This window comes from Streptomyces sp. NPDC051217 (genome assembly GCF_044455465.1).
Classification (GTDB): Bacteria; Actinomycetota; Actinomycetes; order Streptomycetales; family Streptomycetaceae; genus Streptomyces.
Genome location: NZ_JBITEV010000017.1, coordinates 57,082 through 164,130, shown reverse-complemented (window position 1 = coordinate 164,130; position 107,049 = coordinate 57,082). Strand labels below are relative to the sequence as shown.

Sequence of the window (107,049 nt, the reverse complement as noted above, 5' to 3'; positions counted from 1 at the left end):
ACCCAACCCCCCCCCCCGCCCCCCCCGCGGGCCGGCCGGGGGCCCGGGCCGGGGGGGGGGGGCGGCCCGCCCGGGGGGCGCCCCCCCCCCCCCGGGGGGGGGGGGCCCCCCCCCCCCCGGGGGGCCCCACCCCTCGTCCGCGTCCCGAGGGCCGCGTCAGCAGCTGAGGTTGCCACCCGTTTCCACACCGAGAACTCCGGTGAATTGGGTGTACTTGTCAATACGGCTCTGCACCTGGGCGGGGTTTCCGCCGTTGCATTCGATACTGCCGTTGATGCTGCGGATGGTCTCACCGAATCCGGCGCCGTTCACCATCGCGTTGTGCGGGGTCATCGTGCCGGGACCGCTCTGGGTGTTCCAGTACCAGAGGCCGGTCTTCCAGGCCACGGCGGAATCGTTCTGCACGAGGTCGGGGTTGTTGAGCAGATCGATGCCCAACGCGTCGCCCGCCGCCTTGTAGTTGAAGTTCCAGCTGAGCTGGATCGGTCCGCGGCCGTAATACTTGTCGGTGCCGGCCGGGCAGCCGTAAGGCTGTGAAGCGTCGCAGTAGTGCGGGTAGTTGGCGGTGTTCTGCTCGACCACATGGACAAGTCCACCGGTCTCGTGACTGACGTTCGCCAGGAATGCCGCGGCCTCCTGCTTACGTACGGTGTCACTGCCCGTTCCCGTGAATCCCGGGTACGCGCTCAGCGCGGCGTTCAGCCCGCCGTAGGTGTAGAAGGGATTCTTGTTCGGGAACATCTGGTTGAACTGCGACTCGCTGACGATGAAGTCGGCGGCGTCCTTCTCCGCGGCGGACGAGAGAGGGGCGAGCGACGTCAGGGAGAGAGCGGCGGCCGACGCGGTCGCGGCGAACAGGCCGATAAGGCGCTTGCGCAAGGGATTCACTCCTTGGAAGGGCCTCGGGAACATGCCGCGGCCCTGGTGTGTGGGGGGTTGGTCGAGCGGCACCGGTGAGCCCCTTCTCGCAGATCAGGGGCTCACCGGCGCGGGGATCGGGCACCGTCCGGCACAGGGAGGGGCACCGGGCGAACGCTCGGCGGTCAGCGCTTCTTCGGCGGAGGGATCGTGGTTACCGGCTCCGCGGGAGAGTTCGTCAGCCGCCGATGTTCACGTCGATGCACGCGTAGAACGCGTTCGTGGTGTCCGCGATGTTCCAGACCGCGAGAATCTCCTGCTTGCCCGACAGACCGCCGAAGTTGACGTTGTGGGTGACCGTCGCTCCGGGCTGCGCGCCGCCGTCGTTGAATTCCGCGACCTTCTGACCGGCGACGAAGTACTGCCAGGTGCTGGTGGCGTGCCGCGCGGTGATCTTCCAGTTGAAGTTCTGGCTGGAGCCGATCGGGGTCACCGCCCAGCCCTTGCCGTCGTCGTCCAGTTCGCTGAAGCGGGAATTCCCGCCGCTGCAACTGGTCAGGCCCTTGGGGCCTTCCACGCTCTGGGGCTCGTACTTGATGTCACCGCAGCTGACGGTTCCGGCGGCACACTGGGCCTGCCTGCTCGGCGGGTCGGAGATATAACCGTGGGCGCTCGCGGAACCCGCGGGAAGGCTTATCGCGACGATCGGCGCAATCACCGCACCGAGGGCGACGGCCATCTTCCTCTTCGAATGCATGCGTACTCCTTCACATCAGGTCTTCCCGTGCCGTACCGGTCCGTGGGGGGACATGAGTACGGTGCGGGCGGGCCTCTCAGGTGTGGGGCCAAGAGGCGCGAAGGGCGGTGGTGGGCGGCCTTTCCCGAAGGCACTCAATGGCGCGTGCATTCGGCAAAGGTCTTTACCACTTGGCCTAGACCATACAGGCCGCCGCGTTGACGTCAAGAGGCCTGTATGAACGATCAGTTGGACCTTGGTACGGCACGGTCACCGGCCGGTCGGGCGGGTGAAGGAGCGTCGCGACGCGACCGTCCCCCGCTCGTGGTCGGTGACAGACCGCGAACGGGGGACGGGGTGTGAGGTGGGGATTCTCAGGCGTCGTAGGGGCTGCCCGACGCCGGCGCCGACCGCCGCGGTGAGCGCCGCGCGGTCCTCTCCGTCGTCTTCTGTCGGAGCGTCAGGGCAAGGCCCGCGAGCGTCAGGGGGACCCCGGCGCAGCCCACCGCCACGAGACTCGACCGGCCGAAGTCCGCGCCCGGACCGCTCTGGAGCAGATCCATGGCGCCGAGGCTCGACAGGGTGTGAGCCGCGATGATCCCGACCGCCGTTGTTGCGCTCGCCGCCCAGATCCGGGCGGTGTCGGCCACCGCGAGCCACACGCCGAACATCAGGCAGAGCACGGTGACGACGAGGGAGACGGCGTCCGCGTACCCGCCGGACCGAACACCGGCGAAGTCCGTCGGCAGATGGATCGCACCGCACGCGAGCAGCGCGACGGCGGCGAACCAGCGCAGCGGGGAACGGAGGGGGGATCGCGGGGCGGAGGGAGCCGTACGGTTCCGGGGCCGGCGACCGGCCGGCGGGGCGAGGCGCGGCACCTCGGCCGGCGGACCGGCGGGAGCGCTCGTCCACGGCGCGACGTGCTCGGGCTCGGCGCGGCGAGGGGTGCGGGCCATGGGGTCGACGAGGCCGGCCGGGGTGTCTCGTTCGCGGAGGCCGGGACGCTCGCGGCGGCCATTGCCGCCGTCGCGGTCGTCGGGCCCGGCGGGACGGGCGTACGCGTCGTGCCGGTTCTGGTCGGGCCGGGCTTTTTCGTCGGACCGGGTCCCGTCGTCGGACCGTGCGCCCCCGCCGGGCCGCCCGAACAGTGTGGGCGCCGGCTTCCGGCGGCCCGTGGTCCGGTGGGCTCTCGCGAAGGGCGGCTCGTTCTCCTGGGTGCCGAGATACGCGACCAGTTGCGCCACTTCCTCGACCGGCCGGCCGACGGCCGCGGCGCGCAGCGTCGTGTCGGCCTCGTCGAACTCGTGCGGCGGCTCGTTCAGCATGGCGACGAGCTGCATGACCTCGTCTATCGGACGCGCCACGGCGGCGACCCGAAGGGCCTCGTCACCGGGGTTGGGCACCTCACTCGTCCGCTTGAGCAGCATCACCAGCGCTGCGACCTCCTCCAGCGGCCGGTAGGTGGCGGCCGTCCAGAGCAGCGTGCGTATGGGCTCCTCGCCGGACTCCGTGACCGGGTCCCGCGATCCGGCGGGCCTGTCGGCGTCCGGGTGGGGCAGTTCCTCGTAGTGGGGGTCGTTGTTGGTGGGGGTGGTGGGGTCGAGCGGCATGGCGCGGCTCCCTTGTGTCGACTTTCACGGGTGGGCACACACCGTGTTGGTCACGTTGCGTGATCGGCACGCACGCGTTGCTACAACAAACCCACATCTGCCCTTCTTGCGCCATCCGGGGCGTAGTTATGTGCGGCATAAGAGGGTCCCCCGCCCCGCACACGCCCCCGGGCGGTCCCGGACGGTGACTGTTCCCGTACGCCGGCGGTGCCCGCACGTGTGTTTCCGCGCATGCTGGACAGCGTGGAACAGTGTGTGGGGAGAGCGGCCGGCCGACGGTCCAGGTCCGGCCCAGGGCTCTCCTCAGGAGGCCCGACCGGGGAAGGACGGCCATGAGCGACGCAACCGGCGCCACGGAAGCCAGGGGCACGGACGCCAAAGGCAGGGAAGGGAACGCGGCGTACGGCAGGAAGCCCTTCAGGCGTTCCAGGAGTCACTTCGCCGACCGCATCACCGCCGACGGCCGGGACGGCTGGCCGGTGGAGGCGGGCCGCTACCGGCTGGTGGTGAGCCGCGCGTGCCCCTGGGCGAGCCGCGCGCTCGTCTCACGGCGGCTGCTCGGCCTGGAGGACGCGCTCCCGGTCGCCATCGCCGACCCGATCCAGGACGAGCGCAGTTGGCGCTTCACCCTCGATCCCGACGACCGGGACCCCGTGCTGGGCATCCGCTTCCTCAGCGAGGCGTACGACGCGCGCGAGACGGACTACCCCGGTGGTGTCAGCGTGCCGGCGATCGTGGACGTACCGAGCGGGAAGCTCGTCACCAACGACTACCAGCGGATCACGCTCGACCTCGCGACCGAGTGGACGGCGCTGCACCGCCCCGGCGCGCCCGACCTGTATCCCGAGCCGCTGCGGGACGAGATCGACGAGGTGATGGAGGGCATCTACCTGGACGTCAACAACGGTGTGTACCGGGCCGGTTTCGCGGCGAAGCAGGGTGACTACGAGCGCGCGTACCGCGATGTCTTCCGCCGGCTCGACCTGGTGTCGGAGCGGCTGGCCGGTCAGCGGTATCTGGTGGGGGACACCATCACCGAAGCCGACATCAGGCTCTTCACCACGCTGGTCCGCTTCGACGCCGTCTACCACGGGCACTTCAAGTGCAATCGCAACAAACTGACCGAGGACCCGGTGCTCCAGGCATACGTCAAGGACCTCTATCAGACGCCGGGCTTCGGTGACACGGTCGACTTCGACCACATCAAGCGGCACTACTACATGGTGCACACCGGCGTGAATCCCACCGGCATCGTCCCGTTGGGACCTGATCTCTCCGGCTGGCTGACACCGCACCACCGCGAGGAGCTCGGTGGCCGCCCCTTCGGGGACGGTACCCCGCCCGGTCCGGTGCCGGCGGACGAGGAAGTCCCGGCGGCCGGACGGCCCTGAGGGTTACGCCGCCGGCCCCGGCGCGCTCGCGAGGAGGCGCGCCGGGGCCGGGACGTACCGCCCGGGAATGCCGGGCGGGAACAGCCGGTACGGAATTCGGATCAAGCGTCTTCCTGTGCCGCGACGATCGCGGTGAGCGCCTCGGCGACATAGGACTCGGTGGCCGGCTTGTCGATGCCGAGCCCACTGAGCACCCCCTTGCCGTCCTCCTGTTCGAGCAGGGCGAGCAGGATGTGCTCGGTCCCGATGTAGTTGTGCCCCAGGCGCAGGGCCTCGCGGAAGGTGAGTTCCAGCGCCTTCTTCCCGCCCGCGTCGTACGGAATGAGGTCGGGCACCTCCGCGACGGCCGGGGGCAGGACGGCCTCGACCGCCTCGCGCAGGGCTTCCGCGGTCACGCCCTGCGCGAAGACGGCCAGGGCACCGATTCCCTTGGGTTCGCTCAGCAGACCGAGTGCGAGGTGCTCCGGCCGGATCTGGTCGTTGCCGGCGGCGCGGGACTCCTCCTGGGAGGCCATCACCACCTTCCGGGCCCGGTCGGTGAAGCGGCTGAACCCCTGGCTGGCGTCGAGTTCGGTCCCCTCGTCCTGGGCCTTCGCGACGAACCGCTTCTGGGCGGCCTGCCGGGTGACCCCCATGCTGCGGCCGATGTCCGTCCAGGAGGCACCGGAACGTCGTGCCTGGTCCACGAAGTGACCGATCAGGTGATCTGCCACGTCGCCGAGATGATCCGCGGCGATGACCGCGTCGGAAAGCTGGTCGAGAGCGTCGGTGTGAACCTTCTTGATGGCGTCGATCAGATCGTCGAGCCGGATGGGATGCGTCATGTGTCAACGGTAGGTTGACAGTGCTTGAGTGTCAACTCGATGTTGACATGTGGTCGGCCGGGCGTCTCGCCCGTAGGTGCTCCATGGTTGCTCCGCGGGTGCTACGAGCCGTCCGGCTCGCCGGTGAGCCGGCGTGCGGCCGCCACCTCGTCCGCGTCCCAGCCCCAGTGCCCGGCGCTCGGTCCCTGTGCCTGCTCGTCGATCCACCGGTTGTGCGCCTCCCAGGCCGCCTGCTTGCTGGTGCCCAGGGCCGCGCCGATCTGGGACCAGGAGGCGCCCGCCCGGCGGGCGGACCGTACGGAGAGCTGTCGCCCGTATCCGGCCTTGCGGGCGATCGCCTCGCCGAGGGCGAGCATCTCCAGGGACTCGGCGCGCGTGAGCGCGTCGGTGTCCGGGTGGTCGGAGGGATTTGAGGGATTGGGGGAGTCGGGGGAGTCGTCCTCGTCGGCCGGGGACGCGAGGGTGTCGCGGGTCCGCAGTGCGTCGTGGCGCGCGACGGCGCCGGGGAGTGTGAACTCGCGTTCGAGTTCGTCAGGTGTGGGCATGGGAACCACCCTTCCGTCAGGCAGGCTTGACGTCAAGCCTGCCTGACGGAAGCGCCGAACAGGAGCTCATGCGGCGGAGATGACCGCCACCCCGACCCGACCCCCGTCGACGTCGATCACCGTGCCGTGCACGAACGAGGCCTCGTCCCCGGCGAGATATACGGCGGCGTGGGCCACGGCGTCCGGCATGCCTATGGCTCCGGCGGGCGTGCCGTTCATCATGGTGGCGGCCGGATGCGGCCCGGTGCCGCCCGGCTCGGGGGCGCGCACCACTCCGGGTGAGATGCCGTTGACGCGCACCCCGCGCGAGCCGAACTCGGCCGACCAGGCGCGCGTCAGGGTCTCCAGCGCCCCCTTGGTGGCCGCGTACCCGCTGCCCACCGGGATGCCGAGGCGCGCCACCCACGACCCGAGGTTGATGACGGCGCCGCCGCCCGCCTCCGCCATGGCGGGAGCGATCGCGGCGGTGAGGAAGAACGGCGCCTTCACGTTCACCGCGTACACCAGGTCGAGGTCCGCCTCGGTGGTGTCCGGCGTGCTCGCACCGCCCGTGGTGACGCCGACGTTGTTGACCAGGATGTCGATCCGCCCGCCGAGCGCGCGCGTCGCCTCCTCCGCGAGCGTACGGCTCGCCCGGGACGTTCCGTCGAGATCGGCGGCGACGAAGTCGGCGCGTCCGCCGGCCGACCTGATCTCCTCGACAACCTCGGCTCCGCGCTCCGCGCTGCGGCCGGAGACGACGACATGCGCGCCCTCGGCGGCGACGGCGACGGCGATCGCCCGGCCGATGTTGCTGGTGGATCCCGTGACGAGAGCCGTCTTGTTCTGCAGACGTGTGCCCATGATGGTGCGCTTCTCTCCTGCGAAAGTCGGACCGGGCCAGACTGGGACTGGACCGCTTGGTCCACAACGTAACACGAGAAATGGACCGCACGGTCCAGACTTGGTAGGCTCCGCGTGTGCTGACAGCCAGGGGAGCCCGTACCAGACAGCGGATCGTGGAAGGCGCGGCCAGCCTGCTGCGGGAGCGGGGCGTCGCCAACGTCAATCTGGACGACATCAGGGCGGCGACCGCGACCAGCAAGAGCCAGCTCTTCCACTACTTTCCGGCCGGCAAGTCCGACCTGCTGCTCGCCGTGGCCGAGTACGAGGCCGAGCAGGTGCTGGAGGACCAGCAGCCGATGCTCGGCGAGCTGTCGTCCTGGGACGCGTGGGACGCCTGGCACCGGCGGATCATCGAGAAGTACGACGCGCAGCGGCAGCGCTGCCCGCTCTCGGCGCTGACCTCCCAGCTCGGCATGGCGGACCCGGCGACGCGGACCATCGTCACCGGCCTGTACGACCGATGGCACGCCCATCTCGCCACCGGGGTACGGGCGCTCAAGGACGCGGGAGAGATCGACGCGTCCGTCGACGCCGACGAGTCGGCGACCGCGATCCTGACCGCCGTGTCGGGCGGTGCGGGGATGCTGATGGCGACCGACCGGATCGACTACCTGGAAGTGGCGCTCGCCCAGGCCCTCGAAGGACTCCGACGACGCCCGGCCCCGGCCCCGGCCCCGCGCCCGCCGTCCCGCTGACCGTCATTTGTTCAGCGATATAGCGGGCACGCTCCCCTTCGCCCAGCCGTCCAGGACCGTCAGATCGAGCCGGTCCAGACGCTCGGGGTCGTTGAGGATGTCGATCGAAACGATCCTTCCCCTGGAGACCGTGAACGCCATGACCGAGATCGGCTGCCCGTCCGTCGCCCTGCGGGCGGACGACGCACCTTTCACCGCACGCCCTGGCTCTTCATCGCGACCGCAGCTCTCGTGAGGTGTGGCGAGCAGACGAGACGCGTGACACCGGCCGTGATCAGAGCGAGAGCCATCAGCGCCGCGCTCACCCACACCGGTGACCGGAAACCGAGGCCCGCGTCGATGGTGAGCCCGCCGAGCCAGGGACCGGCCGCCGCACCTATGTTGAAGGCCGCCGTCGCGAAGGAACCGGCCAGGGTCGGTGCGCCGGGGGCCAGTTGGAACACCTGGGAGATCATCGCCGAGCCGGTGCCGAACGCGAGCATCCCCTGGACGAGGACAAGCGCGACCACCGCCACCGGACTCACCGCGCCCAGCGCGAGCGCGACCCAGCCGAACGCGAGAGACACCATGCCGGCCAGGACGAACGTGCTTCGCCGCGCGTCGGCGACGCGGCCGGAAACGGTGACACCGACGAGCGAACCCACACCGAACAGCGCCAGCAGCGCGGGCACCCATCCGTCGCCGAGCCCGGTGACGCGGGTGGCCAGCGGTTCGAGATAGGAGAAGGCGCCGAACGTCGCACCCTGGACGAGCGCCATCGTCAGCAGCGTGAGCAGCACGCGCCGGCCGGTGAGAGAGCGCAACTCGGCCCGTACGCTGGGAGTTTCGGTGCCCGTGACCGAGGAACTCGTGGTCGTCGCGGGCCGGTCGTCCGGCACCGAGACCACGATCGCGACGAGCGCCGGCAGCGATACGAGAGCCACCGCCCAGAACGCGGCCCGCCACCCCAGGTGCTCACCCAGCACCGCCCCCGCGGGCACGCCCACCACACACGCGACGGTGACACCGCCGACCACGACCGACGTGGCGCGCGCCCGCGCCGCCGGCTCGGCCATCGCGATCGCGGCGACCAGGGCGACCGCCCAGAATCCCGCGTTGGCCAGCGCCCCGACGATCCGGGTCGCGAGCAGCACCTCGTAACTGGGCGTGACGGCACCGACGACATGCGCGGCCACGAAGACGGCCAGGAAGATCAGCAGCGCGCGGCGGCGTGGCCACGTACGGCTGAAGAGCGCCATCAACGGCGCGCCGATCACCATCCCCACGGCGAACGCCGAGGTCAGGAGGCCGGCGGCGGGGATGGACACATGCAGATCCTCGGCGATGCCCGAGACGAGCCCGGACAGCATGAACTCGGAGGTGCCCTGGGCGAAGACGGCGAGCCCGAGCACGTAGACAGCGAATGGCATGGAGAAACCTCATGGAAGGCAGGTGAGTTGACGGTCTGTCGGATAGCGCGGGGGAGGTGGGCCGCGCCCGTACGGCGGCATGACGGTGTGTCACGGCGCCGGGCAACGCGGGGGAGATCCGCCGACCGCCGGGCAGACCCGTTTGGTTCACCGACGGGCGGCCAGGACGGACCGGACGGGATCGGAAGACGCTGGAACGCGGAACTCGGCGAGTGCCGACGTTCGGAGGCGGCCCACACGTCGGTGGACCGGGGGGCGACAGCCGTACCGAGCGCGCACCCACGACTCACACGGTCGTACGGCGTCAACTCGACAGCGGATCAGCCACCGGGCGACCGGTGGCTAGAGTCTGTCTGCCTCGGGGCTGGTCATGATCGGCAAACTACCAGCCGCGCCTCGCGCTCTCCACCCCATCAACGATGTGCGGGGTACGGCGGCGGGCCACTACCTCCACCGGCATGGAAGAACGACCCGCCGGCATCGAGGACTCCGACGTACGACCGAGCGACGGTGGTCCGTGACCGTGGCCGATCTGACGGGGAAGAGCTGGTACGGGGAGGGGGCAGAGGCCTCCCGCCGCGTCCTGCGGGACGCGATGGACACCGCCGTAGCCCCGCGGGACACGGAATCCGCACGGACTGGACTTCGTCGTGGCGCCGGCGCGAACCGCCGACGGCGAGACGGTACGGGGGCTGGGGGCCGGGCGCGCGGTCAGCGCGTTCCCCCTCGTGTCCGGCACGCCCGGCCACTTCGACGACACCGAACATGCCTGGCAGGCACTGACCGGCACGGTGGAGAGCTTCGCGGCCGGGGCGTAGCCACGCCCGGACCGGCTCCACGCCTCTCCGCCACCCGCCCGGCACCGGTCGCGGGCCGTACAGTCGTGGCCTGCCCTGCGCGGATGGTCCGTTCCGGTGAGTGCGGCGGTGCGGACGTGCCGGCCTTGTCCGGGCGGCTATAACCACCTCATGCTCTATCACTTCGCGGTGCTGGAAAACTGGCTGGCCGATCCGGACCGGCCCTACGCGCCGCCGTCATTGGCCCGCGACGGTTCTGTCCACTGCTCCCCGACCGAGGAGGCGGTGCTCATGGCCGTCGCGCGCTTCAACCAGGACACGGCGGGAGTCGTCCTGGCCATCGACGAGACCAGGGTCGACGTCCCTGTCGACCGGGTGGCACCGCCTGCCCAGTCACCACTCGCCCAGCGCTCCGGATTCCGCATGGCCCGGCTGAGAGGACCCCTCAACCGAGACGCCGTGGTCCAGGTCATGGACATCGTCCGCGGTCAGGACGGCGAGGGCTGGGCGCTGGTCGCGCGGGACGGCTCCGCCACGCGCTGAGGGCGGCGGCCGGCGTCGGGGCTCGTTCCCGGCGCCGGCCGAATCTCCCTGGTGGGGCGATCGACGCGGCACCTAGGATCGATCGCGATGACCCCAGTGGACGCAGCCTTCGACGACGCGCTCCGGCGGGCAGACGCGCGTCGGCTGTCCGTGCTGGTGGACGCGGCGCTCTGCCCGCCCGACGTCTTCGAGCGGCTCCTCGGGCACGAGGACGCGTCCGTACGGTCGCTGGGGCTGGCGCTCCTCGCAGAGCGCGCCGCCCGAGGTGAACCTGCCGAACTCGGTGCTCTGCTGCCCACGGCACTGTCGGCCGCCGGAGCCTGGGCGGCGGAGGACGCGCTCGTCCTGGCGGAGCTGTACGCGCGGCTCGGGCCGCACGTGCCGAAGCCGTACGCCGTCGCGGGGCGCGCTCCGGAGTGGCGTACGGCCGGCCTCCCCGTACGCGTACAGATCGCCTGGCTGCGCGCCGAGATCGCCAACGATCCGGCCACTGTTCGCAGAGAGCCCGCGGGCGAGCTGCTCTACCAGGCCGTACGCGAGACGGGCACAGCCGGAGTCCACCGGCCACGGCAACTGGTCGCCGAGCTGCTGGACAGCGGCGATCCGGTGCTGATCGGCGAGTCGCTGAGACTGGCCAGGGAAGGTCTGCACGCCGGAGTCCTGTCTGCCGCGCTGGTACGGGCCCATCTGTATCGCCTGCTCGACATGGACGCGGCGGCCGGGACCGTCGCCGGCGCGCTGGCCGAACTCGCCCAGCCCTGGGCGGTGTTGGAGCCCCTGCCACCCGGTCCTGTATCCGCCGTGTCGGCCCTGCTGACCGCCGCCGAAGCGACCGTACGACCCGAGGTGGCCGAAGCCGCGCTCACCACACTCGCCCGGTACGGCCACGGCGGCGTACTGCGGCAGGCTGTCGACGACCCCGACCTGCCGCCCCGGCTGCGACGCCGCGCCCTGGAACTGCTCGGCCCACTCGCGACACGCGACGACATCGGCGGGCTGACGGCAGTCGCGACGCGCGACCCGCTGCTCTTCGGCGAGCCCGCCGTCGCCTGCCTGCGCGAGCTGCACCGGCGGGGACACTTCGTCACCGGCGCCGACGTCCCCGCCGTGATCGCACTCGCGCTGGCCGACCACGCCGTCGCACCGCGCGATGTCGCCACCATCCTGTTCACCCGCCGACACGACATGCTCCGGCTGTTGACCGACGCCCCGGCCGACGATCCGCACTGGCCGCGCCGCCTCGCGCTGCTGGTCGTCCTGGCCGGACAGGGCATGGGCGAGCCCGGTGAAGACCCGGTCGGCGACGCCATCACCCGTGCGCTGGGACTCACTTCGACCCAGCGGCCCTTCCTCGACGCGCTGCGCGCGCTGCGGCACACAGCGGCCGAAGAGGCCGTGCTGACACAGCTTGAGACCGAGCCCGCAGCCGCTCTCGACACTCTGGAGGCGATCGGGGGACGGTGGACCGTCGCCGCGTTGCGCGACGGACTCGGCCTCACGGCGGCGGACGGCGAGAGCGTCGTCGCACCCCACCTGCGCGCCGTACGCCACCGGGCACTTGAGCTGCTCTGGCAGCTCACCGAGGACGCGGTGGAGCGCCGGGACCTCCTCGTACGTCTCGACCCCGCCGACCTGCCCGCGCGGATCGCCGCCGATCTCGGCGGTCCCGACGAGGGCGAACTGGCGCTGCTGGCGGCCCGCGTGGACCGGGCCGACCCGGTGACGGCCCTGCGCGGACTCGCCGCCCACGGCGGCGCGAGTACGATCCCGGTCATCGCCGTCCTGCTCCTGGACGTGGTGGCCGAACTGGCACTGGGTGAGCGCATGCTGGCCGGGCGCCGCAACGCGCCGGCCGCCGGCGAGACACTCGTGCCTGGCGAAGTCCTCGACGCCATAAGAGACTTGGGTCGACGGCTCCATGCCCGGCGCAGGATCCGGCCGATCTGTCTGCTCGACGCCACCGACGCCGACGCGGCCGGCAACGCGCTCGCCGCGACCATCGTTCTCGACCTGCTCGACCGCCCCGGGCCGAGCCCCGGGCCGACCGACGACGAGCGGGTGATCCTCCTCGAACTGCTGACGAGGATCCCGTATCCGCACACCCGGCCCCGCGTGCACCGGCTGCTCCGCCATCGGAGCCCCCACGTGCGCAAACACGTCATCGCGCTGCTCGCCCAGGACACCGACGGCGACGACGCGCAGGCGCTCTCGGCGAGCCTCATCACCCTGACGACCGCAGACGACATCCAGACCGTACGGCAGGCGCTGCTCGCCCTCGGCCACGCACGCGCTCGCTGGGCGTCGGGCGCGATCGCCGCCTGTCTCGACCACCCGAACATGAACGTCAAGAAGACCGCGGCGGCAGTGCTGGCACAGACGGGCACGGCGGTCGCGGTGCCTCAGCTCCTCAAGTGGCTTGCCCAGCACGACAATCCGGGACTCAGGACCGCACTCGTCGAGGCGCTGCGCTCCATCCTCGGTGCCGCCTACGAGGCGACACTGCGCGCCGCTCTGGACCGTGCGGAGGAGCCGCGCGCCCGCCGGTCGCTGGGTGAGCGCCTCGCCGAGTGCCGCGAGGGCGGGGCGGCGCTCTCCGACATCGACGCGCTGACGACCGGCGGCTGGCAGCCCGCCGTCGCGCTGCGGATCGCCGGACGTCGGGAACTGCCCGCGCGTCACACGCTGCACGGGCTGCGGCCGACGCACGCCAACTGGCTCGCCCTTGCCGACTCGCTGCCGGACTCGATGTCCGACACGCGGGTGCGACTGGTCCGGGTGGCGGTCGGAATCCGACCGGGCCGGCTGTCCGACGACGAACGGACGACCTACGCGAGGTTCGTCGGGCTCCTGCTCATGTGCCTTACGGACAAGGGGGCTTCGGGTGACGACCGGCGGGACGTCGTGTCCGTGCTCGAAGAGCTGGCCCCCACACTGCCGACGGTGGAGAAGCGAGCGGTCCTCGCGACCGTACGCGCGCTGCCCGGCACGGCGCCCGCGCCGACGCCGCGCCTCCTGCGCGGCTGCGGCGCCGTGCTGGTGCGCGCCGACCTGGACCGGGCGCTCGCCGCGACGGCCACCGCGCGGGCCGAGGGAGCCGTACTTCGCGAGGCGTTCGGGATCCCGGACGCCTCGCCCTCCCTGCCCGGCTCCCGTGCGCGGCTTGCCGCGTTGGCCGACTCGTATCCGACGGCCGACCCCGCGACCCGGTCCGCTCTGCTCGACCGGATGACGGCACTCCAGCCACTGGACGCGCCGCCCTGGACCCTCGCGGAGACCGGCGTCGACGCTTCGACCACGCGGAGACCGGACCGGACGGTGCGCGCGGACGATCTGGACCAGCCGCGTTCGGCGGCCCTGCGCGCGCGTCTGCTGGACATGCTCGGCGCGCCCGACCCCGACCGGCGTCGCACGGCCGCTCTCGCGCTGCTCAAGTGGCCCGATCCCGAGGTCCGTTCGGCGGTTCTGCGCACGTACCTCCACGGTCGCGTCGACGTCGAGATCCCGGCCGGCGGCGTATCGGTGGAAGCGCTCGCCGCGCTGCTGCGGGAGACGGAGCCGGGCAGCGGGGAGATCCGGAACGAGCGGCTGGCCCGCGTGGTCGTACGCCTCGACCCGTCCGCGCTGGAACCGCTCGTGCCCCTGCTCCTGGAGCGCTGGCAGCGGGCCCCGGAGGCGGTTCGTCCCGTCCTGGCCGCCGTGCCGGCGGATACGCTCGCCGTGATCCTCGGCGACCGCGTGATGGCGGGCGCGTGGGGGTTCCTGGACCTGCTCGCCGGTCGTACGCTGCTCCGCACCCCTGAGCTCACAGAGATCTGCCGCCGCCTGCGCGCCGAGGGCCGGGGCCGGGTCGCCGACACCCTTGTCCTGGTCGAAGGACCGCTGCTCGACCCGGCCGCCGAACGTCAACACACGGACGCACGAGCGCGGTTGACGGAGCGGACAGCGACCGGCGCCCCTTCCCGCCAGGAGCTGCTGCACCTGGCCCGTACCGGGGGCCCCGACCAGATACGCCGGGCGCTCACCCGCCTGGCCGAGGAACACTCCGGCCCTGCAACCCCCGGCGACTCCGAACTGCGCACCCTGATAGGCGAGTTGCTGCATCACCCCCGGCCTCGTGTCCGCCTGCACGCCCACCGGACCTCCCGAGCGCTGTTCGACCGGGCGACGTACCTGGACCACACGTCGGAGCTGCTGAACGATCCGCGGCCTGACGTGGTGCGCTCGGCCGTCCGCACCCTCACCCACGCGGGCTGGGAGCCCGCCGTCCCGGCGATCGTCGCCCTGCTCGGCCATTCCCACCCGGCCGTACGCGGCGCGGCGGCCGACGGTCTCCAGCGCCTGGGCCGGCGGGTGATCCCCGCGCTCCGGCACACGGCCGACCACGCGCGGCCCGACAGGCGGTCCCTCTACACGTCCTTGCTCGACCGGATCACGGCAATCGAAGAGGAGAGAACAACATGATCGTCTGGGTGAACGGTTCCTTCGGCGCGGGCAAGACGACACTGGTCGCCGAGCTGCACAGCCGTTGGCCCGACGCGCTGGTGTACGACCCGGAGCAGGTCGGTCTCCTCCTGCGCGACATCGTGGACGTCCCGACCGGGGACTTCCAGGATCTTCCCCTGTGGCGAAGCCAGTTGGTCTCGGTGGCGCTGGGTCTGCTCAAGGAGTACGAGCGGCCGATTCTGGTGCCGATGACGCTCGTGCACCCGCTCTATGTGAGCGAGGTCTTCGGCGGGCTGGCCGCCGCCGGGGTCACCATGCACCACTTCTTCCTCAAGGTTCCGGCAGACGTGCTGGAGCGTCGCCTGAGGGCCCGGGTGGTCGCACCGGATGACCCGGAGAGCCAGGCCGCCGGTCTCGCGTGGGTCATGGAGAGGATGGTGCGCTGCGTGGCGGCGGCGGACACCATGCCCGCCGGGACCGTCTTCCTGGACGGCGAGCGGCCGACGGCGGAGCTGGCGGACGACCTGCTGAAGCAGGTCGGCGTCGCGATCTGACACGCCTCGATCCGATACCGGTATGCGGCCCGGTGGCTGACATCCCCATCCGACGCGGTGCGTCCGCGATCCGCTGTCGCGCGCCGCCGATGCCATGAGTCTGAGTGGGTCCGGCACGGTGCGGGAAAGGCCGTACCGGTGCGGGAAAGGCCGTACCGGTCCCGGACGCCGCACCGGACGCGCACGGCGCGCGGCACGCGCCCGCCGGGACCTCAGGTCAGGAACGCCGCCGTCGCCGCCACGAACCGCTCGGGATCGTCGCGCCACGGGAAGTGGCCCGCGCCCGGCTGGACGACGAGTTCGGCCTTCGGGAACAGGTCGGCGAACTCGGTCACGACGACCGGAGGGGCTCCCGGATCGACCCCGCCCGCGAGCAGCAGCACCGGCCGCTCGAACCGGCCGAGCGCCTCGCGCGTGGACTCCGGGTCGAAAGCGCCCTCTCCGGCGAAGACGCCCGCGGCCTCGTCGTTGCGCTGCGCCTCCCCGGCGCTCTCGTAGGCCCGCGCCTCCTCGTCCCAACGGCCGTACGAGAAGGGCGTGATGGCCCCCCAGGTGTCGGCGGTCGCACGCCCCTCGGTGATCGCCTCCAACGCCGCGTACGCCTCGGGGAACCACGGCTCGTCGTGACGGGGCCGCACCGTCTCGCGGCGCACCTCGCCCGGGATCGGGATACCGACCGCCCAGACACTCGGTGTGATCAGCGCGAGCCTGCCGACGCGTTCCGGGTGGCGGCCCACGTAGAGCGCCGCCAGATTCGCGCCGCTGGAGTGACCCAGCAGATCCATCCGGTCGAGGCCGAGATGCTCGCGCAGCGCCTCCACGTCGTCCACGAGCCGGTCGCACCGGTACGACGCGGAGTCCGCCGGAACGGCGGATCCGCCCGTGCCACGAGGATCCGGCATGATCAGCCGCCGGTGCGCCGAGAGGCCGCCCAGCTCGCCGAGGTAGTGGCAGGACTGCATCGGCCCGCCGGGCAGGCAGACCAGGGGAGGGCCCTCGCCGAACACGTGGTAGGCGAGCTGTGTGGTGTCAGGCGCGGAGTAGGTAGGCATCGCGGAGACCCTGTCAGCGGCGCCGGCCGGCGGCAACCGGGTTTCGCGGCCGGGGGGCGCCGGGCACCGCGCTCACCAGTCGTGCACCGTGCCGTCCAGCAGCCGGTTCACCGGCAGATACGCGGGGGAGTACGGGAATCGGGCGGCAGCCTCCAGGTCCAGCTCGACACCGAGGCCCGGCGCCTCCGAAGGATTCAGCAGTCCGCCGTCGAAGGTGTACGAGGGGCGGAAGACCTCCAGTGTGTCGGTCGAGTGCCGGGTGTACTCCTGGATACCGAAATTGTGGATCGCCACGTCGAGATGGATCGCGGCCGCCGTACCCACCGGAGAGATGTCGGCCGGCCCGTGGAGCCCCGACTTGGCACCGTGGACCGCCGCCAGATCGAGGAGTTTGCGCATCGCCGTGATGCCTCCGGCATGGGTGACCGCCGAGCGTACGTAATCGATCAGCCGCTCACCGAGCAGCGTCGTGTAGTCGTTGACGTGATTGAAGACCTCGCCGACGGCGAGCGGGGTCGTGGTGTGCTGCCGTACGAGCCGCAGCGCGGCCTGGTCCTCCGCCGGCGTGCAGTCCTCCAGCCAGAACAGGTCATAGGGCTCAAGGGACTTGCCGAGCCGCGCGGCCTCGATCGGGGTCATCCGGTGGTGGCCGTCGTGGAGCAGGGGGAGCTCGGGGCCGAACTCGTGGCGCACGGCCTCGAAGACCGTCGGGATGTGCCGGAGGTATGCGGCCGTGTCCCACACCTCCTCGAACGGCAGCGGGTGGTCGCCCGCCGCCCCGTTCCCGCCGCCGGTGCGGAGCCCGGCCCCCGTCGCGGCGTCGCCGCCGTCCACCCCGTACACGGCGTCCAGGCCCGGCACGCCGCTCTGGATCCGGACCGCGCGGTAGCCCTGCGCCAGAACGGCGCGCACGGAGTCCAGCAGCTCGGGGACGTCGCGGCCGGCCGCATGCCCGTACGCCAGCGCCCCGTGCCGGCTGCGCCCGCCGAGCAGCTGGTAGAGCGGCATGCCCGCGGTCTTCGCCTTGATGTCCCACAGGGCCATGTCGACGGCGGCGACCGCGGTCATGGTGACCGGGCCGCGCCGCCAGTAGGCGCCCCGGTAGAGGTACTGCCAGGTGTCCTCGATCGCGCCCGCGTCACGGCCGAGCAGGAGGGGGGTGATGTGCTCACGCAGGTAGGCGTCGACGGCAAGCTCGCGGCCGTTGAGGGTGGCGTCGCCGAGCCCGACGACGCCCTCGGACGTGGTCACGCGCAAGGTCACGAAGTTGCGACCGGGGCTGGTGACGACGGTTTCGACGGACTGGATCTTCATGGGCGGGGCTCTCCTCGGACGACGAACGGACGGCAGACACATGCGGTTTCGGCTCGTGGAGGGTACGGAGGGCACGGGGCGGGAACCTGTGATCTTTTACGGCTCCGAGTCCCGCCGGCCCCGGCCCGCCGGGGGCCGGTCGCGGTGATCGCTCCGCCACGGTGGCCGACCACGGGCCCGCTCGGCCTCGTCCCGTCACGCCGAGTCACGCACGACCAACGTCGTCGGAAGTACGAGCTGTTGGTGGGCGGTCGTGGGCTCCGCGATCTCCTCCAGGAGCAGCCTCGTGATCGAGCGGCCGATCGCCTCGATGGGCTGCCGCACGCTCGTCAGCGCCGGTGTCGTATGCCGGGCGATGACCGAGTCGTCGAAGCCGATCACCGCCACGTCGTCGGGCACCCGCCGCCCCCGCTCGCGCAGTTCCGTCAGCGCGCCCACCGCCATCACGTCCGACGCCGCGAAGACGGCGTCGATGCCCGGGGCGCGGTCGAGCAGGTCCCTCATCGCCGTACGCCCGCCCTCCTCGGTGAAGTCCGAGACCGCGACGTGGCGCTCGTCCACCGGCATGCCCCGCTCCGCCAGGGCCTCACGCCAGCCCCGGAGCCTGCTGTTGCCGACGTCCATGTCGAGCGGCCCGGTGATCGTCGCGATCGTCGTGCGCCCGCCGTCGATCAGATGCCGTACGGCCGTCGCGGCGCCGCCGACGTTGTCGGAGTGGACATGGCTCAGGGACTCCTCGGGCGAGCGCCGGCCCGCGAGGACCGTCGGCATCCGCATCTCTTCGAGCAGGCCCGGCAGCGGGTCGTCGTCGTGGATCGACACCAGCAGGACGCCGTCCACCCGGCGGGCCGCCGCGAAGCGTGTCAGCCGTTTGAGTTCGCGCCGGTCGCGTACCAGGATGAGGAGCAACTGCATCTCCGTGTCGGCCAGTTCCGTACTCACGCCGCGGATCACCGCGGAGAAGTACGGCTCCGCGGCCAGTCGGCTCTCCGACTCGGGGATCACCAGCGCGACGCAGTCCGTCCGGCTGGTGACCAGGCTGCGCGCGGCCGGGTTGGGTATGTAGTTCAGCTGCGAGATGGCCGTCTCGACCGCGGCGCGGGCCTTCGCGCTGACGCCGGGCGAACCGTTGACGACTCGTGAAACGGTCCCACGGCCCACCCCCGCCAGCTCGGCGACCGCTTCAAGAGTTGGCCGCTGACCTTGGTGTTTACGGCTGCTCATCGCTTCTCCTGACTTCTGCCCCCGAGGGCGGTCCGGTTCCTGCCTGCCCAGGGCACTTGGCCCGCGGCACACCGTTCCGCCCTGCTCGGTGCCGGACATCTCCGGGCAACGGAAATGTCTTCAACTCTTGACACGGTGCGACGCACTCCGCAGAGTCTTCCACAACCGACTGGGAGCGCTCCCACTCGCTCGTTCGCCGGACGACGGGCCCGCGTCCGGTGTGTTCACCGAGTCACTTTTCGGCGCGTCGCGCGCCCCGCAAGGAGGAAGCACATGGGCACCGCCCGTCATCGCTTCGGATCCGTTCTCTCCGCTCTCCCGTCCCGTGTCCCGCCCCGTTCGCCGAACCGCTTCCCCTCGCTCGCCACCGTCGCGGCGGCCGGTCTCTCCCTTGTGCTCGTGGCCGGTTGCGGAGGCGGCGGCGACACGGGCGAGGCGAAGACGAAGGACGGCAAGACCGTCATCAGCGTGGGCCTCTTCGGTGTCATGGGGTTCAAGGAGGCCGGTCTCCTCGACCGGTACATGGAAGAGAATCCCGACATCCTCATCGAGGCCGACGTGGCCGGCGACGAGCAGACGTACTACACGGCGCTCCAGACGCACCTGGCCGCGGGCAGCGGCCTCAAGGACATCCAGGGCATAGAGATAGGCCGGGCGAAGGAGTTGGTCGACACCCGGGCGGACAAGTTCGCCGACCTGTCCAAGACGCCCGGTCTCGACCACTACCTGCCGTGGAAGTCGAGCCAGGTCACCACGGAGGACGGCAAGTTGCTCGGGCTCGGCACGGACATCGGGCCGATGGCGGTCTGCTACCGCAAGGACATGTTCGAGCAGGCGGGTCTGCCGACCGAGCGTGCCGACGTCGAGAAGCTGTGGGCGGGCGACTGGTCCAAGTACGTCGACGTCGGCAGGGACTTCAAGACGGGCACCAAGAACAAGAAGCTCGCCTTCATGGACAGTTCCAGCGGACTGTTCAACGCGATGATCTACGGCGACGAGCAGCAGTTCTACGACAAGAGCGGCAAGCTCATCTATAAGGACAACCCCGTCGTCAAGGACGCCTGGGCGCTCGCGGCCGACGCGGCGGAGTCCGGACTGACCGCCAAGCTCCGGCAGTTCCAGCCGGGCTGGGACCCGGGACTGGCCAACAGCACGTTCGCCACGACCGTCTGTCCCGCCTGGATGCTCGCCCACATCAGCGAGAAGGCGGGACCGGCGAACAAGGGCAAGTGGGACGTCGCCAAGGCGCCCAAGGGCGCCAACTGGGGCGGCGCGTTCCTCGGGGTGATGGAGAACAGCCCCGTGAAGAAGGAGGCCACCGACCTCATCGCCTGGCTGACCGCGCCGGAACAGCAGGCGTACATCTTCGAGAAGCTCGGCAACTTCCCCTCCTCGAAGACCGCGCTCGACATACCGGCCGTGGCAGACGGCAAGTCCGAGTACTTCAGCGACGCGCCGATCGGCCAGATCTTCGGCGCCGCGGCGAAGGAGATCCCGGACGAGCAGGTCCTCGGGCGCAAGGACGGCACCATCAAGGACGCGTTCTCGGCGGGCCTTCAGCTGATCGAGGCCCAGGGCAAGAGCCCCGACGCGGCGTGGAAGACGACCGACGAGCGCATCGAGAAGGCCACGCGCTGACCGGAGGGGCAGTCCCGGCGGCCGGTGCCACTTGACCGGCCCGGCCGCCGGGACGCGCCCCCCCCGCATCCCCGTTCCACCGAACCGCCCCACACAGACCTCAAGGAAGGACGCCCGCGTGGCCACCTCCACCCCGGCAGCCCGCACCGACGGGCAGCCGCCCCCGCCCCCGGACGGCCCCGGGAAGGGCGGCGCCGGCCGCGACGGAGCCGCCGGCCAGTCGCGACGCAACATCCTGCACCGGCTGGACGTGCGAGCGGTGCCGTACGCCTTCATCGCCCCGTTCTTCCTGATCTTCGGGGCCTTCGGCCTCTACCCGCTGATCTACACCTTCTGGATCTCGCTGCACCGCGTCGAGCTGTCCACCATGGACATGATGGAGTGGCGAGGACTCGCCAACTTCACGGAGCTCATCGACGACGACCGGTTCTGGAACGCGCTGACCAACACCTTCACCATCGGCGTCATCTCCACCGTCCCGCAGCTCCTGATGGCGCTCGGCCTCGCGCATCTCCTCAACTACCGGCTCCGTGGATCGACGTTCTTCCGGGTCGCGGTCCTCACCCCGTACGCCACCTCGATCGCCGCCGCCGCGCTCGTCTTCACCATGCTCTTCGAGCGTGACTTCGGCATGATCAACTGGGGTCTGAGCTTCTTCGGGATCGAGAACGTCGACTGGGAGAACCAGAAGTGGCCCGCCCAGTTCGCCATCTCCGCCATCGTCATCTGGCGCTGGACCGGCTACAACGCCCTGCTCTATCTCGCGGCGATGCAGGCGATACCGAGGGATCTGTACGAGGCGGCGGCCATCGACGGCGCGTCCCGCTGGCAGCAGTTCCGCCAGGTGACCGTCCCCGGCATCAGCGCCACGATCGTCTTCACCATCGTGCTGTCCACGATCGGCGCGACCCAGCTCTTCGGCGAGCCGCTGATCTTCGGCCAGGGGCCGAACGGCATCAGCGGGGGAGCAGACAACCAGTACCAGACGCTCGGGCTGCTCCTCTACGAAGAGGGCTGGAAGAACTACCAGATGGGCCGGGCCGCGACGATCGCCTGGGCGATGTTCCTGATCCTCGTCCTGGTCTTCGTCCTCCAGCGAGTCGTCACCGGATTCAAGGCGCGCCGACCGGCACGGGCTGCCACGGCCCCGCAGAAGAAGGCCGAGTCCACGCCGTCCGCCACGTCCTGACCAGGGAGCAGCAGCCGCAATGACCATCGACACCGCACCCGTCCTGGCGGACGCACGCGAGCGGGCCTCCGAGTCCCCGCCGCCCTCCGGCCGCTTCCGGTTCCGCCGCGCGCTGCGCCCCGGCGCCGGCCGCACGCACCACGCCGGACCACTCGCCTACCTTCTGCTCGGCATCGCCGCGCTCATCTCCCTCTTCCCGCTGTACTGGACGGTGGTGGCCGCCTCCAGCGACAACACCCGTGTCGCGCAGACCCCACCGCCCTTCCTGCCGGGACCGAACCTGCTGAAGAACCTCGGGATCGCCTGGCAGGACGCGGCGATGGGCAAGGCGATGCTGAACAGCCTCATCGTCGCGGGCGCCATCGCGCTGTCCACGGTCTTCTTCGCCACCCTGGCGGGCTTCGCCTTCGCCAAGCTGCGCTTCAGGGGGCGCAACCTCCTGCTGCTGCTGGTCATCGGGACGATGCTGGTGCCGCCGCAGCTCGGAGTCGTACCGCTGTTCATGATGATGGCCGAGCTGGGCTGGGGGCAGACGCTCCCGTCGGTCATCTTCCCGACGCTGGTCAGCGCCGTCGGGGTGTTCTTCATGCGGCAGTACCTCAAGGAGGCGCTGCCCGACGAGCTCATCGAGGCGGGGCGCCTGGACGGCGCGCACTCGCTCCGTATCTTCTGGAGCATCGTGCTGCCGATCGCCCGGCCGCCCATGGCCGTCCTCTTCATGATCACGTTCGTGCACGCGTGGAACGACTTCTTCTGGCCGTTCATCGCGCTCGACATGACCAACCCCACGGTCCCCGTCGCCCTCACCCAGCTCAGCGCGGGCTATGTGCGGGACCAGTCCGTGATCATGGCGGGGGCCCTGCTGGGCACCCTGCCGCTGCTGGCGATGTTCGTCGTCTTCGGCCGCCAGATAGTCGGCGGGATCATGCAGGGAGCGGTCAAGGGCTGACCCCCGCCCGCCGCTTCCCGCTGTCCCGGCTCCCGGCTGTCCCCCCCCGGGGCCCGAGGGCGTACCCCGGGCCTCTGCCCCTGCGCCCGCGCAGCACTTCCGCGCCACAGCGCGAAGGCCCAACAACCCGCACACGGCACACAGTTCAACTCCTGAAAGGGACCCCCGTGGCCACATCCCCCTCCGTACGAGTCTTTCCGCCCGAGTTCCTCTGGGGCACCGCGACGGCCGCCTACCAGATCGAAGGCGCCGCACGGGAAGCCGGCCGCACCCCCTCCATCTGGGACGTCTACTCCCGCACCCCCGGCAAGGTCCGCAACGGCGACACCGGTGACATCGCCGCCGACCACTACAACCGCTGGCGCGAGGACACCGCCCTCATGGCCGACCTCGGCGTCGGCGCCTACCGCTTCTCCGTCTCCTGGCCGCGCGTACAGCCCACCGGCACCGGGCCCGCCTCCCAAGAGGGCCTCGACTTCTACCGTCGCCTCACCGACGACCTGCTCGCCAAGGGCATCGAACCGGTCGTCACCCTCTACCACTGGGACCTTCCGCAGCATCTGGAGGACGCGGGCGGCTGGCCCGAGCGCCGTACGGCGGAGCACTTCGCCGAGTACGCGGCCCTCGTCGCCGACGCGCTCGGCGACCGCGTCAAGACGTGGACCACCCTCAACGAACCCTGGTGCAGCGCCTTCCTGGGCTACGGCTCCGGCGTCCACGCCCCCGGCCGTACCGACCCCGTCGACGCTCTGCGCGCCGCGCACCACCTCAACCTCGGCCACGGACTCGCGGTCCAGGTCCTGCGGGACCGGCTCCCGGCGGACGCGCGGCTCTCCGTCACGCTCAACCTCCACCACGTACGGCCCCTGACCGACAGCGCGGCCGATGTGGACGCGGCCCGCCGGATCGACGGACTCGCCAACCGTGTCTTCACCGGACCGATGCTCGACGGCGCGTACCCCGAGGACGTCGTGGCCGACACCTCGCCCCTCACCGACTGGTCGTTCGTCCAGGACGGTGACACCGCGCTCATCAACCGGCCGCTGGACTTTCTCGGCGTCAACTACTACTCGCCCACGCTCGTCTCCCACCATGACGGACCGCCCGCCCACCGGTCGGACGGACACGGCGCGAGCGACCACAGCCCGTGGCCGGCCGCCGACAACGTCGCTTTCCACCAGACGCCCGGCCCCCGGACCGCCATGGGCTGGACGATCGACCCGGACGGCCTGTACGAACTGCTGATGCGGGTACGGCGGGACCATCCGGAACTGCCGGTGATGATCACCGAGAACGGCGCGGCGTTCGACGACTACGCCAACCCCGACGGCGAGGTCCACGACCCGGAGCGGATCGACTATCTGCGCGACCACCTCGCCGCCGTACACAGCGCGATCGAGTCGGGAGCCGACGTCCGGGGCTACTTCCTGTGGTCGCTGCTCGACAACTACGAGTGGGGGTACGGCTACAGCAGGCGTTTCGGCACGGTGTACGTGGACTACGCGACCCAGCGGCGGATCCCCAAGACGAGCGCCCTCTGGTACGCCAAACTCACCCGCAGCGGCAGTCTGGCCCCGGTCACCCCGCCGGACGCGGTGACCGACGGACGGTAGTACCTCCGTACGCGCTGCGATCCGGTTCATGTACCGGATCGTCATGGCCCCGGGCCACCGCCACCTGCGTCGATCAGGACTGACGCGCGAAGGAGCGAGTGCCGATGCCCAGGAAGCCCGGCCCCGTCGACGCCCTTCTCAAGGCGGGGCCGCGCCGTACGCATCTGCCGGAACCGGCGGAACGGGCGGAACGGGCGAGGCCGCGCGGCGACCACGGCTCACCCAGGCCGAGGTCGCCGCGGCGCTCGACGTGCCCCGTACGACGGTCGCGGGATGGGAGCCGGGCCGCAGCGAACCGCAGGGCGCCACGCGCGCCTGCCACCCCGGGTCGCGGTCCGGCTCCTGGCCGCGCAGGAGACCGGGGCGAACGAGGGTGACCTGCGCGCGCCCTCTTCCCGTTCACGAGCCACTGGGCACTGCGCTTCTCGACCTCCACCGGTCCGTACATGACCATGGACCCAGCCTGACCGCGCGCGGCGACGGCGCATTCGGGGTGGGCAGAGGCCTCATCACCCCGGACCTCGGCCTGTTCGCGACAGCGCACGAGGCCGTGGCGGTGGCGGTGCGCCAATTGCCGTCCGGCCTCGGCCCGATCACGCTCGGCCGGACCCGGCGGACGGCCCCCACGCACGGACCGGCAGCCTGAACCGGCCTGTCACAGCCGGGCGCGCGCGGGTGCCCACCGGGCCCCCGGTCAGGTCCCGGACCTGGGCCGGTACCGCCACCACGGCTGTCCGGCGACCGGGACCGGCAAGGCGTACGGCTCACGAGCGCGGGCGCGGTGCTGCTGCCGCACGCCCGGCGCGTACTGGCCGAATGGGACGCGGGCCTCGCCGACTTCGAGGCGGCGAAGGCCGCGCGGCGGGCCACGCCGGCCGTCGGGATGAGCACGAGTCCGGGCCGTGGCGGCATGCTGCCCGCGATCAGGTCACGCTTCACCGCCGCGCACCCGGCAGTCGCCCTGACGCTCCATCAGGTCAACTGGTCCGACACGACCGCGGGGTTGGCCGACGCAACGAGCGACGTGGCCTTCGTCTGGCTGCCCCTGCCCGACGCCGGCCGCTACCGGTGGACGGTGATGGCCGAGGAGCCCCAACTCGTGGCACTGGCCGAGACGCACCGCCTGGCGGAGCGGGAGACTGTCGACTTCGGCGACCTGATGGACGAGCCGTTCCTCGCCCTGCCGGAGAGCGCCGGGCCTCTGCGTGACCACTGGCTCGCCATCGACGCGCGCGGCGGCCGGCCGCCGGTGATCGGGGCCGAGATCGCGAGCCCCGACGAGACGTACGAGGCGCTGGTCGACGGACTCGGCGTCTGCCTCCTCGCCAGTGGGAACGCGCCTCTGGTGGCACGTCCGGGCGTCGTCACCCGCCCGGTCGCCGGCCTCCCGCCCTCCCAACTCGCCCTGGCCTGGCGGGCGGACGACAACCGCCCGCTCGTCCGCGCGTATGTGGAGGCGGCACGCTCGACGAAGCGGGCCCCTTACGGGCGGGGGACCGGCGGGGAGGGCGAGGAGTCCGGGTGAGGAAACGCATGAGGCACACCCGGGCCGGCCGGGCGGTCGTGGACCGGCCCTTCGACGCCGTGCTGTGCGACCTCGACGGCGTCATCCGCCACTACGACTACGTCGAGGTCACCCGTCTTGAGCGGGCGGCGGGCCTGCCGGAGGGCACCACGGCGTCCGTCGGATTCACCCCGGAGAACGATCTGCCGCTGCTGCTCGGGCGTATCACCCGCGAAGAGTGGGCCGATTCGATCGTCCGGGGCCTCCTGCCACGCGTGCCGCCGTACGAGGCCGAGGCCCTGGCACTCGCGTTCAGCAGGGCGGACTCCCGGACGGACGACACGGTCGTGGACCTGCTCCGGCGCGTCCGGGAGCACTGCCCGCTGGTGCTCGTCACGAACGCGACGTCCTGGCTCGACGAGGACCTGACCCGGCTCGGGCTGACCGATCTCGCCCACAGTGTCGTGAACAGCTCCCGCGTGGGCGTGGCCAAGCCGGACCGCCGTATCTACGAGATCGGCGCCGAGCGCGCCGGCGTGTCCCCGGACCGCTGCCTCTTCGTGGACGACAGGCAGGAGAACGTGGACACCGCCGTCGCGCTCGGCATGACCGGGGTGCTCCACCGCGCCGCCGCCGACCTGCGGACGGCGCTGAGCGGGCTGGGCGGACTGAACGGCACGCCCGGGGCCTGACCGCGCGCGGCGCCCCTCACACCGCGCGGCGGCGGACCTTCACGGCGTTGTCCGTACGCGTACCCGGCTGCCCGTCGGGGCGGGTCTGGATCCGCTCGTGCTCCTCGCTGAGCAGCACTTCCCATTCCCCGTCGGCCAGTTCGAGGGATGCGACGACCTCGTCCGGCGTCGGGAGACGCACGTCGATGTCCGGCTCGGGCTCCCAGGACGGCAGTCCGGCATGACCGACGACCAGGAGCACCCCGCCCGGGGTCACCGCAGAAGCCGCGGCCCGCAGGATCTTCTCGCGCGGCATGTCGTCCGGTGAGTGCAGGAACTGCGCCGAGACCAGGTCGTACGTCCCGGTGGGGAAGGACGTCCCGAAGTCGTGCCGCTGCCAGTCGATGCGCTCGGCGACGCCCGCGTCCGCCGTGGCGGCATGCCTCCGCGCCTTGGCGAGGGCGACCCCGGAGATGTCACAGGCGGTCACCTGCCACCCCCGGCCCGCCAGCCAGATCGCGTCGGCTCCCTCGCCGCAGCCCAGATCCAGTGCCCGGCCGGGCTTCAGATCGGCGGCCTCCCGGACAAGGACCGTGTTCGGGTTCCCGCTCCAGACGCGTTCGCTCTCTCCGTAACGCGAGTCCCAGAACTCCTCACTCGTACCGCCGTCGGTGCCGTTGTCCGCAGAGGTCCGACCGTGGTCCATCGATGTGTCTCCTTCGCCGAGTTGGTCCCGCACGCCCTGCCTCGCCCCTACCGCGCGCCGCGTCTCCTCGGCGATCAGGTCCGCGTTGATCGCGGCCGCCGCCCGCAGCCCCGCCGCCGCCGAGCCGATCACGTTCTCCGTCGGATCGGCGACATTGCCCGCCGCCCACACGCCGGGCACGGATGTCGCACCGGCCGGGTCGGTGGGGACCGCGCTGCCGACGACCTGACCGGCCATCTCCCGGTCGACCGCCACCACCCCCAGGTCCGCGAGGACACCCCCACGCGCGGTGAACAGCGGCGGAACCACCACCGCCCGGACCGGAATCACCCGCCCACCCGCCAGCGTGACCCCGCTGAGCCGGTCGTCCGTCACCTCCAGGGCGCTGACCTCCCCGTCCACGACGGCGATGCCACGCGCGGCGAGCCGCTCGTACTGCTCGTCGTCGAATTCGGGCGCGGTGTGCCGGAACAGCGTCACGTCATCGCTCCACTGCCGCCACATCTGGGCCTGGTGCGCGGCCAGCGGCCCGGTCGCCAGGATCCCGATGGGCGCGTCGCGTACCTCCCACCCGTGGCAGTACGGGCAGTGCAGCACATCCCGCCCCCAGCGCTCGGCGACGCCCGGGACAGGGGGCAGCTCGTCGACCAGGCCCGTCGTCACCAGCAGCCTGCTCGCCGTCACCTCGGCGACGTCCGCGCCCTCTTCGAGTACGAGACGGAACCCGTCCGCCACCGAACCCTTGACCGCCGTCACCTCGCCGGACATGAACTCGCCGCCGTAGCCCGCCACTTCCTCACGCCCCACGGCCAACAGCTCGGCCGGCGCGATGCCTTCACGCCCCAGATAGCCGTGGACATGGGACGCCGGGGCGTTGCGCGGCTCGCCGGAGTCGATCACCAGCACCGACCGGCGCGCCCGCGCGAGAGTCAGCCCCGCGCTCAGCCCGGCGGCTCCGCCACCGATCACCACGACATCGAAATCTACTTTTTGTACCTTCATGCGAAGCACCTCCATCTGCCGGAGATGGTCCGTCCATGCTTCATCGTTTGACAAACTTCCTTGCCGAGGTGGCAAATGGAGGCATGGCTGACGACGACCTCTCGACCGTTCTGAAGGGTGTGGGACCGCGTCTTCGCGCCCTGCGCCGCGATCGCGGTACGACACTGACCTCGCTGAGCGAGTCGACCGGGATCTCGGTCAGCACGCTGTCCCGGCTGGAGTCCGGCGGCCGTAAACCGACCCTGGAACTGCTCCTGCCGCTCGCCAAGGCGTACGGCGTGCAACTGGACGAGCTGGTCGACGCGCCCCCGACCGGCGACCCCCGGGTCCATCTGCGGTCCTTCTCGCGCTACGGCATGACCTTCGTGCCCCTGACCCGCCATCTCGGCGGGCTCCAGGCGTACAAACAGATCATCCCGGCGGGCCGGCCGCACACCGGCGAACTGGAGCAGCGAACGCACGAGGGCTACGAATGGCTCTACATCCTGGCCGGCCGGCTCCGGCTGCGCCTGGGCGAGCACGATCTGGTGCTGGGCGTCGGGGAGGCCGCCGAGTTCGACACCCGCACCCCGCACGGCTGGGCCAGTGCGAGTCCGGAAGGGGTCGAATTCCTCACGATTTTCGGTCGCCAGGGGGAGAAGATGCACGTACGCGCCCGGCCCGCGGAGAAGTGAACACCGCCCCGGCCGATCGACGCCCCGTCAGGCCGGCCGTCAGTCCTTCGCGGGCGCGATGGACGCCAGCAGCGACGACACCACGCGCTCCGTCGACGCGGCCATGTCCACCGACTCCGGCGACAGCAGCCACTGCACCTGGAGCCCGTCCATCACCGCGATGATCGCGTTCGCCACGTTCTCGACGTCCAGGTCCTCGCGGGCCTCGCCCACTTCGGCCGCCTCGCGCAGCGCGTCCACCACGAAGGCCCGCAGTCCGGTGTACCGGTCGCGGAAGTACTCCTGCGCGGGGTGGTTCTCGGTGACACTCTCCGCCGAGAGCACGGTGTAGAGCCGTACGATGCCCTCCCGCCCGGCATTGCGGCGCGAGGTGTCGATCAGATGGCGCAGGAAGGCGAGACCGCGCGGGCGGTCGGGGCCGAGCTGTTCTATGTCGGTCTGGTCCCGCAGTTCGAGGACGCTCGTGAGCAGCAGCTCCTTGGACCGGAAGTAGTGCAGTACCCCCGCCTGTGTGAGGCCCGCGCGATCCGCGATCTCGGCCAGTGACGCGTTGTTGTAGCCGCGCGCCGCGAACGTCTCCATGGCGATACGCAGGATCTCCTCGCGCCGCTGCCGCGCCCCGGGACTGCGGGGTGTCCGAGGCTGGGCAGGCCCGGCCGCCGCGCTGCCCCGTTCCCCCGCTCGTCTGTTGCTCACCGGGCGCAGTCTACGGCTCTCCGGATCACGCCCACGGCCGCGGCGGCCCGCATGAAACAAGTTCCGCCCGACGACTTACTAAGTACTTAGTAAGCATGCTTTCATGTCGCCGATGCGCCACCCGGCCACGGCACGGGACGCCCCGGGCCGCAGGCGATTCGTTCGACACACGAACCGGCAGGAGCCCCCACGCATGCGAAGAACCCTGCACAGAAACGTCGTTCGCAGAGCCGTCGTCGCCCTCAGTGTGCTCACTCTGGGCGGGAGCCTCGGACTGACCGCGTCCGGTACGGCGCGGGCCGCCGACCCCACCGCCCAGGTGTGGATCACCACCGCCGACGGAAGCCGCAAGCTGGCCTCGGCCGGCCAGATCACCTTCACCTCCACGCCGCAGGCCATCGACATCAACGTCAACCAGGCCCAGCGTGAACAGCAGTTCACCGGTGCCGGCGCCTCCGTCACCGGAGCGGCCGGACATCTGATCAACCAGCTTCCGGCGACGCAGAAGAACGCCCTGATGAACTCGCTCTTCTCCGCCCAGGGCGACGGCATCGGGATCAGCTATCTGCGCCAGCCGCTGGGCGCCACCGACTTCAACCAGGGCGCCGCCTACACCTACGAGGACAACCAGGGGGACTTCAACCTCGGCCGTGACCACGAGGCGATCATCCCCGTCCTCAAGCAGGCCGTCTCGATCAACCCCGGCATCCGCTTCATGGGCAGCCCCTGGTCACCGCCCGCGTGGATGAAGACCAACAACAGCCTCAACGGCGGCAGTCTGCGCACCGACCGCTACCAGCAGTACGCCGACTACCTGGTCAAGGCGGTCCAGGGATACCAGCAGCAGGGCCTGAAGCTCACCGACCTCACGGTCCAGAACGAGCCCGAGTTCGCGACGAGTTACCCCTCGATGAGCATGACCGCGTCCGAGCAGGCGGCGTTCTTCAAGGTGCTCGACCGCACGCTCACGGCGGCGAACCTGCCGACCAACCTCCTCGCGTACGACCACAACTGGGACCACCCCAACTACCCGCTCCAGGTCTTCTCCGAGACCCCGGGCATGAACCGTGTGATCGGCGCGGCGTTCCACTGCTACGGCGGCCAGCCCACCAGCCAGTCGCAGATCAGGCAGGCCGGCAAGCGGGTCTTCTTCACCGAGTGCTCGGGGACCGACAGCACCAACCCGGCCACCACCTTCGCCGACACGCTGAAGTGGCACGCCGAGAACCTCGTCGTGGCCAACATGCGCAACGGCGGTGAGACCACGATCATGTGGAACCTCGCCCTGAACCAGAACGGCGGCCCCCACCAGGGCCACTGCACCACCCGCTGCAACGGCGTGGTCGAGATCAACGGCAGCACGGTCACGCGCAACGCCGAGTACTACGTCCTCGGCCATCTCACCAAATTCGTCAAGCCCGGCGCCACGCGCATCGGCTCCACCAGCCAGGGCGCGGGCGGCGTGCAGAACGTCGTCTGGCAGAACCCGGACGGCGGCAAGGCGGCGTACGTCGTGAACGGCGCGGGCGCGGCCCGGACGTTCTCCCTCACGGACGCCGGACGCTCGGCCACGTACACGCTGCCGGCGGGCGCCGTCGCCACCCTCGTCTGGACCGGCGCCGACACCGGCAACCCGGGCGATGGTTCCATCGACCCGGCGAACTGGTACCAGGTGGTCAACAGCGGCAGCAACGCCTGTCTCGACGCGACCGGTTGGGGCACGGCGGACGGTACCGGCCTCCAGCAGTGGTCGTGCTCGGCGCCGGCCGCGAACAACCAGACCTGGCAGTTCCGGCCCACCAGCGACGGTTACTACCAGGTGGTCAACCGGCACAACGGCAAGGTGTGGGACATCGACGGGGGCGTCGGTGCCACCGCCGACGGGGCCCGCGCACATCTGTGGAGCTACACCGGCGCCACCAACCAGCAGTGGCAGCCGCAGCGGATCGGGACCACCGACCGCTACCGGTTCGCCGCGAGACACAGCAACAAGTGCCTGACCGTCAGCGGCGGTACGGCGAACGGGGCCACGCTCACCCAGCAGCCCTGCACGGAGGCGGCCAACCAGACCTTCCGGCTGGCGGCGCAGCCGTAGCCACACTCCACATCGCTGACAAGAGCCGGTGAGCCCTGGTGAAGGGCTCACCGGCTCTCGTTGTCAGTGGTGCCCCGTACTCTCTTTCGAGCAGGGAGCGGGCCGGTCGGATCAGAGATCGAGCACCGCGCGCAGAGCCTGGCTGATGCGCTCCATCACCGTCGTGTCGACGGGGCCGAGCAGCTTCGCGCCGTCGAAGCGCGTGACCCTCAACTGCTGGAGGTTGACCGCCACGGCCGTGGACGGCAGCGGGTCGTCGATCACCACGGACATCGCGGTGTCGGGGTAGCGCCCGGCGTCGTGCAGGACGACCGTGAGCACCGCTCCGTACGCTCCCTCCAGTCCGTCCAGGGAGACGATCAGGACATTGCGCCCGTCGCCGAGCGTCCAGATCTCACCACGTTTCACAGGGTGTCGCCCTCGCCGCCCAGGTCCTCGCCCAGGCCGAGGGAGGCGAGCCTGCGGGCGGAGTCGAGCACGGCCTGCCGCTGAGCGGCGCGCACGATGTAGGCGTTGAGGGACAGACCGGCCGCTGCCGCCCCCGCCTTGATCGATGCGTTGATCTCGTCCGGGATACGGAGCGTCATGGCGGTCATGCGACCGACCATAGCAACCGGCGGATGGTTGCACCATGTGGTGTCACTTTCGGTGGTGATCCGGTGGGGCGCGGTCCGTACGCCACGGGCGCGGGCGAGATATTCGGTGAGCGCGGTGCGCAGTTCGATCCGGCCCTGGGGGTCGCCCACCCCGAAGGTGTCGTTGGGCGCGTTTTTCAGCGCGCGGCGCGCCGAGGTCAGCCACGCGGACCGGGGGAACGCGGAGGCGTCCGGAGACATCGGAATGAAATGGCGTCGCGCGGGGCGACAGCGGTTCGGACCCGAAAGACACCCGGCACCGCCCGACGCGGGTCCGGCGAGTCCATTTGCCGGTCCGGCAAGTTCTCTTGGCGGTGCGGCGGCGGTCGCCGAATGATGGTGGCGGAAACGATCACTCCGAGGAGGAGCCATGCCGGACCCCGTCACGCCGCCCGCGGCAGCCACCACACCCACCCCGCCGGACGCGGAACACCGCCTGGTGGACGTCCCCGGCGGCCGTATCCATCTGGTGGAACAGGGCACCGGCCCGCTCGTCCTGATGGTCCACGGCTTCCCCGAGTCCTGGTACTCCTGGCGCCACCAGCTTCCCGCGATCGCGGCAGCGGGGTATCGCGCGGTGGCCATCGACGTACGCGGCTACGGACGCTCCTCGAAGCCGTCGGCCGTCGAGGACTACCGGATGCTCGCCCTTGTCGCCGACAACGTCGGGGTCGTCCACGCCCTCGGGGAGGAGACGGCGACGATCGTCGGCCATGACTGGGGGTCGAACATCGCCGCCGACTCGGCTCTGCTGCGCCCCGACGTCTTCACCGCCGCCGCGCTGCTCAGCGTGCCGTTCGCGCCCCGTGGCGGGCCCCGCCCGACGGAGGTGTTCGCGGGGATCGGCGGCGACGAGGAGTTCTACGTCAGCTACTTCCAGACGCCCGGCCGTGCGGAGGCGGAGATGGAGCCCGACATCCGCGGCTGGCTGGCCGGGTTCTGCACGGGGCTCTCCGGCGACACCATGCCGCCGGAGGGGGAGGGGAGCATCTACTTCGTACCGCCGGGCGGCAGACTCCGCGACCGGTTCCCCGCCGGTCCGCTCCCCGCGTGGCTCTCGGAGGCCGACCTGGACCACTACGCGGGCGAGTTCGAGCGGACCGGACCGACCGGAGCGCTCAACCGCTACCGCAATATCGACCGGGACTGGGCGGACCTGGCCGCCTGGCACGGAGCCCCCCTCACCCAGCCCTCCCTCTTCATCGGCGGCGAGCGCGACGCCTCGCTCGCGTGGATGTCGGACGCGGTCAAGGCCTACCCCGCCACCCTTCCCGGCCTGGTCTCGTCGCACATCCTCGAAGGCTGCGGGCACTGGGTGCAGCAGGAGCGCGCCGACGAGGTCAACCGTCTCCTGACCGGGTGGCTGGCAGCGCTGCCGGCGCGCTGACCCCTGCGGCGGGCGGCGAGGCCCCAGGGTGGTCCGGGCCGACGACACCGAAGATCACCCGAACGGCCGCACGCCCGCACCGCGCCGGGACCGCGGGGCGCGGGCCGCCCGGCGGAGGGAAACGGGCGGCGCCGACGGGCGGACGCGAGGCGCGGCCGGGCGTTACCCACGGTCCGGGAGCAATCACCCGGGGGCGATCCACGAAAGGGGACAGGCGGGGCAAAGCGGCGAGAATGATCGAACCGAGCACGCTGATCAGTTCGATCAGGTCAAGGAGTGAAGTCAGTGGAGAACGCCGACGTCCGGCCCACCGGGCCGGCTCTGCCGACGGGCCGTGGTGACCTCAGTTACGGAGTCGTACGCGCCCTGCGTGGCCGTCCCGGATCCGGGACCCCCCTGCCGCCGAGAGGATCGGCCGACGACGCCGCCCCGTACGGCGAGGACCTGCACCTCGCGCTCTACCTCTGCTACGAACTGCACTACCGCGGATTCTGCGGCGTCGATCCCGCCTGGGAGTGGGATCCGGCGCTGCTCGCGTTCCGCGCCGATCTCGAACGCCGCTTCCTCGACGCGCTGCGTACGGACACCAAACGCCGCACCGACATCGACGAGGCGCTCGCCGATCTCCTGGTCGAACCGCCGGACGGCGCGAGCGCGTCCCACTACCTCAGGGACGAGGGCGAGCTGTGGCATCTGCGCGAATACGCCGCCCAGCGCTCCGTCTACCACCTGAAGGAGGCCGACCCGCACGCCTGGGTGATCCCCCGGCTCCGGGGCCGGGCCAAGGCGGCGATGGCCGCGATCGAGTACGACGAATTCGGCGGGGGACGGGCGGACCGAATACATTCACGGCTCTTCGCTGGCCTCATGACGGACCTCGGTCTGGACACGACGTACGGGCGGTACGTCGACGTGGCGACGGGGGAGATGCTGGCGAGCGTCAACCTGATGTCGATGTTCGGTCTGCACCGCGCGCTCCGCGGCGCGCTGGTGGGGCACTTCGCCGCCGTCGAGGTGGCCTCGTCGCCCGCGTCGCGCCGGCTGGCGGAGGCGATGCGGCGGGCAGGGGCGGGAGAGGCCGCCGCGCACTTCTACGACGAGCATGTGGCGGGCGACGGGGCGCACGAACAGCTCGTCCGCCGCGAGGTCGTCGGCGGGCTCCTGGAGGAGGAGCCCTGGCTGGAGACGGACGTGGCCTTCGGCGCCGACGCCACGGGCGTGCTCGACGCCCGTCTCGCCGAGAAGCTTCTCTCCGCCTGGCGCGACGGCCTCTCCGCCCTGCGTACGAGCCGGTGAACAGGTCCGCGCAAGCCCCCGGCCCCGTCCCCTCACGGATCACCGAGGGGACGGGGCCGGGGATTCGTTCACGAGCCGAGCGACCGCGCCTTCACCGGTGTGCTGGGCGCCTGCTGGCCTCCGCTGGCCAGCATCCGCACCTCGCCCCGGTCGCTGATCTCCGCGCGCACGATGCCTGTCTCGTCCTCGTAGACGGGAAATCCGCCCGCCCCTGCCCTGGCGGTACGCCTGACCGTCACCACGTCCCGCTCCGTGTCGTCCGGCACTGGGGCCGTGAGATCGGTCGGGTCGGTCGGGCTCTCGTCGAACACCAGCTCATAGCGTTCCGGGTAAGCCATGGGGGCCTCCTCCCGCGATAGGCACCACCACCCATCGTCACCCCGTCGGCCGATCCTCGCCTCCGGCGTGGCCGGGACACCGGGAACGGGCGGCGGAAGGCGGGAGGCGGGAGGCGGGAGGAGGGGCGGCCGGAGCTCAGGGGAGGCGGGCGACCCCGGCGTAGAGGGCGTTCTCCTCGTGCTCGGGCGCGGCCGTGTCCCGGTACCACTCGGGGCCGGTGACGAGTCCGGGCTCGACGAGGTCCAGACCGTCGAAGAACCGCGCCACCTCGTCCCGCGTGCGGAACCGCAGCTCGATACCGCCCTCGCCGTAGGTCCCGGTGATCCGGGCCTCCAGCTCCTTGTGGAAGTCGAAGGTGCCGTGCGAGAGCACGAGGTAGCTGCCGGGCGCGAGCGCGTCGAGGAGGGTACGGGTGATCTCGTACGGGCCGTCGCTGTCCGGCACGAAGTGCATCAGCGCGACGAGCGACACGGCCACGGGCCGGTCGAAGTCCAGCTGCCCGCGCGCGTGGTCGAGGATCGCCCCGGGGTCGCGCACGTCCGCCTGGAGGTAGTCGGTCCCGCCCTCCGCCGTGCTGAACAGCAGCGCCTCGGCGTGCCGGAGCACGATGGGATCGTTGTCCGTGTAGACGACCCGGGCCTTCGGGTTGATCTCCTGGACGACCTGGTGGAGGTTGGGCGCGGTCGGGATGCCGGTGCCTATGTCGAGGAACTGGTCGACGCCCTGGCGGGCCAGCCACGCGGACGCGCGGTGCATGAAGGCGCGGTTCTGCCTGGCGCTGCGCTTCCCCAGCTCGGGCAGCCGCTCCCCGACGGCCCGGTCGACGGGGTAGTTGTCCTTGCCGCCCAGGAGCCAGTCGTACACCCTCGCCGGATGGGGCTTGCCCGTGTCGACCTGCAGTTTGGGCTTGCCTTGGCGCATGGGGTGCTCCGTCGCGTGGGGTCGGGGGTCACAGTGCGGCGCGGAAGTCGGACAGCAGTTGCCGCGTACGGCTCGCGGACTCCGCGTGTGCCACCATCCGGTCCATGGCCTCCATGTGCTCGGAGACCTCACCGTCCTCGTCGAGATAGAGCGCGCCGGTCAGATACTCGATGTAGACCATGTCCCGCACCTCGGGGACACCGAACCGGAACAGCACGAAGGGGCTGTACGTCCCCGGGTGATGGCCCGCGCTGAACTCGGCGATCTGCAGCGTCACGTTCGGCAGCTCGGTCGCTTCGAGCAGCCGGTCGATCTGAGCGCGCATCACGTCCGCCGAGCCGACGAAGCGGCGCAGCACCGTCTCGTCCAGTACGGCCCAGAAGACGGGCGCGTCGGCGCGGGTCAGCAGCGCCTGGCGCTCCAGCCGGAGCGCGACCTGCCGTTCGACCCGGGAGGGGTCGGAGAGCTGCTGCCCCAGGGCGCCGGTGGTGAGGATGTGACGCGCGTACTCCTCGGTCTGGAGCAGCCCGGGCACGAAGTGCGGCTCGTAGCAGCGCATGGTCTTCGCGGCCTCTTCGAGGCTGACATAACCACTGAACCAGTCGGGGAGCACATCGTGGAACCGCTGCCACCAGCCGGGTTTGTTGGCGTCGTCGGCCAGCCTGAGGAAGACGTCTATCTCTTCGTCCGGGACGTTGTACGCAGGCAACAGGATCTGGAGATAGGGGACTTTGAGCCCGACCTCCGCCATCTCCATCCGGCGGACGGTGGCCGCGGTCACCCGCAGCAGCTGACCGGACTGCTCCCGGCTGAGCCCCGCCTTCTCACGCAGGGCCAACAGCTGTCTGCTCAGCACGATCTGACCGATCGTCGGAGCCGACCGTGGCTCGCTCATCGCGTACCCCCGAGCACTGCCGCAGCCATGACCCACAGTCTGCCACAGCAACTGGGGCCTGTGGCAGGTCTGTTGATCTTCCGCGGTCTTCCGGCGCCCGGGGTGACCGCCGTGCTCCGTAATCTCAAGATTCTCAGCTCGATCCGGGATCTTGGCCGTGTGGGCAGCCGGGTGGGGCTCGCAAACGCTCGCGTACGTCCGTGCGTGATGCCCTGGCCGACGAGGTGGTGCGGGCATGCCCGACAGCATGTCGCTCCGGAGTCCCCGCGACCAGAGGGCGGGGCTCCGTTCAGGGTCCCTCTCCTGGGCCGGGCGGAAAACCCGCCGGATACTCTCACACCGCCATGACGGCCGCGGTGCCGCCGGGTTACACGGGCGTCAATCCCGGATTGCCGGCCTCCGTGACGAACGACGCCGCCCTCGTGAGCGCCGAGCCGGGCTTCGTCACGGATGTCAGCGTGTTGAACGTGACCGTCGCCCGGTCCGGCGTGAGCGTGAACGTGGTGTACCCCCGGCGCCCGTTGTAGTACTTCATATGCGGGTTGGCGGAGGTGAGGCTGGACCAGTTGGACGGCTTCTCCGCGCCGTCCCTGTCGCTGCTGACCGATGTCGTGGCGATCTCCGTCCCCACGACGCGGGACTTCGGATCGTCGAAGTCCTCCTTCAGGTCGAAGCCGTAGCCGACGTGCACGTCGCCGGTGAGCACCATCAGATTGTCGAGGCCGGCCGCCTTCGCACCGTCCAGGACGCGCCTGCGGGAGGCCGTGTACCCGTCCCACGCGTCCATCGACAGCTTGAAGTTCGACCCCGGCACGTCGCGGCGCTGGGCGAACGTGACCTGCTGGGCGAGCAGATTCCAGGTGGCGTCCGAGCTCTTCCAGCCGTCGAGCAGCCAGCGTTCCTGCGTCTCGCCCGTCATGGTGCGCTTGGGGTCCTTCGACTCCGGGCCCGGGACCTGCCAGTTGGCGCCCTGCACCTGGTTGGAGCGGTACTGGCGGGTGTCGAGGATGTCGAACTGGGCGAGGCGCCCGAAGTGCAGCCGGCGGTAGAGCCGCATGTCCGGGCCCTCCGGCCGCTGCGGGGCACGCAGCGGCTGGTTCTCCCAATAGGCGCGGTAGGCGGCGGCCCTGCGGAGCAGGAACTCCTCCGGCGGGACGTCGTTCTCGGGCGTCTCGTCCGCGTAGTTGTTCTCCGTCTCGTGGTCGTCCCAGGTCACGACGAACGGGTGCGCCGCGTGCGCGGCCATCAGGTCCGGGTCGGATTTGTAGAGCCCGTAACGCAGCCGGTAGTCCTCCAGGGTCACCGTCTCGGAGTTGTAGTGCGCGGGGAGTTCGCGGTCGGTGTACTTCCGCTCGCCGCCCGCCGCGGTCACCGCGTACTCGTACAGATAGTCGCCGAGGTGCACGACCACGTCGAGGTCCTCCGCGGCGAGATGCTTGTACGCGGTGAAATAGCCGTGGTAGTAGGCCTGGCAGGACAGCGTCGCCAGCTTGAGCTGGGTGGCCGGGGTCCCGGCGGCGGGGGCGGTACGCGTGCGGCCGGCCGGGCTGATCCACGTACCGGACCGGAAGCGGTAGTGGTAGAAGCGGCCGGGCGACAGCCCCGGTACCTCGACGCGCACGCTGTGGTCGAACTCGGGATGGGCCGTCGCCGTACCGCTCGCGACGATCAGCGCGAAGCGCTCGTCGTACGCGACCTCCCACTCCACCTCGACGCGCTCGGCGGGCAGACCGCTGTCCGCCGTGTACGGCTCGGGCGCCAGCCGGGTCCAGAGCAGGACCGTGTCGGGCAGCGGATCGCCCGAGGCGACGCCCAGCGTGAAGGGATCCTTCGTGATCTCCCGGGGATTGAGTCTGCGGGCGGTGGCCGCGCCGGCGGCCGGCATGTTCGCCGCGAAGGCGAGCACGGCCGCGGCGCCGGCGCGGGTGACGAACTGACGGCGGTTGACGCGGCGGGCGGCAGAGCGGAATTCGGGCAGATGATTTCCCATGGTGACGAGTCATATGCCCTGTTATGTACTCTTGCTGACCCTGCATCAGGGTGATCTATTGCTCCTCCCGGCGTATGCGCGCGTGCAGCGCCCGGGTGTGGTCCACCTCCCGTACGGCTCCGGTCAGCGTGACCCGGGCAGTGAGCCGGGTGTCCGCGCTTGAGGCGCCGAGCCGCAGCTCCAGTTCGCCCGGCTCCACGATCCGGCGCCCGTCCCGCCCGGTGAAGGAGGCCAGGTCGGCGGGGACGGAGGCGCTGATCCTCGCCGCCTCGCCCGGCTCCAGAGGCACCCGCAGATAGCCCACGAGCCGCTGGACCGGCTGCACGACCGAAGCCACGGGGTCGTGCAGATATAGCTGCACCACCTCCGTACCCGGCCGGCCGCCGGTGTTGCGCACGGTGAAGGACAGCCGCAGTTCGCCGTCGGTCGGGGCCGCGCTGTCGGCCGTCAGCGTGGACCAGACGAACGAGGTGTACGTCAGCCCGTGCCCGAACGCGAACGCGGGCGTCGGATCGATATTCGACGAGTCGCCGGCCCGCGCCAGCCGCGCCGCCAGATACGTGGACGGCTGTCCGCCCGGCCGGCGCGGAACGCTCACCGGCAGCCGGCCCGACGGCTCGACCCGGCCGCTCAGCACCCCCGCGACCGCCCGCGCGCCCTCCTGTCCGGGGAAGAACGCCTGCACGATCGCGGCCGAGGCGTCCACGGCCTCCTCGCCCAGTGCGTACGGCCGTCCCGCGAGCAGCGTGACCACCACCGGCGTACCGGTGTCCAGCAGGGTGTCGAGCAACTGCTGCTGTACGCCCGGCAGGGCCAGCGACTCCGCGTCGCAGCCCTCGCCGCTCGTACCCCGGCCGAAGAGTCCCGCCCGGTCGCCGAGAGCCGCGACGATCACGTCCACCCCTCGCACCGCCCGCAGCGCGGCGGCGAATCCGCCGGTGACCGCCGAGTCGACGGCGCAGCCGGCCGCGGTGACGATCTCGCACCCGGGGAACTCCGACATCAACGTCTGGAGCAGCGTGGGCAGTCGCACCCCGGCAGGGGTGCCGGGGTGCTGAGCTCCGACATGGACGGGGAAGGAGTAGCAGCCGAGGACGGCGGTGGGGGTGTCGGCCTGGGGGCCGACGACCGCGATCCGGGCGGGCCGGTCCATCGGCAGGACCCCGTCGTTCCGCAGCAGGATCACCGAGCGCTCCGCGAGGCGGCGGGAGATGTCCCGGTGCGCGGCGGTGTCCAGGCTCACGGTCCCGCGCAGCAGGCCGGGCGGTGCGTCGGGATCGGAGTCCGCCAGGGCGGGCGGCAGCGGGCTCCAGTCCGGGTCCAGCAGGCCGAGCTGTGCCTTCTGCGTCAGCACCCGGCGCAGGGCCCGGTCGACCACCTTCGTCGTCAGCTCTCCTCCGGCGACGGCCTCGCGCAGGGGCTGCCCGAATGTCTTCACGGTGGGCAGCTCGACGTCGACCCCGGCGGTCAGCGCCACGGCGGCCGCCTGCCCCCAGTCGGCGGCCACCCCGTGCAGGGACTTGAGGAAGGCGATGGCGAAGTAGTCGGCCACGACGGTGCCTTCGAAACCCCAGGTGTCCCGGAGCAGTCCGGTCAGCAACTGCTCGTCGGCGGCGGCGGGTATGCCGTCGGTGTCGGTGTACGCGTGCATCACCGACCGTGCGCCGCTCTCCCTGACCGCCATCTCGAAGGGCAGGAGCATGACGTCGGCGCGCTCCCTGGTCCCCATGCTCACGGGGGCCAGATTGCGGCCGGCACGGGAGGCCGAATAGCCGACGAAGTGCTTCAGGGTGGCCACCAGCCCGGTGGACTCCAGCCCCTGGACGTACGCGGTGGCGATGGTCCCGACGAGGTACGGGTCCTCGCCGATGGTCTCCTCGACCCGGCCCCACCGCGCGTCGCGCACCACGTCCAGCACCGGGGCGAGACCCTGGTGGACACCCACCGACCGCATGTCGCTCCCGATCGCCGCGGCCATGGCCCGGACCAGGCCGGGATCGAAGGCGGCGCCCCAGGAGAGCGGGACCGGATAGGTGGTGGCGCCCCAGGCGGCGAAGCCCGCCAGACACTCGTCGTGCGCCATCGCCGGGATGCCGAACCGGTTGCCCGCGACGATACGTTCCTGACTGCGCATCAGGGACAGCGCGCCCAGGGCGGGATCGACGGGGACGGTACCGAACGGCCGGGTCAGCTGGCCGAGTCCGTACGGGATCAGTTCGTCCAGGGTGGGCGGCTCGTCCATGTCGTGCTGGTGCGGGGCGACTTCGGCGCCGTCCGCGGAGGCGCCCGCCCACAGGCCGTACAGCTGGGCCAGCTTCTCCGGCAAGGTCATGGCGGCGATCAGCTCCTCGACGCGGGCGGCGCGGGCCGCCGTCCGGGAACGGTCGTCGCGGAGTCCGCCGGGGCTGCCGTCCGCACGGGTCGCTCCGGTGTGCGGGCCCGAGGGGGCGTCGGTGGTCACGTTGTCGGTCACTTTCCTCCGACGCCCATCAGCCCCTGGACCAGGGCCCGGCGGGCGAACAGGTAGACGAGCAGGACGGGCACGGTGGACAGCACCACGGCGGCCAGCAGGCCCGGGATCTCGACGCCGTGCTGGGTCTGGAAGTTGTACAGACCGAGGGTGATCACCTTGGACTCCTCGGACTGGGTGAGCACGAGCGGGAAGAGGAACCCGTTCCACGCCTGGAGCGCGGCGAACACCACGACGGTGGACAGCCCGCTCTTCGACAGCGGCACGACGAGCTGGAAGAACACCCGCCGCGCGTCGGCGCCGTCGATGGCCATCGCCTCGAAGAGGTCGTCGGTGATGTCGCGCATGGTGCCGGTCAGGATGAGTACGCAGACCGGCATGCAGAACGCGGCCGTCGGCAGGATGACGCCGATGAGGTTGTCGTAGAGACCCGCCTCGCTGATGACGTAGAACATCGGCACGATCACCGCCTGCGCGGGGATCGCCAGCCCCAGCAGGAAGAGCCGGAAGACGCCCGATGTGGCGCGGCCACGGTTGCGGACGATCGTGAACGCCAGGGGCGGGACGAGGAGCACGACGATCGCGACCACACTGGCCGTCACGATCAGGGTGTTGACGAAGTACCGGCCGAAACCGTTCGAGAAGCTGTCGAGGTAGTTGTCCAGCGTGAAGTGGTCGGGGAAGCCCAGCGGGCCGCCCGCGTTGTAGTCCGGGCGCGACTGCACCCCGGCGCCGAGCATGACGTACAGCGGCAGGCCGACGACGAACAGCCACAGGGTGACGCCCACGCCCGCCAGGTAGTTGGGACGGCGCCTCATCACATGCCTTCCTTGGTGCCGGCCATCCTGTCGTAGCCGGAGACCCGCACCACGACCAGCGAGACGGCCGTGGCCACCAGGACGAGCAGCAGCGCGATGGCCGCGCCGGCGCCGAACTCGAAGCCCTTGAAGGCCTTCTGGTACATGTAGTAGGCGCTGATGGTGGTGTCGGTGCCCGGTCCGCCCTGGGTGAGGATCAGCACCGTGTCGAAGGTGGTGAGACCCCCGACGACCATCAGGATCACCGACGTGATGATGGAGTTGCGCAGCTGCGGCAGGGTGACGTGGAAGAACTGACGCACCCGCCCGGCGCCGTCGATCTCCGCCGCCTGGTAGAGCACCGCTGGGACGGCGCGCGCCGCGCCCTGGTAGATCAGCGCGTGCAGCGGGGTGAACTGCCAGGCGCTCACCAGGACCAGTACGGAGATGGCTCCCGTACGGCTGCCGAGGAGGTTGCCGTCCCCGAAGAGCCAGGCCGCCTGAGAGGGCACCCCGAAGTTCGGGTCGAGCAGGGCCCGCCACAGCACCGAGACGGCGGTCGCGGACAGCAGCAGCGGGACGAAGAAGACCGCCGACAGCACGGCCCGGTTGCGCTGCGGGCCCGCCGCCCAGACTCCGAGCAGGATGCTCAGCGGGGTCTGGACCACCACCCCCAGGACGGTGAGCAGCACGCTCAGCCACAGACTCTTGATCATCACCGGGTCGTGGAACAGCGTGACCCAGTTGTCGAAACCGGCGAACTCCGGTGAGCCCAGACCCGACCAGGTGGTGAAGGACAGGACGGCCACCAGCACCAGCGGCACGACGGCGAACAGCGCGAAGAACACGACGGCGGGCAGCGCCCAGCCGATACCGGGCCGGCCGGTCCGGCGGCGGGCCGAGGGACCGGCCGGCCCCGCGGCCCGGGCGGGCCGGCGCCCGTCCTTCGCTACGGGGGCGGTGAGAGAAACCATGGAGGACGTCCCTCTCAGGCGGTCGTGAGGGCTTGCATGGCCTTGATGAAGCCGTCCGCGTCGAGCTGCCCGTTGAAGAACTGCTGGACCGCCACATAGATGGGCGTCATGTTCTTCGGGGGGTACGCCTGGTCCCACGAGAGCTGGAACGCGGGGGCCTTGTCCACCAGGTCGTACTGGTACTTCAGGTACTCCGGGTTGTCCGCGCCGTCCAGGAACTTCGCGGTGTTCGTGGTGGTCGGCAGATTGCCGATCGCGAGCTGCGACTCGACGAACTCGTCCGAGTACATGAGCTTCAGGAACTCGGCTATCGCGTCGGCGTGTTCGGTCGACTCGCGGACCGAGTAGAAGTTGTTGGTGTTGCCGACGAGGTTGGCCGTGTCGCCCTTGCCGCCCTCGACGCCCGGGAAGGCACCGTAACCGAGCTCGTTCTTGGCGAAGTCGGGGTCCGCGTCCTGCTGGGTGGAGTACGCCCACGACCCCATCAGCTCGAAGGCGGCCTTGCCGCTCGACAGCAGGGCGGGGGAGCCGCCGTCGGTGAATTTGACCGAGTCGTAGTTGGTCCCGAAGGCGCCCGCGTCGATGAGCTCCCTCAGCATGTCCAGCGCCTTCCTGCTGTCGGCGCTCTCCCAGACGTCCTTGTCGCCGGCCAGGGCGTTCTTGAAGAGCTCGGGGCCCGCGACGCGGTCGTAGAGGTACTCGAACCACATCATCGTGGTCCACCTGTCGCCGCCGCCGAGAGCGATGGGCGTGACGCCCTCGCCCTTCAGGGTCTTCACGGCGGCCAGCAGGTCGTCCCAGGTGCGGGGAGCCTCGACGCCGGCGTCGGCCAGGACCTTCTTGTTGTGGAAGAGCAGCACCGGCTGGGTGCCGCGCATCGGCACGCCGTACGACTTGCCGTCGACCTGCGCGGTTTCGAAGACCGACGGGAGGAAGTTCGACTTCAGCCCCGGCTCGTTCTTGATCATGTCGTCGAGCGGCAGCAGCAGCTCCGCGTCGACGAAGGGCTTGATGCTGCCGCCGCCCCAGTTGAAGAACACGTCCGGCGCCTGGGGGGTGTTGATGACCGTCTGGAGCTTCTGCTGGTAGTCGGCGCCGGGGACGGTGTCCAGGACGGCCTTGACCTCGGAGGTCTTGTTGAACGTCGCGACGATCCGCTCCTCCACCCGGTTCGTGGCATCGCCGTAGACCAGTACGTGGAACTCGTCCGAACCGGAGGAGGAGTCGCCGCTGCCGCAGGCCGCCAGGCCCAGACTCAGAACCAGCGCCGCGCCGCCTGCGACGGTTCGACGGAACCGTGCGCGTGTCTTCATCGGTCGACCCTTCGAAAGTATCGGTAATCTGCTCGAAAGTCTCTGTGGGGTGCGACCGTAAGGTCCCCTCAAGTGCCGGTCAACATCCCTGTCATCACTCGGCGAAACCGTTACACAACGCCGTGCTTTATCCTTCAGTCCATGCGAGACGACAGGAGTACGGGGCGAGTCACCCTCGCTCAGGTGGCCAACCAGGCGGGTGTTTCCCTTTCGACAGTTTCGAAGGTGCTCAACGGGCGCCCCGATGTCTCCGCCCCGACGCGCGTCAAGGTCGAGGAGCTGCTGGAGGCGCACGGCTACCGGCGCTCCTCGGCGTCCCTCCCCGAGGCGCCGCTCATCGAGATCGTCTTCCACGAGCTGGACAGCGCCTGGTCGATGGAGCTCATCCGGGGCATGCAGAACGTCGCCAAGAGCGCCGGAGTCAGCGTCGTACTCACCGAGACCGGGACCCGTCACTCCCCGGGAGCCGAGTGGGTGGAAGGCGTCCTGCGCCGCCGCCCGCTCGGTGTGGTGCTGGTCTTCTCCACCCTCCCCGACGAGCTCAAGAAGAAGCTGTGGTCACGGGCCATCCCGTTCGTGATCATCGACCCGGCCGGTGACCCGGAACCAGACGTGCCCTCCGTGGGGTCGGCCAACTGGGCCGGCGGGCTCGCCGCCACCCGCCATCTGCTCGACCTCGGGCACCGCGGCATCGCGGTCGTCACCGGCCCCGAGGACATGCTCTGCTCCCTCGCGCGCCTCGACGGCTTCCGCTCCGCCATGGCGATGGCCGGTGTGGAGGTCGACCCCCGCCTCGTGCGATTCGGCGACTTCCATGTCCAGGCCGGCTACGACCACGCGATGGAACTGCTCCGGCTCCGGGAACCGCCGACCGCCATCTTCGCCGGGAGCGACCTCCAGGCGCTCGGCGTACTGGAGGCGGCGCGGGTGCTCGGCGTCCAGGTGCCGGAAGATCTCTCCGTGGTCGGGTACGACGACATCCCGCTCGCCCAGTGGTCGAGCCCCGCGCTGACCACCGTGCACCAGCCACTGGTGGAGATGGCGGAGGAGGCCGCCCAGATGCTGCTGCGGCTGCGGCGCGCGTATCAGGGCGGCGGCGCCCGGCCGGACGCCCGTCCCGACGGCCGCTCCGACGCCCGTCCCGACCAGGCAGATACCCGGATCGAGTTCGGCACGCGCCTGGTCGTCAGGAACAGCACGGCGGTGGTGAAGTCCGCGACGGAGTGAATCCGTCCGTGAGAGAAACCGGACCCGGGGAAGGTGAAAGGCGACCCAGCAGGACCGGGAAGGGATGGACACCGTGGCACGACCGAGGATTCTCGTAGTGGGAGCAGGCTTCGCCGGGGTGGCGTGCGTACGCCGCCTGGAGCGGAAACTGGTGCCGGGAGAAGCGGAGATCTGCCTGGTCACGCCGTTCTCGTACCAGCTCTATCTGCCGTTGCTGCCTCAGGTGGCCTCGGGAGTCCTGACCCCTCAGTCGGTCGCGGTCTCACTGCGCCGCAGCAAGAAACACCGCACTCGGATCGTCCCCGGCGGGGCCATCGGAGTGGATCCGAAGGCGAAAATCTGCGTCATCCGGAAGATCACCGGCGAGATCGTCGACCTGCCCTACGACTACATCGTGCTCGCCCCCGGCAGCATCACCCGCACGTTCGACATCCCCGGACTCGTCGAGAACGCGCGCGGCATGAAGACGCTCGCCGAGGCCGCCTACATCCGCGACCACGTCATCGCACAGCTCGACCTCGCGGACGCCAGCGTGGACGAGAAGGAGCGCGAGGCGAGGCTCCGGTTCGTCGTGGTCGGCGGCGGCTACGCGGGTACGGAGACGGCGGCCTCGCTCCAGCGCGTCACCGACAACGCGCTGCGGCGCTATCCGAGGCTGGACCCGAAGCAGATCAAGTGGCACCTCATCGACATCGCGCCGAAACTTATGCCGGAACTCGGCGACAGGCTCGGAGCCACCGCCCTCGGCATCCTCCGCAGGCGCGGGATCGAGGTGTCGCTCGGGGTGTCGGTCGCCAAGGCCGGGCCCGACGAGGTGACCTTCACAGACGGCCGGGTGCTGCCCTGCCGCACGCTGATCTGGACGGCCGGTGTCGTCGCGAGCCCGCTGGTCAGCACGTTCGAGGCCGAGAAGGTGCACGGCCGGCTCGTGGTCTCGCCCGAGCTGCGGGTCACGGCCCTCGACGGCGTCTTCGCCCTCGGCGACGCCGCGGCCGTCCCGGACCTCACGAAGGGCGGCGACGCGATCTGCCCGCCGACCGCCCAGCACGCGCTGCGCCAGGGCCGTAAGGCCGCGGACAACGTCATCGCCGCGGTGCGCCATCAGCCGCTGCGGCGGTACGAGCACAAGGACCTGGGGCTCGTCGTCGATCTCGGCGGCAGGGACGCCGTCTCCAAGCCGATGGGTATCGAACTGCGTGGGATGCCGGCCCAGGCCGTCGCCCGCGGCTACCACTGGTCGGCGTTGCGGACCAATGTCGCCAAGGCGCGGGTGCTGACCAACTGGGTGCTCAACGCCGTCGCCGGGGACGACTTCGTACGGACCGGGTTCCAGGCACAGAAGCCGGCCACGCTGCACGACTTCGAGTACACGAACGCCTATCTGACACCGGATCAGGTACGTGAGCACGCACGCACACTGACCGCGCGCGGCTGACGGGAAGCGGGCGGAGACGGCCGGGTACGGGAAGCCTCCCGTACCCGGCCGGATCACCGAAGCCCCGGTGCGGGATCAGGTGGTGAACCGGTGCTGCCCCGACGCCACCGCGTACACGGCGCAACCGTCCTCCATCCGCAGGAACCTCGCGCCCTTGTTCCTGACGTCGCCCGCCTTCCGCGCCGGCACCCACACCTCCGCCGTGGTGTTGGGCGGCACCGAGCACTCAAGCTCGAAGCCTTCACGCTTCGACTCCCAGCGGGTGGTGATCGGCCCGTACACCGACGCGTACCGGCCCCCGGCCCGCCGCACCTCACCCCCGGGGCGCGGCCTGATCACGATCTCCTTGAAGCCGGGCCGGGCCGGCGCGATGCCCGCGACATTCGCGTACATCCACTCGCCGACCGACCCGTAGGCGTAGTGGTTGAAGGAGTTCATCCCGGCGTCCTGGAAGCTGCCGTCCGGCCTGATCGAGTCCCAGCGCTCCCACATCGTGGTCGCGCCGTTCTCGATCTGGTACCCCCAGCCGGGGAAGGTGCGCCGGTGCAGCAGCCGGTGGGCGACATCGTTGTGGCCGGTGGCGGTGAGCACCGGCAGCAGCCGGGGCGTACCGAGGAAGCCGGTCGACAGATGCCAGTCCTTCGCCTCGATCAGCGCCACCAGCCGGTCGGCGGCGGGCTTCCGGGCCGGCTCAGGCAGCAGATCCATGGACAGGGCGAGCACATAGGCCGTCTGCGTGTCGCCCTTCACCCTGCCGTCCGCCGTCACATACGCCGCCCGGAAGGCGTCGCGGACCTGGCCGAACAGCGTTTCGTACGGCGCCGGATCCTTGCCCAGCACCCGCGCGACACGCGCGGTGAGATCCGCGACGTGCGCGAAGTAGGCGGTACCGATGACGTCCTTCGGCGTCTCGTCCTCGATGTTCAGCCAGTCGCCGAAACCGTCCGCCGGACGCAGGAGGCCGTCGCTGTGCTCGCGCAGGTAGTCCAGCCACTGGAGCAGCGAGTCCCACGACACGTCGAGAATCCGCTCGTCGCCGTACGCCTGGTACAGCGCCCAGGGCACCGTGACTCCGGCGTCGCCCCAGCCGGCCGACCCGTCGCCGACGTTGCCGATGTCCGGGGCGACATGCGTGAACGAGCCGGCGTCGGTCTGCGCGTCCCGCAGGTCCTGGAGCCACTTGGTGAGGAAGCGGGCTGACTCCATGACGTACGTGGCGGTGGGGGCGAAGACGTTGATGTCGCCGGTCCAGCCGAGCCGTTCGTCCCGCGCGGGGGTGTCGGTGGGAATGGAGAGGAAGTTGCCGCGCTGACCCCAGGTGATGTTGCTGTGCAACTGATTGAGCATGGGGACGTCCGACTCGAACTCGAAGGTGAACGGCGCGGAGGTGTGCATGACCCGGCCGGTGATCGCGCTCGCGAGCGGCGTGCCCGGGAAGCCGGTGACCTCGACGTAGCGGAAACCGTGGAAGGTGAAGCGCGGCTCATACGTCTCCTCGCCCCCGCCCCTGAGGGTGTAGGTGTCGGTGGCGCGCGCCGAACGGAGGTTGGCCGTGTAGACCGAGCCGTCCGGGTTGAGCACCTCGGCGTGCCGCAGCCTCACGGTCGTGCCCGCCTCGCCCGACACCCGGAGCCGTACCGAACCGACCATGTTCTGGCCGAGGTCGAAGACGAAGACCCCCGGAGCGACGCGGGTGACCTTCTTGGCGGGCAGCTCCTTCATGACGCGCACCGGGGCGTCCAGCTCCGCGACGATCTCCGTCTCCACACCGTCGACCGGCTCGGCCGCGAGCCAGCCCGCGTCGTCGAAGCCGGGTGACGTCCAGCCCTCGGTCTCCAGCCGGGCGTCGTACTCCTCGCCCGCCTGCATGTCGGACGACACGATGGGTCCGGCAGCGGCCCGCCAGCCGTCCCCCGAGACGACCCGCTCGCTCGTCCCGTCCTCGTACGTGACCTCCAACTGGGCCAGCAGTGCGGGCCGGTCGCCGTAGTGGTGCGGTCCGAACATGCCGAGATTGCCGCCGTACCAGCCGAGCCCGAGATGCGCGCCGAGCGCGTTGGCGCCCCGCCGGACCAGAGCGGTGACGTCGTACGTCTGGTACTGCACCCGTTGGCGGTAGTCGGTCCAGCCGGGCGCGAACTGGTCCTTGCCGACCCGCTGTCCGTTGAGGTGCGCCTCGTAGTGGCCGAGCGCGGTCGTGTGAAGACGGGCGCTCGCGACGCGCTTGTCGGCCAGGCGGAAGGCGTGCCGCAGCTGGGTGGCGGGAAAGAGCGCGGGCGCCACCGCGCCCCACGGCCCGGAGCCCCACGCGGGGCCCTCCTTGGCGGCGGGCCACGCGCTGTCGTCGTAACCGGTCTGCCGCCACGCGCCGTCGGCGCCGGACGGCTCCTGGTCCGTCGTCCGCCACGCGTCGTCCGTGGGGACGGTGGTGGTGCCGTCGGGCGAGGTGAGTTCCAGTACGGCGATGAAACCGGCGGGGCTCGCGGTGGCGTTGACCGCGGAGGCCGCCACGACGTTGGCCCCCGGGCGCAGTCGGGCCGTGACGTCGACGACGGCCGGACGGCGCCAGTTCTCGGCGGGCCCGTCGGGTTCGGTCCGGCTCACTTCGGTGCCGTTCACATACACGGTGTACGCGTCGTCGGCGCCCACCACGAGCCGGGCACCCGTGACGCCGGCCGGCACGTCGACGGCGCGGCGGAACCAACGCGTCCCGGCGGGCAGGTTGTCGGTCGGTTCGCCCTCGGGGAACCAGATCCAGGACGAACCGCGCAGGCCCGGGGCCGCCGTCAGCGTGGCCGGCGCGGCGATCCACCGTGCGGACCAGGCCGCCGTGCTCATCAGCCCGGTTTCCCACCAGGCGCTCTCGCTCCAGCCGGAGACCTCACCGGCCGCGTTCCAGACCCGGACCGACCAGTGATACCGGGTCAGGGGCTTGAGCTCGGGCCCCGCGTACGGCACGAGCACCGACCGGTCCGACACGACCTTGCCGCTGTCCCACACATCGGGCTCGCCCAGCCTGTCGGGCCGGGTGGCGACCCGGATCTGGTACGCGCTCTGCGCCTGGCCGGGCGCGTCGGACAGCAGGGGCCAGCTCAGTCGGGGCTCCGGGGTGTCGAGGCCCAGCGGATTGCGTGCGTACTCGACGGTCGGTGAGCTGACCCGGAGCGCGCCGGCCCGGCCCGGACCGGCGGCGGTGCCGGCCGAGGTCGCCTCGACGGCCTGTGCCGACGGCGTGGCGGCCGTGGCGAGGGTGGTGCCCAGTGCGGCTGCGGTCGTGGTGGTGAGCATGCGGCGTCTACTGATCACGTCAACCCCAGAACAATTCGACAATGAATCGATTCACTGGTGTGAAAGTAGGGGCACCCCTTGGGTCGGTCAAGGAGTCGCGCGCACATTGCCTTGCTGGACAAGGGAATTGGGTGGGTTCGCTGAACCCTTTCAGTCCCAACTTCCCCTGGAGCCGTCCGCGCGAACGCGCATCGGTGAGGCCCGGCCGCGGAGCGTGCGCTCAGGACCGGGCGGTGCTCAGGTGCCCGGCGAGGTGTCCGGTGTGAGCCGCCGCAGCGGACCGTCGAGTTCGCGCGCGTAGAAGTCGAGGAAGCCGTCCGGGTCCGGCCCCGCGTTCATCAGGACCAGCCGGTCGAAGCCCGCGTCGGCATACGTCCGTACGGCCTCGGCGTACCTCGCGGGATCGGGCCCGCAGGCGAACCTCTCCAGGATGTCCTCCTCCCGGACAGTGGCGGTCGCCGCGTCGAAGTTGACCGGGTTGGGCAGCTCGCTCATCACCTTCCAGCCGGTCACCGCCCACCGTGAGGTCTCCAGCACGGCCCGCGCCGCGGTGTGTTCGTCGGCCGCCCACGCCACGGACACCTCGGCGTAGCGGGGCCCGGCACCGCCCGCGTCGCGGTAGTGCCGGACGATCTCCGGCTTCGCCTCGGTGGCGAACAGACCGTCTCCCAGCTCGGCGGCGATCCGCGCCGACGGCGCCCCGCTCGCGGCGACGGCGATCAGCGGCAGTTGGTCGGGCAGGTCGAAGATCCGCGCGTCCTCGACACGCAGGTGCTTGCCCTCGTACGAACGGTAGCCACCACTCCACAGCAGCCGGATGATGTCCAGGGCCTCCCGGAGCAGCTCGTGGCGGGTGCGGACGTCCTGGGGGAAGCCGGGGCCGACGACATGCTCGTTGAGGCGTTCGCCGGATCCGACGCCGAGGACGAAGCGGCCTTCGCAGAGCAGCGCGAGCGTCGCCGCCGCCTGGGCGATGATCGCCGGGTGGTAGCGGACGGTCGGACAGGTCACGCCGGTGGCCAGCCCGATGCGTTCGGTTCTGGCCGCGATCGAGCCGAGCACGGTCCAGGCGAAGGGTGAGTGCCCCTGGTTGTCGAGCCACGGATGGAAGTGGTCGCTGATCTCGACGAAGTCGAACCCCGCGCGCTCGGCGAGCACCGCCTGCCTCACCAGCTCGGCCGGGCCGAACGCCTCGGAGGCCAGTTTGTAACCGATCTGCATGTGTGGTCCTTGTCTCTGCCAGGATCTCTTTCGGGTACTCCGGGGCAGCGTCGCCGTCCGTGCCCGCGTACAGGTACCCGATGTCCCCGGTCGTCTAACGGGCCGTCGTCCGCCGGACCGGGGGCCCGGCGGACGCCCGAGGTGATCCGAGAAAATGTTGTCATGGGGTAACTGATCGCTTTAGTCTCAACCCGGACGCACCCGGAGGTCCCACGGGCTGCGGCGCCAGTGGCGAGAGGAGAACAACTGCCATGGGCACCCGCCCGAACACAGCTGTGAAATCCACCTCGGGCAGATCCGGCACCCCTTCGTCCCCCGGAACCCGGGGCCAGATCCCCGCGAGCCGGGACACGACGCGGGGGGACGACGCCGCGCAAGCCCTGTGGAACGGCCGCCCGCCCACGGTGCTGTTGATCGAGGACGACCCCGGCGACGCGCTCCTCGTCGAGGAACTCGTGGCGGACAGCGAGGTCCCGCTGCGGCTGAGCCTCGCCAGGACGCTGGCCGAGGCGATCACCGCGCTGGAGGCGGAGGTGCCGCAGTGCATCCTGCTCGACCTCCATCTCCCGGACGCCCAGGGCCTGGAGGCCCTGGAACGGGTCCTCGTCCACGCCGGCGGTTCGGCCGTGGTCGTACTGACCGGACTGGCCGAGGAGCGGTCCGGTCTCGCCGCCGTGGCCGCCGGGGCCCAGGACTATCTGATCAAGGGGCGGGTGGAGCCGGACCTGTTCGTCCGCGCCATCCGCTACGCGATCCAGCGCAAGCACACCGAACAGGCTGCGTCCGCCCTCCAGACGAGCCGGCTCCGCGCCCAGGAGAACGCCCGTCTTGAGCGCGGCCTGCTGCCCACCCCGCTGCTCCTCGACACGACCGTCGCGGTGTGCGCCCGCTACCAGCCCGGCCGCTCCCAGGCACTGCTCGGCGGCGACTTCTACGACGTCGTCCAGACGCCCGACGGCATGACCCACGCGGTTGTCGGAGACGTCTCCGGGCACGGCCCCGACGAGGCGGCACTCGGCGTGTGCCTCCGGGTCGCCTGGCGTTCCTTCGTCCTGGCGGGCGCCCGGGGCCAGCAACTCCTCGCCCTGCTCGAACAGATCCTGGTCGCCGAACGCTCCGGCCCCGAGATCTTCGCGACCCTCACCTGTCTGACCCGCGCCCCGGCGGACGAGCACATGAACCTGCAGCGCGCCGGCCACCCAGGAGTGCTGATCCGCTCGCCGGAGAGCGGCGTACGTCTGGAGGAGGTGCCGGGCGGTCCCGTACTCGGTCTGCTGCCCGGTCTGGTGGCCTGGCCCGTGACCCCCGTCCCCATCCACCGGCACGGCGCGGTGATGATGTTCACCGACGGACTCATCGAGGGACGTATCGGCACCGGTTTCGAACGGCTGGGAGAGCACGGGCTCCTGGAGATCGCCCGGCGCCACGCGCACGAACCGGCCGACACGTTCGTCGACACGCTGATCCACAGCGCGCAGAGCCTCGCGGCGAGCGGCGGTGGTCTGGCCGACGACGTCGCCGTGCTTCATCTCGAATGGAACGGTGCCACCTGATGTCCGACACAACGCGTCTTCCCGTCGGGACGCCACGCCCCTCCGGCGGCGGACCGCCGGACGACACGCCCCCGCGGTCCCGGCCCGCACCGCCCCCGCCCCGGCCGCCGTTCGGCCACCGGGTGCGTACACTCCGGCGGCTGACCGTGCAGGGCTGGTTCCTGCTGGCGGTCGGGGCGCTCTGCGTCATGACACTGGTCGCCGGGGGAGTGGCCGCGGCGGTACTCGCGCGCACCACCGACACCGGCGATCATCTGATCGACGAGGTGGCCCCGGCCCGCACCCAGGCGTTCCGGCTCCAGGCCGCCCTCCTCGACCAGGAGACAGGTGTACGCGGCTATCTCCTGACCAAGGACGAGGACATGCTGGAGCCCTACCGGCGCGGTCTCGTCGACGAGACCGCCGCGCGGGAGCGGCTGAGCGAGCTGGTCGAAGGGCTCGACCGGCCGGTCGCCGACCTGCGCGCGGTCGACCGGGCGGCGCGCGAGTGGCGCACCGAGTTCGCCGTCCCGGCGCTCGCCGGTACGGGCGACGAGGCCGCCTCGGTGGCCGAGGCGAAGCGGGCCTTCGACCGGGTGCGGGCGGCGCTCGACGCGCAGCAGGCACAGCTCGGGGACGAACAGCGGCAGGCGCGGGCCGACTTCGCCGAGGCCCGCTCCGACCGCGACCGGGCGCTGATCGCCGCCCTGGTGGCGTTCCTGCTGACCGGGGTGGCGATCACCGTCCTGGTGCACTTCACGGTGGTACGGCCGCTGGACACCGTGCGCGCCTCGTCCCGGCGTGTCGCCGACGGGGACTTCGACCACGCGATCCCCGCGCACGGGCCGGCCGATCTGCGGACCCTCGCCCAGACCGTGGAGGGCATGCGGCTGCGGGTGGTCAGCGAACTCGCCACCTCCCGGGGCAACGAGGTCGAGCTCGCCCGCCAGGCCGCCGACCTGGACGCGGGCGCGGCGGAGCTGCGGCGCTCCAACGCGGAGCTGGAGCAGTTCGCGTACGTCGCCTCGCACGACCTCCAGGAGCCGCTGCGCAAGGTCGCCTCCTTCTGCCAGCTGCTGGAGAAGCGGTACGGCGACCAGCTCGACGAGCGCGCCACGCAGTACATCGGCTTCGCCGTCGACGGCGCCAAGCGCATGCAGGTCCTCATCAACGACCTGCTCACCTTCTCCCGCGTCGGCCGGGTCCAGGACGCGCAGGAACAGGTTTCTCTGGACGCGGCCCTGGACCGTGCCGTACGGAATCTCTCGGTGACGATCGAGGAGACCGGCGCGGTGATCGACCGCCCGGCGGAGCTGCCCGAGGTCGTCGGGGACCCGACGCTGCTCACGATGGTCTGGCAGAACCTCGTGGGCAACGCGGTCAAGTTCCGCCACCCCGACCGGGACCCGCGCGTCGGCATCGCGGTCGATCGCGAGGAGGGGGCCGACTCCTGGACGTTCACCGTCACCGACAACGGAATCGGCATCCCCGAGGAGTTCGCCGAGAAGGTCTTCATCATCTTCCAGCGGCTGCATGCCAGGGACGCGTACGCGGGTACCGGCATAGGCCTGTCACTGTGCAAGAAGGTCGTCGAGCACAGCGGCGGCCACATCTGGATCGACACGGACCACACCGACGGCACCCGTATCGCCTTCACCCTCCCCGTCGAGCAGCGGCGCCCCGCCGCCGTCGAGCCGTCCCCGCCGGCCCCCCTCACCGAAGGAAGCACCGTATGAGTACGTCGCCCCAGTCGCAGCCCGTCGAAGTACTGCTGGTCGAGGACGACGCGGGTGACGAGCTCATGACCCGGGAGGCCTTCGAGGACAACAAGATCGGCAACACGCTGCATGTCGTACGGGACGGTCTGGAGGCTCTGGACTTCCTCTACCAGCGCGGCGAGCACGCCGAGGCGCCCCGCCCCGATCTCATCCTGCTCGACCTGAACCTGCCGAAGTACGACGGCCGGCAGGTGCTGGAGAAGATCAAGTCCGACCCCCACCTCAGCCATATTCCGGTGGTCGTCCTCACCACGTCGGCGGCCGAGGAGGACATCCTGCGCAGCTACAAGCTGCACGCCAACGCCTATGTCACCAAGCCCGTCGACCTCGACCAGTTCATCAAGGCGATCCAGCAGATCGACGACTTCTTCGTCACCGTGGTCAAGCTGCCGCGCTTGTTCTGAGACCGGCCGGCCGCGCTGTTAAGCTGCGTCACGAAAGATTGTTTCCCTGCGGCAACAGTCTTGGCGGGCGCGCACTCCCAACCCCGCACCATCCACCACTCGCACGCGGAAATGGGGCGCGATGATGTCAGGCGCTGTCCGCCGCCGTGCCCTGGTCCTCGTCCGTGGGACGCGCCTGCGCCGCGGCGTCGAGCCGGGCGGACGCCGCCGCGTGGAACGCGGTCAGCCCCTCCGTGAGCGCGGCCACGGCCGCGGGGTCCATGCCGTCCAGTACGGCACTGACCTCACGGGCCCGGATCGCCCGGTGCTCGTCCAGCACCTTGCGACCGCGCGGGCTCAGCCGCAGCTCCACCTCACGCCGGCTCGTCGTGCTGGTGCGCCGCTCCACCAGGCCCAGGGCCTCCATCCGGTCACACAGCCGGCTGACCGACGGAGGGCGGGAGCCGAGCGCCTGGCCCAGCGAGCGCAGGTTCGTTCCGTCGTACTTCTCCAGCACGAGCAGGGCCCTGAGCTGCGAGGGCGACACCGTTCCCGACGGCGCCGCCTCCTGGCCGCGCCCCCACAACACCTCAAGCAGCTCCGAGGCGGCACGAGCGGCCTCGGACATCTTCTCGCGCGGACGCGGCTGACCGGTGAGGGGGGACATCCGTCCACTGTGTCACCCGACGGCGACCTGTGTCAGCTCTGCCCCGCCCAGGAGGCCGCCCGCCGGGCGGCCCGCGAGTCCACCCCCGTCCCCCTATCAAGAATGTCTGAGAGACCGTGACGCAACGCGACGATGAACTCGGAAGATCGGTGCGGGCAGCCGCGCCGTACGCGCTCGTGGACAAGGTGCGCGACGCGCTCGCCGCCTCGCACGGCGCGACGAGGGTGCAGCTCTTCCTCGCCGACTACGGATTCACCGTCCTCACTCCGTACGACCCGCTCCCGGGCAAGGAACAGCCGCTCTCCCTCTACAACAGCCCCGAGGGGCGCGCGTTCGGCAGCCAGGAACCGCGCGAGCAGCAGGTCAGGCACGGCGACGCCGTCGACCACCATCTGCCGGTGACCGTGCGCGGCGAACGCATCGGGATCCTCTCCGTCCGGCTGCCGGGGGACCGGTCCACCCCGGAGGCCGTGGACGAGCTGACACATGTCGCCGATCTGCTGGGGCACGAGATCCTGGTCGCCGAACGGGACACCGACGCCTACCAGCGGGCCCGCCGGATCAGCAGGCTCACTCTCGCGGCGGAGATGCAGTGGCAGTTGCTTTCGGCGCGTGCCTGCAGTGCCGAGGAGTTCGCCATCGGCGCCCAGTTGGAGCCGGCCTACGCCATCCACGGGGACAACTTCGACTGGGCCGCCGACGAGGAGCAGCTGACCCTCGCCGTCACCAACGGCATGGGTGAAGGCATCCAGGCGTCCCTGCTCAGCAACCTCGCCGTCAACGCGCTGCGCAACGCGCGTCGCTCGGGCCTCGACATCGCCGGCCAGGCCGCCCTCGCCGACCAGGCGCTCTACGAGCAGCACCGGGGCGCCTCGTACGTGTCGACGCTCCTGATGCGTTTCGAGCTGGCGACGGGCCGTGTGGAGGTCGTGGACGCGGGCTCGCCGCAGCTGTGGCGCCAGCGCGGCCGGACGGTCGAGCGCGTCCCCGTCGAGGCGCAGCTTCCGCTCGGCATGTTCGAGGAGTCCCACTACGAGGCCCAGGATTTCCACGTACTGCCGGGCGACCGGCTGCTCATGGTGAGCGACGGTGTGTACGAGGCGCTCTCACCGGACGGTGAGCCGTACGGGGAACGGGCGCTGGCCCGCGCGATCCACTCCACGACCCTGCTTCCGGCGGCGACGGTGCCGCGTGCCCTGCTGCGCGCGCTCGCCGAGTTCCGCAAGGCGGACACGACGGACGACGCGCTCGCGCTCTGCCTCGACTGGTCCGGCAGACCGGACGCCGGACAGGCCCCGGGGCCACCGCTTGCGGCGCCGGACGCCGTCGGGATGTCCTCGGCCGAGGGCTGAACGGGGGGGGGGGGGGGCCGGGGCCGCCCCCCCCCACCCCCAACTCTCAGGGGGCGGCCGTGGATCACTCCTCGGCGAGCATGCCCGTACGCAAGGTCCTCAGGATGCCGGTGAGCAGCCGGGACACATGCATCTGCGAGACCCCCAGCTCGGCCCCGATCTCGGCCTGCGTCATCTCGCGCCCGAAACGCATCTCGACGATCAGGCGCCGGCGCTCGTCGAGCCCCTCCAACAGCGGAGCCAGTGCCTGGAAGTCCTCGACCAGCTCCATCGCCGGATCGCACTCGCCGAGCGTGTCCGCGAAGGTCCGCCCGCCGCTGCCGCCCGGCCCGTCGTCCCCGCTGTCACCCGGCAGATCGAGCGAACCGGCGGTGTAGCCGTTGGCGGCGACACGCCCGTCGATGACCTCCGCCTCGGTCAGCCCCAGATGTCCGGCCAGCTCCGCCACCGTCGGCGCACGGCCGAATCTGTCGGTCAGCGCGTCCTGGGCCTTGACCAGGTCCGTACGCAACTCCTGGAGCCTGCGCGGCACATGCACGGCCCAGGTGGTGTCCCGGAAGAACCGCTTGATCTCCCCGTGGATGTAGGGCACGGCGAAGGAGCTGAACTCCACCTCGCGGGACAGGTCGAACCGGTCGATGGCCTTGATCAGTCCGATCGTGCCGACCTGGAGCACGTCCTCCATGTCACCGCTGCCGAGATTCCGGAAGCGCCGCGCGGCGAATCTGACCAGGGACTGGTTCATCTCGATCAGGGTGTTCCGGGCGTACTGGTACTCCGGCGTGCCTTCTTCGAGCACCTGGAGCCGGTCGAAGAAGAGCTTCGACAGCTTCCGCGCGTCCCTGGGGGTGACCTTCGCCGTGTCCTCGATCCAAGGGAGCTCGCCACCCGGCGAGTCCGCAGGAGTAATGGCCGCTCCGGTGCCCGTGAGGGCCGGAGCGGCGGGGGAATGCGTACTCATCGTCACGTCATCGCCTTCGCTGGTGTGGATGCTCTGCTGCGATGCCACTGGCTGAGGGCCCGTCCGTTCCCACCGTGGCCTAATAGTTGCCGCCTGGCAAGTATTGCCGCGAAGTGGCGCTTCTAACGCGATGCCTGGCTGAAGATCGCCTAGCATGTTCGCGGAAGGCATGGTGAGTCGTGGTACTGAAAACTTTCGGCTGGGCGTTCGGCTTCACCGCTCTCGGCCTCGTGGCGGCGGTGTTCTACGACGGATGGGCCGCACTCGGAGTCGTGGCGATCCTGACTGTGTTGGAGGTCTCGCTGTCCTTCGACAACGCGGTCATCAACGCCGGAATCCTCAAGAGGATGAGCGCCTTCTGGCAGAAGATCTTCCTCACGATCGGCGTCCTCATCGCCGTGTTCGGCATGAGGCTCGTGTTTCCCGTCTTCATCGTCGCGGTCACCGCCAAGCTCAGCCCCGTCAAAGCGGTGCAGCTGGCGGTCAACGACAAGGACCAGTACCAGCAACTGGTCACCGACGCCCACCCGTCGATCGCCGCCTTCGGCGGAATGTTCCTGCTGATGATTTTCCTCAGCTTCATCTTCGAGGAACGCGACATCAAGTGGCTCGGCTGGATCGAACGCCCGCTCGCCAGGCTCGGACAGTTCGAGATGCTCTCCGTCTGCCTCGCGCTGATCGTGCTGCTGATCGCCTCCATGACGGTCGCCACCAACGCCCACCAGCACGGCGGCGAGCACGCCGACAAGGCGCAGACGGTCCTCACCTCCGGACTCGCCGGCCTCATCACCTATCTGCTCGTCGGCGGGCTCTCCAGTTTCTTCGAGAACAGACTCGCCGCGGAGGCGGACGCACAGGCCGAGGCCCAGGTCATCCCGCAGCGCGGGCCGGAGCGGGAGACGGCGTCCGGCCGACGCGGCAACGGCGGTCCCACGATCGCCGCCGTCACCGGCAAGGCCGCCTTCTTCATGTTCCTCTACCTCGAAGTCATCGACGCGTCCTTCTCCTTCGACGGAGTGATCGGCGCGTTCGCCATCACCAACGACATCGTGCTGATGGCGCTCGGCCTCGGAATCGGCGCGATGTACGTCAGGTCGCTCACGGTCTACCTCGTCCGCCAGGGCACCCTCGACGACTACGTCTATCTGGAGCACGGCGCGCACTACGCGATCGGCGCCCTCGCCGTCATCCTGATCATCACCATCCAGTTCCAGATCAGCGAGATCATCACCGGCCTCATCGGTGTCGTCCTCATCGGCTGGTCCTTCTGGTCGTCGGTCCTGCGCAACCGGCGGATCGCGGCGGGCCGGCCCCGCCCGTCGGACATGGCCTGATCCGCACCCGACGGCCGGTCAGGCGAAAGTCCACGTACCGGGAGAAGGTGGACGCAACGCACACGGCCGACGGAGGGCTCCATGACCAAATCCGACGCGGTGACCGCCCACGACGCGGCGCCCGCCCTCCACTGCCTGGTGACCGGCGCCACCGGCTACATCGGCGGCCGGCTCGTGCCCGAACTGCTGGACGCCGGGCACCGGGTGCGCTGTCTCGCCCGTACGCCCGAGAAACTGCGCGACCACGTGTGGGCGGGCCGGGCCGAGGTCGTACGGGGCGATGTCACCGACGCCGATTCGGTCGGCGACGCCATGCGAGGCATCGACGTGGCGTACTACCTGGTCCACTCGCTCGGCACCGGTCCCGGCTTCGAACGGACCGACCGTGAGGCCGCCCGGATCTTCGCCGAACAGGCCCACGCGGCGGGCGTCCGGCGCATCGTCTATCTGGGTGGACTGGCCCCGGTCGGCGTACCGGAGCGGAACCTCTCGCCCCATCTGCGCTCCCGTACCGAGGTCGGGCACATCCTGCTCGACTCGCGCGTCCCCACCACCGTGCTGCGCGCCGCCGTCATCATCGGATCGGGCTCGGCGTCCTTCGAGATGCTGCGGTATCTCACCGAACGCCTCCCGGTGATGGTCACTCCGAGCTGGGTACGGAGCCGGATCCAGCCCATCGCGGTACGCGACGTCCTGCGCTACCTCGTCGGCAGCGCCCGGATGCCCGCCGACGTCAGCCGCGCCTTCGACATCGGCGGCCCCGACGTCCTCACCTACCTGGACATGATGCACACCTACGCCGCTGTCGCCGGACTCCGGCACCGGCTGATCATGCCCGTTCCGGTCCTCACCCCGACCCTCTCCAGCCAGTGGATCGGCCTGGTCACCCCCGTACCCCCCTCGATCGCCCGGCCGCTCGCCGAGTCCCTGCGCCACGAAGTCGTCTGCCACGAGCACGACATCGCGCGGTACGTCCCCGACGCACCCGGCCGTCCCCTCGCCTTCAAGGAGGCGCTGACCCTGGCGCTCCGACGGATCCAGGACGCCCAGGTGACCACCCGCTGGTCCTCCGCCTCCGTCCCCGGCGCGCCGAGCGACCCGCTGCCGACGGACCCCGACTGGGCGGGCGGGAGCCTCTACACCGACCACCGCGAACTGACCGTGAACGTGGGCCCCGAGGCACTGTGGCGGGTCGTCGAAGGAATCGGCGGCAACAACGGCTGGTACTCCTTTCCGCTGGCGTGGGCCGTGAGGGGCTGGCTCGACCGGCTCGTCGGTGGCGTCGGGCTGCGCCGGGGACGCCGGGACGCCGCCCGCCTGCGGGTCGGCGACTCGCTGGACTTCTGGCGCGTCGAGGAGATCGAACCGGGCCGGCTGCTGAGGCTCCGCGCGGAGATGCGGCTGCCGGGACTCGCCTGGCTGGAGATGCGCGTCGAACGCGACGAGCCGGGCCGTACGCGCTACCGGCAGCGCGCCGTGTTCCATCCACGCGGGCTCCTCGGCCACGCGTACTGGTGGAGCGTCGCACCGTTCCACGCCGTCGTCTTCGGCGGGATGGCGCACAACATCGCACAGGCGGCGACCAAGGACACGGCGGCTCCGGTCCTCGACGTGTAGGACCCGCCCGGCGATCGACGACCACGGACACCGGAGAACTCGGTCGCGGACGCCCGTACGACTGTGCACACTGTCGTGCGTGGATCGCACGGTGGAGATCGCGGATCGGCTGGCCGAAGTGGGCGGCGTCGTCGGAGTGTGCCTGGGAGGCAGCCGGGCGACGGGAGCACACAGTCCCGACTCCGACTTCGACCTGGGCCTGTACTACCGGCGGCCCCTGGACACCGCCGCCCTGCGGCTGCTCGCCGCCGAGCTGACCGGTGAGCCGGTGGAGGTGACCGAACCGGGCGGCTGGGGGCCATGGGTGGACGGCGGTGCCTGGCTCACCGTGGACGGCCACCGCGTCGACTGGATCTACCGCGACCTGGACCGGGTGCACCGCGCCTGGGAACAGTGCCTGGCCGGGCGGTTCGAGATCGGTACCCAGACCGGTCATCCCTTGGGTGTGTACTCCCACGCCTACGTGGGTGAGCTGTCCGTCGGGAGCGTTCTGGCCGACCCGAGCGGCGAGCTCCGGACCCTGCGGCGGGAGACTCGCCACTATCCGGAGCCGCTGCGCCGAGCCCTCATCGACAACGCGCGCTGGGAGGCGCCGTTCATCCTGGCCGGCGCCCGCAAGGGAGCGGCGCGCGGGGACGCCTTTTATGTCGCGGGCTGTCTCTTCCGCGCGGTCGGAGTCCTCGTACACGCCCTTCACGCCCATGACAGAAGCTGGGTGCTCAACGAGAAGGGAGCGGTACGGGCCGCGGGACGACTCGCCGTCGCCCCCGCCGACTTCGCCGAACGGGCGCAGGCCCTCTTCGCCGCGCCGGGCTCGACACCGGACACGCTCGGGGCCACGCTGGACGACGCCGAGAGGCTGGCCGCCGAGGTCACCGGCGCGGTCCACGATACGACCGGTGATTGACCCGGTTCGGCCGCTGCGGTTACGTTGCCGGACATGCAGCGATCCGCGCACCTGACGACTCGAGGTCACATCGATCTCAAGCGTGTGTGCTCCGCGGCGTGTCACCAGGGCTGACGACACAGCGCCCAAGCGGTCCGGCCGGCCCTCGACGCCATGCGTCCCGAGGGCGCCGCCGCCGCCATCGAGCATCTGGAAGACACCCGTGAGAGAAACGCCGGTGCCCGTCCGTCGCCCACCCACCTCCGTACGCCGCGCGGACATCCCGCCGGTCACCGCACCACCCCGCCGCGCCCCGGGCACGAAGACCGTGCTGAACGCCGTCCTCGACCACGGCCCGGTCGCCCGCAGCACCGTCGCACGCCTCACCGGGCTGTCGCCGGCGTCGGTCACCGGACACACCGCCCAACTGCTGGCCCGGGGACTGATCCGGGAGAGCCCCGAGACCACCGGACCGCGCGGGCTCGGTCGGCCGCACGTTCCCGTGGACATCGACACCGGCCGCTACCTCGTGGCGGGCGCGCACATCGCCGTCACCAACTCCACGCTGTCCCTGATGGATCTGCGGGGCCGGATCGTCGCCGAGGACCGGCAGCCGCACCGGGGAACCCGACCGCACCCGCGACAGGTGCTGGACTCGCTCGCCGGGCGGCTGCCCCGGCTCATGTCCTCGCATGCCGGAGGCCGTGCGGTGCTGGCCCTCGGGGTGGCCACCGGCCACCGGGTGGATCCCGGGGCCGGAGTGATCATTCGGCATCCGCAGCTCGGCTGGCGGGACGTGGCCGTACGGGACCACCTTGCCGGCGCGACCGGGCTGCCGGTCCATGTGGACAGCCACGCACGGGCGCTGGCGCGAGCGGAGCAGCTGTTCGGTGAGGCGTCGACGCGCGGGAGCGCGGTGCTGCTGTTCGTCGGCGCCGTGGTGGACGCCGCTTTCGCCACCGCCGGAGAGGTGCACCTCGGGCCCCGGCACGGTGCGGGAAGCATCGCGCATCTGCCGGTCGGTGGTAACGGCAGCCTTGAATCGGAGGTCTCCGAGGGGGCGATGGTGCGGCTCGCGGCCGAACAGGGTTACGCCGTACCGTCGTTCCCCGCTCTGCTGGACCGTGCGCTGGCGGGGGAGACGCGAGCGCACGAGCTGTTCCGCCGCCGCGCCAGGCTTGTCGGCCGGGCGGCGGCGCTGCTGCTGGACATGTTCGACCCCGAGGTACTGGTCGTGGTCGAGCCGGGCACGGGGCTGCTCCCGCACTGCCTGGACGATCTGCGGGCGGAGGTGGCGGAACACTCCCTCGTCTGTGACGACCCCCAACGGGCCGTCGTGGCAAGCAGCTTCACCGGCAGCGTGCTGTCCACGGCGGGCGCGGCCGTGGCGCTGGGCGCCCTGTACGCGGACCCGCTCGGCCCCTGGCCCGCGCTGACGGCCGTGTCATGAACCGCCGGCAGACCCGAGTTAATTCAAAGAGTTGCATTGTTGACCGGGCCCGAAGACGCGACCGACAATGAGTTCATGACCATTCGGCAGCGGATTCCGCGGTACGTGCCCTGCCTCTGTTGTCGCGCCTGAATTCCCTCCGCGTTTGCATTCTCCTCGCGCCACGGTCCACCCTCAATTCACCGGCGACGGCGTCCGGCCCGCTCGGTGCGCCCCGGACCGCCTGGTCCCACGCGTGCGTACGCCCGTTACCCGCAGGGCCGCCGCCTGCTCATTTCCGCTGATCCCACCTCTCTTCCTGGGGGAGACGTTGACTCTCATAGTGTCGTCGCATATCACCGCTGGCATCGCCCCGGAGCGCTTCAAGAAGGCCTTCCGCCGATATCCGGCGGGCGTCGTCGTCGTCACCGCCGACGCCGGCCACGGTCCGGTCGGATTCACCGCCACCTCGCTCACGTCCCTGTCCCTCGCCCCGCCGCTCGTGTCGTTCGGTATCGCCCTCTCCGGATCGTCCTGGCCGACGATCGAGCGCGCGTCGTCGGCCGTCGTCAACTTCATCTGCGCCGAACAGGAGCCGCTGGCAAGGACGTTCGCGACCAGCGGCGCCGACAGGTTCGCCGCGCCGACCGCCTGGCACCGCCTGCCGGAGGGGGACCCCGTACTCGACGATGTGGCCGGCTGGCTGCGGCTGAGCATCCAGCAGATCGTCCCCGCCGGTGACCACCGGATCGTCGTGGGCCGGGTCGAGGAAGCCGAGCACGACGAAAGCCGGCGCCCGCTGCTCTTCCACGACGGCCGCTATGTCGCGCTCTGAGCCGTACCGGCGGCCGTAACCCCACAGCCGGCCCTCCCGCCCGCCCCGCCCCAGGAGAAGAAGACGCATGTCACGAGAGCCTGACCGCAAGCCCCTGCACCTCAACGCCTTCCTGATGACGGCCGGCCATCACGAGGCCGCCTGGCGGCTCCCGCGAAGTCCCACCGACGGCACGGACGTCGAGCACTACAAGAATCTGGCCCGTATCGCCGAGCGCGGCAGACTCGACTCCCTCTTCCTCGCCGACGGCCCCGTCCTGCACGGCGACCCGGGCCGCCGGCCCTCCAGCATCCTGGAACCCACCGTGCTGCTGACCGCCCTCGCCGGTGTCACCAGCAGGATCGGCCTCATCGCCACCGCGTCCACCAGCTACAACGAGCCGTACAACCTGGCCCGCAGGTTCGCCTCCGTCGACCATGTCTCGCGCGGTCGCGCCGGCTGGAACATCGTCACCACGGCAGGCGCCGACGCCGCCCGCAACTTCGGTCTGGACGACACCCCGGCGCACCACGAGCGCTACCTGCGGGCGGCCGAATTCCTCGAAGTGGCAACGAAGTTGTGGGACAGCTGGGCCGACGACGCGGTGGTGGCCGACAAGGAGCGCGGAATCCACGCGCTCGCCGAACGCGTCCGGCCGATCGACCACCGCGGACCCCACTTCCGGGTCGACGGGCCGCTCAACGTGCGGCGCTCCCCGCAGGGTTACCCCCTCCTCGTCCAGGCCGGATCCAGCGAGGACGGCAAGGACTTCGCGGCGCGCTACGCGGAGGCGGTGTTCACCGCCCAGCAGACCCTGGAGGAGGGCGTCGCCTTCTACAAGGACGTCAAGCAGCGCGCGGTGGCCTTCGGGCGCGACCCGGACGGCATCAAGATCCTGCCGGGGATCGTGCCGGTCATCGGCGACACGGAGGCCGACGCGCTGGAACTGGACGCGGAGCTGGACCGGCACATCGTCCCCGAGTACGCCCGCCGGCAGCTGTCCCGGCTGCTCGGCGTCCCCGAGGAGCGGCTGGTACTCGACGAGGAGCTGCCCGACGACATTCCCACCGAGGACGAGATCGAAGGAGCCAAGAGCCGTTTCACCCTGGTCGTGGAGCTCGGCAGACGCGAGCGCCTGACGGTGCGTCAGCTCATCGGCAGGCTCGGCGGTGGCCGCGGACACCGCACCTTCGCGGGCACCGCCGAGCAGGTGGCCGACACCATCGAGCACTGGTACGACAGCGGTGCGGCGGACGGCTTCAACATCATGCCCGCGCTGCTCCCGTCCGGCCTGGAAGCCTTCGTCGACCAGGTCGTGCCGATCCTCCAGGAGCGGGGCCTCTTCCGTACGGAGTACACCGGCACCACCCTGCGCGAGCACTACGGACTGCCGCGCCCCGCCAACCGGCTGTTCGACACGGTGGAGAGCCCCGCCGGTACGGGCTGACGGCGACCCTTCCGACGGAGGAGGACAGGCGGGGACCGGAGCGGGGCGGAGCCGTACGCGATACTGCGCGCATGCGCATTTCAGCCAGAGCGGACTATGCGGTACGTGCCGCGCTGGAGCTCGTGACGTCCCGCGACGAGGCTCCGTTGAAGGCGGAGGCGATCGCCGCCGCCCAGGACATCCCGCACAAGTTCCTCGAAGGCATCCTCAACGACATGCGCCGGGGCGGGCTGGTGGTGAGCCGGCGGGGCGGCAACGGCGGTTACCGGCTGGCCAGGGCCGCGGACTCCATCACCATCGCCGATGTCATCCGCGCGGTGGACGGACCTCTCGTCTCGGTGCGCGGGGTCCGTCCGCCCGAGCTCTCGTACACCGGCCCCGCCGAGTCCTTGCTGCCGCTGTGGATCGCGCTCAGGGCCAATGTCCGCCAGATCCTGGAGCTGGTGACCCTGGCGGACGTCGCCTCGGCCGGGCTGCCGGACGACGTGTCCGCGCTCGCGGCGGACCCCGAGGCATGGACCAACCCGTGAGCCGCGCACCGGTCCACGTCCGGTTTCGCTGACCGGAACGCGAGTCCACCATATGAACGCGCACTTGGGGGAGCGATGACTCCGTGCCAGTATTCCTACTAATCCAGTGGGAAAACTAGGGATGTTGGAGGTGGCCGGCACCGTGCCGACGAAACCCGTGGTCCGAACCGCCGCCCTGCACAAGCCCGCCGTGCCCGACGACGCCATGTGGCCGCGCGTCACACGGGAGGTGGCCGACGATCTCGCCGCCGACGCGATCGCCCGCGACCGAGCGGGCAAGCCGCCGTACGACGAGGTGGCACGGCTGCGCGAAGCCGGTCTGCCCGCGCTCCTGACGCCACCCGTACCTCCCGGCCGGAGCCTCACCGGTCCCGGCCCCTCACTGGACCCGGACGGTCACGGCGGCCGTGGCGGTCACGGCGGTCCCAGCGGCGCCGACTGGCGCACCGCTGCCGCCGTGATCCGTGAGATCGCGGCGGCCGACGGGTCCATCGGCGAACTCATCGCGCGGCACTACGTGCTCTCGTGGAGCAGCCGCTTCTTCGGCCCGCACGGGGAAGACCTGGCCGCCGGACACGAGCCGCCCGCTGTCGCCCACGGCTGGCTCCTCGGCGGCGGCACCGACCTCCCGGACCCGGAGACCGGCCCCGGCCTCACCCTCTCGCCGACCAGGTCGGGCCATCTGCTCAACGGAAGCAGGACCTTCGCCGCCGGTGTCACCGTCGCCGACCGGCTCGTCGTCGGCGCGACGTCCACGCACTCGGGCGAACTGCTGATCGCGCTCGTGAACCCGGCCCACCCCGGCGTACTCGCCGGCACCGACAACGACCGCCTCGGCCAGCGGCTCACCGGCGCGGGCAGCGTCGACTTCGACAACGTGCCCGTGGGCGCCGGCCACATCCTCGGCACGATGCCACGCGACGAACACGCGGTCTCCGCGTACACGGCGCTCGCGCCGCTCGCCCTGCGGCTCGTCCTCAGCCATGTCGCCCTGGGCATCGCGGAGGGCGCTCTCGCCGAGGCCCGCGACGTCAGCCGGGCGGTACGTCCCGCGCCGCGGTCCGCGGCGCCGGATGCCGCCACGTACGCCGTACGCCCGAGCGGCGACCCGTATCTCCTGCTCGCGTACGGGGAGTTGGCGACCGCGGCCCACACCGCCGCCGCCGTCGTGGAACGCGCGACGGACGCCCTGGAGCAAGGGCTGCGCACCGGGCGGGACATCGGCATGGACGAGCGCGCCGAGATCGCCGTCCTGGTCGCCGCGGCCGAGGCCGTCACCGGCAGGTCAGCCGTCGACATCACCACGCGCATCCTCGAACTCACCGAAGCGGCGACGTCCTTCGACGGTGGCCCGGCGCTCGACAGATTCTGGCGCAACGCCCGCGCCCTGACCGCGCAGAGCTCACCCACCCACCGGCTCCGCGACATCGGCGACCACTACCTCAACGGGACGCACCCGCCCTTCGCCGCCCGCTCCTGAGAGCTCCGGCTCCCGGCCGGGACCGGCCGGGCGGGCGCGCGCCAGTACCCGCCGGTGTGCTCCGCGCCCACCGATGGGGCAATCCCGTCCCGGGGAATCCGCATGGGATCGGATGGCGGGCGTCATCGAAAGACGCCCTCCTCCGTCTCGTGTCCCGAGCCCGCGGCCCGGACCATCCACGGGACCGAGCGGGGGCCTCAGGCAGGGGAGCCCTGTTGAAGCTCAGACGTGTCGCCGCCGCAGTCGTCGGATCCGCAGTGATCGCCGTCGCGGCCGCGCCGCCCTCGTCCTCGTCCCCCTCCGCCCCCTCCGGCTCCGCCCGCACCTCGGCGGTCGCCCCCAACACCGGCCTGGCGAAGTTCTCCGCGGCGTTCACCCAGTCGCAGACGGCGCCCGAGATGTCGCCGTCCGGCGCCAACGACTGGACCTGCCGGCCGAGCGCCGCGCACCCGCTTCCCGTCGTGCTGATCCACGGCACCTGGGCGAACGCCTACGCCAACTGGTCGGGGCTGTCGCCCGTACTGAAGAAGGCCGGCTACTGCGTCTACGCCCTCAACTACGGCGCGCCCGACGGCGACGTGTTCAAGGGCAGGGGCCACATCCCCGAGTCCGCCAAGGAGGTGGCCGCCTTCGTCGACAAGGTCCTGGACGCCACCGGCGCGGAGAAGGCCGACCTGGTCGGACACTCCCAGGGCGGCGGGCTGCTGCCGCGCTGGTACCTCACGTTCGACGGGGGCGCCGCGAAGACGCGTCGGCTGGTGGGCATCGCGCCCAGCAACCACGGGACGACGGCCTCCGGCATGGCGAGCCTCGCCAAGTCTCTGCGGGTGCTGGACACCACGGCGCAGATGGCCGGACAGTCGGCGAAGGACCAGACGATCGGCTCGGACGTCAACGCGCGGCTCGACGCCGGAGGCGACACCATGCCCGGCGTGCGGTACACGACCGTCGTCACGCGCACCGACGAAGTGGTCACCCCCTACCGGCAGCAGTACCTCAAGGCGGGCCCCGACGCCCCGGTGGAGAACCTCGATCTCCAGGACGCGTGCCCGACCGACATGAGCGCGCATCTGGGCATCGCCTACAGCGACGTGATGTACCGGATGGTGCTGGGCGCCCTCGACCCGGCGAACGCCCGCCCGGCGAACTGCTTCAGCTGAGTGCGGTTCACCGGCCGGCGGTGGCCGGAAAGGGGAGGCACGGCCGGAGGCCGCGCGACACCATGGGGCGCATGACGCCACCGACGCGACCTCCGGACCGGTCCCGCACCACCCCTGACACGCCTTCCTCGGCCTCGGCCCGACAGGAAGCCGCCCGCAGGAGTCTCGAAGGGCTCGCCCTCGGCGACGCCTTCGGCGAGCGCTGGTTCCCGCTCTTCCGTGACCGGCCGCAGGCGTACGCGGAGATCAAGGCCCGCACCACGCCGCGAGAGCCCGTGTGGCACTGGACCGACGACACCGCGATGGCGCTCGCCGTCCGGCGCGTCCTCGACCAGTACGGCTTCATCGACCAGGACCGTCTCGCCCTCTGTTTCGCGCTCACCTTCGACGCCGACCCCGGACGCGGTTACGGCCACGGCATGCACATCCTTCTGCCCCAACTCCTGGCGGAACCGGCGAGTTGGCGGGACCTCGCTCCCACTCTCTTCGAAGGCGGGAGCCTCGGCAACGGAGCGGCGATGCGCGTCGGGCCCCTCGGCGCCTGGTTCGCGGACGACCTCGAACGCGTCGCGGAACAGGCCACCTTGTCGGCCGAGGTGACCCACGCCCATCCGCAGGGCATCGCGGGCGCGGTGGCCGTCGCGGTCGCCGCCGCGCTCTCGGCCCGCGGCGGGCTGTCGCTCGCGGCGGTCGTGGAGGCGACTCCGGAGGGGCCGGTACGGGACGGTCTGGCGCGGGCGGTGGACGTCCCCTTCGACACCGAGCCCTGGAAGGCGTCGGACATCCTCGGCAACGGACAGCGCATCCGGGCCGACGACACCGTCCCGTTCGCCGTCTGGACGGCGGCCCGGCACCACGACGACCTGGAGGCCGCGCTCTGGTCGACGGCCGAGGCCTTCGGTGACGTCGACACCACATGCGCCATCACCGGCGGCATCGTGGGCGCGCGTACGGGAGTGGACGCCGTCCCGCGCGAGTGGCTGGACCGGCGGGAGGGACTGGGCTGAGGGCGGGGCCGGGGCAGGGCACTCGGACGCACTAATCGCTCGTACGTTCGACTGTGTGGTTATGCTGAACGCATGGCAGCACACGCACAGGGTTCGCTCTTCGACCAGACCGACGAGATCCGGCTCGGTCCCCTCAGGGACGTCCGGCGGACCGTGCTCGGCGACGGCGCGTGGATCGACCTGCTCCCCGGCTGGCTCACCGGGGCCGACGCCCTGCACGAGGAACTGGCCTCCGGCGTGCCCTGGCGCGCCGAGCGGCGGCAGATGTACGAGCGGGTGGTGGCCGTGCCGAGGCTGCTCGCCTTCTACGGAGAGCGGGACGGCAGGCGGGAGGAGCTGCCGCACCCCGTTCTGGCGGAGGCGCGCGACGCGCTGAGCGCGTACTACGCCGACGAACTGGGCGAGCCCTTCGTGAGCGCCGGCCTCTGCTACTACCGGGACGGCCGCGACGGGGTCGCCTGGCACGGCGACCGCACCGGCCGGGGCTCCCACGAGGAGACCATGGTCGCGATCCTCTCCGTCGGCGCCCCACGCGATCTGGTGCTACGGCCCCGGCAGCGCCCCGGCTCCGTCATCCGCAAGCCGCTCGGGCACGGCGACCTCATCGTGATGGGCGGCTCCTGCCAGCGCACCTGGGAGCACGCGATCCCCAAGACGGCGCGCGCCGTCGGCGCGCGCATCAGCGTCCAGTTCCGCCCGCAGGGCGTGAGTTGACCGCGCCGAAGCCGACTGGGGCCCACTGAGCGTGGCGAAAGGCTCGTCAGTGGTCACACTCAGATCACGCATAGCCAAGGGATGTTCAAGGGCCCACCAAGAGTTGGCATGCACGAAAGTCCTTTAATATTACGGACGTTAGCGTCCGTACGTGAAAATCACCCCACATGCCCAGACGCCGGTGACGACCAGCCGCCGCGCTCTGCTCCGTGCCTCCGTTGCCACCGCGGCGGTCTCGACCGCCGCCGGAAGCGCACTCATCACCGGCGCCGGGCCGGCGGGCGCCGCCACCCGGGCGCCCATCTCGCGCGACAAGAGGCCCACCACCCCCGCCGCCGCGCTGGCCGAACTCTCGGCCGGCAACCGCCGCTGGCGCACCTTCAAGCAGCAGCACCCGAACGAGTCGAGGGCCGTGCGGCAGGAACTGGTCTCCGGCCAGGCTCCCTTCGCACTGATACTCGGCTGCATCGACTCCCGAGTCCCGCCGGAGCTCGTCTTCGACCAGGGGCTCGGCGACCTCATGACCGTCCGTTCAGCCGGTGAGGTCCTGGACGAGGCCGTGCTCGGCAGCGTCGCGTACGGCGTCCTGGAACTCGGTATCCCGCTGGTCCTCGTCCTCGGGCACCAGTCGTGCGGCGCCGTCGCCGCCGCCGTGCACGCGGAGGAGACCGGGGAGTCCCTGCCCGCCCACATCCAGTACATAGCCGACCAGATCAAGCCCGCGATCGACCACTCGCAGGAGGGCGACGCACGGGTGGACGCCACAGTCAGCGCCCAGGTCGAACTGGTCCGTTCGCGTCTGGCGGGCGAGCCCGATCTCGCGGCCAAGGTGGCCGCGGGCGAGCTGGAGATCGTCGGCGCGCGCTACGAACTGAACACCCAGCTGGTCCACCGGCTCAGCTGACCGAACCGGGGCCCGTCAAAGGCCTCTTCACGGTGAACGACGGATCGCGGACGAGGCTTTTTTGTCCGCGATCCCTCGCGTTCAGGGCCCTTGAGAGCGGCTGTGTGTGGCGCCCGGCGGATCCGCCGAAATCGGTGCGGGGACCGACGGAGTGAACGCCATGCCGCCAGGATCGCGGAGCCGATCCGCCGCGCGTCCTCCGGTACCCCCGGGGGCTCACGCGTCGGTGCGCTGCCGCCTCGTTCGTCCGGGGCCGCCCATCGCCTTGGCCGACGCCGTGTGCAGGGAGCGCAGGGCGAGCAGCAGAACGCCGATGTCGTCGAGATACACAGGGTCGGGCAGCAGATCGACCGGGCTCACCACATAGATGAGGGCACCCCAGTAGGCGGCGCGGTTGCTCAGCGGCAGCCCGGCCTCGCGCAGCAGCGCGCGGGTCCGTAAGACCTTGACGAACAGAACGATCGTCGCGACGAGCATGGCGACGCACGCGACGGCGGCGACCGCCAGGACGAGCGTGAGGTTGACGTCCATCGTTTCCGTGGCCTCCTCGGACGAGGGCGGGGAGGCTGTCCGTCGGATCAGTTCCTTGCCCGTCCCGGACCGTGTTCCCGTAACTGAGCACTCCCACGTACGAATTGAGCTGATTCACCGTGTTGGTGCGCGTCGGGCGGCGGCTTCCGGACCACTATAAACCCTGCGTATACATCGTGTGTATAGTGATCCGCATGTCATGGGACCCGTCCTGGCCTGGCGTGTTCCGTCCTGCCCGGATCCATCCGGCCGATTCCGCGCCCACTCGCGGTGACGGAAACCGGACGTAAGCATTCGCCCCCTGAGGGCCCCTTCCCAGAGCGCCGCGAGAACACAGAGAGAGCTCCGTCATGCCCAGAATCGCCACACCCGGCTCCGTCATGCCCGGAATCAGCCTGTTCGCACCCGCGCGACGTACGGTCGCCGTCGCGCTCGCCCTCGTCGCGACCCTTGTCCTGGCCCTCACCGGCTGTGGCACACAGACCGTCTCGCCCGCTTCGGTCAGAGAGGATTCGGAAGGTGGCGGCAAGGGGCGGTACGGCTCCGTCGACTGCGCCGAGGCCACGTGCGTCGCGCTCACCTTCGACGCCGGGCCAGGTGAGGACACGCCCCGGCTGCTCGACATCCTCAAGAAGGAGAAGGTGCCCGCCACCTTCTTCCTGCTGGGCAAGAACCATGTGCTGGCCCATCCCGACACTGTGCGCCGCATCGCCGCGGAGGGGCACGAGGTCGCCAACCACACCTGGAGCCACCGCATACTCACCGATCTCGACCGGACCGCGATACGCGGCGAACTCGGCCGCACGCAGGACGCCATCGAGAAGATCACCGGCCGCAGGCCCACCCTGATGCGTCCGCCCCAGGGCCGTACCAACGGCGACGTCACGGATGTCTCCCGCGAACTCGGTCTCTCTCAGGTCCTCTGGAGTGCCACGGCCAAGGACTACTCCACGACCGACTCGGCCCTCATCGAGCGCCGCATCGTCGGCGACGCGTCCGCCGACGGGATCATCCTGCTCCACGACATCTACGACGGGACGGTCCCGGCAGTGCCCGGGATCATCAAGCGGTTGAAGAAGCGCGGCTTCACGTTCGTGACCGTGCCGCAGCTCTTCGCTCCGGCGGTCCCGAAGCCGGGCGAGGTCTACCGCCCCTGAGGCGCGACGGAGGGATGAACGGAGTGTTCAACATGGAGTGTTGACATCGAGATGTGTGTCGGCGCATGCTTCCGCCATGGCATCGACTCCTGACCGGCATGTCTCCGACCCCTTCACCCCTCCCCACCCGGACCAGGCCCGTGCGCACCGTGTACACGCGTCCCTGTTCCGGATCGCCGAGCGCCACGCGGCCACCGACGCACAGCGCCGCAGGCAGACGCATCCGTCCGTCATCGCGCCGCACGAAGCCGTCAGGCTCGTGTCGTTCCTGCTCAGCGGGGCGGCGAAGCGGGAAGCGGACGAGCCGGAGGTGGACCAGGCCGACATCACCGCCGCTCTGAGCCTGGTGCCGCGCGCCCGTGGGGACATGGACGAACTGGAAGCGGGACTTCTCCAGATGGCGCGAGGCCGGGGCATGACCTGGCAGGAGGTCGCCTTCGGCCTCGGTCTCGGCACCCCGCAGGCCGCCCGTCAGCGCTACGAACGGCTGGTCGGGCGTACGACGGCCGACCAGGCCACGGACGACGCCGCCGGCGAGGAGTAGGCCGATCGGCGCGCCGGAGATCCGGCGCCGCGCGGGGCAGGACCCCGCGTCCGGCGAGTCGCGGAGCGGGCAGGCAGAGTGGAGCCATGGTGACCAAGTCCATGGGCGACGGGCAGCAGCCCCGCGCCACGCTCGGCAGTTATCCGACCCCGCTCGAACCGATGCCACGACTGGCCCGCGCGCTCGGCCTCGGCGCCGACGACCTGTGGGTCAAACGCGACGATCTCATCGGTCTCGGCGGCGGTGGCAACAAGGTTCGCAAACTGGAATGGACCTGCGGGACGGCGCTCGCCGACGGCGCCACCGTCCTGGTGACGACCGGCGCGCCGCAGAGCAACCACGCGCGCCTCACCGCGGCGGCGGGCGCCCGGCTGGGGATCGACGTCGTTCTCGTACTGTCCGGCGAACCCGGATCGTCCGAGGGGGGCAATCTCACCCTCGACGGTCTGTTCGGCGCGCGTGTGGTGTGGGCCGGTGACGGCGGCAAGGAGGAACTCGCCTCCACCGCCCGGCACGTGGCCGGCACACTGCGCGACCGCGGCGCCGTCCCCGCACTGATCCCCTTCGGTGGCTCCAGCGTGCTCGGCGCCCGCGGGTACGTCGAGTGCGGACAGGAACTCCTCACCCAGGCACCTGACCTGGCGTGCGTCGTGGTCGCGCTCGGCTCCGGGGGCACCATGGCCGGACTGGTCGAGGCGCTCGGGCCGGAGCGGGTCCTGGGCGTTCACTGCGGCGCCCTCGACGATCCCGCCCGCGTCGTGTCGGACCTGGCCTCCGGTCTCTCCGGTGCGCACTGTCCGCCGGAGTCCCTGCGTATCCGTCACGACCAGGTCGGAGCCGGCTACCCCGTGCTGACCGAGGCGTCCATGACCGCCCTCACCCTGGCCGCCCGTACCGAGGGCATGGTTCTCGACCCCATCTACACCGGCCGCGCGATGGCCGGGCTGACGGCCGCGGTCGTGTCCGGAGAGATCACACCGGGCCGACGCACGGTCTTCCTGCACTCGGGCGGACTGCCCGGCCTCTTCGGCCACCGGGAGGCCCTCGCACGGGCGGCGGAAGAACTGGCCGTCGACGGCGACCCGTTGAGCACTCAGGGTTGAATATTCGGGGGAGAGAGGTTTCCGGGCGTCACGAGTCCGGCTCGGCGAGTGCCGCCCGTTGCCGGGCGGTGCGCACCGCCGCCGAGAGGTGGTCGATGTCGTACGCCCCGTGGTGGCGGCGCCCGTTGATGAAGAACGTCGGCGTCCCCGACACCCCGCTCAGGTCGGCGGACCTCACGTCGTCGTCGATCCGCGCCCTGCCCTTGTGGTGCCGCAGATACCGCTCGAAGCGCTCCGTGTCGAGACCGAGGTCGTCCGCGAGGCGGAGTGCTTCCGCGAACCGGAGCGTGCCCTCGCGCGCGAGCAGGAGATCGTGCATCTCCCAGAACGCGCCCTGGTCGTGAGCGGCCTCCGACGCCTCCGCACCGAGCATCGCGCCCGGATGCACGTCGGTCAGCGGTAGGTGCCGCCACACGTAACGGACATCTCCGAAGTCGGCCAGCAGCTCCCTGATGACCGGCTCGGCCCTTCCGCAGTACGGGCAGTCGAAGTCGCCGTACTCCACAACGGTGACCGGTGCCTCCAACGGGCCGCGGATCTTGTCGGTTTCGGGATCGACGGGGACCGCGAGGTCGATGATCGACTCGGCGGTGCCGAGCAGGGCGCGGGTACGGCGCCGCTTCGGCAGCAGCCCGATCACGGCGCTGACCGCCCAGGTCAGCAGGAACGAGCTGAGCAGCGCGGTGAGCGTGCCGATCTTCGCGTTCTCAAGCTGTTCGCCGTCGAAGGCGAGGGCGGCGATCAGCAGCGACACGGTGAATCCGGCACCCGCGATCGTCCCGCCGGCCGCGACAGCGCCCCATCCCACGGGCGGGCGCAGCCGGCCGTGGCTGAAGTGCGTGGTCAGCCACGCGGCGCTGAGGACCGCGATCGGCTTGCCCACGACGAAGGCGCACACGATGCCCAGCGTGACGGGGGAGGTGAAGGCCTGCGACAGTTCGTCGCCGCTGATCTGGATCCCGGCGTTGGCCAGCGCGAACACCGGCACGATCACATAGCTGGACCACGGGTGATACATCCGCAGCAGCCGGTCGTTGGGCGAGATCGCCGTCGCGAGCCCGATCCGTGCGGAGCGTTCGAGCTCCGGTGTCGGCTGCTCCCTGAACCGGCGGAAGAGACCGGTGGCGCGTTCAAGATCGCCTCGGGCGGCGGGATACGCGAAGGTGAGCAGCCCCATCACCAGCCCGATGACGACGGGGTCGACGCCGGACTCCCACAGCGCGACCCACGCGGCCGTCGCCAGCACCGCGTACCACCCGCCCCGGCGTACGCCCTGGTGCCGCAGCAGCACGATCACGCCGAGGATCCCGAGGGCCACGAGCAGCGCGACGGGTGCGACACTCTCGCTGTATCCGAAGGTGATGACCGCGAGCGCCACGAAGTCGTCGACGACGGTCACGGCCAGGATGAACGTACGCAGCCCCGTGGGCAGGCGTTTGCCGAGCAGAGCCAGCATGCCCAGGGCGAAGGCGGTGTCCGTGGACATCGCGGCGCCCCAGCCGCGGGTCTCGCCGTCCCCGGCGTTGATGAGCAGATAGATCGCGACGGGCACGAGCATGCCGCTGACCCCGACGAACACGGGGAGCGCGATATGCCGTGCGTCGCGCAACTCGCCCAGGTCCCGCTCGCGGCGCGCCTCAAGACCGACGACGAAGAAGAACACCGACATCAGACCGCTGTTGACCCAGTCGCGCAGTTCGAGGGAGAGGCTTCGCGATCCGAACGACAGCCCGACATGCGTCCGCCAGAAGCGGTCGTACGAGGAGAGGTCGGCGTTCGCCCAGGCGAGCGCGGCCAGCACGGCGGCCAGCAGAACGGCGGCGCTTCCCGTCTCGGTGCGCAGGAAGGCCCGCCACGGTGTGGGCCTGGGGCCGTCGCACTGTGTCTGCCCGCTGAATCCGGCGTCTGGTGAGGAATCCGTCACCTCTGGATTCTCCACTCGCGGGCCGGTCGGGACCGGCAGCGGGCAGTGTGTCGGCCGCGGCGCTTGCGGATCCCCCACGCGCGACGGGCCCGGGGCTCCCCGTCAGCCACTCGTCCGGGGTGCCGGGCCAGGGCGCGGGGTGACCCGGCTTCCGGGACCGGTCACGAGCGACCGGCAGCAGCCGGGGGTAGGACGCGGCACGCAACTCCCATACCAGGCGCGGGAGGTCGTGCGTAAAAGTAGCGGTAGTGCCCGGACCCGAATCGATGGCGGGCCATGTCGACGGCCGTACGGAACCGTTCACCGTCGTCGTACAGCGTGGAGATCGGGCGGCACCTGTTCCCGGCCACCGCGACCCGCCCCTGAGTGAGCGGGCCGTCGGTCGGCCGTCCCCTCGGCCCGCGGGTAGATCCGCCTTCGCGGGGAACGTGCGGATCAGCGGCCACGGACACCGGGCGGGTCAGTCCCCGTCCTTGTCCCCGCCCTCGTCCCAGAGGTCGGTGCTGAACGCGCCCACCAGCGCACCGACACGGTCCAGCAGGTTCGCGGCCGGCAGGGCGTCCACGCGCCGCCCGTCCCGCAGGCGCAGCGCCACCGAGTCCCCGGCGGCCTCCCGCGCCCCGATCACCGCCTGGTACGGCACCAGCCTGGCCGCCCTCACACGCGCGCCCAGGGTGCCGTGCTCAGGCCCCGACACCTCCGCCCGCAGCCCCCGCCGCGCACAACGTTCCACGAGCTCCGCGGCCTGCGGGAGTTGGGTGTCGGAGATGGGAAGCACCACGACCTGGGTCGGCGCGAGCCAGCCGGGAAAGGCGCCGCCGTGCTGCTCCACGAGGTGTGCCACGGCCCGCTCCACGCTGCCGATGACGCTGCGGTGGATCATCACGGGCCGGTGCTTGGCACCGTCCGCGCCGATGTAACGCAGATCGAACCGCTCCGGCTGGTGGAAGTCGACCTGGACGGTCGACAAGGTCGACTCCCGTCCGGCCTCGTCGGCGATCTGGACGTCGATCTTCGGGCCGTAGAACGCCGCCTCGCCCTCCACCGCCTCATACGCGACACCCGAGCTGTCCAGGACCTCGGTCAGCAGCGCCGCGGACCGCTCCCACAGGGCCGGATCGGCGACGTACTTCCCGCCGGGGCCCGGCAACGAGAGCCGGAACCGCGCGGGTCGGATGCCCAGCGCCTCGTACGCCCGCCGGATCAGCTCCAGCGCCGCCCGCGCCTCGCCCGCCACCTGGTCCAGGGTGCAGAAGATGTGCGCGTCGTTGAGCTGGATCGACCGTACGCGGGTGAGGCCGCCCAGCACACCGGACAGCTCGGAGCGGTACATGCCGCCCAACTCGGCCATCCGGAGCGGCAGTTCACGGTAACTGTGGGCGCGGGACCGGTAGATCAGCGCATGGTGCGGACAGAGGCTCGGCCGCAGGACGAATTCCTCACCGCCCAGATCCATCGGCGGGAACATGTCGTCCTCGTAGTGCGACCAGTGCCCGGAGATCTCGTACAACTCCCGTTTGCCCAGCACCGGCGAGTACACATGGCGGTAGCCCGCGCGCCGCTCCACGCCGCGGATGTACTCCTCCAGGGCGTGCCGTACGGTCGCGCCGTCGGGCAGCCAGTACGGCAGCCCGGCGCCGATCAGCGGGTCGGTGTCGAACAGGCCCAATTCGCGGCCGAGTCTGCGGTGGTCGTGCATCGTGGTCTCCTCGCTGGTGCGGAGCGAGTGACCGCGTGGCGAAGCCCCGGGGCACTCGCCCCGGGGCTTCGAACTGGGTCAGCAGTCAGCGCGCCGGGACACTCTCCGGCGTCGTCGTCATGGCGGCACGCTTCATGGGACCGACGGTAGAGCCGAAACCCCGCCCACGGCAACGTCATTTCTCCACCGTGGGCCACCGGCGCACCACGAACACCTTCTGTCGTAACTCTGGACACCCGCCGAGCGCGCGTGCTGTCATTCCGCTGCGGACTCTTTCCAACGTTGTAATGACCGGGACGAAATCCCTTCCGCCCCCGTCCGCGCGAGGACATCGAGGACTTCCATGAGACGAAAGCCCGCCACCCGCTCACGCCCACCGCTCCGCTCCCGCCCCTTGCTGCGCTCGCTCCTGCTCGCCGTCGCCCTCCTCCTGCCGACGAGCGGCTTCGCCCCCGCCGCGACGGCCGCCTCCGACGGCACGGCGTCCCCGGTCACGGCGTCCGCCGACGCACCCGCGGACGAGGTGCACGGCCTCAAGGGCGAGTACTTCAGCATGTCCGCGCCCGGCGCGCGCGACTTCGCCGACCTCGGGGGAGTGGCCCTCGACCCGCAGATCGAATTCCCGGGCCTGGCAACGACGTTCGAGTCCCTGACCGGCCGTACGGAGCACACCACGGCCCGCTGGACCGGGCGTATCGAGGCCCCCGCGAGCGGCGACTACACCTTCTACGCGACCGGCGACAACGGCTTCCGGGTGTGGATCGGCGACAGGGCGGTGATCGACCACTGGGAGCCGGACTGGGACAAGGAGCAGACCAGCGAACCGGTGACGCTCACCGCCGGTGAGCCGCAGGAGATCCGGGTCGAGATGTTCCAGGACACCGGCGGCGCGAACATGTTCCTGCGCTGGTCGGGTGCCGGGACCCCGAAGCAGATCGTCCCCGAGTCCGCGTTCACCCCGCCCGCCGACTTCGAGGTCTACCCGGTCTCGCCGACGGTCGGGAAGGACGGCCGCCGGCTCCGCGCGACCTTCGAGTCCAAGGTCGGCGGCACGATCGCGGCGGTCAAGGACCATCTGAAGATCGAGGTCGACACGACCCCGATGCCGGTCTCCTCCGTCGCCCGCACACCCGGTGACCCCTACTCCCTGGACATCACACTGCGGGCGACGGTCCAGAAGGACCAGCGGGTCAGCTTCCGTTACGACGGTCAGGGCGGCCTCCAGGCCGGCGGCGAGACCGTGCCGGAGATCATGCGCACGGCGGCCAACGACTCCACGCACCGGCTCACCACCGAATGGGGCGACAGGCTCGACCCGGACAACCCGCTGCCCGAGTACCCCCGTCCGCAGCAGGTGCGCGACAACTGGAAGAACCTGAACGGGCCCTGGCAGTTCGCGGGCGCGCGGAAGGGCGAATCGCCGGTCTTCGGCAAGGACCTGGACGAGAAGATCATCGTGCCGTTCCCGGTCGAGTCGCAGCTCTCCGGTCTCGAACGCCACGAGGACCACATGTTCTACCGCAAGCTCGTGGAGGTCCCGAAGAACTGGAAGGTCGGCAGCGGCAAGCGGCTGAAGCTCAACTTCGACGCCGTCGACTACGCGACCCGCGTCTGGGTCAACGGCACCCAGGTCACCGAACACACCGGCGGATACACGGCGTTCGGCGCCGACATCACCGACGCGCTCAGAAACGGCGGCGAGGGCCCGCAGGAGATCGTCGTCGCCGTCACCGACACCAACGGCCCCAACCAGCCGATGGGCAAGCAGTCGACCGACCCCGGCGGCATCGTCTACACCCAGTCCTCGGGCATCTGGCAGACGGTCTGGATGGAGCCGGTCGCGACGGCGGCCGTCGACGAACTCCTCACCACGCCCGACATCGACTCCCGCAGCCTGGCCGTCACCGTCAACTCCGCCAAGGCCTCACCCGACGCCAAGGTCAGGGCGGTCGCCCGCGACGCCAGGGGCAGGATCGTCTCGGCGGTCAGCGGCCGGCCCGGCACCGAACTGCGCCTCCCGATCAAGAACCAGCGGCTCTGGACCCCGGACGACCCGTACCTCTACGACCTCGACGTCACCCTCACCGACGGCCGTTCCACCGACAGCGTCGACAGCTACTTCGGCATGCGGTCCGTCGGCGTCGAGGAGGTCGGCGGCTACCAGAAACTCGTGCTCAACGGGAAGCCGATCTTCTCCCTCGCCATGCTGGACCAGGGATTCTGGCCCGACGGCCTCTACACCCAGCCCAGCGACGCGGCGCTCGCCTTCGACCTCGAAGCCCAGAAGAAGCTGGGCTTCAACGCCGTACGCAAGCACATCAAGGTCGAGTCGGCCCGCTTCTACCACCACGCCGACAAGCTCGGTCTGCTCGTCTGGCAGGACTTCGTCTCCAGCGACATCACCAACGAGGCGGGCCGGCGGACCTTCGTCGACGAGGGCATGCGGATGATGCGGCAGCTGCACAACTCGCCCTCCGTCATCGGCTGGATCGTCTTCAACGAGGGCTGGGGCGAGTGGAACCGTGAGGAGACCGGCCGGATCGCCGAATCGGTGAAGCAGACCGACCCCTCCCGGATCGTCAACGCGCACAGTGGCGTCAACTGCTGCTCGTCCAAGGGGGATTCGGGCAAGGGCGAGATCATCGACCACCACGACTATCTCAACAACGACGCCCCGTTCCCCGACCATCGCGCCGCGATGGACGGTGAGCACGGCGGCTTCACGCTCCGCACCCCGGGGCACATGTGGCCGGGCCCGCCCGCCGCGATCTACAGCGGGGTGGCGGACAAGGACGCGCTCACCGCGAAGTACGTCGAGAACACCACCGAGTTCTATCTCGAAGCGGCGAACGCGGAGCTGTCGGGCTCCGTCTACACCCAGGTCAGCGACCTGGAGAACGAGCTCAACGGCTTCTACACCTACGACCGCCGGCAGATCAAGGTCGACCCCGCGCGGGTGCGGGCCGTCAACCTGAAGGTCATCAAGGCCGGGGCCGAAGCCGGCGAGCGGGATGAGCTGAGCGGCGGCGGGCACTGGCCGCTGGACGAGGGGAAGGGCACCACGTCCCGGGACACGGGCCCGAACGGCGAGCCGCTGAGCCTCGTCGGCGGTCCGGCCTGGACACCTGGCGTCAGCGGCTCGGCACTGGCCTTCGACGGAAAGGGCCAGTACGCGCAGACCGAAGGACCGGTGGTCGACACCACCAAGAGCTACTCGGTGTCGGCGTGGGTCACTCTCGATGCCCTCCCCGGCAACTACGCGACGGCGGTCAGCCAGGACGGCCGGCGTACGGAGAATCCGTTCTATCTCCAGTACGGCCAGGGCGCGTTCGCGTTCAGCACTCCCGGCGGCAACCGCGCACGCCTGGTGACCGAGCCGGAGACTGGCCGCTGGTACCACCTCGTCGGGGTCCGTGACTCGGCGTCCGACGACATCAGGCTGTACGTCGACGGTGTGCCGGCCGCGACCGCCGCGGCGGGTCCGGTCGACGTGAGCACCGGACCGCTGTCGGTCGGCCGCGCCAAGTACGACGGCGCCAAGGGCGACTTCTGGAACGGATCGATCGACCAGGTGCGCGTCTACGACAAGGCCCTGACGGACAGTCAGGTCAAGGAACTGCACGAGGAGGAAGTGCCGCGCTGACGCGGGCGGACGGACGGCGTGTGGCCCCGGGGGAGAGCCCCCGGGGCCACACGGTGTGACCGTCCTGCCGACGCGGATCAGCAGTACAGGTTGCCGCCCGGCGAGACACCCAGGATCTGGGTGAAGCGCTGGTAGTTGTTGATCCGGCTCTGGACCGTGGCGGGGTTGCGTCCGTCGCACTCCAGCGAGCCGTTGATGGAGCGGATCGTCTGGCCGAAGCCGGCCTGGTTGACCATCGCGTTGTGCGGGGTCATCGTGCCGGGACCGTTCTGGGTGTTCCAGTACCAGAGGCCGGTCTTCCAGGCGACGGCCGAGTCGTTCTGGACACGCCACGGGTCGGCGAGCAGGTTGATGCCCAGCGCGTCACCGGCCGCCTTGTAGTTGAAGTTCCAGCTGAGCTGGATCGGACCGCGGCCGTAGTACGCGGCCTGACCGGCCGGGCAGCCGTACGACTGCGACGTGTCGCAGTAGTGCGGGTAGTTGGCCGTGTTCTGCTCGACGATGTGGACGAGACCGCCGGTCTCGTGACTGACGTTGGCGAGGAAGGCCGCGGCCTCCTGGCGCTTGACGGTGTCGCTGCCGGTGTTCGCGAAGGCCGGGTAGGCGCTCAGCGCGGCGGTGAGACCGCCGTAGCTGTAGAAGCCGTTGCGGCCCGGGAACATCTGGTTGAACTGGGACTCACTGACGACGAAGCCGCCCGGCGACGGGTTTCCGCCACCGGCGCTGGGCGCGTTCCACTTCTGGTTCGACTGGCCCGTACAGGTCCAGATCTGGAGCCGGGTGCCGTTCGCCGTGCTGCGGTTCTGGATGTCCAGGCACTTGTTCGCCTGGGGGTTGACGATGTCGTTCGCGCCGGAGACGGTCCAGCGCTGGTTCGCGGCGCCGGTGCAGTCCCACAGATGGACGAGGGCTCCGTCGGCGGTGCTGTTGTTGGAGACGTCCAAACACTTGCCGAGTGCGCGCAGCGTGCCGTCACCCGGGTTCGACCAGCGCTGGGCGTTGCTGCCGTTGCAGTCGTAGATCTGTACGGGGGTGCCGTTGGCGCTGCTCGCCCCGGCGATGTCGACGCATTTGCCGCCCAGACCGGTGATCTGACCGTCGGCGGCCTGGGCGGCCGGGGCGGTGAAGAGAGTGGCGATGAGGGCCGCGACCGCGATGAGGATCGCGGAGCGCAGGAGGGAGAGGCCTCTGCCGGATTTGCTCAACATCTCTGAATGTTTTCCCTTCGCGCCAACGGCGCACAGAGCCCTGCCGACGACGCGACAGGGCCAAGGAGGAGATGTGCGGGAGGTGTGTCGATTGGATTGAATGGGAAGGTCTAGACCTTGTCAAGTGCATGGCCAAACCAGCTGGTTGACGTCATGTCACACGGGACCTACGGCGGGGGGCCTGGCCATGCCCCTGCCAGATCCTCCAGGCGCGGCAGCGCGTCGGCGGCGAACAGACGCCGAGCCTCGGCGGCGCGCCGTTCGCGTACGGGACCTGGCACCGTCACCTCGTCCAGGACCCGGACCAGCGACCGCGGACCGGTCGCGTGGGCCGTGAGGCCCTCCTCGGCCATCCGTCGCACTCCGTCCTTGCCGTGCCCGGGAATGGGCCGGTAGCCGATCACCGGAAGTCCCGTCGCCAGTGCCTCCAGAGCCGTCTGTCCGGCGGCGTTGTCGACGAGCGCGTGGGACGCGGCCAGCAGGCCGGGCATGTCCGTCACCCAGCCGAGGGCCATGACACCGGGCGTCCGGGACACCCGCGAGCGGAGCTGATTGTTCCTGCCGCAGAGGACGACCGGCAGAAAACCCGCGTCGGCGATGACCCGTGCCGTCCCCCGCACGTGATTTCCGGCCCCCCAGGCACCCGTCGAGATCAGCACGGGTCCCCGCTCCGTACCACCGAGGACGCCCGCCCAGCCGTCAGCCTCCGCCGGTGCGCGGAAGCGATCCGCCACGAGGGGGCCCGAGACAACGGCGGAGCGGCCCACCGCGCGCCGTACCTCACCGGCGATACCGGACGTGAGGCACAGACTGAGGTCGTTGCCCGGGTGCAGCCACTGCCGGTGGACCGCGAAGTCCGTGATCACCACGGCGCTGGGTACGGTCAGGCTCCCCCGAGCCCGAAGCCTGCCGGTGAGCTGGGCGGCGAGATGGAACACCGGAACGATCACATGCGGTCGCCACTCCTCGACCAACCGGAGAAACCGTTTCTCGGCCAGGGCGGCCAGCGGTCCGTTACCGGGCCGTGGTCCCTTGCCGGGCCGTAGGAACACCGCGTACACACCCGCGTACACGGCGGGCATATGACAGACGGCCATCCGGTAGAACTCCCGCACCCCGCGACCGACGCCGGGAGGCAGCAGTTCGAGGACGTCCACCTCGGCAGCGGTGTGCCCGGTGTCTTCCAGCCTCCTCATCAACTCCGCCGCCACCGCGGCGTGGCCCGACCCCATGCCGGCGCTCACGATCAGGAAACGCTTGCCCGTGGATGTCTTTCCGTCGTTCCCGGACGAGGGATCCATGCCCGCTCCGCATCGAGTTCACTGTTGCTCATCCCGATGTACCGGGCTCCGCGCGATCTCAAACGGGACGCTCACACCGGCCAGGACCGGCGGAAGCCCTTGGTGTGAATGTCGGCCATGAAGGGTTGTGCGGCCCCTGGACGGGTCATATCCCGATGAGTCCACTTGGCGGGCCAGGCGTCTTCCGTCCTGGTCAGCCGCCACATCGCGGCGACGGCCGCTCACGGCGTCGATACAGGGGCAGCCATGGCACCCAGCCTTTCCCGCCCCGATCAGGCCGACACCGCCCGCGCCCCGTCCGGCCCCGGACAGCCGACCCCGCGCACCGCTCTGGTCACCGGAGCCTCGTCAGGCATCGGGGCGGCGGTGGCCAAGCGGATCGCCGCCGAGCGTGGCTGGCGGCTCGTGGTCAGCGGTCGGGACCAACGGCGCCTGGCGGAGATCGCAGGCCTGACCTCGTCCATTCCCCTGCGGGCAGACCTCGCCACGTCCGCCGGGGTCGAACACCTGGTGACGGGCGCTCTCGATGCCGTCGGCCACATCGACCTGCTCGTGGCCGCTGCCGGGGTCGGGTGGGCCGGCCCACTGCCGTCGATGCCGGCGGCCGCCGTCGACGAGGTACTCACGGTGAACCTGACAGCGGTGGCACATCTCGTCCGGCTCGTCCTCCCGGGCATGCTCGCCGCAGGGCGGGGGCAGATCGTGCTGGTGGGTTCCACGGCGGGTACCTACGGCGTGCGCCAGGAAGTCGTCTACTCGGCCGCGAAGGCCGGTATCGAAGCCCTCGCCGAGTCACTTCGCCACGAACTGCGTGACACCGGAGTCCGCGTCCTGCATGTCGTCCCCGCCGCCGTGGACACACCGTTCTTCGAACGTCGCGGGACCCCTTACACCCGGGGCGTGCCCCGTCCGCTCCCGCCGGACCGGGTCGCCGAAGCGCTCTGGGACGCTCTCGTGCACGGGCGGGAAGAGGTCTTCGCGCCGCGCTGGCTGGGCCTGCCCCGGCGACTGCGGGGCGTGGCGCCCGGTCTCTTCCGGCGCCTCGCCTCCCGCTTCGGCTGACGCCGCCGCGCTCGCGGGTCGCCGTCCGTCGCGGGGGCCGGGATACTTACGGAGAGGAAACCGCCGCGGGGCCTGTGGTCGTGGTCAGCACCCTGACTGTCGAAGGGCGAGGCCGAATGGACGTTCATCCCGGGACCGTGCGGGGACGTCGGGTGGCGCCGCGTGGCCGTGGCCTCGGCCCAGTCACCCCGACCCGTCTGCTCGCGACCGCTCCGGCGCTGGCGCTCGCCGCCCACATGGCTCCGGCCGGCACCTGGCTCGCGGGACCGCGCAGAGCGTTCTTCCCCGGGCTGGCCGGCGTCGGCCGCTCCGACCATGTGGCACTCACTTTCGACGACGGCCCGGATCCGCGATCCACACCGCGCTTTCTCGACCTGCTCGACGAACTCCACACCCACGCGACCTTTTTCGTGATCGGCGCCGCTCTCCTGCGCCATCCGCGACTCGGCCGCGAGATCACACGCCGGGGTCATGAGGTCGCGGTGCACGGGTGGACGCACAGCCGCCCCTGGCTGCCCACCCCGGGCCAGGACACTCGTGAGCTTGCCCGCGCCGCCCAGGTGGTGCGCTCCGTCTGCGGAACCCCACCGCTCTGGTACAGGCCGCCTTACGGAATCCTGACCGGCGGCCGTCTGCTCGCCGCCCGGCGGACGGGACTGCGGCCGGTTCTCTGGACAGCGTGGGGAAAGGACTGGACCGCCGAGGCGACCGCCGCGTCGGTGCTGGCGAACGTGCGACGCGATCTGCGTGGCGGCGGCACGGTACTTCTCCACGACTCCGACCGGACGTCGGCGCCGGGCTGCTGGCGGTCGGCGCTGGAGGCGCTGCCCGACCTTGTCGACGGCTGCCGGTCGAAGGGCATGGAAGTGGGCCCACTTGTCGAACACCGGGGCTTCGCGGATGATCCGGGCGAATCCCCGGCGGAGTAACTCGGCCCGCGGCGGGGGCCGTTCGTCCCGGCTGACCACAATGCCCTCAGCGCATGGCCGCCGTGGGACCGCTCGCGTCGAGATCACCTTTGCGCAGACGGTAGACCTGCAATGACAGGTTGTAGTACTTCTCCGTCTCGCCGACCCACTCCATCCCGACCCGTCGGGCCGTCGCCGCACCGCGCCTGTTCCGGGGCCGTACCACCGCGAACAGTTCCTCCACGCCGGCCTCCGACTCGAAAGCCTGGTGCGCCACGGCATGCCCGGCCTCGGCGGCCAGGCCCTGACCCCACAGATCGGGCGCCAGCTGCCAGCCGATCTCCAGATCGCTGCCGAACGGAGGGAGCGGCAGCAGGGCCACACCTCCGATCAGCTCGGCGGTCTCGCGCAGCGAGATGGCCCACCGGCCCTGGGGAGGTTCGAGGGTGGCCGACTCGGTCATCCAGCGCTCGATGAGGCGCTCCATGGCCGCCAGGTCGGACACCGGCTCCAGGGCCGGGGCCAGCCATCGGGACACCTTGTCAACACCGTAGACGGGCAGCGCGGCTTCGGCGTCGCCCGGCGCCCATGGTCGGAGGGTCAACCGCGGAGTGGTGATCCGGGAGCCTTCCACAGTGACCCGATGTATTCGGTCAGCCATATAACGAGAATATCACCGGAACACCTGGTCAGTCGGGGGTCGTGCGGTTCAACTACCTCTTTTCCGGCCATGGCTGGCCCACCGGAATTCAGCGGAATACCCGGGCCCCGCGCGCCGTTCTACTAGATACCTGGGGGAGAAGAGGCCTCAGGTGGTCGGCGATAGGAGGATCCCGTATGAAGTCTCGTATACACCCCGTGTCCCGTCCGGTGGTATTCCGGGACCGCGCCGCCGACTACGCGTTTCTGACGCGGTCGACAGCCGACTCCGACAAGACCATCGAGTGGGAGGACGGGAAGAGGTACCCCGTGATCGACGTCGAGACATCGTCGGCGAGCCACCCCTTCTACACCGGTAACTCGCAGGTTCTTGACACCGCGGGTCGTGTGGAGCGATTCGAGCGCCGTTACGGCGACGCCTCGAAACGCGGATGAGCGGCGCCGGGAGGCGTCGGCGCGAAAACGGAGACCTTGAACCCCGGTAGCGGGATCGGAAGATCAAGCTGCCGGGGTTCTCTTGTGCGCTCGCGTTCAGGCGTGCGGATTCCCGCCGTCGAACAGCCGAATCGGATTGATCACTGTCGGCGGACTCTGACACCATCGCACGATGATCACTATCGGGACCATCGTGATGGGTGCCGCCGACGTCCGCCGCGCCACGGACTTCTGGACCCGGGCCCTGGACTACGTTCCGCGTGACGGCGTGGTGGAGGACGACTGGGTCGTCCTCGTCCCCGCGCACGGCCCCGGGCCGGGTCTCTCTCTCGGGCTCAGCGTGACGCCGGTGCAGGAACACCCCCGCGTCCACCTCGATCTCTACGCGCGCGACGCCGCCGAGCAGGCCGCGGAAGTGGAGCGCCTGGTCTCCCTGGGCGCCGAACGCGTCGACTGGGACCGCTATCCCGACGACGCCGACTTCGTCGTCCTCGCCGACACCGAGGGCAACCGCTTCTGCGTCATCGACACCGATCACGGCTGAGCGGCCGAGCCCCTGCCGATAACGGACCCGGCCCACGAGGACGTCGTGCCCCTCGGTGACGCGCAGCACCGCCCGGGTGAACGGGCGCATCCGCGCGGCGGTGAGATCCAGGCGGGGCGGCGGCGTCTTCTGTGGCGGGTGGAGCGGGTGGAGCCCACCCACCACAGAAGTATTCGGCGCCGAGGCCGCCGCGGACGCTCACCGGCGTCAGGGGCGGCGCGCCGTTCCCTCCGATCCGGCCGCCGTCCGCTCGGCCGCGCGCGGCCGCGTGATCGTCTCGTCGGCGGCCTCCGCCGCGGCGCGCTCGCGCGGACCCCAGGTCTCCCGCGTCGTCGCGACGCCGAGCAGGCCGACCAGACCGATGACCACGTAGAAACCGGCCGGGCCCGCCCAGCCGAACGACTCCGCCAGCAGCACGGCCAGGAACGGCGCGAACCCGGCCACTGACGCCGCGATCTGATAGCCCAACGAGGCGCCGGACGTACGGGTGTTGGTCTTGAACAACTCAGCGAACCAGGCCGCCTGCGTCCCGGTCAGCGCCGCGTGGATCACGCCGATCGCGATCAGATAGATCAGCACGACGAGCACCGGATTGCCGGTGTTGGCCATCAGGAACATCGGGAAGCCGAAGGCGACCGCCAGCAGACACCCGGCCAGATACAGCTTCCGCCGGCCGATCCGGTCGGTCAGCGCCCCGGACAGCACGGTCGTACCCACCGCGAGCAGGCTCGCGATGACGATGCCCGCGAGCGCGATGCCCCGGTCGTCCTCGTCGCGGTCCGTGATGTACGAGAGCAGATACGTCGCCGTCAGGTAGTACGCGCAGGACTCGACGACGCGCAGCGCGATGATCCGCAGGATGTTGCGCCAGTCGTCGCGCAACACCGTCAGGAGCGGGTTCTTGACGGTTTGGCCGCTCGCCTTGGTCTCTTCGAACTCCGGCGACTCCGTGAGCTTCACCCGGACGACGAGGCCGACGACGATCAGTACCGAGCTGGCCAGGAACGGAACGCGCCATGCCCAGTCGCTGTCGAGGTTCACCGACAGCAGGAAGACGATGTTGGCCAGCGCGATGCCGAGCGGATTGCCCGCCTGCGGTATCGCCGCGTACAGACCGCGCCGCCTGCGCGGTGCGTGCTCGTACGCCATCATCACGGCGCCGCCCCACTCGGCCCCGAACGCCAGGCCCTGGACCATACGGATCAGCACGAGCAGGATCGGCGCGGCGATGCCGGCCTGAGCGTAGGTGGGCAGCACACCGATGAGGACCGTGGCGATGCCCATCGTCAGCAGGGCCGCGACCAGGACGGGCTTACGGCCGTACTTGTCGCCGAGATGGCCACCGACGGCGCCGCCGATGGGGCGCATCAGGAAGCCGACGCCGAGCGTGACGAAGGCCAGCAGGGTGCCGACGACGGGATCGGACTCGGGGAAGAACACGTCACCGAAGTAGAGGGCGGACGCCGTGCCGTACGCGACGAAGTCGTAGTTCTCCACGCAGGTTCCGGCGGCGGCTCCGAGGGAGGTCCTCAGCTTGCCGCGGGTGCTGCCGTCCTGAGCGGTGACGGTGGCCGGGGAGGATGCGCTGTTGCTCGCGCTCATGCCGTAACTCCTAATCTCCTTTGATCACCGGTTACGCGGTGGGGGTACTGCTGCGGGTGGTGTGCGTGGGGAGTGGGGACGGGGGTGCGGGGTTCGGGGAGGCGGAGGGCGACTCTCAGCTGTCCAGGGCGGGTGGCGGCGCGACGGTCCGGCCCGCGGTGAGTTCGCGGGCCGACCTGAGTTCCAGCTCGTGGAGCTTGGCGACCCGCCGGACGGTGTCCTCGTCGTTGTCGAACGTCGCGCCGAGGAACGCCTCGACCACCGCGCCGGCCATCGCCGGGCCGATCAGCCAGGCGCCCATCGCGATGGCGTTCGCGTCGTCGTGCTCGACCGACTGGTGGGCCGAGTAGACGTCGTGCCCGAGACCGCAGCGGATCCCGGCGATCTTGTTGGCCGCCATCAGCGCACCGGCGCCGGTGCCGCACACGAGCACGGCGCGGTCGGCCTCGCCGGTGCGTACGGCGTCGCAGGTGGCGAAGGTGATGTCGGGGAAGTCGACTGGCGCGTCGCTGTCGGTGCCGCGGTCGAGGACGTCGTGGCCGAGCCGTTCAAGAACGCCGCGCACATGCTCCTTCAGCGCGTGTCCGGCGTGGTCGTTGCCCAGAGCGATTCTCATGTGTCAGTCCTTCGTGGTGAGTTGGGTGATGTCGGTGCCCGGCCCGGTGCCGGCGTACGCGGGTGCCTCACCGATCTCGCGCGCGTACGGGATCGAGGCCATCGCCCCGCGCCGGGTCACCGCGACCGCGGCGGCGGCCGAAGCGGTCGCCAGTGCCCCGGGCAGATCGGTCTCGCCCCGGGCGAGGGCCGCCGCGAGATAGCCCGTGTAGGTGTCTCCGGCCGCGGTGGTGTCGACCGCGGTGACCTGTACGGCGGGGATGTGCGCCACCCGGTCGCCGACGTTGGCGTACGCCCCGTCCGCGCCCGTGGTGCAGACGACCACGCAGTCCAGCGCCCGGGCCGTCGCGAGCACCGTTTCCCGCACCTCGCCCCGGCGCACCTCGCCCCGGTCGTCGGCGCCCGCCCCGGCCCCGACCAGCCCGGCCACCGCCCGCATCTCCCCCTCGTTGACCACCAGCAGATCGATGTCGGTCGTCAGACAGCCGGTGTCGGCGGGCGCGGGGGCCGCGTTGAGTACGACGGTGGCACCCCGCTCCTTGGCGAAGCGGGCCGCGTGGGCGACCACCGCCCCCGGGGTCTCCAGTTGGAGGAGTACGAGGTCGCCCGGCGCAGCCCCGGCGAGCCCCGACTCGACATCCTGACGGGTGAGGCGGGCGTTGGCACCGGACGAGACGATGATGCGGTTCTCGCCACCCGCCTCGACGGTGACGACAGCCGTGCCCGTGTGCGTACCGCCGGCCGTTCCCACCCACCTGGTGTCCACCCCGGACTCCGTCAGCGCCCGGCGTACGAGCCGGCCGTGCGCGTCGTCGCCGAGCGCGCCGATCATGACGACCGCGGCGCCCGCCCGTGAGGCGGCCACGGCCTGGTTGCCGCCCTTGCCACCGGCGGTGACCGTCGCGCCCGAGGCGAGCACGGTCTCGCCGGCCGCTGGGAACGCGGGCACCTCCAGGAGCTGGTCGGCGTTGAGGCTGCCGACGACGAAGACGGTGGTGGGCATGGGGGATCCCCGTTCTTGGGTGTGGAAGGCAGGCGCGGTAAGGGCGGCGGGGGCGCCGGTCGGGCGTGCCGCTTCCCGCGAAGGGCCTTGTACGGATGGGCGGTTGTCTGACGTACGACGTGACGGCGGCCGTGCGCCGGTCCCGTCGACACATGGGTCGAAGGGTGGGAGACGGAGTTCCGGACTGCGGGGCGCGGGCCGGGGTGTGGCCGCGTACGCCTCCTGCCGCCTACGCCTTGCGGGGTGTCCCGCCCGACGACTCCCGCACGACGAGGCGCGTCGGGAGCACGACCGATTCGGGTGTGCGGCCCTCGATGACGTCGAGGAGGAGTCCCATCGCCGTCGACCCCATGGCCTGCGCGTCGTGCGCGACGACGGTGAGCGGCGGATCGAGCTCGGAGAACCACTCGATGTCGTCGAAGGCCACCAGATCGATGTCCGATCCGATCCGCAGCCCCCGGCGGCGCAGCGCGCCGAGCGCGCCGACCGCCATCGGACTGTCGGCCGCGAGCAGCGCGGTCGGCGGCCGTCCGCCCGACAACAGCCGGTCGGCGGCCGTCGAACCGCTCGCCGACCGGAAGTCCCCGGAGGTGATCAGCTCCGGGTCGGAATCGAGACCGTGCCGGGCGACGGCGAGAACAAAAGCGTCGTGTCTCGCGCGGCCGGTGGAGATGGACCGGGGGCCGCCGATGTAGCCGACGCGGGTGTGACCGCGGTCGGCGAGATGGGCGACGGCCTGGTCGATGCCCAGCGCGTTGTCGGAGGTCACGCTGGGCACCTCGAACCCGTCGACGGTCCGGTCGACGAAGACGAGGGGCACGGTGGTGGCGAGGGTCCGGAGGTGGGCGCTGTCCTCGCCCTGCGGAGCGATGATGATGCCGTCGACCCGCTGGGTGAGGAAGGACTCCAGGTAGGTGTCCTGCTGCCGCGGATCCTCGTTGGCGTTGGCGAGGAGAGTCACGTACGAGGAGCGCAGCGCCGCTTGTTCGGCGCCGTGCGCCACGTCCGCGAAGAACGGGTTGCGTACGTCGGAGATGAGCAGCCCCACCGTGTGCGAACGGGCCGAACGCAGGGAGCGCGCACGGGCGTCGGGCCGGTAGCCGAGTTCCGCGACGGCGGCGTGGACGCGTTCACGGGCGGCGGGGGAGGTGGAGGGGTTGCCGGAGAGCACCCGGGACGTCGTACCCACGGAGACGCCGGCGAGTGCGGCGACGTCCTTGATGGTCACGGTGCTGTCCATGGGTGCCTCTTGCGGATCGGATACGGGCGGTCGGGCGGTCGGGCGCGGTGGGGCGTGGGGCGGTCCGCCGGGCTGGTGGACCGACGGGACGGTAACCCGAGGTACCTCATCCCGGCCAGGCTCCTGGAAACGTTTCCATGGAATCGTTTCCGAGACAGGATCCTGAGGGCTCTTCTCCGATGCGTCAAGGGGTTCGACCGATCGGTTTCCCGTATCGGTCCGCGCTCGGGGCACGCCCCCCACCAGGCCGGGAGCCCGGCGCGACGTCTAATCTGCGGGGATGGAATCGCAGGCGTACCTCTCCGAACTCTTCTCCCTGGAAGGCCGGGTGGCCCTCGTCACCGGCGGAAGTTCCGGCATCGGCAAGGGCATCACGCGGGCCCTTGCCCGAGCCGGGGCGAGCGTCGTCATCGTGGCGCGCCGGGAGGCCGAACTGGCCGCCACCGTGGACGAGTTGACGGACCGTGGCTGCCGGGCGGCATGGGTGGCCGGCGACCTCGGGACGCGCGAGGGCGTGCGTACGGCGGCCGACGAGGCGGCGGAGGTCTTCGGCGAACCCGACACCCTCGTCAACTGCGCGGGGATCAACCTGCGGCCTCCGATGGGGAAGACCGGCGACGACGTGTGGGACGCGACGATGGCGGTGAATCTTCAGGCGCCGTACCTGCTGGGCGAGCGGTTCGGGCCCGGCATGGCCGAGCGCGGTTTCGGACGGATCATCCATGTCACGTCGCAGCAGGCACACCGGGCCTTCGTCCAGAGCGGTGTCTACGGCGTCTCCAAGGGCGCGTTGGAGTCGCTGACCCGCTCCCAGGCCGAGGCGTGGTCGCCGTACGGGGTGACCTGCAACGCCCTCGTGCCGGGCTTCGTGCTGACGCCGCTCAACGAGCGGCTGTCGTCCGACCCCGAGCGGGTGGCCGCGCTCGCGGCGCGCACGATGATCGGGCGCAACGGGGTGGCGGAGGACTTCGCGGGCGCGGCGGTGTTCCTGGCGAGCCGGGCTTCCTCGTACGTCACGGGGCAGTCGGTCTTCGTGGACGGCGGATTCCACGTGCACTGAGGGGCGGCGGGTCCGTCTCCGGCTCGTGACCAGGCCCTGGGTCCCGGCCGGGCCCGGAATCAGACCTGTTGGCGCGGGCGTTCAGCTTCGGGTGACTCGGCGGCGCCGGCCCGGGCCGCCGACCGGCGGGCGCGCCGGGCACGCACGGCGCGCGTCACGCCAGGCTGCCCCAGCACGATGCCGAGGAACACCAGTACCAGCCCGATGCCCTGGCGCGCGGTGAGGGTGTCTCCGGCGACGAGCGTGCCGAGCAGAACGCCGGTGACCGGGTTGAGGAGACCGATGAGCCCCACCGTCCCGGCGCTCAGGTGCCGCAGGCCGTTGAACCACGCGGTGAAGGCGAGCGCCGTCGCCACGGCGGACAGATAGACGAAACCGAGCGCCGCGCCGCCGTCCAGGACCGGCGGCGCCCCTTCGACGGCGACCGCGACGGGCACGAGAACGGCCCCTCCGGCGATGAGCTGCCAGGACGTCAGTGCGAGCACGTCGACGTCCGGGCACCACTTCTTGGTGAGTATGAAGCCGACCGACGACATCGTCATGGCCGCGACGGAGGCGAGTACGCCGAGCGGATCGATCCCGGTCGCGTTCGTGAGGAGCATGACGCAGACGCCCGCGATCCCGACGCCGGCGCCGACGACCGGCAGTAAGTGCGGGCGCTCCGCCAGCAGCGGCCAGGCCAGCAGCATCATCACCACCGGCGCGGTCGCCATGACCGTCGAGGCGATGCTGGTCGGCAGGAGTTGCGCGGCCACGTAGACGAGGGCGAAGAACGCGCCCATGTTCAGGGTGCCGAGCACCAGCGCCTTCCACCACAGCGCGCCGTGCGGCCGGCGCCGGCTGAGCGCCAGCAGCAGGATCCCGGCGGGCAGCGCCCGGAACACCGCCCCGTACAGCGGGTGGTCAGCCGGCAGATGGCGCTGCGTGACGAAGTACGTCGTGCCCCACGCGATGGGCGCGAGGGCGGTGACGAGTGACCAGCGGGCGGTGGATTCCATGGCGACGATAATATCTTCCTAGGAAGGTATTGTTCCCTGCATGGCCGAATCCCTTGATCTCCTTGATCGCATCAGCGGTGTTGACCGCGTCGCCCGTATCCAGCGGGAATGGGCCCGCGAGCGCCCGGACGTCGATGTACGCCCCCAGGGTGTGATCGGACGGCTGCACCGCCTCGGCGCCTATATCACCGAGGAGTTGTGCGTCGTGTACCGGAAGTACGGGCTGGGGGAGGGCGACTTCGACGTGCTCGCGGCCCTGCGGCGAGCGGGCGCGCCGTACGAACGCGCCCCCGGCGAGCTGGCCGAGCACACCATGGTCACCACGGGCGCGATGACGAAACGCGTCGACCGGCTCGAACACGCCGGGCTGGTCTCCCGGCGGGTGAGCGAGAGCGACGGGCGCGGCAGGGTCGTCGCACTGACCCCGGCGGGCCGTGTCCTCATCGACCGCGCTTTTTCGGAACACATGGCCAACGAGCGCCGCCTGCTCGACGTGATGACCGGCGACGAGGTCGAGCAGCTCGAATCCCTGCTGGCCAAGTGGCTGGCCGCGACGGAAGGCGCGCGCGGTTGACCGAGGGTGCCCATCACCAAGACTCCTTCGCAAGGATCCCTTCGCAAAGATTTCTTCGCGAACATCCCTTCGCAAAGAGTTGTTGGCGGTCTACGCTGCCCGGCATGACGGATTCGAACGACGCCCCGCGCGGTCCGAAGCACGAGTCGAACACGGTGGTCCTGGACGCCAAGGGTCTGCGCGCCCTGGCGCATCCGGTACGTGTCCAACTGGTAGGCCTGCTGCGGAAGTTCGGCCCCTCGACGGCCACCCGGCTGGCCGAGCGGCTGGGGGTCAACTCCGGCACGGCCAGCTACCACCTGCGCCAGCTCGGCGACGCCGGGTTCGTCGAGGAGGACACGGAGCGCGGCAACGCGCGGGAACGCTGGTGGCGCGCGGTCCACCAGTCGACATGGTTCCGCGAGCCCGACCTCGCGGAACGGGAGCCCGAGGCTGCCCTGGCGTATCTCCAGTCCGTCGCCGCCGCCTACACCTTGCGCACTCAACGCGCGCTCAGCGAGCTCCAGACGATGCCCGGCCGGTGGCGCGGAACTTTCGACATCAGCGACTGGTCACTGCGGCTGACCCCCGAGGAGACGGTGAACCTGCGGGAGGAGTTGTACACACTCCTCGCCCGCTACCGGTCGGACACTCCGGAGACGGCTGCCGAGGCGCCCGAGGGCGCCCAGCGCGTCTCCCTCATCTCCCAGATCCTGCCGGAGCTGGACGTGCCCGACACCCCCGGCGCCGACACCTCGGACGAGATCGGCGACGACGGCGATCCGGCTCCCGAACGGCGGCGGGGAACGGAGACCTCGTGAGGAAGCCCGGGGGAGGTATGCCGGGGGTGAAGGGCTCCGACGACGTGTCGCGGCGGCGTACGCTGCTGCCGCTCGTCGGCGTACTCACCGCGATGGCCGTGTCGTTGACCGGTACGCGGGTCTCGGCCATCGCACTGCCCTGGTTCGTCCTCGTCACCACCGGCAGTGCCACCCGGACCGGGGTGGTGGCCTTCTGCGAGATGGCGCCGTACGTGGTGGTGAAGGCGTTCACCGGCCCGCTGGTGGACCGGGCCGGGCCCCGGACCATCTCTTGGACCACGGACCTGGTCAGCTCCGCCGCCGCCTTCGCCGTACCCGTACTGCACGCCGCGGACCTGCTCTCCTTCCCCTTGCTGCTCGTGCTCGTCGCTCTCATCGGTGCGGCGCGGGGGCCCGGCGATCTCGCGAAGGACGTGATGGTTCCGGAGGCGGCGGACCGCGGCCGCGTACCTCTGGAGCGGGCCACCGGCTTCGCCGGCGTGACCGAACGGCTCGCCTCGACCACCGGCCCGGCGGCGGGCGGCGCCCTGATCGCCCTCCTCGGTCCGCTGACCGGGCTGAGCGTCAACGCGGCCTGTTTCGCGCTCGGTTCGGTGATCATCGGGCTGGTGCTGCCACGCGGCATGGGCCGCCCGGTCCCACACGCCCCATTGCCGCAGGACGCCGCCGACACCCCCACGGAGCCGGGCTACTGGCGGCGGTTCGGCCAGGGCTTCACCTTCCTGCGAAGCGAGCCGCTGCTGCTCACGATCGTCGTGATGGTCATGGTCACCAACTTCCTCGACGCGGCGTTCAGCGCCGTGCTCCTGCCCGTCTGGGCCAAGGAATCGGGCAACGGACCGAGCGCCATCGGCCTGTGCGCGGGCGCGGGCGGACTCGCCGCGATCGGCGGCAGCCTGATAGCGGCGGGCGTCGCGCACCGGATGCGGCGTCGGCCGGTGTTCTTCGCCGGATTCCTGCTCGCGGGCGCGCCGCGCTGGCTGATCCTCGCCTCGCCCGCACCGCTGTGGACCGTGGTGGTCGTGTTCGCGATCGGTGGCTTCGGCGCCGGCTTCCTCAACCCCATTCTGGCGGCGGTCAGTTATGAACGCGTACCCCGCCGTCTGCTGGGCCGGGTCAAGGCGCTCAGCGGCGCGCTCTCCTGGTCCGGGATGCCGCTCGGCGGCCTGATCGGCGGCGCTGCCGTGGCCTCGATCGGACTGGCGCCGGTGCTGCTGGTGGGAGGGGCGGCGTACTTCCTCACGACGAATCTCACCGGACTGCGGCCGGAATGGCGGGAGATGGACCGACTGCGCGGCAAGGGCCGGGCGGCCGACGACCCTGTCGTACCGACGCCGCGTCGCACGCCCGGCTCGGGCCCGGAGCCGGAATCCGGCGCCCGGCTGACGCGCAACGCCACGTGATACACCCGGATGCCCGCGCGGCCGGGAGAGTCACCGCTGCGCCGATTACCGCTGCTCCGCCAGCCACTCGTCGAAGGTCGTCGGCGCGATACGGGCGTTCTCGCCCGCCAGCATGACGTTGCCGGCCATCTCCGGGCCGAAGATCGCGGACCAGGTCGGCACGAGCTTCACGGTGTGTCCGCGTGCGTCGTTGGTGCGCCGGGCCATGTCCACCAGGTCCTGCGGCTCCGGCCCGACGACATCGACATACCGTCCCCGCGGCTCGCCCGCCACGATCTCGGCGAGGACATCGGCCACATCGGCGGGCGCGATGGGCTGCATGAGCAGCGGCGCGACCATGGCGACACCGTCCTGCTCGGTCCAACCCGCCACCATCGCCGGGAAGTCGTGGAACTGCGCCGCCGGGACGATCGTCCAGGGCACCGGCCCGGCCGTCACCAGGCGCTCCTGCTCCCGCTTGCCGGCGTAGTGCGCGTTGCCCTCCACGCGGTCGACACCCACGATGGAGAGAAGGACATGGTGGCGGACACCGGCCCGCGCCTCGCCGGCGAGCAGATTGCCGGTGGCGGCGCCGAAGAAGGCGATCGTCCCGGCCCGGTCGGCCGGCGGGCCGTTGGTGACGTCCACGACGGCTTCGACGCCCGTCAGCGCGGTGTCGAGCCCTTCGCCCGTCGACAGGTCCACGCCCAGCGAGCGGCTGACGCGTACGACGTCGTGGCCGCCTCGTTCGAGCGCGGCCACGGTGAGGGTCCCGATGTTCCCGGTCGCGCCGGCCACTGCGATCCGCATGGTGTTCTCTCTTCTCTCGAAACTCTTCTCCTGGTCCCGCCCGGACAGTAACAGAATCATGGATGAAGAAGGTCCATGATATCTGCGATACGATCGGTGTCGTGAAGCTGCCTGTGAGCACCGAATGGGTCCTGCACTGCGCCACGTCACTGGCGCAGCTCGATCCGGGGACCGGCGCGTCGACGGCGCAGCTCGCGCGGTACTACGACCTGCCAGCCCCCTATCTCGCCAAGCAGCTGAAGACGCTCGTCAGGGCCGGCCTGCTGACCGCGACCACCGGGCCACGCGGCGGATTCCGGCTCGCGCGGCCCGCTTCCGAGATCACACTCCTTCAGGTGGTCGAGGCCGTCGACGGCACGTCACCGCCGTACGAGTGCCGCGAGATCCGCCGGCGGGGACGCGGCGCGCTGCCGGCGGAGGAGTGCCGTCGCACATGCGTCCTCGCCGAGAAGATGGCGGACGCGTACGAGGCGTGGCGCGACAGCCTCGCCGGGACCACTCTGGCCGACATCCTGGCCACACTGCCCCCGTCAGCGCCCTCTCGTACCCGCCTGGGGCTGACCGGGACGACGTAGCGTCCGAGCGTTGGGCAGCCGCCCGTCAACGCCGTGTGCCGCGTGTCGTACGGACTCCGCGCGCCGACTGTGTGCAGGGTGCTGCTCATGAGACTGCGGGCCGCGGACAGCGACGACAAGGGTGGCTCCGGGCGTGGGGCGTTGACCGTTCTGTGGGATCTGCGGAAGGACGTGACCGTCACCCAGACACTGCGCTCGACGGTGGCCTCGACCCTCGCCTACCTCGTCGCCCTGTGGCTGAGCAGCGAACCCGCGCCGCTGACGGCGCCGCTCACCGCGCTGCTCGTGGTCCAGGTGACTCTCTACTCCACGCTCACCACCAGCGTGCGACGGGTGAACGCCGTCGTCGCCGGCGTACTGATCGCCATCGGATTCAGTGCGCTCGTCGGGCTGTCCTGGTGGAGCCTGGCACTGATCATCCTGGCGTCACTCCTCGCCGGTCGGCTCGTCCGCGTCGACGAGTTCGTGCCCGAGGTCGCGATCAGCGCCATGCTCGTCCTCGGCGTCACCCACGCGGCGGCGGCAAACACCGCCTGGGACCGTGTCCTGGAGACGCTGATCGGCGCGGTGGTGGGCCTGCTGTTCAATGTGTTCGCGCCCCCGGTCTGGGTCGGCGCCGCCGGGGAGTCCATCGAAGGCCTCGCCCGGCAGATGCGCCGGCTGATGCGCGCCGTCGGCGACGAGCTGACCACCCCCACCTCGGTCGAACTCGCGGCGGCCCGGCTGCGCGAGGCACGGCGGCTCGACCACGGCATCGCCGACGTGGACGCGGCGCTGCGCCAGGCCGAGGACAGCCTGCGGCTCAATCCGCGTGTCAAGGAAGGTCTGCTGCACCGGGTGGTGCTCCGCACCGGCCTCGACACGCTGGAGATCTGCGCGGTGGTGCTGCGCGTCCTCACCCGCACGATCACGGACCTCGCCAAGGAGCGTCAGGACGAAGGTCTCTTCGCGCCGGAGGTGGGAACCGCCCTGGAGGAACTGCTGTCGCAGGTCGCCGACGCGCTCGTCAGTTTCGCCGTGCTGGTCACCACGCAGGCGAGCGAGGCCGCCGAGGCCGCGGAGGAGCGCCTCGCGGGGGACCTGAGCGCTGCCGCGGCGACCCGCGACAGGGTGGCGAATCTGCTGCTGGAAGGCGTACAGCGGCATCCGCGCCAGTGGCAGCTGCACGGCGCGATGCTGTCGGAGATCGACCGGCTGCTCGACGAACTCGACATCGACCACCGGTCCCGGCGCCTGCTGGAGGAGCTGGACAAATCCACCCGGGAGCAGCGCGAGAAGCACCCTCAGCTCACTGCTTTCGCCGCGTGGCTGCGCGGTGTGAAACGGCCCAGGGTGAAACGGCCGGCGCTCAGGGGGCGGGACAGGCGGGACAGGTCCTAGGGCGTGTCCGCGAAGTCCCGCCTGGCCCGTGACGGCTGGCACGGCACCTCGCCGCGTTGTCTTCAGACGGCCACGTACGTCCGGTCCATCCACAACGCCGATCCTCCGCCTTGCGACGCACCGCACCAGCCGCCGCGGGTCCCGCCCTGCGGGCGGACGGCGCTACTTCGCGGACACGCCCCAGGACGGCCCGGGTGCGCGCGACGGACCGGATGAGCCGGCTGAACCGGACGCGGCCACGATGACGTCGTCCAGCACCTCCCGCGTACGGACGAGTTCGGCGATCCGCGCGTCGATCCTGGCCCGCTGCCGCGTCAGGTCGGCGACGAGCCACGGCGTCGCCGCCTCCGACGGACCGCCGTCCTCGTCCCGCATGCACGGCAGCAGCTCGGCGATCTTCCCGCTGCACAGCCCGGCCGCGAACAGCTCCTGGATACGGATCACCCGGTCGACCGCCCGCTCCGGGTAGGTGCGATGGCCCGAGGGCGTACGCGCGGAGACGAGCAGTCCCTGCTCCTCGTAGTAGCGCAGCGAGCGTTCGCTGACGGCCGTACGTCTCGCCAGTTCACCGATCTTCACGCTTCCTCCCGGGGTCCGCACCGTCTCCGCGACGGTGGCGGGGATTGAACCTGACACCAGTGTGAGGTCTTACCGTCCCGCCATGACGAAAACGACGCTTCTCGCCCCGTATTCCCTCGGCCCCCTCCGCCTCCCCAACCGCATGGTGATGGCTCCCATGACCCGTTACCGCGCGGCCGTGGACGGCAGTCCCCTGCCGGTCGTCGCCGACTACTACGCGCAGCGCGCCGGCGCCGGACTCGTCGTCACCGAAGGTATCTGGCCCAGCAGCCGGGGCCAGAGCGGCTGGCGGCTCCCCGGCCTGGAGACGGTGGCGCACATCGAGGGCTGGCGGGCCGTGACGGACGCGGTGCACGCCGCCGGGGGCCGGATCATGGCCCAGCTGATGCACGGCGGCCGGCAGGGACACCCGCTGTCCCGGATCGACGGCGACATACCGAGCGGCCCGTCCTCCGTACGGGTCCCGGGCCCCGTACACGTACGGGACGGCGGCAAGGCCGACCCCCTCCCGCCGCGCGAGATGACGCACGACGACATCCGGCAGGCCGTCGAGGACCACGCGCAGGCGGCCCGGAACGCGATGGCGGCAGGCTTCGACGGGGTCGAACTGCACGGCGCCAACAGCTACTTGATCCACCAGTTCCTCGCCGACAACACCAATCTGCGTAACGACGGCTACGGCGGTACGACCGAGGGCCGGATCCGTTTCCCCGCCGAACTGGTCACCGCGGTCGCCGACGCGATCGGAGCCGGGCGGACGGCGCTGCGGCTCTCCCCGGGCAATCCCCAGTTCGGCATGGCCGAGGCCGACCCGGCCCCCGTCTATCACGCGCTTCTCGACGCGGTCGACGGCCTCGGTCTGCTCTACCTCCACCTCACCGACAACGACACCTACCCGGCGCTCGCCGATCTGCGCCCCCGCTGGCACGGCCCGCTCGTCGCCAACATCGGCGAGAACCACGACCCGACCACCCGCGAAGGCGGCGAGGCGGTGCTCGCCGAAGGGCTCGCCGACCTCGTCTCGTACGGCAGGTCCTTCATCGCCAACCCGGACCTTCCCGAGCGCTTCGCCGTCGGCGCGCCGCTCAACACCATCGACGAGCGGCACCTCTACACGCACGGAGCCGAGGGCTACACCGACTATCCCGCACTGTCGCGGGAACTCTGCTCCGCACGCACGTGACCCGACGGGGAGCACGAGCGATACCGACGTAGGGGATTCGCCGTCTTCATGACCCTGCCCGGACTGGTCATCCCGCCGGCCGGGCCGACGAGGAGGTCGGCGCCCCGCCGCACCGGACCGTGGTGGATCCCGACGGTGGCACGGCGGCACGGCGGTCGTACGGAGACCGCGAGGCAGGCCGGGCCGCCCGGAGTGACCGGCCGGCCCGGCGGACCCGGATCTCAGAGCGGTAGCACGCAGACGGCGACCGGCGACGCGAACGGGTCGCCCGCCGACCCCAGTTGGCCGCTCTCCTGGTCGACGTGGAAGACGGAGACGGCGTTCGACCGCTGATTGGCGGCGAACAGCAGGGTCCCGTCGGGGGAGAGGGCGAGCTGCCTCGGGTAGTCACCGCCGACGGGCACCGTGTCCAACAGCCGCAGGCCGGCGCCGTTCTCCTCCACCGCGAAGCGGGAGAGGCTGTTGTGGCCACGGTTGGCGAGGAAGACGAACGCGCCGTTGGCGGTGATCACCGGCTGGGACGGGAAGCTGCTTCCCGCGCCGCCGGCGCCGGTGGGCAGCGGTTCGCCGGGGGTGAGGGTCCCGGTCTCCGTGTCGTAGCCGCAGACGGCGATCGTGTTGTTCAACTCGTTCGCCAGATAGGCGTATTGGCCGGAGGGATGGAAGACGAGATGCCGTGGCCCGGCGCCCGCGGGCAGTGTGGCGTACGAGACCTGGGTGAGCGTGCCTGCCGTCTCGTCGAGGCGGTAGGTGTAGACGCTGTCGGTGCCGAGGTCGACGGCGAGCACATGGCCGCCGTCCGGGGTGGTGACGATCTGGTGCGCGTGCGGGCCGTTCTGTCCCGGCCCCGGAGCCGGTTCGGAATGGGTGACCAGATCGGTGCGCTCGCCGAGCGCGCCCGACGCCTCGACGGGGTGGACGGCGACGTTGCCGGAGCCGTAGTTCGCGCTGAGGAGCCACCGCCCGCCGGGGTGTACGGACAGATGGCAGGGCGAGGAGCCGCCGGTGCCCCGTGTGCCGAGGACCGTATGGCCCCCGTCCTCGCCGAGCGCGATCGCGGTGACGCCGCCGTCCTGGCGCTCGTTGACCGCGTACAGGGTGGTGCCGTCGGGGTGCACGGCGAGGTACGAGGGGTCGCCGACGCCCCGGAGGGTGCCGGTGGCGGAGATCTGCCCGGTACCCGTGTCGTACGAGGCGAGCCCGATGCCCGGACCGCCGCTGGAGGTGTACGTACCGATGAACAGCGGCCCCGTGGCGAGGGATTGTCCGGGGCGGGTCGCGGCAGCCGTGGCCGGCCGGGTCGCCGTCCGGCCCGCGCTCCGGCTCGGGGCCCTGCCCGGGGGCCGGCTCGGGGTGGCCGTGGCGGCGGGCACCGAGACCGTCGCCACGGCCGCCGCCACCATGCCGACGATCGTGCGGCGGCTCGGCCCGCCGGTCTGCTTCGCGGCGGGCGCGGTCTCTCCGGTCGCTGTCGCTGTCTCTGTTCCTGTGCGGTCGCTTCTCATGCCGGGCACCTCGTGTGACTCGTGGGGGGAGTGCTTGCCGGTGTGGTGGCAGACACCCTTCCGCCATCCCGCCCCCGTCGGCAAGAGCCCCTTCGGCGGCGTCAGTCGCGGAGTGCCAGGGCGTCGCCCATCACGATCACCGGCCGCTTCGCCGGGTCCAGTTTGCGCAGGAGGTCGACCATCCGCGTCCTCGACAGCGAGACGCAGGCCTGGGTGGGTCCCTCGTGGTCGACATGGATCCAGACGCCACCGCCCTTGGTGAGCCCGAGGGGGCGGGTCTGGTCCAGCGGAGTGAACCCCGACGCGCGGTTGTAGTCGATGGCGACGACGTAGTCGAAGGATCCTTCCAGCGACTCGCCCAGGAACCCGGTTCCGGGGGACTCGAAGTCCTCGTTCTCGTCGTACGGGAGTCTGGTCCCTGGGTCGGGGAGCCGGCCTCCGGCGTCGCCGAGTGTGAAGACGCCGATCGGCGAACGCAGGTCGTCGGCCTGGTGGTTGTAGGTCCAGCCGCGCAGCGCGTTGTGCGCGGGCCAGCGGTTGGTGACGGGTTCCCAGCCGGTGTCCGCGTTCCGCTCGTACAGCACGACGCCGGACTTCGGCGAGTTCCTGTCCTCGCCGCTGGCCACGAGCGCCTGACGGCTGGAGACGGGGATGCGGGAGCGGGTGAGCGGACCGAGACCGGGGATCTCACGGACCAGGGACGCCTCCACCGGTTTCCCGGACAGTCCGTGGGCCGCCTCGTTCGCCGCACCCCGGCGTCGCCCGGGGGCGCCTTCCGGCCGGTTCCCTTCGGCGGACCTGCTCTCCGTGGCCGGGCTCTCCTTGGTCCCGCCCTCTTTCGTCCCGCTCTGGGCGGGCCCCGTCCGCGTGGCCCGGCTCTCCGCCCGCTGTTCGGCGCCGGGCGCGGGACCCGATCCGGCGCATCCGGCGAGGAAGAGGCACGTGCAGAGCGAGGTGAGGGCCAGGGCGCCTCTCGCGACAGGGAGAGCGCGGGGGAGAAGGAGCATGGCGAGCCTTTCGTGGGTGCAGGCGGACGGTCCGTCCTCGTCCGCCGCGTTTCTCCGCGCCATGAAACGCGATCATCGTCTGATCCGACCGCGCCGAGATGCGCGATCAGACACGGACCCGAAGATTTCCCCCGTACTGCCTAACAAGCCGTCAGATGCCGTGGGCGGAAACGTGCCTTCGGGACTTCCGGCTCTCAGGGTCTTCCGTCATTGGTGCGAGCAAAGGCGACGGAGGGCGATTGGTCACCCCGCGGGCGATTCGCGAACGCGCGTGGTTTCAGCCGACCGAAAGGCCGTCAAATAGGTTGCCCGACGGGGTTGTCGGGGACATGACGGGATTGCTTGTCTTGACGCGTCGCGGATCGTCGACGCGCGTCAACTCCGCCCCACCGGATTGGCGCGTACGCCTGTTGCGCGACACGCCTGTTGTCGTTGAACCCGGGAGATCGTTCCCCCCCCACTTCCCAAGGAGATCGACATGGTTGCCACGTCAGGACCCGGCCGTCGAACGGTACTGAGGGGCGGTCTGACCGCCACGGCGGTGGGCGCCCTCGGCCTCGCCGTGAACGGACCGGCCCACGCCGCCCCGGTGCGCGCGGACAGCCGTCCGGCGGCCGGTTCGCCGCTCGCCGCCCCCGAGCCGCGGATCTACACCACCGCGGAATGGGGCGCGAGGCCCCCGAGCCAGCAGATCGTCGTACTCGACCGGGTGCCGACCTACATCGTCGTGCACCACACCGCGGAGCCCGGCAACAGCGAGGACTACTCGCTGGCGCACGCGATGGCGATCTGCCGGTCGATCCAGAACTTCCATATGGACGGCCAGGGTTGGGGCGACTCCGGCCAGCAGTTCACCAACTCGCGCGGCGGGTTCGTCCTCGAAGGCCGGCACCAGAGCCTCGATGTCGTACGCGGCGGCACCCGGCATGTGCAGGGCGCGAACGTCGGCGGCCGCAACAGCGAGGTCATCGGTATCGAGAACGAGGGCCTCTATACGGAGGTCGACGTACCGGCCGCGCTCTGGAACTCCCTCGTCCAGCTCGTCGCGTGGATCGCCACCCAGTACGGGCGGCCGGTCACGGACATCATGGGCCACCGCGACTTCAACTCGACCGAATGCCCAGGCGGCGTGCTCTACGGCAGACTCCAGGAGCTGCGCGACGCGGTCGCCGGCGCCCTTGGCGTCGCACCCGCCGACCGGCCCTCCGTCTGGCCGCTGCTGCGCCCGGGATCCGCCGGCCCCCAGGTGCGTGCCGCGCAGTACCTCCTGCGTGGTCGCGGCTTCCCGGACGTACCGGTGGACGGCGTCTTCGGCGCGGCCACCAAGCGCGCGGTGGTCAAGCTGGCCGACGTGCACAACGTCGAGAAGCACACCTGCGCGGCCATGGTCCGGGGCGGCACGGACGAGACCGGCTACCTCGGCTCCGACATCTGGCCGCTGATCACCCCGCAGGTCAGGGCGGGCGAGAGCGCCGACGTCGCGAAGGCGGTGACCACTTTGCACCGCGCGGGCGCGGACAAGGCTCATTCGGCCGGTGTGCTCACGGCGACCGACTGGAAGCGGCTGCTGGCCTGACGCCGACGGACCACACAGTCCCGCACGCCCGCGGTGCCCTTCGGCGGCAGGAGGATTCACTTCCTGCCGCCGACGGCCCGCTTCGTTCCGGTGACTCCCCGTAATGGGTGATGGTCTTGGGCCTGGCTTCGGAAGATGACAGGGTGTCAGGTGTCTATCGTGTTACCAACCCGGACAAACTCGCTGACGTTCGACGGTCCGGGGGAGACTGAGCGCGCTGATCCACTTCTCGGATCCACTTCACTGATCGACTTCTGCCAGGGAGCGCACGATGACGGAGTACCGGAACCTCGGCCGTACGGGTGTGAAGGTCAGCCCTCTCTGCCTCGGCACGATGATGTTCGGGGCCCGCGGCAACACCGATCACGACGACAGCGTCCGGATCATCCACCGGGCGCTCGACTCGGGCATCAACTTCGTCGACACCGCCGACGTCTACTCGGCGGGCGAGTCGGAGACCATCGTCGGCAAGGCGCTGGCCGGCGGCCGCAGGGACGATGTGGTCCTCGCGACGAAGTTCCACGGCGCCCGCGGCGAAGGCCCCAACGAGCGTGGCAATTCCCGGCGTTGGATCATCCAGGAGGTCGAGAACAGCCTGCGCAGGCTGAACACCGACTGGATCGACCTCTACCAGGTGC

91 protein-coding genes and 5 pseudogenes (1 of these 96 only partly in view) are annotated in these 107,049 nt (G+C 70.8%); 52 read left to right on the top strand and 44 right to left on the bottom strand.

Annotated elements, in window-relative coordinates; translation table 11 throughout:
* Positions 1-156: 156 nt before the first annotated feature.
* From ACIBBB_RS30705 to ACIBBB_RS30695, 3 genes are all read right to left on the bottom strand, one after another.
* A complete protein-coding gene (locus ACIBBB_RS30705) occupies positions 157-879 on the bottom strand; it encodes a chitinase (RefSeq protein ID WP_398987742.1) in 723 nt (240 codons plus the stop codon).
* 217 nt (positions 880-1,096) lie between these two features.
* Complete coding sequence (locus ACIBBB_RS30700) at positions 1,097-1,615, bottom strand: lytic polysaccharide monooxygenase auxiliary activity family 9 protein (RefSeq protein ID WP_398987740.1); 519 nt, start codon at positions 1,613-1,615, stop codon at positions 1,097-1,099.
* A 353-nt stretch (positions 1,616-1,968) separates the two neighbouring features.
* Positions 1,969-3,207 carry a hypothetical protein gene (locus tag ACIBBB_RS30695; protein ID WP_398987738.1) on the bottom strand — a complete coding sequence of 413 codons (1,239 nt, stop codon included), beginning with the start codon at positions 3,205-3,207 and terminating at the stop codon, positions 1,969-1,971.
* A gap of 332 nt (positions 3,208-3,539) precedes the next feature.
* Between ACIBBB_RS30695 and ACIBBB_RS30690 the strand changes: the two genes are divergently transcribed.
* Positions 3,540-4,598: a glutathione S-transferase family protein gene (locus ACIBBB_RS30690; RefSeq protein ID WP_398987736.1), complete on the top strand. Its 1,059-nt coding sequence runs from the start codon at positions 3,540-3,542 to the stop codon at positions 4,596-4,598.
* 101 nt (positions 4,599-4,699) lie between these two features.
* On the opposite strand, the gene ACIBBB_RS30685 is transcribed toward ACIBBB_RS30690, so the two are convergent.
* The 3 genes from ACIBBB_RS30685 to ACIBBB_RS30675 all read right to left on the bottom strand — a co-directional run bounded on the left by ACIBBB_RS30685 (position 4,700) and on the right by ACIBBB_RS30675 (position 6,810).
* On the bottom strand, positions 4,700-5,422 hold the full coding sequence (locus ACIBBB_RS30685) for a Clp protease N-terminal domain-containing protein (protein ID WP_398987734.1): 723 nt from the start codon (positions 5,420-5,422) through the stop codon (positions 4,700-4,702).
* A 101-nt stretch (positions 5,423-5,523) separates the two neighbouring features.
* The gene (locus tag ACIBBB_RS30680) at positions 5,524-5,967 is read right to left on the bottom strand and encodes a hypothetical protein (protein ID WP_398987732.1); all 444 of its coding nucleotides are present in this window, start codon (positions 5,965-5,967) and stop codon (positions 5,524-5,526) included.
* A gap of 66 nt (positions 5,968-6,033) precedes the next feature.
* Complete coding sequence (locus ACIBBB_RS30675; RefSeq protein WP_398987730.1) at positions 6,034-6,810, bottom strand: SDR family NAD(P)-dependent oxidoreductase; 777 nt, start codon at positions 6,808-6,810, stop codon at positions 6,034-6,036.
* A 116-nt stretch (positions 6,811-6,926) separates the two neighbouring features.
* Here ACIBBB_RS30675 and ACIBBB_RS30670 point away from each other — a divergent pair, with 116 nt between their 5' ends.
* A complete protein-coding gene (locus ACIBBB_RS30670; RefSeq protein ID WP_398987728.1) occupies positions 6,927-7,547 on the top strand; it encodes a TetR/AcrR family transcriptional regulator in 621 nt (206 codons plus the stop codon).
* A gap of 3 nt (positions 7,548-7,550) precedes the next feature.
* Here the strand turns inward: ACIBBB_RS30670 and ACIBBB_RS30665 are convergent, their stop codons facing one another.
* Both ACIBBB_RS30665 and ACIBBB_RS30660 read right to left on the bottom strand, forming a co-directional pair.
* The gene (locus tag ACIBBB_RS30665; RefSeq protein ID WP_398987726.1) at positions 7,551-7,688 is read right to left on the bottom strand and encodes a hypothetical protein; all 138 of its coding nucleotides are present in this window, start codon (positions 7,686-7,688) and stop codon (positions 7,551-7,553) included.
* 50 nt (positions 7,689-7,738) lie between these two features.
* Entirely contained in the window at positions 7,739-8,956 is a 1,218-nt protein-coding gene (locus ACIBBB_RS30660) for a Cmx/CmrA family chloramphenicol efflux MFS transporter (protein WP_398987724.1), read from the bottom strand.
* A 650-nt stretch (positions 8,957-9,606) separates the two neighbouring features.
* Between ACIBBB_RS30660 and ACIBBB_RS30655 the strand changes: the two genes are divergently transcribed.
* The 4 genes from ACIBBB_RS30655 to ACIBBB_RS30640 all read left to right on the top strand — a co-directional run bounded on the left by ACIBBB_RS30655 (position 9,607) and on the right by ACIBBB_RS30640 (position 15,293).
* Complete coding sequence (locus ACIBBB_RS30655; RefSeq protein WP_398987722.1) at positions 9,607-9,774, top strand: hypothetical protein; 168 nt, start codon at positions 9,607-9,609, stop codon at positions 9,772-9,774.
* Positions 9,775-9,924: 150 nt separating this feature from the next.
* The gene (locus tag ACIBBB_RS30650; RefSeq protein WP_398987720.1) at positions 9,925-10,296 is read left to right on the top strand and encodes a DUF952 domain-containing protein; all 372 of its coding nucleotides are present in this window, start codon (positions 9,925-9,927) and stop codon (positions 10,294-10,296) included.
* Positions 10,297-10,383: 87 nt separating this feature from the next.
* On the top strand, positions 10,384-14,757 hold the full coding sequence (locus tag ACIBBB_RS30645; RefSeq protein WP_398987718.1) for a HEAT repeat domain-containing protein: 4,374 nt from the start codon (positions 10,384-10,386) through the stop codon (positions 14,755-14,757).
* A complete protein-coding gene (locus tag ACIBBB_RS30640) occupies positions 14,754-15,293 on the top strand; it encodes an AAA family ATPase (protein WP_398987717.1) in 540 nt (179 codons plus the stop codon). The genes ACIBBB_RS30645 and ACIBBB_RS30640 overlap by 4 nt, the downstream gene beginning before the upstream one ends.
* 212 nt (positions 15,294-15,505) lie before the next feature.
* On the opposite strand, the gene ACIBBB_RS30635 is transcribed toward ACIBBB_RS30640, so the two are convergent.
* The 3 genes from ACIBBB_RS30635 to ACIBBB_RS30625 all read right to left on the bottom strand — a co-directional run bounded on the left by ACIBBB_RS30635 (position 15,506) and on the right by ACIBBB_RS30625 (position 18,883).
* Positions 15,506-16,345 carry an alpha/beta fold hydrolase gene (locus tag ACIBBB_RS30635; protein ID WP_398987715.1) on the bottom strand — a complete coding sequence of 280 codons (840 nt, stop codon included), beginning with the start codon at positions 16,343-16,345 and terminating at the stop codon, positions 15,506-15,508.
* A 72-nt stretch (positions 16,346-16,417) separates the two neighbouring features.
* Positions 16,418-17,659 carry a D-mannonate dehydratase ManD gene (manD, locus tag ACIBBB_RS30630; RefSeq protein WP_398987713.1) on the bottom strand — a complete coding sequence of 414 codons (1,242 nt, stop codon included), beginning with the start codon at positions 17,657-17,659 and terminating at the stop codon, positions 16,418-16,420.
* 195 nt (positions 17,660-17,854) lie between these two features.
* Positions 17,855-18,883 (bottom strand): LacI family DNA-binding transcriptional regulator, encoded by a 1,029-nt coding sequence (locus ACIBBB_RS30625; protein ID WP_398987711.1) that lies wholly within the window; start codon positions 18,881-18,883, stop codon positions 17,855-17,857.
* Positions 18,884-19,156: 273 nt separating this feature from the next.
* Here ACIBBB_RS30625 and ACIBBB_RS30620 point away from each other — a divergent pair, with 273 nt between their 5' ends.
* The 7 genes and pseudogenes from ACIBBB_RS30620 (at position 19,157) to ACIBBB_RS30590 (ending at position 26,468) form a co-directional block, all read left to right on the top strand.
* Positions 19,157-20,521: an extracellular solute-binding protein gene (locus tag ACIBBB_RS30620; protein ID WP_398987709.1), complete on the top strand. Its 1,365-nt coding sequence runs from the start codon at positions 19,157-19,159 to the stop codon at positions 20,519-20,521.
* A 118-nt stretch (positions 20,522-20,639) separates the two neighbouring features.
* Positions 20,640-21,710 carry a carbohydrate ABC transporter permease gene (locus ACIBBB_RS30615; protein ID WP_398987707.1) on the top strand — a complete coding sequence of 357 codons (1,071 nt, stop codon included), beginning with the start codon at positions 20,640-20,642 and terminating at the stop codon, positions 21,708-21,710.
* A gap of 19 nt (positions 21,711-21,729) precedes the next feature.
* Entirely contained in the window at positions 21,730-22,659 is a 930-nt protein-coding gene (locus ACIBBB_RS30610) for a carbohydrate ABC transporter permease (protein WP_398987705.1), read from the top strand.
* Positions 22,660-22,826: 167 nt separating this feature from the next.
* Entirely contained in the window at positions 22,827-24,272 is a 1,446-nt protein-coding gene (locus ACIBBB_RS30605) for a GH1 family beta-glucosidase (protein ID WP_398987703.1), read from the top strand.
* A gap of 395 nt (positions 24,273-24,667) precedes the next feature.
* Positions 24,668-24,918 (top strand): annotated as a pseudogene (locus ACIBBB_RS30600) (DUF6193 family natural product biosynthesis protein); the annotation flags it as partial.
* Positions 24,919-25,014: 96 nt separating this feature from the next.
* A pseudogene (locus tag ACIBBB_RS30595) lies at positions 25,015-25,797 on the top strand (LysR substrate-binding domain-containing protein); the annotation flags it as partial.
* 8 nt (positions 25,798-25,805) lie between these two features.
* The gene (locus tag ACIBBB_RS30590) at positions 25,806-26,468 is read left to right on the top strand and encodes an HAD-IA family hydrolase (RefSeq protein WP_398987701.1); all 663 of its coding nucleotides are present in this window, start codon (positions 25,806-25,808) and stop codon (positions 26,466-26,468) included.
* Positions 26,469-26,484: 16 nt separating this feature from the next.
* Here the strand turns inward: ACIBBB_RS30590 and ACIBBB_RS30585 are convergent, their stop codons facing one another.
* Positions 26,485-28,155 carry an FAD-dependent oxidoreductase gene (locus ACIBBB_RS30585; protein WP_398987699.1) on the bottom strand — a complete coding sequence of 557 codons (1,671 nt, stop codon included), beginning with the start codon at positions 28,153-28,155 and terminating at the stop codon, positions 26,485-26,487.
* Positions 28,156-28,238: 83 nt separating this feature from the next.
* Between ACIBBB_RS30585 and ACIBBB_RS30580 the strand changes: the two genes are divergently transcribed.
* Positions 28,239-28,829 carry a helix-turn-helix domain-containing protein gene (locus ACIBBB_RS30580; protein WP_398987697.1) on the top strand — a complete coding sequence of 197 codons (591 nt, stop codon included), beginning with the start codon at positions 28,239-28,241 and terminating at the stop codon, positions 28,827-28,829.
* Positions 28,830-28,868: 39 nt separating this feature from the next.
* Here ACIBBB_RS30580 and ACIBBB_RS30575 read toward each other — a convergent pair whose 3' ends face one another.
* Complete coding sequence (locus ACIBBB_RS30575; RefSeq protein ID WP_398987695.1) at positions 28,869-29,525, bottom strand: TetR family transcriptional regulator C-terminal domain-containing protein; 657 nt, start codon at positions 29,523-29,525, stop codon at positions 28,869-28,871.
* A gap of 193 nt (positions 29,526-29,718) precedes the next feature.
* On the opposite strand from ACIBBB_RS30575, the gene ACIBBB_RS30570 reads away from it, so the two are divergent.
* Entirely contained in the window at positions 29,719-31,620 is a 1,902-nt protein-coding gene (locus ACIBBB_RS30570; RefSeq protein WP_398987693.1) for an RICIN domain-containing protein, read from the top strand.
* Between the two features lie 111 nt (positions 31,621-31,731).
* Here ACIBBB_RS30570 and ACIBBB_RS30565 read toward each other — a convergent pair whose 3' ends face one another.
* The 3 genes and pseudogenes from ACIBBB_RS30565 to ACIBBB_RS30555 form a co-directional block, all read right to left on the bottom strand.
* The gene (locus ACIBBB_RS30565) at positions 31,732-32,028 is read right to left on the bottom strand and encodes a hypothetical protein (RefSeq protein WP_398987691.1); all 297 of its coding nucleotides are present in this window, start codon (positions 32,026-32,028) and stop codon (positions 31,732-31,734) included.
* Entirely contained in the window at positions 32,025-32,207 is a 183-nt protein-coding gene (locus ACIBBB_RS30560) for a toxin-antitoxin system HicB family antitoxin (RefSeq protein ID WP_398987768.1), read from the bottom strand. Before ACIBBB_RS30560 ends, ACIBBB_RS30565 begins: the two co-directional genes overlap by 4 nt.
* 66 nt (positions 32,208-32,273) lie before the next feature.
* Positions 32,274-32,453 (bottom strand): annotated as a pseudogene (locus tag ACIBBB_RS30555) (PLP-dependent aminotransferase family protein); the annotation flags it as partial.
* 172 nt (positions 32,454-32,625) lie between these two features.
* On the opposite strand from ACIBBB_RS30555, the gene ACIBBB_RS30550 reads away from it, so the two are divergent.
* Both ACIBBB_RS30550 and ACIBBB_RS30545 read left to right on the top strand, forming a co-directional pair.
* Positions 32,626-33,642 (top strand): alpha/beta fold hydrolase, encoded by a 1,017-nt coding sequence (locus ACIBBB_RS30550; RefSeq protein ID WP_398987688.1) that lies wholly within the window; start codon positions 32,626-32,628, stop codon positions 33,640-33,642.
* Between the two features lie 285 nt (positions 33,643-33,927).
* Complete coding sequence (locus ACIBBB_RS30545) at positions 33,928-34,938, top strand: iron-containing redox enzyme family protein (RefSeq protein ID WP_398987686.1); 1,011 nt, start codon at positions 33,928-33,930, stop codon at positions 34,936-34,938.
* A gap of 68 nt (positions 34,939-35,006) precedes the next feature.
* Here the strand turns inward: ACIBBB_RS30545 and ACIBBB_RS30540 are convergent, their stop codons facing one another.
* The 8 genes from ACIBBB_RS30540 to ACIBBB_RS30505 form a co-directional block, all read right to left on the bottom strand.
* Positions 35,007-35,276: a DUF6296 family protein gene (locus ACIBBB_RS30540; RefSeq protein WP_398987684.1), complete on the bottom strand. Its 270-nt coding sequence runs from the start codon at positions 35,274-35,276 to the stop codon at positions 35,007-35,009.
* A gap of 136 nt (positions 35,277-35,412) precedes the next feature.
* Positions 35,413-36,198 (bottom strand): SAM-dependent methyltransferase, encoded by a 786-nt coding sequence (locus ACIBBB_RS30535; protein ID WP_398987682.1) that lies wholly within the window; start codon positions 36,196-36,198, stop codon positions 35,413-35,415.
* Between the two features lie 28 nt (positions 36,199-36,226).
* Positions 36,227-37,093: a helix-turn-helix domain-containing protein gene (locus tag ACIBBB_RS30530; RefSeq protein ID WP_398987680.1), complete on the bottom strand. Its 867-nt coding sequence runs from the start codon at positions 37,091-37,093 to the stop codon at positions 36,227-36,229.
* 367 nt (positions 37,094-37,460) lie between these two features.
* Positions 37,461-39,083, bottom strand: coding sequence for an alkaline phosphatase D family protein (locus ACIBBB_RS30525; RefSeq protein ID WP_398987678.1), 1,623 nt, complete (start codon positions 39,081-39,083; stop codon positions 37,461-37,463).
* Between the two features lie 55 nt (positions 39,084-39,138).
* Positions 39,139-41,415: a glycoside hydrolase family 3 N-terminal domain-containing protein gene (locus ACIBBB_RS30520; protein WP_398987766.1), complete on the bottom strand. Its 2,277-nt coding sequence runs from the start codon at positions 41,413-41,415 to the stop codon at positions 39,139-39,141.
* 137 nt (positions 41,416-41,552) lie between these two features.
* The gene (locus ACIBBB_RS30515) at positions 41,553-42,371 is read right to left on the bottom strand and encodes a carbohydrate ABC transporter permease (protein ID WP_398987676.1); all 819 of its coding nucleotides are present in this window, start codon (positions 42,369-42,371) and stop codon (positions 41,553-41,555) included.
* Positions 42,371-43,324, bottom strand: coding sequence for a carbohydrate ABC transporter permease (locus tag ACIBBB_RS30510; protein WP_398987674.1), 954 nt, complete (start codon positions 43,322-43,324; stop codon positions 42,371-42,373). Before ACIBBB_RS30510 ends, ACIBBB_RS30515 begins: the two co-directional genes overlap by 1 nt.
* Before the next feature lie 14 nt (positions 43,325-43,338).
* Positions 43,339-44,637 (bottom strand): ABC transporter substrate-binding protein, encoded by a 1,299-nt coding sequence (locus ACIBBB_RS30505; RefSeq protein WP_398987672.1) that lies wholly within the window; start codon positions 44,635-44,637, stop codon positions 43,339-43,341.
* Between the two features lie 141 nt (positions 44,638-44,778).
* On the opposite strand from ACIBBB_RS30505, the gene ACIBBB_RS30500 reads away from it, so the two are divergent.
* Both ACIBBB_RS30500 and ACIBBB_RS30495 read left to right on the top strand, forming a co-directional pair.
* A complete protein-coding gene (locus ACIBBB_RS30500; protein WP_398987669.1) occupies positions 44,779-45,864 on the top strand; it encodes a LacI family DNA-binding transcriptional regulator in 1,086 nt (361 codons plus the stop codon).
* Positions 45,865-45,937: 73 nt separating this feature from the next.
* Positions 45,938-47,299 carry an NAD(P)/FAD-dependent oxidoreductase gene (locus ACIBBB_RS30495; protein WP_398987667.1) on the top strand — a complete coding sequence of 454 codons (1,362 nt, stop codon included), beginning with the start codon at positions 45,938-45,940 and terminating at the stop codon, positions 47,297-47,299.
* Between the two features lie 75 nt (positions 47,300-47,374).
* On the opposite strand, the gene ACIBBB_RS30490 is transcribed toward ACIBBB_RS30495, so the two are convergent.
* Entirely contained in the window at positions 47,375-50,605 is a 3,231-nt protein-coding gene (locus ACIBBB_RS30490; RefSeq protein ID WP_398987665.1) for an alpha-L-rhamnosidase, read from the bottom strand.
* A 219-nt stretch (positions 50,606-50,824) separates the two neighbouring features.
* Positions 50,825-51,808, bottom strand: coding sequence for a TIGR03557 family F420-dependent LLM class oxidoreductase (locus ACIBBB_RS30485; RefSeq protein WP_398987663.1), 984 nt, complete (start codon positions 51,806-51,808; stop codon positions 50,825-50,827).
* 251 nt (positions 51,809-52,059) lie between these two features.
* Between ACIBBB_RS30485 and ACIBBB_RS30480 the strand changes: the two genes are divergently transcribed.
* Genes ACIBBB_RS30480 through ACIBBB_RS30470 form a run of 3 tightly spaced genes read left to right on the top strand, consistent with a single transcriptional unit; the run spans position 52,060 to position 55,522 of the window.
* Complete coding sequence (locus ACIBBB_RS30480) at positions 52,060-53,361, top strand: PP2C family protein-serine/threonine phosphatase (protein ID WP_398987660.1); 1,302 nt, start codon at positions 52,060-52,062, stop codon at positions 53,359-53,361.
* Positions 53,361-55,076 (top strand): ATP-binding protein, encoded by a 1,716-nt coding sequence (locus ACIBBB_RS30475; RefSeq protein WP_398987658.1) that lies wholly within the window; start codon positions 53,361-53,363, stop codon positions 55,074-55,076. Before ACIBBB_RS30480 ends, ACIBBB_RS30475 begins: the two co-directional genes overlap by 1 nt.
* Positions 55,073-55,522 carry a response regulator gene (locus ACIBBB_RS30470; protein ID WP_398987656.1) on the top strand — a complete coding sequence of 150 codons (450 nt, stop codon included), beginning with the start codon at positions 55,073-55,075 and terminating at the stop codon, positions 55,520-55,522. Before ACIBBB_RS30475 ends, ACIBBB_RS30470 begins: the two co-directional genes overlap by 4 nt.
* Positions 55,523-55,649: 127 nt before the next feature.
* Here ACIBBB_RS30470 and ACIBBB_RS30465 read toward each other — a convergent pair whose 3' ends face one another.
* Complete coding sequence (locus ACIBBB_RS30465) at positions 55,650-56,168, bottom strand: MarR family winged helix-turn-helix transcriptional regulator (RefSeq protein WP_398987654.1); 519 nt, start codon at positions 56,166-56,168, stop codon at positions 55,650-55,652.
* 116 nt (positions 56,169-56,284) lie between these two features.
* Here ACIBBB_RS30465 and ACIBBB_RS30460 point away from each other — a divergent pair, with 116 nt between their 5' ends.
* The gene (locus ACIBBB_RS30460; protein ID WP_398987652.1) at positions 56,285-57,520 is read left to right on the top strand and encodes a PP2C family protein-serine/threonine phosphatase; all 1,236 of its coding nucleotides are present in this window, start codon (positions 56,285-56,287) and stop codon (positions 57,518-57,520) included.
* Positions 57,521-57,584: 64 nt separating this feature from the next.
* On the opposite strand, the gene ACIBBB_RS30455 is transcribed toward ACIBBB_RS30460, so the two are convergent.
* Positions 57,585-58,481, bottom strand: coding sequence for a SigB/SigF/SigG family RNA polymerase sigma factor (locus ACIBBB_RS30455; RefSeq protein ID WP_398987650.1), 897 nt, complete (start codon positions 58,479-58,481; stop codon positions 57,585-57,587).
* A 179-nt stretch (positions 58,482-58,660) separates the two neighbouring features.
* Between ACIBBB_RS30455 and ACIBBB_RS30450 the strand changes: the two genes are divergently transcribed.
* The 12 genes from ACIBBB_RS30450 to ACIBBB_RS30395 all read left to right on the top strand — a co-directional run bounded on the left by ACIBBB_RS30450 (position 58,661) and on the right by ACIBBB_RS30395 (position 71,803).
* The gene (locus ACIBBB_RS30450; protein WP_398987648.1) at positions 58,661-59,815 is read left to right on the top strand and encodes a DUF475 domain-containing protein; all 1,155 of its coding nucleotides are present in this window, start codon (positions 58,661-58,663) and stop codon (positions 59,813-59,815) included.
* An 81-nt stretch (positions 59,816-59,896) separates the two neighbouring features.
* Entirely contained in the window at positions 59,897-61,432 is a 1,536-nt protein-coding gene (locus tag ACIBBB_RS30445) for an SDR family oxidoreductase (protein WP_398987645.1), read from the top strand.
* Positions 61,433-61,511: 79 nt separating this feature from the next.
* On the top strand, positions 61,512-62,339 hold the full coding sequence (locus ACIBBB_RS30440; RefSeq protein WP_398987641.1) for a nucleotidyltransferase domain-containing protein: 828 nt from the start codon (positions 61,512-61,514) through the stop codon (positions 62,337-62,339).
* A 202-nt stretch (positions 62,340-62,541) separates the two neighbouring features.
* Positions 62,542-63,768: an ROK family protein gene (locus tag ACIBBB_RS30435; protein WP_398987639.1), complete on the top strand. Its 1,227-nt coding sequence runs from the start codon at positions 62,542-62,544 to the stop codon at positions 63,766-63,768.
* Between the two features lie 310 nt (positions 63,769-64,078).
* The gene (locus ACIBBB_RS30430) at positions 64,079-64,582 is read left to right on the top strand and encodes a flavin reductase family protein (RefSeq protein ID WP_398987637.1); all 504 of its coding nucleotides are present in this window, start codon (positions 64,079-64,081) and stop codon (positions 64,580-64,582) included.
* 67 nt (positions 64,583-64,649) lie between these two features.
* Positions 64,650-66,008 (top strand): LLM class flavin-dependent oxidoreductase, encoded by a 1,359-nt coding sequence (locus ACIBBB_RS30425; RefSeq protein WP_398987635.1) that lies wholly within the window; start codon positions 64,650-64,652, stop codon positions 66,006-66,008.
* A gap of 71 nt (positions 66,009-66,079) precedes the next feature.
* Positions 66,080-66,538, top strand: coding sequence for an RrF2 family transcriptional regulator (locus ACIBBB_RS30420; protein ID WP_398987633.1), 459 nt, complete (start codon positions 66,080-66,082; stop codon positions 66,536-66,538).
* Between the two features lie 142 nt (positions 66,539-66,680).
* Positions 66,681-68,018, top strand: a complete 1,338-nt coding sequence (locus ACIBBB_RS30415) for an acyl-CoA dehydrogenase (protein WP_398987631.1) — start codon at positions 66,681-66,683, stop codon at positions 68,016-68,018.
* Between the two features lie 215 nt (positions 68,019-68,233).
* Positions 68,234-69,178: an esterase/lipase family protein gene (locus tag ACIBBB_RS30410; RefSeq protein WP_398987629.1), complete on the top strand. Its 945-nt coding sequence runs from the start codon at positions 68,234-68,236 to the stop codon at positions 69,176-69,178.
* Positions 69,179-69,249: 71 nt separating this feature from the next.
* Positions 69,250-70,185 carry an ADP-ribosylglycohydrolase family protein gene (locus tag ACIBBB_RS30405; RefSeq protein WP_398987627.1) on the top strand — a complete coding sequence of 312 codons (936 nt, stop codon included), beginning with the start codon at positions 69,250-69,252 and terminating at the stop codon, positions 70,183-70,185.
* 72 nt (positions 70,186-70,257) lie between these two features.
* Positions 70,258-70,899, top strand: a complete 642-nt coding sequence (locus ACIBBB_RS30400; RefSeq protein WP_398987625.1) for an alpha-ketoglutarate-dependent dioxygenase AlkB — start codon at positions 70,258-70,260, stop codon at positions 70,897-70,899.
* Positions 70,900-71,050: 151 nt separating this feature from the next.
* Positions 71,051-71,803: a carbonic anhydrase gene (locus tag ACIBBB_RS30395; protein WP_398987623.1), complete on the top strand. Its 753-nt coding sequence runs from the start codon at positions 71,051-71,053 to the stop codon at positions 71,801-71,803.
* Between the two features lie 216 nt (positions 71,804-72,019).
* Here ACIBBB_RS30395 and ACIBBB_RS30390 read toward each other — a convergent pair whose 3' ends face one another.
* A complete protein-coding gene (locus ACIBBB_RS30390) occupies positions 72,020-72,334 on the bottom strand; it encodes a YkvA family protein (protein ID WP_398987621.1) in 315 nt (104 codons plus the stop codon).
* Positions 72,335-72,714: 380 nt separating this feature from the next.
* On the opposite strand from ACIBBB_RS30390, the gene ACIBBB_RS30385 reads away from it, so the two are divergent.
* From ACIBBB_RS30385 to ACIBBB_RS30375, 3 genes are all read left to right on the top strand, one after another.
* Positions 72,715-73,491 (top strand): polysaccharide deacetylase family protein, encoded by a 777-nt coding sequence (locus tag ACIBBB_RS30385; protein WP_398987764.1) that lies wholly within the window; start codon positions 72,715-72,717, stop codon positions 73,489-73,491.
* Between the two features lie 76 nt (positions 73,492-73,567).
* Entirely contained in the window at positions 73,568-74,035 is a 468-nt protein-coding gene (locus ACIBBB_RS30380) for a DNA-binding protein (protein ID WP_398987619.1), read from the top strand.
* Positions 74,036-74,121: 86 nt separating this feature from the next.
* The gene (locus tag ACIBBB_RS30375; protein WP_398987617.1) at positions 74,122-75,138 is read left to right on the top strand and encodes a D-cysteine desulfhydrase family protein; all 1,017 of its coding nucleotides are present in this window, start codon (positions 74,122-74,124) and stop codon (positions 75,136-75,138) included.
* Between the two features lie 28 nt (positions 75,139-75,166).
* Here ACIBBB_RS30375 and nhaA read toward each other — a convergent pair whose 3' ends face one another.
* The 3 genes and pseudogenes from nhaA to thrS all read right to left on the bottom strand — a co-directional run.
* Complete coding sequence (gene nhaA / locus ACIBBB_RS30370) at positions 75,167-77,062, bottom strand: Na+/H+ antiporter NhaA (RefSeq protein ID WP_398987615.1); 1,896 nt, start codon at positions 77,060-77,062, stop codon at positions 75,167-75,169.
* Between the two features lie 103 nt (positions 77,063-77,165).
* A pseudogene (locus tag ACIBBB_RS30365) lies at positions 77,166-77,514 on the bottom strand (2OG-Fe(II) oxygenase); the annotation flags it as partial.
* 8 nt (positions 77,515-77,522) lie between these two features.
* Positions 77,523-78,827, bottom strand: a pseudogene (thrS, locus tag ACIBBB_RS30360) (threonine--tRNA ligase); the annotation flags it as partial.
* A 277-nt stretch (positions 78,828-79,104) separates the two neighbouring features.
* On the opposite strand from thrS, the gene ACIBBB_RS30355 reads away from it, so the two are divergent.
* On the top strand, positions 79,105-82,404 hold the full coding sequence (locus ACIBBB_RS30355) for a LamG-like jellyroll fold domain-containing protein (protein WP_398987613.1): 3,300 nt from the start codon (positions 79,105-79,107) through the stop codon (positions 82,402-82,404).
* A gap of 77 nt (positions 82,405-82,481) precedes the next feature.
* Here ACIBBB_RS30355 and ACIBBB_RS30350 read toward each other — a convergent pair whose 3' ends face one another.
* Positions 82,482-83,612, bottom strand: coding sequence for a lectin (locus ACIBBB_RS30350; protein WP_398987611.1), 1,131 nt, complete (start codon positions 83,610-83,612; stop codon positions 82,482-82,484).
* Positions 83,613-83,779: 167 nt separating this feature from the next.
* Positions 83,780-84,913, bottom strand: a complete 1,134-nt coding sequence (locus ACIBBB_RS30345) for a galactosyldiacylglycerol synthase (protein ID WP_398987609.1) — start codon at positions 84,911-84,913, stop codon at positions 83,780-83,782.
* Between the two features lie 246 nt (positions 84,914-85,159).
* Between ACIBBB_RS30345 and ACIBBB_RS30340 the strand changes: the two genes are divergently transcribed.
* A complete protein-coding gene (locus ACIBBB_RS30340) occupies positions 85,160-85,975 on the top strand; it encodes an SDR family NAD(P)-dependent oxidoreductase (protein WP_398987607.1) in 816 nt (271 codons plus the stop codon).
* Between the two features lie 236 nt (positions 85,976-86,211).
* Entirely contained in the window at positions 86,212-86,904 is a 693-nt protein-coding gene (locus ACIBBB_RS30335) for a polysaccharide deacetylase family protein (RefSeq protein ID WP_398987762.1), read from the top strand.
* Positions 86,905-86,950: 46 nt separating this feature from the next.
* On the opposite strand, the gene ACIBBB_RS30330 is transcribed toward ACIBBB_RS30335, so the two are convergent.
* A complete protein-coding gene (locus ACIBBB_RS30330; protein WP_398987605.1) occupies positions 86,951-87,487 on the bottom strand; it encodes a GNAT family N-acetyltransferase in 537 nt (178 codons plus the stop codon).
* 233 nt (positions 87,488-87,720) lie between these two features.
* Here ACIBBB_RS30330 and ACIBBB_RS30325 point away from each other — a divergent pair, with 233 nt between their 5' ends.
* Together ACIBBB_RS30325 and ACIBBB_RS30320 are read left to right on the top strand one after the other, a co-directional pair.
* The gene (locus tag ACIBBB_RS30325) at positions 87,721-87,978 is read left to right on the top strand and encodes a type B 50S ribosomal protein L31 (RefSeq protein ID WP_398987603.1); all 258 of its coding nucleotides are present in this window, start codon (positions 87,721-87,723) and stop codon (positions 87,976-87,978) included.
* Positions 87,979-88,150: 172 nt separating this feature from the next.
* A complete protein-coding gene (locus ACIBBB_RS30320) occupies positions 88,151-88,522 on the top strand; it encodes a VOC family protein (RefSeq protein WP_398987601.1) in 372 nt (123 codons plus the stop codon).
* A gap of 207 nt (positions 88,523-88,729) precedes the next feature.
* Here ACIBBB_RS30320 and ACIBBB_RS30315 read toward each other — a convergent pair whose 3' ends face one another.
* The 4 genes from ACIBBB_RS30315 to ACIBBB_RS30300 form a co-directional block, all read right to left on the bottom strand.
* The gene (locus tag ACIBBB_RS30315) at positions 88,730-90,124 is read right to left on the bottom strand and encodes an MFS transporter (protein WP_398987599.1); all 1,395 of its coding nucleotides are present in this window, start codon (positions 90,122-90,124) and stop codon (positions 88,730-88,732) included.
* Between the two features lie 115 nt (positions 90,125-90,239).
* Positions 90,240-90,740, bottom strand: a complete 501-nt coding sequence (locus ACIBBB_RS30310; RefSeq protein ID WP_398987597.1) for an RpiB/LacA/LacB family sugar-phosphate isomerase — start codon at positions 90,738-90,740, stop codon at positions 90,240-90,242.
* A gap of 3 nt (positions 90,741-90,743) precedes the next feature.
* Positions 90,744-91,742: a ribokinase gene (locus tag ACIBBB_RS30305; RefSeq protein WP_398987595.1), complete on the bottom strand. Its 999-nt coding sequence runs from the start codon at positions 91,740-91,742 to the stop codon at positions 90,744-90,746.
* A 229-nt stretch (positions 91,743-91,971) separates the two neighbouring features.
* Positions 91,972-92,982 carry a LacI family DNA-binding transcriptional regulator gene (locus tag ACIBBB_RS30300; protein ID WP_398987592.1) on the bottom strand — a complete coding sequence of 337 codons (1,011 nt, stop codon included), beginning with the start codon at positions 92,980-92,982 and terminating at the stop codon, positions 91,972-91,974.
* A 280-nt stretch (positions 92,983-93,262) separates the two neighbouring features.
* On the opposite strand from ACIBBB_RS30300, the gene ACIBBB_RS30295 reads away from it, so the two are divergent.
* Entirely contained in the window at positions 93,263-94,042 is a 780-nt protein-coding gene (locus ACIBBB_RS30295; RefSeq protein WP_398987590.1) for an SDR family NAD(P)-dependent oxidoreductase, read from the top strand.
* A 59-nt stretch (positions 94,043-94,101) separates the two neighbouring features.
* On the opposite strand, the gene ACIBBB_RS30290 is transcribed toward ACIBBB_RS30295, so the two are convergent.
* Complete coding sequence (locus tag ACIBBB_RS30290) at positions 94,102-95,040, bottom strand: DMT family transporter (RefSeq protein ID WP_398987588.1); 939 nt, start codon at positions 95,038-95,040, stop codon at positions 94,102-94,104.
* Positions 95,041-95,080: 40 nt separating this feature from the next.
* Here ACIBBB_RS30290 and ACIBBB_RS30285 point away from each other — a divergent pair, with 40 nt between their 5' ends.
* The 3 genes from ACIBBB_RS30285 (at position 95,081) to ACIBBB_RS30275 (ending at position 97,817) form a co-directional block, all read left to right on the top strand.
* Positions 95,081-95,614, top strand: coding sequence for a MarR family winged helix-turn-helix transcriptional regulator (locus ACIBBB_RS30285; protein WP_398987586.1), 534 nt, complete (start codon positions 95,081-95,083; stop codon positions 95,612-95,614).
* A 104-nt stretch (positions 95,615-95,718) separates the two neighbouring features.
* Entirely contained in the window at positions 95,719-96,414 is a 696-nt protein-coding gene (locus ACIBBB_RS30280) for an ArsR/SmtB family transcription factor (protein ID WP_398987584.1), read from the top strand.
* A 17-nt stretch (positions 96,415-96,431) separates the two neighbouring features.
* Positions 96,432-97,817, top strand: a complete 1,386-nt coding sequence (locus ACIBBB_RS30275; protein ID WP_398987760.1) for an MFS transporter — start codon at positions 96,432-96,434, stop codon at positions 97,815-97,817.
* Positions 97,818-97,862: 45 nt separating this feature from the next.
* Here ACIBBB_RS30275 and ACIBBB_RS30270 read toward each other — a convergent pair whose 3' ends face one another.
* Positions 97,863-98,606, bottom strand: coding sequence for an SDR family oxidoreductase (locus ACIBBB_RS30270; protein WP_398987582.1), 744 nt, complete (start codon positions 98,604-98,606; stop codon positions 97,863-97,865).
* A 101-nt stretch (positions 98,607-98,707) separates the two neighbouring features.
* Here ACIBBB_RS30270 and ACIBBB_RS30265 point away from each other — a divergent pair, with 101 nt between their 5' ends.
* Entirely contained in the window at positions 98,708-99,181 is a 474-nt protein-coding gene (locus ACIBBB_RS30265; RefSeq protein WP_398987580.1) for an RrF2 family transcriptional regulator, read from the top strand.
* A gap of 87 nt (positions 99,182-99,268) precedes the next feature.
* Complete coding sequence (locus ACIBBB_RS30260) at positions 99,269-100,561, top strand: aromatic acid exporter family protein (RefSeq protein WP_398987577.1); 1,293 nt, start codon at positions 99,269-99,271, stop codon at positions 100,559-100,561.
* A gap of 162 nt (positions 100,562-100,723) precedes the next feature.
* On the opposite strand, the gene ACIBBB_RS30255 is transcribed toward ACIBBB_RS30260, so the two are convergent.
* The gene (locus ACIBBB_RS30255) at positions 100,724-101,140 is read right to left on the bottom strand and encodes a MerR family transcriptional regulator (protein WP_398987575.1); all 417 of its coding nucleotides are present in this window, start codon (positions 101,138-101,140) and stop codon (positions 100,724-100,726) included.
* Positions 101,141-101,222: 82 nt separating this feature from the next.
* Between ACIBBB_RS30255 and ACIBBB_RS30250 the strand changes: the two genes are divergently transcribed.
* Complete coding sequence (locus ACIBBB_RS30250) at positions 101,223-102,323, top strand: alkene reductase (protein ID WP_398987573.1); 1,101 nt, start codon at positions 101,223-101,225, stop codon at positions 102,321-102,323.
* 221 nt (positions 102,324-102,544) lie between these two features.
* Here ACIBBB_RS30250 and ACIBBB_RS30245 read toward each other — a convergent pair whose 3' ends face one another.
* Positions 102,545-103,828, bottom strand: coding sequence for a lactonase family protein (locus tag ACIBBB_RS30245; protein WP_398987571.1), 1,284 nt, complete (start codon positions 103,826-103,828; stop codon positions 102,545-102,547).
* A gap of 101 nt (positions 103,829-103,929) precedes the next feature.
* Positions 103,930-104,835 (bottom strand): hypothetical protein, encoded by a 906-nt coding sequence (locus ACIBBB_RS30240; protein ID WP_398987758.1) that lies wholly within the window; start codon positions 104,833-104,835, stop codon positions 103,930-103,932.
* Between the two features lie 478 nt (positions 104,836-105,313).
* Between ACIBBB_RS30240 and ACIBBB_RS30235 the strand changes: the two genes are divergently transcribed.
* Positions 105,314-106,411, top strand: a complete 1,098-nt coding sequence (locus ACIBBB_RS30235) for an N-acetylmuramoyl-L-alanine amidase (protein WP_398987569.1) — start codon at positions 105,314-105,316, stop codon at positions 106,409-106,411.
* A 271-nt stretch (positions 106,412-106,682) separates the two neighbouring features.
* A protein-coding gene (locus tag ACIBBB_RS30230) for an aldo/keto reductase (RefSeq protein ID WP_398987567.1) crosses the window boundary here: on the top strand, positions 106,683-107,049 show its start. The gene runs 686 nt beyond the window's last position; the window shows 367 of its 1,053 coding nt (coding positions 1-367); the start codon lies at positions 106,683-106,685; its stop codon lies beyond the right edge, outside the window.

Bases quoted from the DNA above. Each gene is read 5' to 3' on its own strand.
- ACIBBB_RS30700 (WP_398987740.1), bottom strand. From the start codon at position 1,615: ATGCATTCGAAGAGGAAGATGGCCGTCGCCCTCGGTGCGGTGATTGCG.
- ACIBBB_RS30695 (WP_398987738.1), bottom strand. From the start codon at position 3,207: ATGCCGCTCGACCCCACCACCCCCACCAACAACGACCCCCACTACGAG.
- ACIBBB_RS30690 (WP_398987736.1), top strand. From the start codon at position 3,540: ATGAGCGACGCAACCGGCGCCACGGAAGCCAGGGGCACGGACGCCAAA.
- ACIBBB_RS30685 (WP_398987734.1), bottom strand. From the start codon at position 5,422: ATGACGCATCCCATCCGGCTCGACGATCTGATCGACGCCATCAAGAAG.
- ACIBBB_RS30680 (WP_398987732.1), bottom strand. From the start codon at position 5,967: ATGCCCACACCTGACGAACTCGAACGCGAGTTCACACTCCCCGGCGCC.
- ACIBBB_RS30675 (WP_398987730.1), bottom strand. From the start codon at position 6,810: ATGGGCACACGTCTGCAGAACAAGACGGCTCTCGTCACGGGATCCACC.
- ACIBBB_RS30665 (WP_398987726.1), bottom strand. From the start codon at position 7,688: ATGGCGTTCACGGTCTCCAGGGGAAGGATCGTTTCGATCGACATCCTC.
- ACIBBB_RS30660 (WP_398987724.1), bottom strand. From the start codon at position 8,956: ATGCCATTCGCTGTCTACGTGCTCGGGCTCGCCGTCTTCGCCCAGGGC.
- ACIBBB_RS30650 (WP_398987720.1), top strand. From the start codon at position 9,925: ATGCTCTATCACTTCGCGGTGCTGGAAAACTGGCTGGCCGATCCGGAC.
- ACIBBB_RS30645 (WP_398987718.1), top strand. From the start codon at position 10,384: ATGACCCCAGTGGACGCAGCCTTCGACGACGCGCTCCGGCGGGCAGAC.
- ACIBBB_RS30640 (WP_398987717.1), top strand. From the start codon at position 14,754: ATGATCGTCTGGGTGAACGGTTCCTTCGGCGCGGGCAAGACGACACTG.
- ACIBBB_RS30635 (WP_398987715.1), bottom strand. From the start codon at position 16,345: ATGCCTACCTACTCCGCGCCTGACACCACACAGCTCGCCTACCACGTG.
- manD (WP_398987713.1), bottom strand. From the start codon at position 17,659: ATGAAGATCCAGTCCGTCGAAACCGTCGTCACCAGCCCCGGTCGCAAC.
- ACIBBB_RS30625 (WP_398987711.1), bottom strand. From the start codon at position 18,883: ATGAGCAGCCGTAAACACCAAGGTCAGCGGCCAACTCTTGAAGCGGTC.
- ACIBBB_RS30620 (WP_398987709.1), top strand. From the start codon at position 19,157: ATGGGCACCGCCCGTCATCGCTTCGGATCCGTTCTCTCCGCTCTCCCG.
- ACIBBB_RS30610 (WP_398987705.1), top strand. From the start codon at position 21,730: ATGACCATCGACACCGCACCCGTCCTGGCGGACGCACGCGAGCGGGCC.
- ACIBBB_RS30590 (WP_398987701.1), top strand. From the start codon at position 25,806: ATGAGGCACACCCGGGCCGGCCGGGCGGTCGTGGACCGGCCCTTCGAC.
- ACIBBB_RS30585 (WP_398987699.1), bottom strand. From the start codon at position 28,155: ATGAAGGTACAAAAAGTAGATTTCGATGTCGTGGTGATCGGTGGCGGA.
- ACIBBB_RS30580 (WP_398987697.1), top strand. From the start codon at position 28,239: ATGGCTGACGACGACCTCTCGACCGTTCTGAAGGGTGTGGGACCGCGT.
- ACIBBB_RS30570 (WP_398987693.1), top strand. From the start codon at position 29,719: ATGCGAAGAACCCTGCACAGAAACGTCGTTCGCAGAGCCGTCGTCGCC.
- ACIBBB_RS30560 (WP_398987768.1), bottom strand. From the start codon at position 32,207: ATGACGCTCCGTATCCCGGACGAGATCAACGCATCGATCAAGGCGGGG.
- ACIBBB_RS30550 (WP_398987688.1), top strand. From the start codon at position 32,626: ATGCCGGACCCCGTCACGCCGCCCGCGGCAGCCACCACACCCACCCCG.
- ACIBBB_RS30540 (WP_398987684.1), bottom strand. From the start codon at position 35,276: ATGGCTTACCCGGAACGCTATGAGCTGGTGTTCGACGAGAGCCCGACC.
- ACIBBB_RS30535 (WP_398987682.1), bottom strand. From the start codon at position 36,198: ATGCGCCAAGGCAAGCCCAAACTGCAGGTCGACACGGGCAAGCCCCAT.
- ACIBBB_RS30530 (WP_398987680.1), bottom strand. From the start codon at position 37,093: ATGAGCGAGCCACGGTCGGCTCCGACGATCGGTCAGATCGTGCTGAGC.
- ACIBBB_RS30525 (WP_398987678.1), bottom strand. From the start codon at position 39,083: ATGGGAAATCATCTGCCCGAATTCCGCTCTGCCGCCCGCCGCGTCAAC.
- ACIBBB_RS30520 (WP_398987766.1), bottom strand. From the start codon at position 41,415: ATGACCTTGCCGGAGAAGCTGGCCCAGCTGTACGGCCTGTGGGCGGGC.
- ACIBBB_RS30515 (WP_398987676.1), bottom strand. From the start codon at position 42,371: ATGAGGCGCCGTCCCAACTACCTGGCGGGCGTGGGCGTCACCCTGTGG.
- ACIBBB_RS30510 (WP_398987674.1), bottom strand. From the start codon at position 43,324: ATGGTTTCTCTCACCGCCCCCGTAGCGAAGGACGGGCGCCGGCCCGCC.
- ACIBBB_RS30505 (WP_398987672.1), bottom strand. From the start codon at position 44,637: ATGAAGACACGCGCACGGTTCCGTCGAACCGTCGCAGGCGGCGCGGCG.
- ACIBBB_RS30500 (WP_398987669.1), top strand. From the start codon at position 44,779: ATGCGAGACGACAGGAGTACGGGGCGAGTCACCCTCGCTCAGGTGGCC.
- ACIBBB_RS30485 (WP_398987663.1), bottom strand. From the start codon at position 51,808: ATGCAGATCGGTTACAAACTGGCCTCCGAGGCGTTCGGCCCGGCCGAG.
- ACIBBB_RS30480 (WP_398987660.1), top strand. From the start codon at position 52,060: ATGGGCACCCGCCCGAACACAGCTGTGAAATCCACCTCGGGCAGATCC.
- ACIBBB_RS30475 (WP_398987658.1), top strand. From the start codon at position 53,361: ATGTCCGACACAACGCGTCTTCCCGTCGGGACGCCACGCCCCTCCGGC.
- ACIBBB_RS30470 (WP_398987656.1), top strand. From the start codon at position 55,073: ATGAGTACGTCGCCCCAGTCGCAGCCCGTCGAAGTACTGCTGGTCGAG.
- ACIBBB_RS30465 (WP_398987654.1), bottom strand. From the start codon at position 56,168: ATGTCCCCCCTCACCGGTCAGCCGCGTCCGCGCGAGAAGATGTCCGAG.
- ACIBBB_RS30455 (WP_398987650.1), bottom strand. From the start codon at position 58,481: ATGAGTACGCATTCCCCCGCCGCTCCGGCCCTCACGGGCACCGGAGCG.
- ACIBBB_RS30445 (WP_398987645.1), top strand. From the start codon at position 59,897: ATGACCAAATCCGACGCGGTGACCGCCCACGACGCGGCGCCCGCCCTC.
- ACIBBB_RS30425 (WP_398987635.1), top strand. From the start codon at position 64,650: ATGTCACGAGAGCCTGACCGCAAGCCCCTGCACCTCAACGCCTTCCTG.
- ACIBBB_RS30420 (WP_398987633.1), top strand. From the start codon at position 66,080: ATGCGCATTTCAGCCAGAGCGGACTATGCGGTACGTGCCGCGCTGGAG.
- ACIBBB_RS30405 (WP_398987627.1), top strand. From the start codon at position 69,250: ATGACGCCACCGACGCGACCTCCGGACCGGTCCCGCACCACCCCTGAC.
- ACIBBB_RS30400 (WP_398987625.1), top strand. From the start codon at position 70,258: ATGGCAGCACACGCACAGGGTTCGCTCTTCGACCAGACCGACGAGATC.
- ACIBBB_RS30390 (WP_398987621.1), bottom strand. From the start codon at position 72,334: ATGGACGTCAACCTCACGCTCGTCCTGGCGGTCGCCGCCGTCGCGTGC.
- ACIBBB_RS30385 (WP_398987764.1), top strand. From the start codon at position 72,715: ATGCCCGGAATCAGCCTGTTCGCACCCGCGCGACGTACGGTCGCCGTC.
- ACIBBB_RS30380 (WP_398987619.1), top strand. From the start codon at position 73,568: ATGGCATCGACTCCTGACCGGCATGTCTCCGACCCCTTCACCCCTCCC.
- ACIBBB_RS30375 (WP_398987617.1), top strand. From the start codon at position 74,122: ATGGTGACCAAGTCCATGGGCGACGGGCAGCAGCCCCGCGCCACGCTC.
- ACIBBB_RS30355 (WP_398987613.1), top strand. From the start codon at position 79,105: ATGAGACGAAAGCCCGCCACCCGCTCACGCCCACCGCTCCGCTCCCGC.
- ACIBBB_RS30350 (WP_398987611.1), bottom strand. From the start codon at position 83,612: ATGTTGAGCAAATCCGGCAGAGGCCTCTCCCTCCTGCGCTCCGCGATC.
- ACIBBB_RS30345 (WP_398987609.1), bottom strand. From the start codon at position 84,913: ATGGATCCCTCGTCCGGGAACGACGGAAAGACATCCACGGGCAAGCGT.
- ACIBBB_RS30340 (WP_398987607.1), top strand. From the start codon at position 85,160: ATGGCACCCAGCCTTTCCCGCCCCGATCAGGCCGACACCGCCCGCGCC.
- ACIBBB_RS30335 (WP_398987762.1), top strand. From the start codon at position 86,212: ATGGCTCCGGCCGGCACCTGGCTCGCGGGACCGCGCAGAGCGTTCTTC.
- ACIBBB_RS30325 (WP_398987603.1), top strand. From the start codon at position 87,721: ATGAAGTCTCGTATACACCCCGTGTCCCGTCCGGTGGTATTCCGGGAC.
- ACIBBB_RS30320 (WP_398987601.1), top strand. From the start codon at position 88,151: ATGATCACTATCGGGACCATCGTGATGGGTGCCGCCGACGTCCGCCGC.
- ACIBBB_RS30315 (WP_398987599.1), bottom strand. From the start codon at position 90,124: ATGAGCGCGAGCAACAGCGCATCCTCCCCGGCCACCGTCACCGCTCAG.
- ACIBBB_RS30310 (WP_398987597.1), bottom strand. From the start codon at position 90,740: ATGAGAATCGCTCTGGGCAACGACCACGCCGGACACGCGCTGAAGGAG.
- ACIBBB_RS30305 (WP_398987595.1), bottom strand. From the start codon at position 91,742: ATGCCCACCACCGTCTTCGTCGTCGGCAGCCTCAACGCCGACCAGCTC.
- ACIBBB_RS30300 (WP_398987592.1), bottom strand. From the start codon at position 92,982: ATGGACAGCACCGTGACCATCAAGGACGTCGCCGCACTCGCCGGCGTC.
- ACIBBB_RS30295 (WP_398987590.1), top strand. From the start codon at position 93,263: ATGGAATCGCAGGCGTACCTCTCCGAACTCTTCTCCCTGGAAGGCCGG.
- ACIBBB_RS30290 (WP_398987588.1), bottom strand. From the start codon at position 95,040: ATGGAATCCACCGCCCGCTGGTCACTCGTCACCGCCCTCGCGCCCATC.
- ACIBBB_RS30285 (WP_398987586.1), top strand. From the start codon at position 95,081: ATGGCCGAATCCCTTGATCTCCTTGATCGCATCAGCGGTGTTGACCGC.
- ACIBBB_RS30280 (WP_398987584.1), top strand. From the start codon at position 95,719: ATGACGGATTCGAACGACGCCCCGCGCGGTCCGAAGCACGAGTCGAAC.
- ACIBBB_RS30275 (WP_398987760.1), top strand. From the start codon at position 96,432: ATGCCGGGGGTGAAGGGCTCCGACGACGTGTCGCGGCGGCGTACGCTG.
- ACIBBB_RS30270 (WP_398987582.1), bottom strand. From the start codon at position 98,606: ATGCGGATCGCAGTGGCCGGCGCGACCGGGAACATCGGGACCCTCACC.
- ACIBBB_RS30260 (WP_398987577.1), top strand. From the start codon at position 99,269: ATGAGACTGCGGGCCGCGGACAGCGACGACAAGGGTGGCTCCGGGCGT.
- ACIBBB_RS30250 (WP_398987573.1), top strand. From the start codon at position 101,223: ATGACGAAAACGACGCTTCTCGCCCCGTATTCCCTCGGCCCCCTCCGC.
- ACIBBB_RS30245 (WP_398987571.1), bottom strand. From the start codon at position 103,828: ATGAGAAGCGACCGCACAGGAACAGAGACAGCGACAGCGACCGGAGAG.
- ACIBBB_RS30240 (WP_398987758.1), bottom strand. From the start codon at position 104,835: ATGCTCCTTCTCCCCCGCGCTCTCCCTGTCGCGAGAGGCGCCCTGGCC.
- ACIBBB_RS30235 (WP_398987569.1), top strand. From the start codon at position 105,314: ATGGTTGCCACGTCAGGACCCGGCCGTCGAACGGTACTGAGGGGCGGT.